This window comes from Pseudomonas sp. WS 5078 (assembly GCF_012985745.1).
Taxonomy (GTDB): Bacteria; Pseudomonadota; Gammaproteobacteria; order Pseudomonadales; family Pseudomonadaceae; genus Aquipseudomonas; species Aquipseudomonas lundensis_A.
The window spans coordinates 1-99,784 of sequence record NZ_JAAQWX010000017.1 but is presented as its reverse complement, the minus strand read 5'-3'; the positions used below and the strand labels follow the sequence as shown (position 1 = coordinate 99,784).

90 protein-coding genes, 2 tRNA genes and 2 pseudogenes are annotated in these 99,784 nt (G+C 58.5%); 45 read left to right on the top strand and 49 right to left on the bottom strand.

Going from position 1 to position 99,784, the window contains the following annotated elements; all coding sequences use genetic code 11:
• Positions 1-6: 6 nt before the first annotated feature.
• From HBN68_RS19720 to rfbB, 5 genes are all read right to left on the bottom strand, one after another.
• Positions 7-462 carry a thioesterase domain-containing protein gene (locus tag HBN68_RS19720; RefSeq protein ID WP_169964593.1) on the bottom strand — a complete coding sequence of 152 codons (456 nt, stop codon included), beginning with the start codon at positions 460-462 and terminating at the stop codon, positions 7-9.
• A gap of 19 nt (positions 463-481) precedes the next feature.
• Positions 482-1,876 carry a sigma-54 dependent transcriptional regulator gene (locus HBN68_RS19715; protein WP_169964591.1) on the bottom strand — a complete coding sequence of 465 codons (1,395 nt, stop codon included), beginning with the start codon at positions 1,874-1,876 and terminating at the stop codon, positions 482-484.
• Positions 1,873-3,687 (bottom strand): cache domain-containing protein, encoded by a 1,815-nt coding sequence (locus HBN68_RS19710; RefSeq protein ID WP_169964589.1) that lies wholly within the window; start codon positions 3,685-3,687, stop codon positions 1,873-1,875. Before HBN68_RS19710 ends, HBN68_RS19715 begins: the two co-directional genes overlap by 4 nt.
• Before the next feature lie 66 nt (positions 3,688-3,753).
• Positions 3,754-4,638, bottom strand: a complete 885-nt coding sequence (gene rfbD / locus HBN68_RS19705; RefSeq protein ID WP_169964684.1) for a dTDP-4-dehydrorhamnose reductase — start codon at positions 4,636-4,638, stop codon at positions 3,754-3,756.
• A gap of 2 nt (positions 4,639-4,640) precedes the next feature.
• Positions 4,641-5,723, bottom strand: a complete 1,083-nt coding sequence (rfbB, locus tag HBN68_RS19700; protein ID WP_094993229.1) for a dTDP-glucose 4,6-dehydratase — start codon at positions 5,721-5,723, stop codon at positions 4,641-4,643.
• Between the two features lie 325 nt (positions 5,724-6,048).
• Between rfbB and aguA the strand changes: the two genes are divergently transcribed.
• Positions 6,049-7,158 (top strand): agmatine deiminase, encoded by a 1,110-nt coding sequence (aguA, locus tag HBN68_RS19695; protein WP_169964587.1) that lies wholly within the window; start codon positions 6,049-6,051, stop codon positions 7,156-7,158.
• 232 nt (positions 7,159-7,390) lie between these two features.
• Complete coding sequence (locus tag HBN68_RS19690) at positions 7,391-7,591, top strand: hypothetical protein (protein ID WP_094993227.1); 201 nt, start codon at positions 7,391-7,393, stop codon at positions 7,589-7,591.
• Between the two features lie 92 nt (positions 7,592-7,683).
• Here the strand turns inward: HBN68_RS19690 and HBN68_RS19685 are convergent, their stop codons facing one another.
• Entirely contained in the window at positions 7,684-9,756 is a 2,073-nt protein-coding gene (locus HBN68_RS19685; protein ID WP_169964585.1) for a TonB-dependent siderophore receptor, read from the bottom strand.
• A gap of 260 nt (positions 9,757-10,016) precedes the next feature.
• Between HBN68_RS19685 and HBN68_RS19680 the strand changes: the two genes are divergently transcribed.
• A complete protein-coding gene (locus tag HBN68_RS19680) occupies positions 10,017-10,715 on the top strand; it encodes a DsbA family protein (RefSeq protein WP_094993225.1) in 699 nt (232 codons plus the stop codon).
• Positions 10,716-10,962: 247 nt separating this feature from the next.
• The gene (locus HBN68_RS19675; RefSeq protein WP_094993224.1) at positions 10,963-12,246 is read left to right on the top strand and encodes an OprD family porin; all 1,284 of its coding nucleotides are present in this window, start codon (positions 10,963-10,965) and stop codon (positions 12,244-12,246) included.
• Between the two features lie 80 nt (positions 12,247-12,326).
• Here HBN68_RS19675 and HBN68_RS19670 read toward each other — a convergent pair whose 3' ends face one another.
• The 7 genes from HBN68_RS19670 to HBN68_RS19640 all read right to left on the bottom strand — a co-directional run bounded on the left by HBN68_RS19670 (position 12,327) and on the right by HBN68_RS19640 (position 19,944).
• On the bottom strand, positions 12,327-13,178 hold the full coding sequence (locus tag HBN68_RS19670; protein ID WP_262373528.1) for an alpha/beta hydrolase: 852 nt from the start codon (positions 13,176-13,178) through the stop codon (positions 12,327-12,329).
• On the bottom strand, positions 13,178-15,778 hold the full coding sequence (locus tag HBN68_RS19665; protein WP_346010221.1) for an autotransporter domain-containing protein: 2,601 nt from the start codon (positions 15,776-15,778) through the stop codon (positions 13,178-13,180). The genes HBN68_RS19670 and HBN68_RS19665 overlap by 1 nt, the downstream gene beginning before the upstream one ends.
• Positions 15,779-15,989: 211 nt before the next feature.
• Positions 15,990-16,487, bottom strand: a complete 498-nt coding sequence (locus HBN68_RS19660) for a hypothetical protein (RefSeq protein ID WP_169964583.1) — start codon at positions 16,485-16,487, stop codon at positions 15,990-15,992.
• A 2-nt stretch (positions 16,488-16,489) separates the two neighbouring features.
• Positions 16,490-17,536 carry an AAA family ATPase gene (locus HBN68_RS19655; RefSeq protein ID WP_169964581.1) on the bottom strand — a complete coding sequence of 349 codons (1,047 nt, stop codon included), beginning with the start codon at positions 17,534-17,536 and terminating at the stop codon, positions 16,490-16,492.
• Positions 17,537-17,682: 146 nt separating this feature from the next.
• Positions 17,683-17,758 (bottom strand) — tRNA-Thr (locus HBN68_RS19650).
• 151 nt (positions 17,759-17,909) lie between these two features.
• Positions 17,910-19,277: a heavy metal sensor histidine kinase gene (locus tag HBN68_RS19645; protein WP_169964579.1), complete on the bottom strand. Its 1,368-nt coding sequence runs from the start codon at positions 19,275-19,277 to the stop codon at positions 17,910-17,912.
• Complete coding sequence (locus tag HBN68_RS19640) at positions 19,270-19,944, bottom strand: heavy metal response regulator transcription factor (RefSeq protein ID WP_094993222.1); 675 nt, start codon at positions 19,942-19,944, stop codon at positions 19,270-19,272. The genes HBN68_RS19645 and HBN68_RS19640 overlap by 8 nt, the downstream gene beginning before the upstream one ends.
• A 136-nt stretch (positions 19,945-20,080) precedes the next feature.
• Here HBN68_RS19640 and HBN68_RS19635 point away from each other — a divergent pair, with 136 nt between their 5' ends.
• Together HBN68_RS19635 and uraH are read left to right on the top strand one after the other, a co-directional pair.
• Positions 20,081-20,560, top strand: coding sequence for a heme-binding protein (locus HBN68_RS19635; RefSeq protein WP_094993221.1), 480 nt, complete (start codon positions 20,081-20,083; stop codon positions 20,558-20,560).
• Positions 20,561-20,584: 24 nt separating this feature from the next.
• Positions 20,585-20,995 carry a hydroxyisourate hydrolase gene (gene uraH, locus HBN68_RS19630; RefSeq protein ID WP_094993220.1) on the top strand — a complete coding sequence of 137 codons (411 nt, stop codon included), beginning with the start codon at positions 20,585-20,587 and terminating at the stop codon, positions 20,993-20,995.
• Positions 20,996-21,034: 39 nt separating this feature from the next.
• Here the strand turns inward: uraH and HBN68_RS19625 are convergent, their stop codons facing one another.
• From HBN68_RS19625 to HBN68_RS19605, 5 genes are read right to left on the bottom strand one after another with little or no spacing between them, the layout of a single operon-like run.
• Positions 21,035-22,267, bottom strand: coding sequence for a methyltransferase (locus HBN68_RS19625; protein ID WP_169964577.1), 1,233 nt, complete (start codon positions 22,265-22,267; stop codon positions 21,035-21,037).
• A complete protein-coding gene (locus HBN68_RS19620) occupies positions 22,248-22,937 on the bottom strand; it encodes an ABC transporter permease (RefSeq protein ID WP_094993218.1) in 690 nt (229 codons plus the stop codon). The genes HBN68_RS19625 and HBN68_RS19620 overlap by 20 nt, the downstream gene beginning before the upstream one ends.
• On the bottom strand, positions 22,937-23,629 hold the full coding sequence (locus HBN68_RS19615) for an ABC transporter permease (RefSeq protein WP_094993217.1): 693 nt from the start codon (positions 23,627-23,629) through the stop codon (positions 22,937-22,939). Before HBN68_RS19615 ends, HBN68_RS19620 begins: the two co-directional genes overlap by 1 nt.
• 57 nt (positions 23,630-23,686) lie before the next feature.
• On the bottom strand, positions 23,687-24,439 hold the full coding sequence (locus tag HBN68_RS19610) for a transporter substrate-binding domain-containing protein (protein WP_169964575.1): 753 nt from the start codon (positions 24,437-24,439) through the stop codon (positions 23,687-23,689).
• A gap of 13 nt (positions 24,440-24,452) precedes the next feature.
• On the bottom strand, positions 24,453-25,226 hold the full coding sequence (locus tag HBN68_RS19605) for an ABC transporter ATP-binding protein (RefSeq protein ID WP_169964573.1): 774 nt from the start codon (positions 25,224-25,226) through the stop codon (positions 24,453-24,455).
• A 545-nt stretch (positions 25,227-25,771) separates the two neighbouring features.
• Here HBN68_RS19605 and gabP point away from each other — a divergent pair.
• The 4 genes from gabP to gltS all read left to right on the top strand — a co-directional run bounded on the left by gabP (position 25,772) and on the right by gltS (position 30,307).
• Positions 25,772-27,163, top strand: a complete 1,392-nt coding sequence (gene gabP / locus HBN68_RS19600; protein ID WP_094993214.1) for a GABA permease — start codon at positions 25,772-25,774, stop codon at positions 27,161-27,163.
• Between the two features lie 194 nt (positions 27,164-27,357).
• Positions 27,358-28,083 (top strand): IclR family transcriptional regulator, encoded by a 726-nt coding sequence (locus HBN68_RS19595; RefSeq protein WP_094993213.1) that lies wholly within the window; start codon positions 27,358-27,360, stop codon positions 28,081-28,083.
• A gap of 19 nt (positions 28,084-28,102) precedes the next feature.
• On the top strand, positions 28,103-29,041 hold the full coding sequence (gene hutG / locus HBN68_RS19590) for a formimidoylglutamase (protein ID WP_094993212.1): 939 nt from the start codon (positions 28,103-28,105) through the stop codon (positions 29,039-29,041).
• Between the two features lie 57 nt (positions 29,042-29,098).
• A complete protein-coding gene (gltS, locus tag HBN68_RS19585; RefSeq protein ID WP_094993211.1) occupies positions 29,099-30,307 on the top strand; it encodes a sodium/glutamate symporter in 1,209 nt (402 codons plus the stop codon).
• Positions 30,308-30,419: 112 nt separating this feature from the next.
• Here the strand turns inward: gltS and HBN68_RS19580 are convergent, their stop codons facing one another.
• Together HBN68_RS19580 and HBN68_RS19575 are read right to left on the bottom strand one after the other, a co-directional pair.
• Positions 30,420-32,657: an ATP-binding protein gene (locus tag HBN68_RS19580; protein WP_169964570.1), complete on the bottom strand. Its 2,238-nt coding sequence runs from the start codon at positions 32,655-32,657 to the stop codon at positions 30,420-30,422.
• Complete coding sequence (locus HBN68_RS19575) at positions 32,654-33,259, bottom strand: biliverdin-producing heme oxygenase (protein WP_094993302.1); 606 nt, start codon at positions 33,257-33,259, stop codon at positions 32,654-32,656. The genes HBN68_RS19580 and HBN68_RS19575 overlap by 4 nt, the downstream gene beginning before the upstream one ends.
• Positions 33,260-33,470: 211 nt before the next feature.
• Here HBN68_RS19575 and HBN68_RS19570 point away from each other — a divergent pair, with 211 nt between their 5' ends.
• Together HBN68_RS19570 and HBN68_RS19565 are read left to right on the top strand one after the other, a co-directional pair.
• Complete coding sequence (locus HBN68_RS19570) at positions 33,471-33,707, top strand: DUF1272 domain-containing protein (RefSeq protein ID WP_094993209.1); 237 nt, start codon at positions 33,471-33,473, stop codon at positions 33,705-33,707.
• Between the two features lie 28 nt (positions 33,708-33,735).
• A complete protein-coding gene (locus HBN68_RS19565; RefSeq protein WP_169964568.1) occupies positions 33,736-35,019 on the top strand; it encodes an arsenic transporter in 1,284 nt (427 codons plus the stop codon).
• A gap of 6 nt (positions 35,020-35,025) precedes the next feature.
• On the opposite strand, the gene HBN68_RS19560 is transcribed toward HBN68_RS19565, so the two are convergent.
• Entirely contained in the window at positions 35,026-35,496 is a 471-nt protein-coding gene (locus tag HBN68_RS19560) for a hypothetical protein (protein ID WP_169964566.1), read from the bottom strand.
• A 282-nt stretch (positions 35,497-35,778) separates the two neighbouring features.
• Here HBN68_RS19560 and HBN68_RS19555 point away from each other — a divergent pair, with 282 nt between their 5' ends.
• The 3 genes and pseudogenes from HBN68_RS19555 to HBN68_RS19545 form a co-directional block, all read left to right on the top strand.
• Positions 35,779-37,137 (top strand): S-type pyocin domain-containing protein, encoded by a 1,359-nt coding sequence (locus tag HBN68_RS19555; RefSeq protein WP_169964564.1) that lies wholly within the window; start codon positions 35,779-35,781, stop codon positions 37,135-37,137.
• Complete coding sequence (locus HBN68_RS19550) at positions 37,134-37,385, top strand: bacteriocin immunity protein (RefSeq protein WP_169964561.1); 252 nt, start codon at positions 37,134-37,136, stop codon at positions 37,383-37,385. The genes HBN68_RS19555 and HBN68_RS19550 overlap by 4 nt, the downstream gene beginning before the upstream one ends.
• 234 nt (positions 37,386-37,619) lie before the next feature.
• Positions 37,620-37,868: pseudogene (locus tag HBN68_RS19545) on the top strand (S-type pyocin domain-containing protein); the annotation flags it as partial.
• A gap of 467 nt (positions 37,869-38,335) precedes the next feature.
• Here HBN68_RS19545 and HBN68_RS19540 read toward each other — a convergent pair.
• The 4 genes from HBN68_RS19540 to HBN68_RS19525 all read right to left on the bottom strand — a co-directional run bounded on the left by HBN68_RS19540 (position 38,336) and on the right by HBN68_RS19525 (position 42,068).
• Positions 38,336-38,411, bottom strand: a tRNA-Phe gene (locus HBN68_RS19540).
• A 104-nt stretch (positions 38,412-38,515) separates the two neighbouring features.
• Positions 38,516-38,788: an oxidative damage protection protein gene (locus tag HBN68_RS19535; protein WP_047272894.1), complete on the bottom strand. Its 273-nt coding sequence runs from the start codon at positions 38,786-38,788 to the stop codon at positions 38,516-38,518.
• On the bottom strand, positions 38,785-39,852 hold the full coding sequence (gene mutY, locus HBN68_RS19530) for an A/G-specific adenine glycosylase (protein ID WP_094994307.1): 1,068 nt from the start codon (positions 39,850-39,852) through the stop codon (positions 38,785-38,787). Before mutY ends, HBN68_RS19535 begins: the two co-directional genes overlap by 4 nt.
• Positions 39,849-42,068: an AsmA family protein gene (locus HBN68_RS19525; protein ID WP_169964559.1), complete on the bottom strand. Its 2,220-nt coding sequence runs from the start codon at positions 42,066-42,068 to the stop codon at positions 39,849-39,851. The genes mutY and HBN68_RS19525 overlap by 4 nt, the downstream gene beginning before the upstream one ends.
• A gap of 367 nt (positions 42,069-42,435) precedes the next feature.
• On the opposite strand from HBN68_RS19525, the gene HBN68_RS19520 reads away from it, so the two are divergent.
• From HBN68_RS19520 to HBN68_RS19490, 7 genes are all read left to right on the top strand, one after another.
• Positions 42,436-44,097, top strand: a complete 1,662-nt coding sequence (locus HBN68_RS19520; RefSeq protein WP_094994305.1) for an OFA family MFS transporter — start codon at positions 42,436-42,438, stop codon at positions 44,095-44,097.
• 169 nt (positions 44,098-44,266) lie between these two features.
• The gene (gene hisB / locus HBN68_RS19515) at positions 44,267-44,860 is read left to right on the top strand and encodes an imidazoleglycerol-phosphate dehydratase HisB (protein ID WP_047272898.1); all 594 of its coding nucleotides are present in this window, start codon (positions 44,267-44,269) and stop codon (positions 44,858-44,860) included.
• Positions 44,860-45,498: an imidazole glycerol phosphate synthase subunit HisH gene (gene hisH, locus HBN68_RS19510; RefSeq protein WP_094994304.1), complete on the top strand. Its 639-nt coding sequence runs from the start codon at positions 44,860-44,862 to the stop codon at positions 45,496-45,498. Before hisB ends, hisH begins: the two co-directional genes overlap by 1 nt.
• Complete coding sequence (locus tag HBN68_RS19505; RefSeq protein WP_047279761.1) at positions 45,498-45,755, top strand: DUF2164 domain-containing protein; 258 nt, start codon at positions 45,498-45,500, stop codon at positions 45,753-45,755. Before hisH ends, HBN68_RS19505 begins: the two co-directional genes overlap by 1 nt.
• Positions 45,756-45,794: 39 nt before the next feature.
• On the top strand, positions 45,795-46,532 hold the full coding sequence (gene hisA, locus HBN68_RS19500) for a 1-(5-phosphoribosyl)-5-[(5-phosphoribosylamino)methylideneamino]imidazole-4-carboxamide isomerase (RefSeq protein WP_094994303.1): 738 nt from the start codon (positions 45,795-45,797) through the stop codon (positions 46,530-46,532).
• A 10-nt stretch (positions 46,533-46,542) separates the two neighbouring features.
• Positions 46,543-47,313, top strand: a complete 771-nt coding sequence (gene hisF, locus HBN68_RS19495) for an imidazole glycerol phosphate synthase subunit HisF (RefSeq protein ID WP_003438568.1) — start codon at positions 46,543-46,545, stop codon at positions 47,311-47,313.
• A gap of 71 nt (positions 47,314-47,384) precedes the next feature.
• The gene (locus HBN68_RS19490) at positions 47,385-48,140 is read left to right on the top strand and encodes an ABC transporter substrate-binding protein (RefSeq protein ID WP_169964557.1); all 756 of its coding nucleotides are present in this window, start codon (positions 47,385-47,387) and stop codon (positions 48,138-48,140) included.
• 3 nt (positions 48,141-48,143) lie between these two features.
• On the opposite strand, the gene HBN68_RS19485 is transcribed toward HBN68_RS19490, so the two are convergent.
• From HBN68_RS19485 to gpmI, 4 genes are all read right to left on the bottom strand, one after another.
• Complete coding sequence (locus tag HBN68_RS19485; RefSeq protein WP_169964554.1) at positions 48,144-48,926, bottom strand: divergent polysaccharide deacetylase family protein; 783 nt, start codon at positions 48,924-48,926, stop codon at positions 48,144-48,146.
• A 1-nt stretch (position 48,927) separates the two neighbouring features.
• Positions 48,928-50,244 carry a S41 family peptidase gene (locus tag HBN68_RS19480; protein WP_094994300.1) on the bottom strand — a complete coding sequence of 439 codons (1,317 nt, stop codon included), beginning with the start codon at positions 50,242-50,244 and terminating at the stop codon, positions 48,928-48,930.
• Between the two features lie 35 nt (positions 50,245-50,279).
• On the bottom strand, positions 50,280-51,566 hold the full coding sequence (locus HBN68_RS19475) for a murein hydrolase activator EnvC (RefSeq protein WP_169964552.1): 1,287 nt from the start codon (positions 51,564-51,566) through the stop codon (positions 50,280-50,282).
• A 183-nt stretch (positions 51,567-51,749) separates the two neighbouring features.
• A complete protein-coding gene (gene gpmI / locus HBN68_RS19470; RefSeq protein ID WP_169964550.1) occupies positions 51,750-53,282 on the bottom strand; it encodes a 2,3-bisphosphoglycerate-independent phosphoglycerate mutase in 1,533 nt (510 codons plus the stop codon).
• 148 nt (positions 53,283-53,430) lie between these two features.
• Here gpmI and HBN68_RS19465 point away from each other — a divergent pair, with 148 nt between their 5' ends.
• Genes HBN68_RS19465 through secB form a run of 3 tightly spaced genes read left to right on the top strand, consistent with a single transcriptional unit; the run spans position 53,431 to position 54,625 of the window.
• Positions 53,431-53,844: a rhodanese-like domain-containing protein gene (locus tag HBN68_RS19465; protein ID WP_047272907.1), complete on the top strand. Its 414-nt coding sequence runs from the start codon at positions 53,431-53,433 to the stop codon at positions 53,842-53,844.
• Positions 53,845-53,846: 2 nt separating this feature from the next.
• Complete coding sequence (grxC, locus tag HBN68_RS19460; protein ID WP_094994297.1) at positions 53,847-54,101, top strand: glutaredoxin 3; 255 nt, start codon at positions 53,847-53,849, stop codon at positions 54,099-54,101.
• Between the two features lie 41 nt (positions 54,102-54,142).
• A complete protein-coding gene (secB, locus tag HBN68_RS19455; protein ID WP_047272909.1) occupies positions 54,143-54,625 on the top strand; it encodes a protein-export chaperone SecB in 483 nt (160 codons plus the stop codon).
• A gap of 59 nt (positions 54,626-54,684) precedes the next feature.
• Here the strand turns inward: secB and trmL are convergent, their stop codons facing one another.
• On the bottom strand, positions 54,685-55,140 hold the full coding sequence (trmL, locus tag HBN68_RS19450) for a tRNA (uridine(34)/cytosine(34)/5-carboxymethylaminomethyluridine(34)-2'-O)-methyltransferase TrmL (RefSeq protein ID WP_094994296.1): 456 nt from the start codon (positions 55,138-55,140) through the stop codon (positions 54,685-54,687).
• Here trmL and HBN68_RS19445 point away from each other — a divergent pair.
• Positions 55,139-55,579 (top strand): hypothetical protein, encoded by a 441-nt coding sequence (locus HBN68_RS19445; protein WP_094994295.1) that lies wholly within the window; start codon positions 55,139-55,141, stop codon positions 55,577-55,579. The genes trmL and HBN68_RS19445 overlap by 2 nt on opposite strands.
• 337 nt (positions 55,580-55,916) lie before the next feature.
• Here HBN68_RS19445 and ntrC read toward each other — a convergent pair whose 3' ends face one another.
• The 5 genes from ntrC to glnA form a co-directional block, all read right to left on the bottom strand.
• Positions 55,917-57,350, bottom strand: a complete 1,434-nt coding sequence (gene ntrC / locus HBN68_RS19440; protein WP_094994294.1) for a nitrogen regulation protein NR(I) — start codon at positions 57,348-57,350, stop codon at positions 55,917-55,919.
• Positions 57,347-58,432: a nitrogen regulation protein NR(II) gene (gene glnL / locus HBN68_RS19435; protein ID WP_094994293.1), complete on the bottom strand. Its 1,086-nt coding sequence runs from the start codon at positions 58,430-58,432 to the stop codon at positions 57,347-57,349. The genes ntrC and glnL overlap by 4 nt, the downstream gene beginning before the upstream one ends.
• A gap of 265 nt (positions 58,433-58,697) precedes the next feature.
• Positions 58,698-59,222 carry a DUF4124 domain-containing protein gene (locus HBN68_RS19430; RefSeq protein WP_169964548.1) on the bottom strand — a complete coding sequence of 175 codons (525 nt, stop codon included), beginning with the start codon at positions 59,220-59,222 and terminating at the stop codon, positions 58,698-58,700.
• A gap of 7 nt (positions 59,223-59,229) precedes the next feature.
• Complete coding sequence (locus HBN68_RS19425; protein ID WP_178088626.1) at positions 59,230-59,652, bottom strand: cupin domain-containing protein; 423 nt, start codon at positions 59,650-59,652, stop codon at positions 59,230-59,232.
• A 188-nt stretch (positions 59,653-59,840) separates the two neighbouring features.
• Positions 59,841-61,247, bottom strand: coding sequence for a glutamate--ammonia ligase (glnA, locus tag HBN68_RS19420; RefSeq protein WP_047272914.1), 1,407 nt, complete (start codon positions 61,245-61,247; stop codon positions 59,841-59,843).
• A 337-nt stretch (positions 61,248-61,584) separates the two neighbouring features.
• Between glnA and thiI the strand changes: the two genes are divergently transcribed.
• Both thiI and typA read left to right on the top strand, forming a co-directional pair.
• On the top strand, positions 61,585-63,039 hold the full coding sequence (gene thiI, locus HBN68_RS19415) for a tRNA uracil 4-sulfurtransferase ThiI (protein ID WP_094994290.1): 1,455 nt from the start codon (positions 61,585-61,587) through the stop codon (positions 63,037-63,039).
• Between the two features lie 139 nt (positions 63,040-63,178).
• Positions 63,179-64,999, top strand: coding sequence for a translational GTPase TypA (gene typA, locus HBN68_RS19410; protein ID WP_047272916.1), 1,821 nt, complete (start codon positions 63,179-63,181; stop codon positions 64,997-64,999).
• Positions 65,000-65,139: 140 nt separating this feature from the next.
• On the opposite strand, the gene HBN68_RS19405 is transcribed toward typA, so the two are convergent.
• Positions 65,140-65,577: a YkgJ family cysteine cluster protein gene (locus HBN68_RS19405; protein WP_047272954.1), complete on the bottom strand. Its 438-nt coding sequence runs from the start codon at positions 65,575-65,577 to the stop codon at positions 65,140-65,142.
• Positions 65,578-65,829: 252 nt separating this feature from the next.
• Between HBN68_RS19405 and HBN68_RS19400 the strand changes: the two genes are divergently transcribed.
• The 4 genes from HBN68_RS19400 (at position 65,830) to HBN68_RS19385 (ending at position 70,549) form a co-directional block, all read left to right on the top strand.
• Positions 65,830-68,277, top strand: a complete 2,448-nt coding sequence (locus HBN68_RS19400; protein ID WP_169964546.1) for a glycogen/starch/alpha-glucan phosphorylase — start codon at positions 65,830-65,832, stop codon at positions 68,275-68,277.
• Positions 68,278-68,479: 202 nt separating this feature from the next.
• Complete coding sequence (locus tag HBN68_RS19395) at positions 68,480-69,490, top strand: class 1 fructose-bisphosphatase (protein WP_094994288.1); 1,011 nt, start codon at positions 68,480-68,482, stop codon at positions 69,488-69,490.
• A 213-nt stretch (positions 69,491-69,703) separates the two neighbouring features.
• A complete protein-coding gene (locus tag HBN68_RS19390) occupies positions 69,704-69,958 on the top strand; it encodes a hypothetical protein (protein ID WP_094994287.1) in 255 nt (84 codons plus the stop codon).
• Between the two features lie 21 nt (positions 69,959-69,979).
• A complete protein-coding gene (locus tag HBN68_RS19385; protein WP_094994286.1) occupies positions 69,980-70,549 on the top strand; it encodes a lipocalin family protein in 570 nt (189 codons plus the stop codon).
• A gap of 46 nt (positions 70,550-70,595) precedes the next feature.
• Here the strand turns inward: HBN68_RS19385 and HBN68_RS19380 are convergent, their stop codons facing one another.
• Entirely contained in the window at positions 70,596-71,984 is a 1,389-nt protein-coding gene (locus HBN68_RS19380) for a CYTH domain-containing protein (RefSeq protein ID WP_169964544.1), read from the bottom strand.
• Between the two features lie 157 nt (positions 71,985-72,141).
• Here HBN68_RS19380 and argE point away from each other — a divergent pair, with 157 nt between their 5' ends.
• The gene (gene argE / locus HBN68_RS19375; RefSeq protein WP_169964542.1) at positions 72,142-73,293 is read left to right on the top strand and encodes an acetylornithine deacetylase; all 1,152 of its coding nucleotides are present in this window, start codon (positions 72,142-72,144) and stop codon (positions 73,291-73,293) included.
• Between the two features lie 135 nt (positions 73,294-73,428).
• On the top strand, positions 73,429-74,727 hold the full coding sequence (argA, locus tag HBN68_RS19370; protein ID WP_169964540.1) for an amino-acid N-acetyltransferase: 1,299 nt from the start codon (positions 73,429-73,431) through the stop codon (positions 74,725-74,727).
• Positions 74,728-74,795: 68 nt separating this feature from the next.
• Here argA and HBN68_RS19365 read toward each other — a convergent pair whose 3' ends face one another.
• The 4 genes from HBN68_RS19365 to HBN68_RS19350 form a co-directional block, all read right to left on the bottom strand.
• Positions 74,796-75,059, bottom strand: a complete 264-nt coding sequence (locus HBN68_RS19365; RefSeq protein WP_169964538.1) for a DUF3077 domain-containing protein — start codon at positions 75,057-75,059, stop codon at positions 74,796-74,798.
• Positions 75,060-75,445: 386 nt separating this feature from the next.
• Positions 75,446-77,029 carry a glutamate--cysteine ligase gene (gshA, locus tag HBN68_RS19360; RefSeq protein WP_169964536.1) on the bottom strand — a complete coding sequence of 528 codons (1,584 nt, stop codon included), beginning with the start codon at positions 77,027-77,029 and terminating at the stop codon, positions 75,446-75,448.
• Positions 77,030-77,227: 198 nt separating this feature from the next.
• A complete protein-coding gene (locus tag HBN68_RS19355; protein ID WP_094994280.1) occupies positions 77,228-77,611 on the bottom strand; it encodes a PaaI family thioesterase in 384 nt (127 codons plus the stop codon).
• Positions 77,611-79,932, bottom strand: a complete 2,322-nt coding sequence (locus tag HBN68_RS19350; protein ID WP_094994333.1) for a Tex family protein — start codon at positions 79,930-79,932, stop codon at positions 77,611-77,613. The genes HBN68_RS19355 and HBN68_RS19350 overlap by 1 nt, the downstream gene beginning before the upstream one ends.
• A 359-nt stretch (positions 79,933-80,291) precedes the next feature.
• Between HBN68_RS19350 and ompR the strand changes: the two genes are divergently transcribed.
• Entirely contained in the window at positions 80,292-81,032 is a 741-nt protein-coding gene (ompR, locus tag HBN68_RS19345) for a two-component system response regulator OmpR (RefSeq protein WP_047272927.1), read from the top strand.
• A gap of 111 nt (positions 81,033-81,143) precedes the next feature.
• Complete coding sequence (locus tag HBN68_RS19340; RefSeq protein ID WP_094994279.1) at positions 81,144-82,457, top strand: ATP-binding protein; 1,314 nt, start codon at positions 81,144-81,146, stop codon at positions 82,455-82,457.
• A 71-nt stretch (positions 82,458-82,528) separates the two neighbouring features.
• On the opposite strand, the gene rimK is transcribed toward HBN68_RS19340, so the two are convergent.
• The 3 genes from rimK to HBN68_RS19325 are packed head-to-tail and all read right to left on the bottom strand — an operon-like array spanning position 82,529 to position 84,708.
• Positions 82,529-83,434, bottom strand: a complete 906-nt coding sequence (rimK, locus tag HBN68_RS19335) for a 30S ribosomal protein S6--L-glutamate ligase (RefSeq protein ID WP_047272929.1) — start codon at positions 83,432-83,434, stop codon at positions 82,529-82,531.
• Positions 83,431-83,880, bottom strand: a complete 450-nt coding sequence (locus HBN68_RS19330) for an ATP-dependent zinc protease (protein WP_169964677.1) — start codon at positions 83,878-83,880, stop codon at positions 83,431-83,433. The genes rimK and HBN68_RS19330 overlap by 4 nt, the downstream gene beginning before the upstream one ends.
• 48 nt (positions 83,881-83,928) lie before the next feature.
• Positions 83,929-84,708: an EAL domain-containing protein gene (locus HBN68_RS19325; protein WP_094994277.1), complete on the bottom strand. Its 780-nt coding sequence runs from the start codon at positions 84,706-84,708 to the stop codon at positions 83,929-83,931.
• Positions 84,709-84,824: 116 nt separating this feature from the next.
• Here HBN68_RS19325 and HBN68_RS19320 point away from each other — a divergent pair, with 116 nt between their 5' ends.
• On the top strand, positions 84,825-85,232 hold the full coding sequence (locus tag HBN68_RS19320; protein ID WP_094994276.1) for an RNA-binding S4 domain-containing protein: 408 nt from the start codon (positions 84,825-84,827) through the stop codon (positions 85,230-85,232).
• A gap of 34 nt (positions 85,233-85,266) precedes the next feature.
• Here HBN68_RS19320 and HBN68_RS19315 read toward each other — a convergent pair whose 3' ends face one another.
• Positions 85,267-86,064: a phosphatase PAP2 family protein gene (locus HBN68_RS19315; RefSeq protein ID WP_094994275.1), complete on the bottom strand. Its 798-nt coding sequence runs from the start codon at positions 86,062-86,064 to the stop codon at positions 85,267-85,269.
• A gap of 101 nt (positions 86,065-86,165) precedes the next feature.
• Between HBN68_RS19315 and hslO the strand changes: the two genes are divergently transcribed.
• On the top strand, positions 86,166-87,068 hold the full coding sequence (gene hslO / locus HBN68_RS19310; RefSeq protein WP_169964534.1) for an Hsp33 family molecular chaperone HslO: 903 nt from the start codon (positions 86,166-86,168) through the stop codon (positions 87,066-87,068).
• 179 nt (positions 87,069-87,247) lie between these two features.
• On the top strand, positions 87,248-88,789 hold the full coding sequence (locus HBN68_RS19305) for a phosphoenolpyruvate carboxykinase (protein WP_094994272.1): 1,542 nt from the start codon (positions 87,248-87,250) through the stop codon (positions 88,787-88,789).
• A gap of 66 nt (positions 88,790-88,855) precedes the next feature.
• Here HBN68_RS19305 and HBN68_RS19300 read toward each other — a convergent pair whose 3' ends face one another.
• The gene (locus HBN68_RS19300; RefSeq protein ID WP_169964532.1) at positions 88,856-89,206 is read right to left on the bottom strand and encodes a DUF1493 family protein; all 351 of its coding nucleotides are present in this window, start codon (positions 89,204-89,206) and stop codon (positions 88,856-88,858) included.
• A gap of 342 nt (positions 89,207-89,548) precedes the next feature.
• On the opposite strand from HBN68_RS19300, the gene HBN68_RS19295 reads away from it, so the two are divergent.
• Positions 89,549-90,019 carry an Hcp family type VI secretion system effector gene (locus tag HBN68_RS19295; protein ID WP_346010220.1) on the top strand — a complete coding sequence of 157 codons (471 nt, stop codon included), beginning with the start codon at positions 89,549-89,551 and terminating at the stop codon, positions 90,017-90,019.
• Positions 90,016-90,711: a DUF4225 domain-containing protein gene (locus HBN68_RS19290; protein WP_169964530.1), complete on the top strand. Its 696-nt coding sequence runs from the start codon at positions 90,016-90,018 to the stop codon at positions 90,709-90,711. The genes HBN68_RS19295 and HBN68_RS19290 overlap by 4 nt, the downstream gene beginning before the upstream one ends.
• Before the next feature lie 204 nt (positions 90,712-90,915).
• Here the strand turns inward: HBN68_RS19290 and HBN68_RS19285 are convergent.
• Positions 90,916-92,007 (bottom strand): annotated as a pseudogene (locus tag HBN68_RS19285) (IS630 family transposase).
• 1,288 nt (positions 92,008-93,295) lie between these two features.
• Here HBN68_RS19285 and HBN68_RS19280 point away from each other — a divergent pair.
• Entirely contained in the window at positions 93,296-95,233 is a 1,938-nt protein-coding gene (locus tag HBN68_RS19280; RefSeq protein WP_169964527.1) for an ATP-dependent DNA helicase RecQ, read from the top strand.
• A gap of 64 nt (positions 95,234-95,297) precedes the next feature.
• On the opposite strand, the gene HBN68_RS19275 is transcribed toward HBN68_RS19280, so the two are convergent.
• Positions 95,298-96,428, bottom strand: a complete 1,131-nt coding sequence (locus HBN68_RS19275; protein WP_169964525.1) for a hypothetical protein — start codon at positions 96,426-96,428, stop codon at positions 95,298-95,300.
• Between the two features lie 121 nt (positions 96,429-96,549).
• Entirely contained in the window at positions 96,550-97,914 is a 1,365-nt protein-coding gene (locus tag HBN68_RS19270) for a formimidoylglutamate deiminase (protein WP_169964523.1), read from the bottom strand.
• 101 nt (positions 97,915-98,015) lie between these two features.
• On the opposite strand from HBN68_RS19270, the gene hutC reads away from it, so the two are divergent.
• From hutC to HBN68_RS19255, 3 genes are all read left to right on the top strand, one after another.
• Entirely contained in the window at positions 98,016-98,771 is a 756-nt protein-coding gene (hutC, locus tag HBN68_RS19265) for a histidine utilization repressor (RefSeq protein ID WP_169964521.1), read from the top strand.
• Positions 98,768-99,346 carry a HutD family protein gene (locus tag HBN68_RS19260; protein WP_169964519.1) on the top strand — a complete coding sequence of 193 codons (579 nt, stop codon included), beginning with the start codon at positions 98,768-98,770 and terminating at the stop codon, positions 99,344-99,346. Before hutC ends, HBN68_RS19260 begins: the two co-directional genes overlap by 4 nt.
• Before the next feature lie 273 nt (positions 99,347-99,619).
• The coding region (locus HBN68_RS19255) for a hypothetical protein (protein WP_169964518.1) at positions 99,620-99,784 on the top strand (165 nt) is incomplete at its 3' end.

Sequence of the window (99,784 nt, the reverse complement as noted above, 5' to 3'; positions counted from 1 at the left end):
CCAGGGTCAACGATGCAACACATACTGGCCGCTGAAGCGGACGGCGTCTTCTTCGCCGTCTGTATTGATGACCCGGGTTTGCAGTGTCAGGCGCGCGCGGCTATGGCGTGTGTACATGCTCAAAAACTTGTTCCATGCCGCCTCGTCCGGCGCATCGCACAGCACAATCGCGTCCTGCGTGACCGGCAGCGGGTAGCTGATATGGCCCTCCTGAATCACGATGTGCCCGTCTTCAATGCCTGCTTCACGTAGCCTCAAATGCAACCAGCCCCAGCCCGCCAATACCGCGCCGCAGTACAGGCTGCCGCCAAACATGGTGCTCTTGTGGTTGATGTTGGCACTCAGCGGCAACTGCAGGCGCAGCTGCCGGTCATGCCAGCCGAGGACTTTGAGGCCCATTTCGCGGGTCAGCGGGATGTCGTGGTGGAGGATGGATTCCAGGTAACGACTGTCGCGGTTCATGCAGGCCTCTTTGGTCAAATCACTCAAGTTCATCGGGGTTGGCGTGGCTGCCGCTTTCAAAGTGCAGGCCGTACTTGCGCAGCTTGTCGTGCAAGGTTTTGCGCGGCACGCCCAACGCTTCGGCCAGGCTGCGCATGGAGCTGTGGGAGCGTTCGAGTTCGGCCATGATCAGGCTTTTCTCGAAATGCTCGACCTGCTCGCTCAATTTGCCTGAACCTTCAAGGCTAGACGATGGCGGGGCATCGGCAGACTCATTGTCCAGCGCCAGCTCAAGCCCCAATGCAAAACGCTCGGCGACGTTTTGCAGTTCGCGTACGTTGCCCGGCCAGGCGTGTCGCAGCAGCAAGCTGCGTTGTGCAGGTTGCAACACGTTGTGGGTCAGGCCGTGGCGGGCACTGGCTTCGTCTGCAAAGTACTTGAAGAGCATCAGTACATCGTCGCCACGCTCGCGCAACGGGGCGATGCGCAATGGGGCAACGTTGAGCCGGTAATACAAGTCGGCGCGGAAGCGGCCCTGATCGGCGGCCTGACGCAGGTCTTCCTTGGTGGCAGCAATCACGCGGATGTCCAGCGGGATCAACTGGTTCCCCCCCAGGCGTTCGACGACGCGCTCTTGCAGCAGACGCAGTAACTTGACCTGCACGTCCAGGCTCATGCTTTCGATTTCGTCGAGGAACAGCGTGCCGCCATTGGCAAATTCGAACTTGCCGATCCGGCGCTTTTGCGCGCCCGTGAAGGCGCCCGGCTCGTGGCCGAACAACTCGCTTTCTACGACGGATTCGGCCAGCGCCCCAGCGTTGATTGCCACAAACGGGCCGTCGCGGCGGCTCGACAAGTCGTGCAACGCCCGGGCGACCACTTCTTTGCCGGAGCCGGTCTCACCCAGAATCAGCACGTCGGCCTTGGTGGCAGCCAGTGCGCCGATTTGCTCGCGCAGGCGCAACATCGGGGGCGAGAGGCCGACCAGTCGCGTACTCAGTTGCTGGCGGTCACTCAGGGCCATGCGCAGGCTGCGGTTGTCCAGCACCAGCGCGCGTAAGGCCAGGGCGCGGCGCACACCCTCCAGCAAAGCGTCGCTGGCAAAGGGTTTTTCCAGAAAGTCGTAGGCCCCGGAGCGCATGGCTTGTACCGCGAGGGGCACGTCGCCATGGCCGGTAATCAGCAACACCGGCAGTTCGGGGTCCTGGGCGTGAAGTTCGGCCAGCAGTTCAAGTCCGTCCATGCCGGGCATGCGGATGTCACTGACCACCACACCCGGCCAGTTGCGCTCGATGCGCCCGGCAAGGCCGGTGGCTTCGGCCAGCGGCAGGACGTTCAGGCCTGCGAGGTCGAGGGTTTGATACAGCGCTTGACGCAGGTGCGGGTCGTCATCGATCAGGATGACCTGGACCTTCTCGTCGATGGGTTGGCTCATGACCTGGAATCCTCTGAAGCTTGCAGGCTGACGCCCGGCGCGCCTGCGCGCAGTCGTAGGGTGATTAAGGCGCCGCCTTCCTTATGGTTGGCAAACAGCAATTCGCCGCCAAAGGCTCGAATCAGGGTGTCGCAAATGGCAAGGCCCAGGCCTAGCCCCTGGGTTCGGGTTTTGGTTGTGTAAAACGGCTCGCCAGCGCGGCCAAGCGCCTCCATGCAGAAACCCGGCCCGTTGTCGCGGATGCACACGGTGACGCCCTCCGGGGTGGATTCGGCACTCAACCACAACCGCCTCGGCGGACCTTTTTCGGTCAGCGCGTCGAGGGCATTGGCCAACAGGTTGCCCAGCACTTGGCGCAGGCGTGTTTCTCCGGCTTCAACCCAGAGCGTGGCGGCAGGCAAGTCGCGAATCAACTCGACTTCCATGCTGCGCCGACGTTTGGCCAGTAAGGCCAGCGCGTCATCCAGCGCAGGTTGCAAGGCGACGCTTTCCGGGGCATGGCGATCGCGCCGCGCAAAGGCCCGCAGGTGAGCAATGATCGACGCCATGCGCCCGGTCAGCTCGTTAATCAGCTTGAGATTGCCGCGTGCGTCGTCGATGCGTTGGTGGTCCAGCAAGACCTCGGCATTTTCGGCGTAGCTGCGGATGGCGGCCAGCGGCTGATTCAACTCGTGGCTGATGCTCGCTGACATGGTGCCTAGCGCAGACAGCTTGCCGGCCTGCACCAGATCGTCCTGCGCACGTACCAGTTCTTGTTGCGCATGTTCGCGCTCCAGCACTTCTTCGCGCAGGCGCCGGTTCAGCCCTTCAAGGTCGCTGGTGCGCTCTGCCACGCGCATTTCCAGTTCGCGGCGGGCCTTGGCTTCAAAGGCGATGCGCTCCATGTAGTGACGACGACGCTGCATCATCAAACCAATTAGCAACATCACCACCAGCAGCGTGGCGCCACCGATGGCCAGCACAGTGCGTACCGGGCGGTCGATCAAGGTGCGCGGGGCGAGGATGTTGACGCTCCAGCCGGTTTCGTCGATGCCCTGGGTTTGTACCAACCAATTGCTGAGGTTCAGGTTCAGCGGCTTCGGGTCGCGGGTCGGGTAGGGCAGGATGGCAAAGATCGACTGCTGCTCTTGCGGTGTCAGTTCGCGGGTGGCCCTGAAGCGCCACTCCGGGCGCGAGGTCAGAATGACCACGCCATTGGGGTCGGTGACCATCAGCTGTTCCGGCGTTTGCCCCCACAGGCGCTCGGTGTGGTCGAGGTCAACCTTGACCACCAGCACGCCGATTTTCTTGTCACCCTCGACGACGGGCGCGGCAAAGAAATAACCGCGTTTGCCGGAGGTGGTGCCCAGCCCGAAGAAGCGCCCCAGTTTGCCGTCCATCGCTTCACTGAAGTAAGGGCGAAAGGCGAAGTTGCGGCCGATAAAGCTGTCTTGCTTGTCCCAGTTAGAGGCGGCCAGTGTATCGCCGTGGGCATCCATCAGGTACATGACCTCGGCCCCTGTCTGGGTGCTGATTTCATTGAGTAACTGGTTGGCGTGGCTGAGAATTTGCGGGTTTTCCGGGTCTGCCAGCAGGGCGCGCAGGGTAGGCAGTTCACCAAGGATTTGCGGCAGCACTTCATAGCGATGCAGCGTGCCCAGCAGGTTGGCGACGTAGAGATCGAGGGTCTGGCGATTTTGCCCGGCCAGTTCACTGCGGTAATAACGCTCGGCCAGATGCTGCAACGGCCACAACAACGGCGCCAGACACAAGGCCAGTAATGCGAGGCTGCGCCAGCGAGGTCTGCGAGGCACGGGAGGGGTTTTGATCATGTTGAAACTACGCCGCAAGAGTACGGCGCAGTATACCTGCGGTTTTTAGCTATCCGCGTCCGATGTTTAGCCTTGCTCGGCCATGCACTCGCGCAGCGCCGTGTGCCAGTCGGGCTGCGTAACGCCCCAGTCAGCCGCCAGCCGACTGCAATCAAGTCGTGAATTAAGCGGACGTTTGGCAGGCGTTGGATAGGCGCTTGAAGGGATGGCTTCGAGCACGGCGCATGGCTTGTCCAGCGCCAGCAACTGTTCACCGATGGCCTGGGCAAAGCCGAACCATGAGGTTTGGCCATGGGCCGTGAGGTGGTAAACGCCCCAAGTGCCAGGGTTGCCTGCTTGCCAGCGCTCAATCAAGGCCCGCGTGCTGTTGGCAATGGTGCCCGCCCACGTAGGCGCGCCGATCTGGTCCGCTACGATGCGCAGTTCCGGTTTTTCTTGCAGCATGCGCTGCATGGTCAGCAGGAAGTTTTTACCGTGCGAGGAGTAGACCCAACTGGTGCGCAGTGTCAGGTGCTGACACCCTGTCGCGGCAATGGCTTTTTCACCCAGCAACTTGCTGTGGCCATAGACGCTCAACGGGTTGGTTGGGTCGTCTTCGGTATAGGGCGATTCTTTACTGCCATCAAACACGTAATCGGTGGAGTAATGAATCAGCGGGATGCCCAGTGCCTTGGCTTCCTCAGCGAAAATACCGGGCGCTGTGGCGTTGATCGCATTCGCGGCGTCGACGTCGCTTTCGGCCTGGTCCACGGCCGTGTAGGCGGCTGCGTTGATGATCAGATCAGGCGCATGTGCCCGCACCTGCGCACGGATTTGCTCAGGCTGACTCAGGTCCAGTTGATCGCGACCCAGCACGATCAACTCGCCCAAATCGGCCAGACGTTTTTGCAGCTCCATGGCCACTTGGCCGGTTTTACCGCTGATGAGAATTTTCAATTCAGGCGAGCCCATGGTCATGCAATCAGGTCTTTGGGTTCTGTAGAGCCTAGACGCTCGCCCTGATAGCTACCGTCCTGAACGCGTTGGCACCATTCAAGGTTGTCCAGGTACCACTGCACAGTTTTGCGCAAACCGGTTTCGAAGGTTTCTTCCGGCACCCAGCCTAGCTCGCGCTCGATTTTGCTGGCGTCAATGGCGTAGCGCTGGTCGTGGCCCGGACGGTCCTTGACGAAGGTGATGAGGTCTGCGAAGTGTGCCACCCCAGCCGGGTGCTGAGGTGCCAGCTCTTCAAGCAGGGTGCAGATGCCACGCACCACGTCGATGTTCTTCTGCTCGTTATGGCCGCCGATGTTGTAGGTCTCGCCCACCACGCCTTCGGTCACGACTTTCAACAGGGCGCGGGCATGGTCTTCCACATACAACCAGTCACGTACTTGCAGGCCATTGCCGTAGACCGGCAGCGGTTTGCCCGCCAGTGCATTGAGGATCACCAGCGGGATCAGTTTTTCCGGGAAATGGAATGGCCCGTAGTTGTTCGAGCAGTTGGTCAGCAACACCGGCAAGCCGTAGGTGCGGTTCCAGGCGCGGACCAAGTGGTCCGAAGCGGCCTTGCTGGCCGAGTACGGCGAGCTTGGCGCATACGGAGTGGTTTCAGTGAACAGGTCATCCACGCCATGCAGGTCGCCATACACTTCGTCAGTGGAAATGTGGTGGAAACGGAACGCACTTTTCGCCGGTTCTTCAAGCGTGAGCCAATAAGCGCGCGTGGCTTCCAGCAGGCTGTAGGTGCCAACGATGTTGGTCTGGATGAAGTCCGACGGGCCGTCGATGGAACGGTCAACGTGGGATTCGGCCGCCAGGTGCATGATCGCCTCCGGCTGGAAGCGCTCAATTACAGCGCTGACGGTGGCCTGGTCGACGATATCGGCCTGCACGAACTCGTAGCGGGTGTTGGTGGCAATGCTGTGCAGCGATTCGAGGTTGCCGGCGTAGGTCAGTTTGTCGAGGTTGAGGACCTCGTGCCCGGTGTTCTGGATCAGGTGACGGATCAGAGCTGAACCAATAAAACCGGCGCCGCCGGTAACTAAAATGCGCATGTGGATATCCCTTATTCCCTGACGGTGTACAAACAATTGGCGCATAGCTTGTGGGGATGCGCGGAGCGGTGCAAGTGCTACTGAGCAGGTGAGGGAATGAATGAGGCAAAGGGTTAAGGCATTTATCCTGAATTTATCGATATATATCGACCTAAAAACCAATTTAAACGTACCGATCCTCTGAAAACGTTTTAAAAGTAGATATTTGTCGGCTATAAGAGGGCTGCGTGTTGACGTCCGCCCCACCGGACGTCCACTGTTCTGTGATGGCGGGCCGTGCGCTGGCTCAACCCAACCTCGACGGATTTTTGGAGCCCTGATTTCAATGACCACTCTTTTGCACAGTTCGCCCCGCGCAGACGGTTTTTACATGCCGGCCGAATGGGCGCCGCACACCCAAACCTGGATGATCTGGCCCGAGCGCCCGGACAACTGGCGTTTGGGTGGCAAGCCCGCTCAGGCCGCGCACGCCGCTGTGGCCAAGGCCATTGCGCGCTTTGAGCCGGTGACGGTCTGTGTGTCGGCCGGTCAGTACGAAAATGCCCGTGCCCGCTTGGATGTGCCGAATATTCGTGTGGTCGAGATGTCCAGCGATGACGCCTGGGTGCGTGATAGCGGCCCGACCTTCGTCATTAACGACAGCGGCGAAGTGCGCGGCGTGAACTGGGATTTCAACGCATGGGGCGGTTTTGAAGGCGGTCTGTATGCGCCGTGGAACCGCGACCAGCAGGTGGGCAGCAAGGTGCTGGAAATCGAGCGGTGCCCGCGTTATTACACCGAGCGTTTCGTGCTCGAGGGCGGCTCGATTCATGTCGATGGCGAAGGCACGCTGATTACCACGGCCGAGTGCCTGCTCAATCGCAACCGCAACCCGCATTTGTCACGCGAAGAAATCGAAGACGTGCTGCGCGCCAATTTGGCAGTGAGCAAAATCATCTGGCTGCCGGACGGTCTGTTCAACGACGAAACCGACGGCCATGTGGATAACTTCTGCTGTTACGTGCGCCCCGGTGAAGTGTTGCTGGCCTGGACCGACGACGAGCGCGATCCGAACTATGTGCGCTGCCACGCGGCGATGAATGTGCTGTTGACCAGCACCGACGCTAAAGGCCGCCCATTCGTGGTGCATAAAATGCCGATTCCGGGGCCACTGTATGCCACCCAGGAAGAGTGCGATGGCGTCGACAAAGTGGTGGGCAGCCAGGACCGCCACCCGTCGCAGCGACTGGCCGGTTCTTATGTGAACTTTTTGATCGTCAACGGCGGCATCATTGCGCCAAGCTTCGATGACCCGATGGACGCCCAGGCCAAGGCCATCCTGCAAGACCTCTTCCCGCAACACGAAGTGGTGATGGTGCCGGGTCGCGAGTTGTTGTTGGGTGGCGGCAATATTCACTGCCTGACGCAACAACAGCCAGCGCCCCACAAGGCCTGACCCAGACGCCTTGTAGCTTTGTTGAATGAATAAAAAGCCCGCCGTTTGTAATAACGGCGGGTTTTTTGTTTCAGGTCAAAAAATGAGTCCGTAATTACGCGTATAAATTCTGTAAAAGAGTTTGTTAAAAATCTTGAAAGGGAGCCATGCCGGGCATGTCGCGCTACTCGCGGCGATGTTCTGTCACACACCTTGAGTACATTTGCCGCTCAAGTACCTGGAGAGCGCTGTCATGAACGTATTTTGCGAGCGAGGTTCGCGACCACAACCTGTGAGTCACGAGTCGCTTGTCGTTCTGGCCAATTGGTTTAAACGCAAAGGACCCTGCAACCAGCCAGGCCAGTCTACCTATCAACTTCTTCGCGAACGCTACCCGGCCGGGTTGTTCAGCGAGGCAGAACTGGAGGCCCTGTCGGGTGTGTTGATGAGTTGAAACGTTGACTGTCGCCGCTGGCGAGGCACGAGACCGCGAAGGCGGTGCCCCAGGCAACCCCGCGTTACTCGCCACGGTTACAGGTTCAACGTTTAGAAGCTGTATTTGCCAGTCACCACCAAGCTGCGGGGTTCGCCGGGCATGATTTGCGAACCGCTGGTGGCGGACGCGTAATAGTCGCGGTCAGTGAGGTTGGTCAACGCGCCGCTGACCTCCCACTCTTTTTCCCGATATCCCGCCAATGCATCCCAACGGCCATAACCCGGTAGCACTACAGTGTTCTGGTTATCGGCATAGCGCTGCCCCACCAGCGTCAGACCTGTTTCAGCGTACCAGCCCATTTCCGGTTTCCAGGTCAGGAACAGACTGCCGTTGCGCTTGGCCACACCATTGATGCGCTTGCCTTCAAAGCCGTTGTTGTCCTTGACCACGGTGGCGTCCTGCACGCCGACACCCCCGCGCATGTACCAGTTGCCGCCCAATTTGCCGCTGGCCGTCAGCTCGATGCCCCGCGAACGCTGCAAGCCTGACAGCAACGTGATTTCCGGGTTTTCCGGGTCTTTGGTGCGGCGGTTGTAAAGCGCCAGTTCGTAGACCGCCAGCGTGGTACTCAGCCGCTCGTTCAGCCAGTCACTTTTCACGCCGATTTCTTTTTGCTTGGTCAGCTCGGGGCTCAGGTCGTTGGTGTTGCCCGATGCTCCCGGCGTGATGCCGATCAAACCGCCGCCCACCGGGGAGAAGGTTTTAGTCCACGAGGCATAGAACGTGTGGTTTTCCAGCGGCGTCCAGACCACCCCAAGGCGCGGGCTGGTGCCGTGACTGTTACGGGTTTGCGAAATGCTTTTCAGGTTGCTGGTGGTGTCGACTTCAAACCGGTCATGGCGCAAACCGGCCAGTACCTGCCATTGGTCGTTGAGGCGGACCTGGTCCTGTACATACAGGCCCTGACTTTCGACTTCAGTGTGGTTGTCACTGGACAGCGCCATCGGGCCTGTCGGGCGAAGGCGGCGATCCGGGTTGTACAGGTCCACGCCGGGCACGCCCTTGGCACTGTAAAGCTTGGGGTCACGGCGCTGACTGCCCAGCTCCAGACCGGTCAGGAGGCGGTGTTCCAACCCGAACGTATCAAACACACCTTCCAATTCGAGGTTGTTGAAGACGTTGCGGGTGGTCATGTCTTGCTGCCAGCTCTGGCGGCTCACCTTGCGGGTCTTGGCGTCGTAGCCGGTCAGGTAGGTGTTCTCGAACTGGCTGTCGAGCGTGAAAATGCCCAGGGTGTGGCGCAGTTGCCAGTTCCCGTTCAATTCATAGGTGAGCCGTGAACGCAGGTTTTGGGTCTTGTCGTCGATGAAGTCGTTCTGCCCGCCATACGAAGTACCCCGGCTGACATCGGCAGGCCGTCCGTCAACACTCGGGATCCCGCGATCCGGGGTGCGGTTGTAGCGACTGTATTCGTACTGCACCAACCAATTGAGGTCCGGGGTGATTTGCCAGCTCATCGACGGCGCAAACAGTTGGCGGTTGCCGCTGACATGATCGCGGAAGCTGTTTTTGTCTTCGTTGCCCATGTTCAAGCGCAGGCTGAGGGTGTCGCTCGGGTCGGCGCTGAGGTCGGCGTACAGGCTGCGAAAATCGTCTGTGCCTCCTTGCGCCTGAATGCTGGACGGGCGCCCGTATTGAGGCATTTTGCTGATGCGGTTGACGATCCCGCCCTGACTGCCGCGGCCATACAGCACGGCGGCCGGACCTTTGAGCACTTCGATGCGTTCAATGTTGTGCAAGTCGCGCACGTACTGGCTGTCGTCGCGAATGCCATCGAGGTAAAAGTCGTTACTGGCGTCAAAGCCGCGAATGCGCAAGCTGTCGAAGCGGGTGTCCGCCGTGCTGCTGACGTTGGGAATGCCGCTCAAGGCCTGGCCCAGCGTGTTGATGCCGTAATCCATCAGGTTGCTGGTTTTGACCGAATCAATGGCTTGCGGCACATACCGCGGGGGTGTTGAGGTACGGGTCGCGGTCGTGACCTCTTTGACCCGCGGGTCATCGAGGTCGGTTTCGGTGGCATTGACCGAGGTTTCGGGAAGGGTGGTGGCAGCGCTACTGAATCCGACGTACAGGCATGCACACAGCCCCAATTTAAAGGGCGTAAAGCGGCAGAGGGAACGCATGGTTGAGAAACTTCCGTGAAGGTTAAAGCGAGTATTATTTTTTAGGTCGCGGATGATAATGGTTCTTGTTGGTATCTGTTTATCATTACCAGTTGCTTCAGCGGAAAGTTTGTGTCTGAATGTTGCTGTATCGATTAACCCGTAGTAAACACTGGATCTGAACGATTCACGAAATACACTAAGCACCCTTTCAGCGTTTTTTCAGGGCACGTCTCGGCGCTAGGCTTGCCACCTGATGTTTACCTCGCTTGAGACTGTTCATGACCGCTGCTACGACCTTGCACTACATCTACGACCCCCTGTGCGGATGGTGCTACGGCGCCAAGCCATTGATTGACGCTGCCCGTGCCATTTTGCCGGTGGTCGCCCACAGCGGCGGAATGATGATCGACAGTCATCGGCGTCCGGTGTCCGCGCAGTTGCGTGACTATGTAATGCCCCATGACAAACGCATTGCCGAACACACCGGGCAGGTGTTTGGCGACGCCTACTTCGATGGCTTGTTGCGCGACACCAGCGCGGTCTTCGATTCGGCGCCGCCCACCACGGCTGTCTTGGCCGCCGAGCAATTGGCCGGGCGCGGTCTTGACCTGCTGGGGCGTTTGCAGATTGCTCACTATGTCGAAGGGCGCCGGATTGCAGATGAAGACGTGCTGATGGCCGTGGCGGCGCAAATGGGCCTGGATGTGCATGCGTTTCTCGCGGCGTATGACGCGTGCAACGGCGAGGTCACGCGCGCGCACTTCAAGGCCAGTCGCAGGTTACTGGCCGATGTGGGCGGCCAAGGGTTTCCGACATTGGTGCTTGAGCGTGAGAGGCTGTATCAGGTTGTGGATATAAGCCCTTGGCTGGGCAACCCGCAGGCCTTCGCCCAATGGCTGCGACAACTGGCCGCTACTGGTGCCCATAAGCCTTCCAACTCGGCGCCAGCCTGCGGTCTGGATGGGTGTGCGGAGTAATACCGGGCGTGGTGGCAATGGATCGCCTGACATTCAAAGGCGATGGAAGTTTCATCAAATTGACACCCGGATGTAACGGCGGATAGGATTCCTGCCAACGCCTGTGGCTATAAGCCATACACCAACTCTTCGAAAGGCCAGCATTGTGTCTTTGTGCCGGCCTTTTTTGTTTATGTGAAGCAACCACCACTCAATGTTTCAGCTTGAAACCCACAGCGCGCCTTTATCCAGCAATAAGGAAAATAATATGTTGAACAAACGGATAGGTCTTCTCGCGTTGGGCGTACTCAGTGCTACCCAGGCCATGGCTAACGATCAAGCTGACGCAAAAGGTTTTGTAGAAGACAGCCATCTGAATGTGCTGGCGCGCAACGCCTACATTAGCCGCGACTACAAAAACGGCGTAGACCGCAAAGCCGAGTGGGGTCAAGGCTTCCTGGGCACCTTCACCTCCGGCTTCACCCAAGGCACCGTGGGTGTGGGTGTGGACGCTTTCGGCATTTACGCACTGCGTCTGGGCAGCGAGGGTAACCTCAGTGGCGCTGGCGGTATCGATTTCTTCAAGGTTGGCGATAGCGGCAAAGCGGCCAAAGACATTGCCAAGGCCGGCGCTGCGGTGAAGTTCCGCGTCTCCAACACCGTACTCAAGTACGGCGACCAGATGCCTGCCTTGCCGGTGCTGATGTACGACAACTCGCGTCTGATGCCAGAAAGCTTCACCGGTACGTTGTTGACCTCCAAAGAAATCGACGGCCTGGAACTCAACGTCGGTCGCTTCACCGCCGAGTCGCGTAAAAGCGCCGACGCCCGTGACAGCGGCGACCTGAAAAGCATCAACGTGTTCGGCGGTAGCTACAAGTTCACCGATAACTTCTCCGCCTCGTTGTACGCCTCCGACATGGAAGACGTGCTGCGCAAGCAATACCTGGGCATGACCTACGTGCTGCCGCTGCAAGACAAACAGTCGCTGACGTTTGACTTCAACGGCTACCGCACCCACGTCAACTCCGATTACGCGCGCGATGTGCTGGAAGTCGACGGTCAGGACAACAAAATCTGGAGCCTGGCGACCACCTACGCGTTCGGCGCTCACTCGTTGATCCTGGCGTACCAGCAAAGCACCGGCGAAATCGGCTACCCCTACGGCGGCTACCGCAACGCAGGCGGCGTGGGCGACGGCGGCAACACCATCTTGCTGGCCAACTCCTACTGGTCCGACTTCAACGCCAAAGACGAGCGTTCGTGGCAGTTGGGTTATGGCTTCGACTTCGGCGCTGTGGGCATTCCGGGTCTGACCTACAACATCGCTTACGTGCGCGGCAGCAACATCGACGACGGTTCCGACCGTGGCCGTGGCACCGAGCGCGAAATCTACAACCAGGCCAAGTACGTCGTGCAAAGCGGCCCGGTCAAAGACCTGAGCGTGCGTGTACGCGGCTCATGGTTGCGCGTGTCGAACAACGCCGACCAGTACAACAAAGAAGGTAACGAGCTGCGCATCTTCGTTGATTACCCGATCAACGTATTCTGATGCCGCCGGCCTGCGCTGCAGGCCGAACCGCTGAACGAAAAACGCCCCGAGCCGGATCACCGGTCGGGGCGTTTTGGTTTTCAGGGCTGACAGAGAATCGGTTGATCGCGCCACTGGCGCCAGGCCTGTTCCAGACCGCTGCCGTGGCTGGCACCGGGCACCACAACCGATTGCAGGCAGCGTGCAGCGCCCAGTGCGTGACGGTAGCGAACGAGTAGCCCGGGCGGCACGATTCGATCATCGCTGCCCACAAAATGCCGCTGGACGATCCGGGTCAAACGCTGGCGCCTGTCCAGTGGCTCAAGCGATCCGGTCAGCGGGCTGAGCTGTTGCAGCGCCACCCACTGACGCGGGCTGAGGTTCCCGGCCAGCGTCTGCACCTGCGCCACATCCTCGCGTTGGCTGGCCAGCAGCAACGCTAACGCAGCGCCGCCCGAATACCCCACCAACTCAAAGTCCTGATTGCCCAGCCGTGCCTTGATCTGATCCAGTGCCTGATCGAGGCTCGACAACACCTCAGGGCTGAAACGCCGATCCGTCCACATCAGCGGGGTGCATGCGCGGGCGCTGACAAACTGACACGGACGCGCCAGGTACACACTCGGCACGGGATCGCTGAATGCAAGGCGTGCCATCATCAAGTCGTGAGGGCTGGGGTCCAGGCTTGGCTGACGGGGCGTCGCCCACGCATGGCCGTCGCCTTCCAGGTACACGCGAATGCGCGACGAAACGGGCGCTGGCGAGGGCAGGGCCAGCATCAAGGGAAAATTCGGGGTGTGGATAACATCAAGCCGTTGCTGCTGGCGTGATGCCTGTTCCTGCAACGCCTGAAGTGGCGTCTGACAACCGCCGAGCAGGGCGCTAAACAACAACGCCATGCCCAACGGCCAGACACCCACCCGCGAGCGCGGGTTGGGGCCTGAAGGCTTCATCAGAAGTCGTAACGCACTTTGGCCGAGAAGGTATCGGCGTCGAAACCTGATTTGCCGACATAGTCGTAACTCAGGCCCAGCGTCACGGCACCCAGGCGGTAATCGGCGCCGACACCGGCTTCATAGCTGTTGCGCACGGCGTTGGCACCGCTGGTCACGAACGGCGTATTACCGAGGGTGAAGGTCGAGGTGCTGCTGGCTTCATCCGCGGCAAAATCGTGGAACGCCATCAACTTGGCTTGCGGCGTCAGTGTGCCCTGGCCCAGCGGGTAGCTGGCTGCTACGCGAAAGCCTGCGCCCAGCTCTGCCACTTCGTAGCGTTGATCCTTGACCTTCAATGCAGCCGACGAGCCTTTTTCGCGGTAGCCGTCGATATCTACCAGGCTGTAGCGCGCAGCGATGCGTGGCTCGATCAGCAGGTCGGGCGTGATGTGGTAGGTGTAACCGCCCACCAGGTTCACGCCGAACAGGTTGCTGTCGTAGTCGGCTTTGGCCTTGGTGTTACCGATGCTGCGCTGGCTGTCGTTGTCGTTCATGCCGTAGGTCAGCGCCGCGTCAACGAAGTAATTGCCTTGCTCAAAACCGCCGTACAGGGTGAATGCATGGCTGTCGACTTCGGTTTTGCTGCCCGCTTTGCCGTTCACATCGGTGTTCAAGTAGCTGTACGCCAGACCCAGCGTCAGCTGATCGTTGAGCTTGCCGTCTGCGCCGACCGCGATCCCGCGGCTGTACGCATTAAACCCGGCCACGCCATCGCGCATGTCCTGATTGGCATCGCTGTACAGGGTTTGCACCCATACGCCGGTCTCTTTGAGCGTGTCGCCAGACGACAGGCCGCGTCCGCCGCCGGTACGGTTGCCCGTCACGTTACTGATCAAGGTTTGGCTGGTGGTCGCCGCCTGGGTGGCGCCGCCGTTCACATCTGGCGCCAGTTGTTCTGCCAGTTTTTTCAGCGCTTCAGGGTTGTTGGAAGCGTTGACGTAGTGCTGAAACAGCGGGTCTTGCGGGCTGAGCTGTGCCAATTGGCGGGTGACTTCGGTGAACGCCGCGCCAGCCTGTTGTGCGTTATGCGAGCCGCCGATGTCAGCGATCACATTGCCGACTTCAGCCGCGCCTTTGGCAGTGACCTTGCTTACGATCTGATTGTTCTCAACCACGTAGCTGTCGACATTCAGCAGCGACGAGCTGCTGGTGACGCTCAGCCCGTTGTCTTGCAGCTCGTTGGCTTGCACCAATGTGTAAGTGGTGCCCTCTGTGCGGAAGTCGTTGCCTTTGGCGGCCAGCTGAATCTGCGAACCTTTGCCGAATTCGGCTGTGCCGCTGACGGCCAGCACAGGGCGGCGGGCATCGGTGGCAGCGCTCAGGTTCAGCCCCAGCGACGAATTACCGGCCACGTACAGGTTGCCATCCAGCGTGGTGTGGGGCAGGCCGAGGTCCAGGTGCGCGGGCGACGACGTGCTGCCGACATCCACCCAGCCATTATTTTTCATACGGATGTTGGCGCCGTCTGCCGTGGTGTCGGTGCCTGTGAACGCAGCGTTACCGGTCACTTCGATCATGCTCAGGTCGATCAGGTTACCGGTGGTCTTGCTGCCGTCGCCCAGTGTCAGGTAAACACGGCCGTCGCTTTCCGAGGCATCTACCGCTTCGTCTTGAGACAAGAGGGTGCCGTTGTTGACCACGTTCAGCGCGCCGCCCTGATTGACGCCATCGATATCAAAACCGCCGATTACAATGGCGGCATCTTGTGCCTGAATCACGCCGTTGTTGACGATGTGGGCTTGCTCGCTGGCGAAACTGACACCGTCGGCACGGATGCCTTCAGCATCTTCGCCGGTGGCGATGATAGTGCCGTTGTTCTCGATGCCGCGCACATCAGCGCGGTCATTGATGTTACTCACGCCGTTCCAGCGTTCGGAACTGGTCACATCGATGGCAGTGCTGCCTTCGCCGGTGACGTGAATCAGCCCGTTGTTGATAAGACGGCCATCCAGTTGCCCGCCTTCCATCTGAAAGGCTTTGGCGCCCGTGCCTTCGGCGATGATCTTGCCCGAGGCGGTGTTTTTGAAATCACCGTTGATATGCGTCGAGCCAGAAATATACGCAGCCCGTGAGACGTCACGGTCGTCCTCGCCCACATCCGGTTCGCCTTTAGCGCTCAACAACCCTTCGTTGATGACATCACCGCCCACCACGGCCGGATCAATCAACCACGCGGTTGCGCCATTGCCTTGGGAGCTGACACTGCCTTTATTGATCAGGTTGCCGCCGATCGTATTGTTGGCCCACATCACGTCACCGTTCGACGGGTTGGGGTTGTACCAACTGTCCATGTCGATGCCGCCACCCGAGCTATGGGTTGAGGTAATGGTGGCGTTGAAGACCAGGTCTTTGGCGAAGTCGGAACCCAGGATATGAAGCGCCTCGACGCCCTCTTGAGAGTGGTTCATCGACCCGGTGATTTCGACGTTTTCGCTGAACTGCTGGCGTTCAAGGGTCATGCCAGCATCGGTCAGTTGCAGCGTTTGCGCTTGAACAGGCACGGCACAGGCAGTGATGGCGAGGGCAAGCAGGCTTTTACGGAATAGAACAGAGGACACAAATTCTTCCTTAAACATCGGCTGATAATCCAGGCGCTTCCGTGCATGTGCTTTTTCAAAGCGAATGATGGCTAAGCGCCATGCACGCAAAAGCGCGGCGATATTAAAGGAGATGATGGCTAATTAACACTAGTGGATGATGTCGACCCTTCACTGCGTCACTGCAGGTGATGCAACCGATATCGTCATAGGAGGCCGGTGAATGGCACCTTCAAGTTACTTGCCAGGCCATACCAAGGGGTTTGGCCATGCTGACGATTTTTGGATGGGCATCAATGGCGCGTAGTCGGGTTTTAAGTTTTTGTTTCAGGTCGGCCAAGTCTACCCGTGGCTGGTGAGCAGTCGGTTGTTCAATGTGAACAATGACGTGAAGCCTCTGGCATTTCAGTACGGACATACTTAACTTTTGTTCTTCAACGGGTGTGTTGATATGCAGTCGGGCTGGCAGTAGCGCTGCCAACGTACATAAAACTTTGTTGACTATGGTTTCTGCCAACGCTGAAGGCTTGACTGCTTGAGGGTGGCGATAGTCTTTAACTTCCACCATAAAAGCGACTTGTTGGGGGGAAATCGCCAGAATATCGACGGCTTGCAGGTTATTGCGCAGTGTGAGGAAGTGGTGCCTGTAAAAGGACCACTCATCAAACTTGCTGGCTTGCCAGGTAGCAGGGAAGGTGAATATCAGTCCATCGACATCCAGTATCGGCATGTTCAATCCTCCAGAGCCAAGTAGCGATCGGACTGCTGAAGGCTCTCTTCTAGCGCGGTGATATCGCCAATGTCGTAAAGGCTAGCGCCTTGTTGTACGGAAATGCCATGTGCACCGGCATGCAGGCCAAAGAAGGACGTGTCGAGCTGTTTTTCAGCAAGCAGTATTTCTAGTTCCCGCAGCAGGAACAAACTGTGTGTGGCGATGAATACCTGAATACCGCTATTGCTGAGTTCGACAATCGTTCTGGCCACTTGCTTGATCAGGCTCGGGTTAAGGTTGGCTTCTGGTTCATCCCAAAACAAGTAACCCTGATCCAGTAGTGCACCTGTACTGATCAGGCGGGCTAACATTCCAAGTTTTCGCAAACCTTCAGCAACCAATGGCATTTCCATAAGACCGTTGGCGTTACGCAAGTAAAAACGTCCACTTTTATCCAGCTCAATACTTCCCTGCATGGCTGTTTCTAGCGGTGCAAGCAACTCGCGAATGCGCTTTTCCTTTGGTCCTTTACGCATGAGTCCGCCGAGCAAACGGCAGGTATCTCGCCACGTTTCCTCAAATTCAAGGTAGTGGTTTTCATACACTGCCAAGAAATTCGGGTAAATGGTGAGCAGTTCGCGAGTGGGTAGATAAGTCGGCGCTGTTTGCAGCCATTGGTCAGGGAGCAATTCTATGCCTACTTCAGTTTTACTATTGGTAGCAAAGCCGAACGCGAGGTCATGCTTGGAGTCAGTAAAGGAGAGTTTTACGTCGCAACGGCCGCGACCGGGTTTACGCCGAACAAGGCGCCCCAGCGTTTCAGGGCGAAACACGCCGATTAATTTGTCCGCGAGGCTTTTTTGCAAAATGGTCTTGGTTGGGGCTGAAGGTGCAAGGTGTGGCTTATTTCCTTCCTCCCAGCAGGTAGCGAGACCTGCGTAAGCCAGCTTCAACAGATGCGTTTTGCCTGCACCGTTTTCACCGATAATCACGTTGAGTTGTTTGCCGAAGCGTAAGTTCGCTTCTTCAAATACCGTGAACTCTTTGATGTCGAGCTGCTTAAGCATAATGTCCCCGAGATAGAAACTTGCGCTACATCACGTTGGAGCTCAGATATAAGCCGTGCTGACAAACATAGCCGTTGCCAATCAGGACTTAAACCCCAAAAACAAAAAAGGCCCACCTTGCGGTGAGCCTCTTTCGGTGTTTCGTATGGTGCCGGCACCAAGAGTCGAACTCGGGACCTACTGATTACAAGTCAGTTGCTCTACCAACTGAGCTATACCGGCGTTATGGGCGACGAGTATACCGGGATGTTTTGGCTTGTAAACCCCTGATATCAGACTATTTTCACGGTATCTGCTGCAACGCTGGCGCCATCGGGGTTGCGAGTGTTTTTAAAGCGCTCGCATGGCCCCAAAAGATCAGCAAATTTGGGCATTACGCGTTGGTAAATCCCAACTCAAATAACGTCCCGCTGTCGTCGCTGCTGACCCGGACTTCGCCGTCGTGCAAGCGCATGATCGAGCGCACGATCGCCAGCCCCAAACCACCCGAGTCCCCCGGTTCTGCTCGCGACGGGTCGATCCGGTAGAAACGGTCGAATAATTTGTTCAAGTGCTGCGGTTCGATGGTCGGCCCGGTGTTGTGTACGCCGATCCAGCAATAACCCGGTTCATCCCGTCGCAGCAAGCTGACGGTTGAACCCGGCTCGGCATGGCGCACGGCATTGGCCATCAGATTGCTCAAGGCCCGTTGTAGCAAGTGCAGATCCGCCGTCAGCATCCCGTGGAGCTGGTTGTCCAGGCGCAGTTGACGGTCCTCGGCCAGGGCATCGAAGTAATCGCACAGCTCTTCGCCCACGTCCCGCAGATTCAGCGGGTGAAGGTGCAACGGACGTTGCCCGTGTTCGGCGCGGGCGAGGAACATCAGGTTTTCGGCCATGCGGTTCAGGCGTTCGTACTCTTCGATGTTCGAGGCCAGCACTTCCTGATATTCCGCCGGGCTGCGCGACTGGTTCAGCGCCAGGCTGTTACTGCCCAGCAGGTTGTGCAGCGGGGTGCGGATCTCATGGGCCAGATCAGCCGAGAACTGGGACAGTCGCTCAAAGCTGTCTTCCAGTCGCGCCAGCATGGCATTGAGCGCCTGCACGGGTTCTTTGAGTTCGGTGGGTACGTTATCCACAGCCATGCGCTGGTCTAGGCTGCGCGGGTTGATGCCGCGCATGGCCTGCGCCAGTGTGTGCAACGGTTTCAGGCCTCGGCGCAACAGCATGCCGCCCAGAGCAAAGGCCAGCAACGTGCCCAGCCCGATGGCGACGTACAAGTTCAGGCGATAGCGGGCGAGGATGTGCTCGCGCTCTTCCAGGCGTTTACCCACCATCACGCTCAAGGTTTCGCCCGCAGGCCCTTGCGCCATGCCCGCCAACAGCACGGTGGCATCCAGGGTCTGGATGTCGGCCCGCTGTGGCGCACGGTCTTTGGCGATGGGCGGCAGCGTGGGCAGGGCTTGTTGATGCGGGTTGATGGCGATGACTTGCCCGCCATCCTGACGTTTTACCAGCAGCACGCTGTCCTGATTGCCCAGCATGTTCTGGTACAGGCGCGGGCGTGCTTGCAGGGCTTCGAGGCTGTCACTGTCGTGGAGCAAGGCGCGCATCTGCTCGAGTCGCCCGAGCAAGGCCTGATCGTCCCGTAGCGCCAGTTCCGACGCCAGCGAGCGATACAGAAACACCCCGATCACACTCAGCACCAGCGCACAGGTCAATGCAATCGCCAGCGCCAGTCGCCAGGCGATGGATTTACTCATCGGGCGCTTCCAGTTGATAACCGACGCCGCGCACGGTGTGGATAAGTTTTGGCATGTAGGGATCGTCGACCTTGGAGCGCAATCGGCGCACAGCGACTTCGACCATGTTGGTGTCGCTGTCGAAGTTGAGGTTCCAGACCTGCGAAGCGATCAGGGTCCGTGACAGCACTTCGCCCTGACGGCTGGCCAGTAAATGCAACAGCGCGAATTCTTTGTTGGTCAGGCTGATGCGCTGGCCGCCCCGGCTGACGCGACGGCGCAATACGTCGATTTCAAGGTCAGCGATGGTATAGGACTCGGCTTCACGCATCGGACCACGGCGCAACAGGGTGCGCACCCGTGCCAGCAGTTCAGCGAAGGCGAAGGGCTTGAGCAGATAGTCGTCGGCGCCCAGCTCAAGACCGCGCACGCGATCCTCGATGGCGTCTTTGGCCGTCAGGAACAACACCGGTGTGGCGCCACGCTGGCGGATCAATTGCAGCAACTGCCAGCCATTGAGCCCCGGCAACATCACATCAAGAATCACCAGGTCGTATTCCTGCTGCTCGATAAAGTAACGCCCGTCCAGCCCGTTCAACGCCACATCCACTGCAAAGCCAGATTCTTTCAGGCCCTTGGCCAGAAAATCCGCAGTCTTGGCTTCGTCTTCCACCACTAACAAACGCATCGCACACCTCGATCAATCGTCTGCACAGGCTAGGCGCCTTCGCGAGTGTTGCCTATTACAAACTTGTAATCCAACTGACGGGGTTCTGACGAACAGCGCCGGGTAAGGTGGTGTCATTCATTCAGGAGCAAGCCCAATGATGCTGAAAACCCTGCTGTCAGGCGCTGCCATGGTCGTCGCCCTCAACGCTCAGGCCGCCCCTGCATTGCCGCGGCATGCGGAGCTGGATCTGACCACGGCGCGGCAATTGGCCGATGCCACCCTCGCGCACTGCACCGGCGCTTTCAGCGTGCTGGACCGGGGTGGTAACGCACTGGTGACCATGCGACCTGAAAGTGTCGGGCCGCACAACTTATTGGCCAGCCAGCGCAAAGCCTACACCGCGCTGTCCACCAAAACCCCGACCCGGCTGTTTGCCGAGCGGGCACGCACCAACCCCGAAGCCTCTAACCTCAATTCCATCCCGGAGTTGCTGCTGTTGGGCGGCGGTGTCCCGCTGTTTGCCGGCAATGAACTGGTAGGAGCGTTGGGCGTGGCCGGTGCCGGTGGGGCCGAGCAGGACGAGGCATGTGCAATCAAAGCCGCTCACGCCGTTGGCCTGACGATTGAGCGTTAATTGTTATTAATTGGAGGATGACCGATGAAATCTTTACGTATGACGATGGCCGCTTTGAGCCTCAGCGCAGTGTCCAGCCTGGCACTGGCCGCAGGCAACCCTTTGAGCGTGCATGTGTTGAACCTCGAAAACGGCTTGCCGTCGCCGGGTGTCAACGTGACGCTGGAGCAGCACGTTGGTGAAAGCTGGAAGCCGCTGGCGCAAGGCGTGACCAACGAACAAGGGCGTATCAGCGAGCTGTTCCCGGCCAAAAAAGCCATGGAAACCGGCGAGTACCGCGTCGTGTTCAAGACCGGCGACTACTTCAAAAAAGCCGGACGTGACACCTTCTTCCCTGAGATTCCGGTGATTTTCGACGTGAAAAACGTCGATCAGCACTACCACATCCCGCTGCTGCTGAGCCCGTACGGCTTCTCGACTTACCGCGGCTCCTAGGCCTTGTAGCCCTAAAGGCAGGCCCCATGCTGGCGTCAGTTATCCACAGCGCTGCGCCAGCAGCATCAGGTTACGCGGGGTGAGGTGGCTGTCGCAGAATGCGCCCAGTTGCACGTCATAGCCGCGCTCACTCAAGAACAACGCCCGGTCCAGCACCAGCCACAACTCCAGCGGGCGCCTAAATAAGCCGCGCACCAATTCCAGGTTGCGTACCTGTGCCAGCCGCTGCCATCCCGCCTTTTCCAGTGCAGTCCAGTCTTCGACGCCGGTTGTGGATAAGTTTTTCAGCGCCGCCAACGCCTCGCAATACACAGAAAATGGCTTGCTCAGCCACGTGCTCGGCAATGACGGTGTGGATAAGTACTCGTCACATTGCCGCGCCTGACGCTGCCACAAATCAAACCCCAAACGCCGCGCCATCGACTCATCACGCTGGCGGCGTACGCGGCTGCCTGCGGTAACGGTCTCGCTCAGGGGCAGGCTCAAGTCTTCCCGGGACAGCAACAGGCTCGAAGCGCGGGCGGCTGTGGATAACGGTTGATAGCTGGGGGTGCTGATGCGGTTGTAACAGCAGGGTGAAAGCGCCAGTTGTCCACAGCCTGCGGCGCTCGCCAGTTGCAACAGTCGCACATGCAGGTCGCCACAGGCATGCAGCGCCACCGGGGTCATGTCGGCCGTCAACTGTGCGGCGGCCTCGGCCGTGAGCACGTCTTGTTGCACGTGGCGGGCATCGAGGTGGTGACGCTGGCTGAGCAAGTGCCCGGACTCAATCAGCGCCGGGTCGTATTCCAGGCACGTCAATTGCTGCCCTGAGCTGAGCAGACGGCGGCCCAAATGGCCTTTACCTGCGCACCAGTCCAGCCAATGAGTGGGGGCGTTTTGAAACGTCAGGCACTGGGCGAAGGCGTCGATTTGCTGCCATTTACGCCCTGGCACGTCGACCTGCAAACGCGGCAATGCTGGCCTGAACGCCTGCGTCGGCAAGGACGTGACGGCGCTCAAGGCGTGCGACATCGCAGCCAGCATCGGGAACGGCGCGGGGGCGGGCAACGCGTGAGGTTGGTTGTGGCTGTCTTCGGCGTCCTGTAACGAACGCTGGCGCAGCCACTGCGCCAGTTCGGGGTGTTGCGCTTCCCACGGCAGATTCAGTTGCGTGAATGGACGCGGGCGCCACAGGTGTTGATGTTGGCTGAGGAAGGTGTCCAGTGCGCGGAAGCGGGCGAGCAACGACTCACCCCGCAACACGTCCGGCTTAACGGCCCTGGCAGGCATCGACGCGCAACCAGCGCTCCAGCAGTTTGAAACCCTGAATCAGCACAAACGACATCACCAGATAGATCACACCGGCAATCAGGAACATGTCCACCGTCTGGTACGTGCGAGCAATGATGGTGCGGGTCATGCCGGTCAGTTCCAGCAGGGTCACGGTACTCGCCAGCGAACTGGCCTTGAGCATCAGGATCACTTCGTTGCTGTAGGCAGGCAGGCCGATGCGTGCGGCGCGGGGCAGGACAATGTGGATCAGGGTCTTGAAACGCGACATGCCCAACGCACGGGCAGCTTCGATTTCACCCGGCGGGATGGCCTGAATCGCGCCCCGCAGGATCTCGGCAATGTACGCCGCCGTGTGCAGGGTCATGGTGATGATCGCGCACCAGAACGGGCTGCGCAGGTATGGCCACAACACACTGTCGCGCACGGCTTCAAACTGCCCGAGGCCGTAATACACCAGAAACAGCTGGATCAGCAGCGGCGTGCCCCGGAAGAAAAAGATGTACGCGTAAGGCAGCGAGCGCACGTACCACAGCTTGGACGAACGGGCGATGCCCAGCGGGATGGCGACGATCAGCCCGGCGATGACCGACAGCGCGGTCAATTCGAGGGTCAGGGTCGCGCCCTGAATCAGCTTGGGCAGCCACTTGATGAAGAGTTCCCAGACCATTACGTTCTCCTCACAAAGCCGCGCGCTGCGCGTTTTTCAAGCACATGCATCGTACCCATGGCCAGAACCGTCAGGCCCAGGTACATCACGGCAGCCACCATGTAGAAGGTGAACGGGTGTTTGGCGAAGGTCACGGCGTTTTGGGCCTGACGCATGATTTCTTCCAGGCCAATCACCGACACCAGCGCAGTGTCTTTCATCAGGATCATGAACAGGTTGCCCAGTCCGGGCAGGGCGATACGCCACATTTGCGGCAAGACCAGCCGGGTGAAAATCCGTGGTTTGGTCAAACCCAGCGCCAGACCCGCCTCGCGGTGGCCTTTAGGGATGGCCAGAATGGCGCCGCGAAACACTTCAGTGGCATACGCGCCGAAGCACAGGCCCAACGCGATGACACCTGCCGCGAAGGCGCTGAGGGTCAGGTCGGGCATGCCGATGAACTCGCCCAGCGCGCGCACGGCATTCACGCTGCCGAAATAAATCAGCAGCACCCACAATAGTTCTGGCACGCCGCGTACCAGCGTCGAATATGTGCCGCCCAGCCAGCGAACAGGCTTGTATGGGGAGGTTTTGGCCAATGCGCCGAGCAAACCCAGCACCAGGCCCAGACACAGCGCCGTCAGTGCCAGTTTGACGGTCATCAGCGCGCCAGCGGCAAGCGCCGGGCCGAATCCGTATAAGTCGATAGTCATAAATAGGCAGGCTTTGCTAGGGACCGGCGCAGCCTTGCGGAGCGCCGGTCAGGCAGGTCATTCAATGCTGAATGGGAAATACTTGTCGTTGATCTTCTTGTAGGTGCCGTCTTCTTTGATTTCTTTGAGGGCAAGGTTCAACTTGGTGCGCAGGTCGGTTTCGCCTTTGCGCAGCGCAATGCCGACTTTGTCGTCTTCGTTGATCGGCTCGCCTTTGAACTCGTAGTCTTTGCCTGCCGGGTCATCTTTCAACCAGCCATAAATCGCGTACTTATCGGCCAGCAGCCCATCTACCCGGCCAGAGGACAGGTCGAGGTAAGCGTTTTCCTGTGTGTCATAGAGCGAGATGTCGCCGCCGATGTTGTCTTCCAGCCAGGTCGCGGCCTGGGTCGAACGCTGGGTACCGAGTTTTTTAGTTTTGAGCGAGTCGATGTCTGTTTTGAAGTCGACCCCTTTTTTGGCCACGAACTGCTGCTTGTTGGAGTAGTACGGGTCGGTGAAATCCACAGCGTTTTTGCGTTCGTCGGTGATCGACAGCGACGAAACGATGAAGTCGTACTTCTTGGCATTCAGGGAGGGGATGATGCCGTCCCAGTCCGAGGTCACCACCTCGCACTCGGCCTTCATTTTGGCGCACAGGGCCATGGCGATGTCGTAGTCGAAACCGACGACCTCGCCGCTGGCGTTCTTGTTATTGAACGGAGGGTAAGCCCCCTCAATGCCGACTTTGTACTTATCCACAGCCAAAGCGTTCGCACTGAACACCAGCGTGGCGGCAGCGGCCAGAAGAAACTTTTTATAGTTCTGCATGCGTGTTGCTCCGTTAGCGGTTGCTGGACATGAATTGTTTGCAGCGCGCTGAAACCGGGTTATCAAAAACCTGTTCAGGCGACCCTTGCTCTTCGATCAGACCCTGGTGCAAAAACACGACTTCGGTGGACACCTGACGGGCAAACCCCATCTCGTGGGTGACCAGCAGCATCGTGCGGCCTTCTTCAGCGAGTGCGCGGATCACACTTAGTACTTCCTGGACCATTTCCGGGTCAAGTGCCGATGTCGGTTCGTCGAACAGAATCACCTTGGGCTGCATGGCCAGCGTGCGCGCAATCGCGGCACGTTGTTGCTGGCCGCCGGACAGCTCGGAGGGGTAGGCGTGGCGTTTATCAGCGATGCCGACCTTGGCCAGCAACGCTTCTGCCACTTCAATGGCCTCGGCTTTGCTTTGCCCCAGTACCCGGCGTGGCGCCTCGATGATGTTGTCGAGGATGCTCATGTGCGGCCACAGGTTGAAGTTTTGAAACACAAAACCCAGTTCGCTGCGCATGCGGTTGATTTGCTTGCCATCGGCAGCAACCAGTTCGCCATTCTTGGCCTTTTTAAGCGTGAGCTCTTCACCGGCCACGATGATCTGGCCTTCGTGAGGGTTTTCCAACAGGTTGATACAGCGCAGCAGCGTGGACTTGCCGGAACCGGAAGAACCCAGGATCGAGATCACGTCGCCGTCGCGTGCGGTCAGCGAGATACCTTTGAGTACCTCAAGCTCGCCGTAGCGTTTGTGCAAATTGCGGATTTCAAGCGCGGGCGTGGCCAAAGCCATGTGCGGTCCTCATTGTGTTCGGGTGCGATCCTGCTGTTGGGCGGCCGTCCTGGCGATGGCCAAGCTAGCATAGGGCTATAAGCGCCACCAACTGCTACACGGGCACAAAAAAGCATACCGGTGGCCGTTGGTCGCATTGCGACAGCAGACTGTCGCGTTGACAACAACCGAGCCGGTGTTTTGCCCTTGAACCAGACAGGTATCGCGTAAAAAAGGTCGCGATGGTGCCAGTTTTGGCCACTCGTTGGAAGCACGAACCTACTAAAGGTCGAAGATGCGCACCGGATTTGGGCTCATGGGGCGCAAATGGGTAATGTTGGTGCGTTTGGGTGGGATGTAACTGAGTGTTACGGTAACAATGACATCCAAAGCCTTGCGCTAAAGCGACTGCGATTTTTTCGAAGTGCCTTTGCAGCCCGCAGAAAACGGCACTTTGTCACATTTTGGCTCACTTATTGCGTCAAGGATTCTAAACGCCTGTGTTTGTTACTTTTTACGAAAGTCAACGCAGGTGCTCGGAATGGCTTCAATCAAAGGTAGTCGCAATGAGCAATACGCAATCCTCTAACCATCTGGAACAAGGGCTCAAGCCACGGCATGTGACCATGCTGTCGATTGCCGGCGTCATCGGCGCCGGCCTGTTTGTGGGCTCCGGTCACGCCATTGCGCAGGCTGGCCCTGCCGTGCTGCTGGCCTACGCCGCCGCCGGTACGCTGGTTGTGCTGGTGATGCGCATGCTGGCCGAAATGGCTGTGGCCTCACCCGATACCGGCTCGTTCTCCACCTACGCCGACCGTGCCATTGGTCACTGGGCCGGTTTCACCATCGGTTGGTTGTACTGGTGGTTCTGGGTCTTGGTGATTCCGCTGGAGGCCAACGCGGCCGCCACCATTCTCCACGCGTGGTTCCCGGACACGGCGATCTGGGTGTTTACCCTGGTCATCACCTTATTGCTGACCGCCACCAACCTGTTCAGCGTGAAGAACTACGGCGAGTTCGAGTTCTGGTTCGCGCTGGTTAAAGTGCTGGCGATCATTGGCTTCATTATTTTGGGTGTATTGGCGATCTTTGGCCTTTTACCCAACAGCCAAGTCAGCGGCGTTTCCCATCTGGTCGACACCGTTGGCTTCATGCCCAACGGCATGGGCGCGGTACTGGCCGCCATGCTGACCACCATGTTCTCGTTCATGGGCACTGAAATCGTCACCATCGCTGCGGCGGAATCCAAAGACCCGAGCAAGCAAATCACCAAGGCCACCAACTCGGTGATCTGGCGCATTGGCCTGTTCTACCTCGTGTCGATCTTTCTGGTTGTAGCGCTGGTGCCGTGGAACGACCCGAGCCTGGCGCAGGTTGGTTCGTACCAGACCGTACTGGATCGCATGGGCATCCCGAACGCCAAGCTGATCGTCGATATCGTGGTGCTAATTGCCGTGACCAGTTGCCTGAACTCGGCGCTCTACACCTCGTCGCGCATGTTGTTCTCGCTGAGCAACCGCGGTGACGCCCCGGCTGTGGCCAAGCGTACCAATACCAGCGGTACGCCTTACTGGGCTGTGATGATGTCCACTGGTGCTGCGTTTCTGGCGGTGTTCGCCAACTATGTGGCGCCGTCGGCGGTGTTCGAATTCCTGCTCGCCAGCTCCGGCGCTATCGCCTTGTTGGTGTACTTGGTGATTGCTGTTTCGCAACTGCGCATGCGTCAGAAGCGCACCGCTCAGGGCGAAAAAATTGCGTTCAAGATGTGGCTGTTTCCGGGCCTGACGTGGGCGGTGATTGTGTTCATCGTGGCAATTTTGACCGTCATGCTGTTTCAAGAAGCGCATCAGGTCGAGATCATCGCCACCGGCTTGCTGAGCCTCTTTGTGGTCACGGCGGGCCTGCTGGTCGCCCGTCGTCGTCGAATTGAAAGAATGGGGGCACCGGTACTCAACTGACGCCAGGACGGCTCAAGCGGTTGAGTTCCACCCGGACCGCCATCGAAACGGATGGCGGTCTTTTTTTGCCTTCAATAACGCCCTCCGCCACGACCGTTGATCACTATCTGCGGGGTATTTCTCACTCTGTGGGAATGCTATTTCAGCTAATGGGAAACTCCGTGCACCATGCGATCAAGAGCATGGGGCCGACAATGAACAACAACACGCCAACAGATCGCTTGCTGCACATCCTCGTCACGCTGGGGCAATCCGGCGAGGCCATCTCTGCCCGCGAGCTGTCTGCGCAACTGGGTCAGCCACTGAGTAGCACCTACCGCCACCTCAAAACCTTGCTGCGTTGGGGGCTGGCCGAAGAAAACGGACAGGGCCGCTACCTGCCGGGCCCGGCCTGTTTGCAGTTGGCAAAAAAATTCGACCGCGAGGCGGTACTGGTCACGCTGGCCAAGCCCGAACTCAAACGGCTGGCCGACCTGAGCCAGGAAAGCGTGGCGCTGATGGTGCCCAGCAACGGTCAGGCGATCTGCATCGAATTGGTCGACAGCCCGCAACCTTTGCGCTGCTGCTACCAAAAAGGCCTCGCCCAGCCGCTGTTGGTGGGCGCTTCGGCACGTGTGCTGTTGGCACACATGGACCCGGCTCACAGCCTGGCCTTACTGCACGGCCAGGGCGTCGACGAGGCGGCGTGCGCAGATTACCGGCGCAGCTTTGAGCAGATCCGCGCTCAGGGTTACGCCGTGAGCCTCAGTGAAATCGACGACGGCATCTGGGGCGTCAGCGCCCCATTGATCGACAGCCGCGAGCGCCTGCAAGGCGCCATCAGCCTCATGGCCCCCGCCTTTCGTGCCCAGCAACGCAGTGAGCGCCTGATCCGTTGGACGCAGGACGTCGCGCTGCGCTTAAGCGCTCGCCTGGATTGAATGTAATGGGAGTTTTCGCATGACCGTTGTACCTGACATGTCCCTGTGGACAGGCCGTATTGACGCCGCCGAAGGGCAGGGCGCCCTGCGCTGGCATCAATGGATCAAGCCGCTGTTGCCGAATGTGCCTGCGGGCGCGGCGCTCATTGGTCTGGCCAGTGATGAGGGCGTCAAACGCAATCAAGGCCGCACAGGCGCGCGTCTGGGGCCACCGGCCTTGCGTTCGGCGCTGGCCAATCTGGCGTGGCACGGCAGCGCGCCGTTGTATGACGCCGGGGACGTAGCCTGTGTGGGCAGCGACCTCGAAGGCGCACAACACGCTTACGCGGCGCAGGTCAGTGAGCTGCTGGCCCAAGGGCATTTGCCACTGGGACTGGGGGGTGGGCATGAAATCGCCTTCGCCAGTTTCAGCGGGCTGGCCGATTACCTGCGCATGCAAACCCCCGCACCGCGCATTGGCATTCTCAATTTTGATGCGCACTTTGACTTGCGCCACGCCGAGCAAAGCAGCTCCGGCACACCCTTCCGGCAAATCGCCGAGTACTGCCAGCGCGCCAATATGCCGTTTGCGTATTGCTGCCTGGGCGTCAGCCAGTTGAACAACACCCAGGCCCTGTTCGAACAGGCCGAACGGCTGAACGTGCGTTACCGCCTCGACCGGCACATGAACAGTTGGGACATGCCCGCACTGGAAACCGCGCTGGATGACTTTCTGGAGGGTGTGGATCACCTCTACATGACGATTTGCCTGGACGTGTTGCCTGCCAGCCAGGCGCCGGGCGTGAGCGCCCCGTCGGCGCACGGCGTCGACCTGAACATCGTCGAGCACCTGGTGCGGCGCGCCAAGGCCAGCGGCAAAGTGCGCATGGCCGACATTGCTGAGCTCAACCCCGGCCTCGACATCGACCACCGAACCGCCCGCATCGGCGCGCGGCTGCTGGCCAGCCTGATTAATTAAGTTTTCCCCTCGTTCCTGAACCCGCTTGTTGAATCATAAAAAAAAGAGAAATTCGCCATGCTGACATTCCAACTGGATGCGCTGAGCACCCTCGCTCTCGCGTTGCTCCTGCTGGGCCTGGGTGCCCAACTGAAAAAACACAGTTACTGGCTGCGCCAACTCTGCGTCCCCGCGCCGGTGATCGGGGGCTTCGGCTTTGCCTTGCTGATTTGGCTGTTGCGCGATCGGCAACTGCTCGACCTGACCCTCGACACCAGCCTGCAAACCCCCTTGATGGTCGCGTTCTTTACCACCGTCGGGTTGGGCGGCAGCCTGGGCTTGTTACGCAAGGGCGGCAAGCTGCTGTTCATCTACCTCGGTGCGTGCTGGGGGTTGGCGCTGGTGCAAAACGTGGTCGGCGTGAGCGTGGCCAAGGCGCTGGGCATCGATCCGTTGCTGGGCATCATGGCGGGCGCGGTTTCGCTGGAAGGCGGGTTTGGCGCGGCAGCGGCCTTTGGCCCGATTGCCGAAAACCTGGGTGCCGTGGGGGCGACCACCGCAGCACTCGCGGCGGCTACCTTCGGCATGGTGGCGGGCGGCTTGCTCGGCAGCCCGTTGGCGCGCTGGTTGATCGAGCGCAACAAACTGAGTGTCAAAGCGGAAGACGCGGGCTCGCTTAAGGCGTTTGAAGGTGCGGTCCACACACCGCCTGCGGCGCTGGACGCAGCTACGCTACTGCGCCTGCTGACCTGCATCGTGGTGATCATGGTGGTGGGCTTCTGGCTGGGCGGTAGCTTGCAGCAACACTTGGGCATTGTGTTGCCGAGCTACGTGGGCGCCATGTTTGTCGCGATCGTGCTGCGCAACCTCAACGACCGTACCCAGGCGGTAGAACTGCCCGACCATGCGGTCAGCACCATCGGTGATGTCAGCCTGGGCATGTTCCTGACCATGGCCATGATGAGTCTCAAATTCTGGGAGCTGGAACAGCTCGGTATGCCGTTGCTGGTGATTCTGGTGGTGCAAGTGGTGATCATGTTGCTGCTGTGCATCTTTGTGCTGTTTCGCCTGTTTGGCGGCAACTACGACGCCGCTGTGTTGTGCGCAGGTTTCATGGGGCACGGGCTGGGTGCCACGCCCAATGCCGTGGCCAACATGGGCGCAATCTGCGATCACTACAAAGTGTTTTCGTACAAAGCGTTCATCATCGTGCCGTTGTGTGGCGCGGTCTTGATCGACATCGTGGCGATCCCGATGATCACCTGGTTCATCAACGCGTTTGCCTGAGCCGGTCAATAGGCTGGCGAGGTACGAGGCGGCCGATCGCGTCGCAATCGATCACAGCCCCGGACCCCGGCAGCGATTGCCGCAGTGATGCCAACCCGTAGCCGGGGCGTTGTCAGGCGAGTTTCGGCACGGTAAAGCGAAACTCGCTGCCTTCGCCCGGCTTGCTCTCGGCCAGCAACTGGCCGCCGTGGGCCTTGATGATGCCTTGGGAGATGTAGAGCCCCAACCCCGTGCCGGCGGCATTGCCCTCTTTGGCCGTCCAGTAGCGCTCGAAAATGTGCGGCAACTGCTCAGGTGCAATGCCTTTGCCGGAGTCGCGCACGCTGAACACGATTTCATCGCCATTGGACATGGCCGCTACGCCGATCTTGCCATCTGCCGGGGTGAACTTGATCGCATTGCCGATCAGGTTCGAGAGCACCTGGAACAGGCGTTCCGGGTCGGCGTGGATCTTCAGGTCGGGCTCAGCGTTGAAGGTCAGTTCTACCGACTTGTCCAGCGCCAAGGGTGCCAGCAACGAGAACGCTTCCTCAAAAATCTGGGTCACGTCCAGCGGCTGCGGGTTGATGGTGTAGCGCCCGGCTTCGATCTTGGAAGTGTCCAGCAAGTCTTCCAGTAACACGTTCATGCGGCTGCTGGCTTGTTGCATGGTGTCGATGGCCGAGGTGATGCGGCGTGAGGTGTGCGGGCCGTCGCTGCTGAAGGCTTTTTGCATCATGCCGCAGAGCATCGAGATGATGGTCATGGGGCTGCGCAAGTCGTGGGAGACCACCGCCACCAGTTCATCGCGGGCACGCACCGCCTGTTGTTCACGTAGTACTTGGCGGGCGAGATCGTTCTCCAGGGCCGAACGGCGCAGGTCGTTGGCCGCGAACAGGTCGCCGTGGCTCCATTTGCTGGAGATACCGTCCATCTCGACTTTCCACAGCTCGAATGAGGTGCGCGGGCTCAGGCGCAGGCCGGTGGCGCTGGCCTCAAGGTTGAGGGGTTTATTCGGGTCGCCGCTCCACGGGATGCTTTCCTTCACCTCTTTGCGAAACCACAGCACGGCATTGTCGACCGGCTTGGGCAGGGTCATGGCCAGCAGGCCGCTGGCGATGTCTTTGTAGTCCGCGGCGGGCGGGTAAAGCGTGGACAAGCTGTGGCTGGAGAGCACCGAATCGCCTGACGCCTTGAACCATTGGTACAGCGCACGGATTTCATCAGGTTGCGGGCACTCGCCGTAACGGTGCAGCACCTTGTCTTCCATAATCGCTACGCCGCTGGCGCCCGTGAGTGACATCAGCAATTGAGGGGTTGCGGCCAGGCCGTCAAAGACATTCTCCTGACTGTTGACCATGGCAGTGTTGAGCTGCACCAGCGCGTCCATTTTGGCTTCGCGCTGGCGGCTGATTTCCAGGGTTTGCAGCGCACTGATTTGCAGCGACAGCACTTGGCCGATGGTCTGGCAGGCCATGCGCAGTTCGTGGGGCACGTGCAGCGGCTGGCGATGGCCGCAACTGATCAGGCCCCACAACCGCTCGCCGTCCATCAGCGAGATGCTCATTGACGACAGCACGCCCATGTTTTTCATGTACTGGCAGTGAATAGGCGACACGCTGCGCAGCACGGCGCCGCTCAGGTCCAGCGCTTCGCCGGTGTCGGGGCGCAGGCGTGGCACCAGTTCGACCGGCTGGTAGTCGGCGTTCGGAATGATCCGCAGCCAATGCGTGCGATACAGCTCGCGGGCTTGCTCCGGGATATCGGAGGCCGGGAAGAACATGCCGTTAAACAGCTCCATCGACGCTGCTGACGCTTCTGCGATAACTTGGCCGTGGCCTTCCTCCTGAAAACGGTAGATCAGCACGCGGTCGTAGCCGGTGAGGGCCTGGATTTCCTGGACGCAAATTTCGTACAGAGCGGGCAAGGTTTTGGCCGCTTGCAAGCGTTGCAGCATGCGGCTCAGGTTGCGCACTTTGTCCATCGTGCTTTGGATCTGTACCGCGTCGGGCTTCAATTCCAGCTCAAGCACCAACACGCCGCCTTCGCGGTGCAACAGGCCTTCGTACTGAATGCCCTGCAGTTCCAGCTCCAGCGGCGGCACGTCCACTTGGGCGGCAAACACGGCCGCATTCTTGACGGCGCTAGCCGCTTCGGGGCCCGTCAGCATGGCCAGCGGCTCGCCCAGTAGCGCCTGAGCGCTCAGGCCAAACAAGCGCTGTACGTTGTCGCTGATTTGCTGGATGTGCAGGTCAGGCTCAGACAACGTCAGCAGCAAGCCGTGGGGCTGAATGGCGCCCGGGTAGCGGATAGGTTCATCGGCGCAATTGACCAGCAGGGCTTCAAACGCCTCAGTGTCGAGTGGATTCATAGCAAAACCTCCTGGCGTTCGAGCCACTGCTCGAAACAGCTAAACGTTGAACAGGCAGCCTGTGCGGCTTCGCTTCGCCCTGTGGCATCGAGCGGCACACTGCCCAAAAATTCCAGAAATGCTTTCCAGTGCTGGCCGGTGTCTTCGCCATACACAAACAGGAAAGCGCCGCCGGTATCGGCATCTAGGCCCAACTGCTCAGCCACCCTCTTACGCAGCACATTGCCACCCAGGGTGGCGCCTTCGAGCACATACAAAACGCCCAACGTGGCGGCTTCACTGCGCAAGTCAGGCAGGTGCGGGCAGCGGGGCAGGGCTTGGGTGTCAATGCCCAGTGCTGACAGGTCCTGCGCCAAGGCAGGGGTCTTGAGTCGCGCATGCAGGTCAAAGCCTGCCGGGATGAACGCACTGCGCATCAGCCGGTCTTCCAGCGCCTCATAAAACCCGAAATACGCACCCAGCAAGCGTGTGTAACGTTCGAGGTCGAGCGTGTCTGAAAAAAACGGTAAACGCTGCTCCAGCGCAACGTGCAGGGTGTGCGTACCGGCGCGCAGATCATTCAGGACGCTGGGCGCAGCAGGGGAAGGTTGGACTGGTGGCATGCCGTGTAACAGGGCTCTCTGCGTGCGCAATAAATAAACGTTCATGACTTTTTGAAGCCATGGCGTGAAAAAAGTGCAATTAATCTGTCAGGTCGTGAAGGAAAAGTCTGGCAGATTGATAGCACTTTGTGCGAGCCCAAGGGCTCAACACTGGATCGACGGTACGATCGAACACGTCAATTTATGGCCCCCGTGACTGCGAGGATTCACCATGCTCGAACTGCGCCCCAATTGTGAATGCTGTGATTGCGATTTGCCGCCGGATGCGTCACATGCACGTATCTGTTCATTCGAGTGCACCTTCTGCGCCGCGTGCTCAGAACAAAAACTGGGCGGGCTGTGCCCCAACTGCGGCGGCGAACTGCTGGCCCGTCCGCGTCGCCCGGCCAGTAAGCTCACCGATAACCCGGCCTCCACGGTGCGGGTGAACACGCCTGAAGGCTGTTAATTAAACGCTGTAGCGAGGAAAACGTTTGATGTGGGTAGCAAGTGCGATTTTCGTCTTCACGATTGTGTTGGTCATCTGGCAGCCCCGCGGTTTGGGTGTGGGCTGGAGCGCGTCGATGGGGGCGGTGTTGGCGCTGATCTTTGGCGTGGTGCACGTGAGCGACATCCCTTTGGTGTGGTCAATTATCTGGAACGCCACCGGCACGTTTGTGGCGCTGATTATTATCAGCCTGTTGCTGGATGAAGCGGGGTTCTTTGCCTGGGCGGCGTTGCATGTGGCGCGGTGGGGGCAGGGCAGTGGCAAACGGCTATTCGCCTTCATGGTATTGCTCGGCGCGCTGGTCTCGGCGCTGTTTGCCAATGATGGTGCGGCGCTGATCCTGACCCCGATTGTGGTTGCCATGCTGCTGGCGCTGCGCTTCTCGCCAGCGGCGACCCTGGCGTTTGTAATGGGCGCGGGGTTCATCGCAGACACCGCCAGTTTGCCCCTGGTGGTGTCGAACCTGGTGAACATCGTGTCGGCCGACTTCTTCAAAATCGGCTTCAACCAATACGCAGCGGTCATGGTGCCGGTCAACCTGGTGAGCGTGGCGGCGACGCTGGGCATGCTGCTGTGGTTCTTTCGCCGCGATATTCCGGCGCGCTATGACCCCGCCGAACTGGATTCCCCGGCCAGCGCTATTCACGACCGCGCCACGTTTATCGCCGGTTGGTGGGTGCTGGCTATTCTGCTGGCAGGGTGTTTTGCGCTGGAGCCGTTGGGCATCCCCATCAGTGCCATCTCGGCGTTATGCGCGGCGTTACTGCTGTTGATCGCGGCTCGCGGGCACAAGATTTCAACCCGCAAAGTGCTCAAGGAAGCACCTTGGCAGATTGTGATTTTTTCCCTGGGCATGTACCTGGTGGTTTATGGCTTGCGCAATGCCGGGCTGACCAACGTACTGGCCGGCTGGCTCGATGCATTCGCCGCGCATGGCGTGTGGGGCGCCACACTCGGCACGGGGCTGCTGACGGCGCTGCTGTCGTCGATCATGAACAACTTGCCGACCGTACTGATCGGCGCGCTGTCTATCGACGCCAGCAGCGCCACGGGCGTGATCAAGGAGGCCATGGTGTACGCCAACGTCATCGGCAGCGATTTGGGCCCCAAAATCACCCCGATTGGCAGCCTGGCCACGTTGTTGTGGTTGCACGTGCTGGCGCGCAAGGGGATCCGCATCACGTGGGGGTATTACTTCAGGGTCGGCATTGTGCTGACCGTGCCCGTGTTGCTGATTACCTTGGCAGCGCTTGCTGTTCGGTTGGGTGGCTGAGGGCGGTTAGTGCGCGTTACGGGCGCTATGTTCGGCCAGCAGGCGCGAGGCTTCAACGTAGGCGGTCTGGAAGGCCGGGGTTTCGACCCATGCAAAGGCGGCGTCTTCGTCGTCACCGTGCACGGTCATGCGGAAGGCAATCAACAGACCCATCAGAAAATCGGTGGCGTCTTCTTCCTCTTCCTCTGAAATCACCAGCTCCAGCACCGGGTATTGCAGGAACACGCTGCACATGGCTTGCAGCCCGCTGGTTTCGGCGGCTTTCATGGCCTGGAACAGGTCGTCGAAATCTGAAGGTTCGAAGCCGTTTTCCTTGATGTCCTGGAAGTCGAAGGTGCTGAGGTCGATCTTCACGTCATCGAACGGATGATCGATCTGGGCAGAAGCCGAAGCTTTCGCTGGCTTGCCCATACGATTCTGTTTGGCTTTGGACTTGGCCCGCTGCGCGTGCTTGTGCTGTTTCTTTGGCGTTGCCATGAACGTGTGTCCTGTGGAGGCTGAGGAGAGGATTGAACTCCATCTCTTCGCAATCGCCAAGCGAAGTGGCTGGTTATCCTTGTTCTATCTCCCCTTCACCCGTGTAAAGCGCGGTCAGAAACGGGCCAGATGCCCCAAAACCTTCCGACCAAATCGGTAGGCCTGATAGACGACTTTTTATAACTTTTGAGAGTTTTCCTACAGATAAGCCAAACATTGTGAAGTAGCGTCCTGTCGCACTTAGGCGGCGAACACGGACCGTCAATTTGCGCAGGGGATGTTATGGCGGTTAAGAATATCTTCCCGAATACCCTGGGATGTAATGGGATAGATGGCAACAGGCGACATGCCGAGGCGACAGAGGCCGCACAGGCAGCTTGGGACAGAACACTGGCGGCGAATGCACGGAACGAGCGGGCAGCTGACGCACGTAGGCGTTCGATCAAGACGCCGGATGAAGTGGCCTCACGCGGATGCGTCTTTGCCAAGAGTTGCACGCTGCCATACGGGACCATCAACTACATCAGTTCAGGCGGAGCCATCCCCACCGATCCGGTTAGCCAATATGGTGAGTTTGCCTTACTGGGCGGCCGTGAAACGGATGCACAAGGAAACATTCCTCTTAAGAAAATCAGCGGCTCCGTACCCTCGTCACTGGGAACACTTCTCTTAGGGGGCGTTGCTACTGGCACCGCAGGCGGTGTGTCTTGTGGTGGTTTGTGTACGGCTGGTGCTGTGGCGTCCGGGACCACCACGGGTGTTGCTGCTGGTACTTTGGCGGGCGTTGTTGCATTGCTGTGGCCATCCAGCTTGGGCGACAGCAGCCTATATACCGAAGAACAGCTCCAGACGCTTAAAGAGGGACGCACACGTATTCGCCTGCACGTTGAGCAGCAGGCCGATGGCACCTTGAAAGGTTACGGGTACAACACCCAGAAGCGCCGCGACTGGGAAATGATTCCCGTGGTGCAGTTCGTTGCCCAAGGCTCCCGGCAAGTGGCTGACTTGGGCGATGGCGTAACCCTGATATGGACACCCGCCGCTGACCCGTCCAACACCTTAGGTATTCCAGCGTTAGAAAGCGCTCCAAAGGCGCCACAGATTTGGATTTATCCGCCCACCGAACAGGCGGATAACATTATCGTCAGTCCGATTTACCCGGATGCTTACAACGATTTCATTCTGGTGTTCCCGGCTGATTCTGGTGTGCAGCCGTTGTACATCGTAGTGAGTGCTCGCCACTCAACAGGCGCTGTCACTGGCCAAGGACAAGACGTGTCCGGCATCTGGCTTGCTGGCGCTGGCGCAGGACTTGGCTCACCGATACCAACGAGAATTGCCGATCAGTTACGGGGACAGACATTTAAGCATTTTGATGATTTCAGGGCTGCACTCTGGACTGCCATAGGCAATGATCCCGAACTACTGAGTCAGTTCAACGCCACTAACCAAGGCTGGCTAGCGAAAGGCAATTCACCGTTTGCACCGAAAGCAGAACGCAACGGCGGGAACGGTCGTTACGAGATACACCACATCGAACACATTCAACATGGTGGCGCTATTTACGATATTGATAACCTCTGCGTAGCCACGCCAAAGCGTCACGTTGAAATTCATAAGGAAGACAGGCAGGCATCATGAAAAACACATTCAGCGAATACACAGAAAGCGAATTCGAAGCCCTGCTACAGCGCATCATTAACCACGATGGCACGGAGCTGGAAGTAGACAAGATGGTGTTTCTGTTCGAAGAAGTGAGCGAGCATCCTGCCGGGTCCGACCTGATTTTCTACCCAGAAGACGGCGCTGATGATTCGGCATCAGGCATCACTCAGGCGGTGAAAGAGTGGCGGGCGACTCAGGGCTTGCCGGGATTCAAGGACAATTGATTTCCCTTCGCCAGCCTCATTGTTGTGCATAGCTGTGATGCCCGGTGAGAGAGTGTGAACATCGCTTACCGTCAACGGTGAAATGACATTCAGACGTCCACTGAATACGCCGTTGCTGCTCGGGGAAGCGCGGGCGTTGAAGCTTGCGGATTAAGAATTCTCAAGGAATCCGGTTGAGGAGTCGTAACGGGTTTAGCAAGCCTTTTCCAAACCACTGGTGACGCTGCTCGTGTATTGGCGGGCGTGGTTGCATTGCTGTGGCCATCCAGCTTGGGCGACAGCCGCCTATATACAGAAGAACAGCTCTAGACGCTTAAAGAGAGACGTAAAAGTGTTCGCGTACACGTTGAGCAGCAGGCCGATGGCACCTTGAAGGGGTACGGTTACAACACCCAGAAGCGTCGCGACTGGGAAATGATTCCCGTGGTGCAGTTCGTTGCCCAAGGTTCCCGGCAAGTGGCTGACTTGGGTGATGGCGTAACCAAGCAAGCCGAAGCAGTCGAAAACGATGATCGTACTGACTTGCACTTGCTGCACTGCCAGAAGGTAAGCGAGCACCCGGCAGGGCCAGACTTGATCTGCTCCCCGGAGCTGGGGGCGGATAATGGCCCATGGTTTCGCATCTCGCGCACCACGTGACGTGTAATCGTGCGGACTGAAAGGCGATCGGGAGGGTTCAGAGGCCCTGTGGCGTGGCAAGGGGAGCGAACGGGCTGCGTTGGGGCGGACTGTATGGCCGACGCCTCAGCTTGTCTGAGGGAGGCGCTCAAGCTGAAAACTTAATTCAGATTAAAACTATTCAGTTCAGGGGCTGATACCGAAAGTCAGTTGGACGGCTTTCAATCCCACGCCTAAAGCGCCTTGGTCCAGAAATGGTCCAGCAACCATAAAATCGCAGGCAATAAAAAACCCCCAAGGACACATGGTTCCTTGGGGGTTTCTCGGTATTTTGGTGCCCAGAGACGGAATCGAACCGCCGACACGGGGATTTTCAATCCCCTGCTCTACCGACTGAGCTATCTGGGCAACGGGGCGCATTAGAAGCTTTTTTCGATAATCCGTCAAACACTTTTTTGAAAAATATTTAATTATTACCGTCGCTTACAGACCAAACCCTTTAAAACCGGGGTTTACTCGCTCGGCGGGACATAGCCTTCTGCTTTTGCGTATTCTTCGCCGCTGAAGAACTTGTCCATCTCGCCTTGCAGATATTTACGGTCTTCGGCGTTCATCATGTTCAAACGCTTTTCGTTGATCAGCAGGGTTTGGTGTTTTTGCCAGTCGGCCCAGGCCTTGGCCGAGACGTGGTCGAAAATGTCCTGACCCTTGGCGCCCGGAAAGGGGGCGCGTTCCAGCGCGGGCAATTCTTCTTTGTACTTGCGGCACATGATGGTGCGGGTCATGACGACTCTCCTGCGTTCAATAGGTCGGCTGCATGTTTGAGCAGTTTTTTGACCGGGGCCGCCAGGCCCAGGCGCGGCGGGGTGGCGAGGTTATACCAGAGCCAGTCAGCCTCGGCCACGTGATGGCCGGACTCCTTGACGTGGATCAGCCACGGCTCGATGGCCAGCTGGAAATGGCTGAACGTGTGCGTCAGGCCGGGCATGGGGTGTTGCGTGCCTACCTTGAGCGCGTGTTGCAGCGCCAGATGCTCGATGTCCTTGAGGTCGTCGAGTTCAGGCAGGCTCCACAAGCCGCCCCACAGTCCCGTTGAAGGACGACGATAGAGCAAAATTGCACCTTCGCCATTGGCCAGCATCGGCATCAATGTGCGTTTTTGCGGCAGCGCTTTGCGTGGCTTGGGGATCGGGTAGCGTGTCTCAAGGCCCAGCATGTGAGCTTCACAACTGGTTTCAAGCGGGCACAGCAGGCAGCTCGGCTTGCTGCGCGTGCAGAGCGTGGCGCCCATGTCCATCATCGCTTGGGTGTAGGCGTTGACGCGGTCGTGAGGGGTGAAGCGTTCGGCGGTGGCCCACAGCTGTTTGGCCACTTTGGGCTCGCCCGGATACCCTTCTTGTGCGGTGTAGCGGGCCAGCACGCGTTTGACGTTGCCGTCGAGGATCGGTGCGCGCAGGCCCATGCTGATACTGGCGATCGCCCCCGCAGTGGATAACCCGATGCCGGGCAGCTCCACCAGTTTCTCGACGTCCCGGGGGAACTCGCCGCCGTATTGTTCGACGACGATCTTTGCGGTCTTTTGCAGGTTGCGGGCGCGGGTGTAGTAGCCCAGCCCTGTCCACAGGTGCAGCACTTCATCTTCGGGAGCGGCGGCCAGCGCTTCGACCGTCGGCAATGACGCCATGAACCGGTCGAAGTAGTTCAGCACGGTGCTGACCTGGGTTTGCTGCAACATGATTTCCGAGACCCACACCCGGTAAGGGGTGATGCCCTGTTGCCAGGGCAGGTCATGGCGGCCGTGGCGGTCGAACCACTCGAGCACCACGGTTGCGAACTGCTCATCTCTCATCGCTTGAACAGCCCCTTGAGGGCTTCTTTGAGTTCCGGGCTGACTTTGTCGCCGAGTTTCTCTTCAAGCTTTTCGCTGATTTTATTGCCCGCCACTTTGGCTGCGACTTTACCCAAGCCTTCCTTGTCCAGGCGGCAGGCCTTGGCGCCTAGCTCCAGCGGGCCACGGCAGCGCAAAGGCAGCTCGACACCGACGAAGTTTTTACCGACCTGGCACGCCGGGTCAGGCATGGCGCCCTTGTCACCCTCAATGGTGATGCCGATGCGGTAATCCATGCCCAGTACGCGCAGGTCAATGTCGCCATCGCCTTTGACGCTCATGCCGGGGATACGCACGATCATGTCCGGGTTGCTGGCCACGCCGTTTCGGAACACCAGGCTGCCTTTGAGCTCCTTGAACGGCGTGTCTTTGCCGCGTGGCGCGCCGCTCAGGGTTTTGCGATTGAGGATGGCGATGCCCTGGCACAGTTGCTGCTCAAGGTTGGCGTTAAGCAGCACGCCATCGTTGAGCACGAAATTGGCGGTACCGTTGAGGCTTTCAATCAGTGCGTTCTGGCTGTTGCCGCTGCCAGTGACGTTGCTGTTGAGGGTTAACAGGCCGTTGATTGGCGGTTTTTGACCCTGGCTTTGCAGGATTTTTTCCACCGGCACGTTGTTGATTTGGGTTTGCAGGTTCACCAGCGGCAGCATCGGCCGCACATCAAGGCTGCCGTTGGCAGCAAAGTTGCCTTTGTACAGATCGCCACGCAGGGTTTCGAGGGTCAGCAGGCCGTCTTTACTGTTGGCTTTAAGGGCTGCGCGCTGGATCGGCAATTGACTCACAGTCAGTTGACCGAAGCTGATGTCGGCAGTCAGGTCCAGCACCTTGAGGCGAGTGATCGGGATCAGCTTGGCAGTGCTCCAGCCGCTTTTGGTCGGCGCGGCAGGCAATGGCGTGTCGCCCGAAGCGGCCAGTGCGCCAGCCTCGCTCGATTGCACTTCGGCCTGGCGTGCGGCTGTGGCGCTGGCGGCTTCTGCAGTTTTTGGCGACAGGTAGCGATCAGCGTCAAACGTGTCGCCTTTGAGCTGGATGCGCAGGGCCTGTTTGGCGAAGTCGTCGACGGCGATGCGACCGGTGAAGGTGCTGTCGTCGACTTTCAGGTTCAGCTCATCGAAGGTCACGCTGGTGGGCGTGCCGGACAGGCGGCTGACCATTTCGACTTTGCTCAGGCTGCCCGGCGCCATAGGCGGTAACGGGTGGCCGATGCTGTCGAGGAACTTGGCCAGGTCAAGTTGGGCAACCGACAGGCCGCCGCTGATCTGCGGGGTGGTGTCCAGGCTGTGGGCCTTGAGTTCACCCAGCGCACGCAGCTGGTTGGCGGAAATCTTCAAACTGCTCCATTCAGCGACGTTCGCAGCCAGATCGACCAATAATTGGCCTTGCGCGGCGTAAGTCACGGTTTTGCCTTGCAGTGGCTCGCCCGAGGCTTCGCCCGTGACTCTCATGTCTTCGAACTGGTAGCGCTTGAGGACGCGGTCAAAGCGCAGCTTGCCGTCGACCTCGGTCTTGACCCGCATAACGGGCTGGTTGGTGCCCAGAAACGCGGTCAATTTGACCGGGGTGCTGGTGGCTTCATGAATCGGGCCGGTGCTCAGCTGGATGCTTTCTGCGCTGAACTGCTTGCCGTTTTGCTCGTCGTTGTACTCAACCCGCGCGTTGTTCACGGTCAAGCTGTCGATGTCGAGCTTGATCGGCTGGCTGGCGGTGTCGGATTTGGCAGTCGGCGCGGGCTCTGCAGGCTGTGCCGGGGTTTGGGCGCTGGCGGTGGCCGGTGCGGGCTGGCCGATGTCTTGCCAGTTGCCGTGACCGGCTTTGTCGCGGGTCAGGCGCAGGTTCAGGCCTTCAACACGTACGTCGCTCATTTGCACTTCTTTGCGCAGCAGCGGCAGCACGCGAACGGACAGGCCAAGCATTTGCAGGTCAGCGAACGGTTTGTTCGGTGCGGCGAGGGTGGCCACGCTGGCGTCATGCAGTTCAAGGCCGAGCCAGGGGAAGAGGCTCCAGCCAATGTCGCCATTGAGAGTCAGCTCAATGTGGGCTTTGTCACGGGCTATCTGGCGGATCTCGTCTTTGTAGTCATTGGGATCAAACAAATGGCTCAAGGCAAAGCCAAGAGCCACGATGATCAGCAACAATCCGAGAAGCACCAGACCCAGGATTTTGCCGAACGCTTTCATGGGCAGGTCCTTGTAAGTCTGTGTGAAGGTCAGTTTTAAATTTAGCCGCAGAGTATAGCGCCACGCGTCGGCTGCCTGTGGCCAGATGCGACTTGTGTCGGATGCAGAGGCGGGAAACCGGTGAGGTACGGTTTAGACACCTGTTGAGTTTTGAATCGGAATAATAAGATCAGTTTTGGCGTAAAAGACCGCATCAGTTTGATCTTTCTCCTACGCCTCAATGGTAATCTCCGCCTGTTTTTCAGGCCTTCTGCGGCGCATTGTCGCGCCTCGAACTTACGCCAATAACAAGACTGTGCGCTCAAGGGCGCCAAAGTCAGGGCATGAGTGTGTCTGGGGAACCTTCTACTTCATGGGGGAAACATCAATGAGCACCAGCATTGCTGCGGGCAGCCTTGCCTCACAGCCGGCGTTCCTGTCCAAGGAACGCATCATCGCAAAACCCGGTTTCAATCGTTGGCTGGTTCCACCTGCCGCTCTGGCCATCCATTTGTGCATTGGCATGGCCTATGGCTTTTCGGTGTTCTGGCTGCCGCTGTCCAAGGCGCTGGGGGTTACGGCTCCCGTTGCCTGTGCACCGGACATGAGCTTTATCGCGCAGGTGTTTTCGTCGCAATGCGACTGGCCGATTTCGATGCTCGGCTGGATCTACACCTTGTTCTTTATCTTTCTGGGATGTTCGGCTGCCGTGTGGGGTGGCTGGCTTGAGCATGCCGGGCCGCGCAAGGCAGGCGTGGTCTCAGCACTGTGCTGGTGTGGCGGTTTGCTGATTTCGGCGCTGGGCATTTACACCCACCAGATCTGGCTGATGTGGCTGGGCTCCGGGGTGATTGGCGGTATCGGTCTCGGGCTGGGTTACATCTCGCCGGTATCGACCTTGATCAAGTGGTTCCCGGACAAGCGCGGCATGGCTACCGGCATGGCGATCATGGGCTTTGGCGGGGGTGCCATGGTAGGTGCGCCTCTGGCGGCTGCGTTGATGGGCCACTTTGCGACGCCGGACAGCGTGGGCGTGTGGCAGAGCTTCCTGGTGATGGCGGCGATTTACTTCGTGTTCATGATCGGCGGTGCGCTGGCTTATCGTGTACCGCCGACCGGCTGGAAACCTGAAGGCTGGACGCCACCGGCGAAAAAAGCCGCAAACGCAATGATCACCCAGCGTCATGTTCACGTCAGTGTGGCCTGGAAAACCCCGCAATTTGCGCTGGTGTGGCTGGTGCTGTGCCTCAACGTATCGGCCGGTATCGGCATTCTGGGCATGGCTTCGCCGTTGTTGCAGGAAGTGTTCGCCGGTAAGTTGCTCGGCAACGACCTGTCATTCAGCCAACTGGACACAGCACAACTGGCGCAGATCGCGGCAATTGCGGCGGGCTTCACGGGGTTGTTGAGCCTGTTCAATATTGGCGGACGCTTTTTCTGGGCATCGTTCTCCGATTACCTGGGGCGTAAAAACACCTATTTCGTGTTCTTCGCGCTGGGTTTTGCGCTGTACGCGCTGGTGCCCAACCTGGGGCATCTGGGTAATGTGTCGCTGTTCGTGGCAGCGTTTTGCATCATCTTGTCGATGTATGGCGGTGGTTTTGCCACGGTTCCGGCTTACTTGGCGGACCTGTTCGGAACGCAAATGGTGGGGGCGATCCACGGTCGTCTGCTGACAGCCTGGGCGGCGGCAGGCGTGCTGGGGCCGGTGTTGGTCAACTACCTGCGTGAATACCAGCTGAGCATCGGCGTCGAGCGTGCTGCGGCGTACGACATCACGCTGTACATTTTGGCGGGCTTACTGGTGCTGGGCTTCATCTGCAACTTGCTGGTGCGCCCGGTGGCCGACAAGTACTTCATGACCGATGCGCAGTTGGCGGCCGAGCAGGCGCTGGGCCATGACAAGGGCGCTGATGCCAACACATCGCTGGAGTGGAAAGCCGCGCCGGGCAGCCTGCCGTTGACCGTGGCAGCATGGCTGGCGGTGGGGATTCCGCTGTTGTGGGGCGTGTGGGTCACCGTGCAGAAAACGGCGGTGTTGTTCCAGTAACCGCAAGGGCGCCGCATTCAATGCGGCGCCTTCTCGCGGCCTTTGGCAGCGGCCACACCTGAGGTGCGAAACCGCGCTCTGTCAGTCTTATCCCCTTGCGTGTTTCTGTTTGCCGGACCCGTGCCTATAATGGCCACCTTTTTCGCCCAATGATTTTGCGGAGCTGGTGATGGCCGAACGTAAGGCGTCAGTCGAGCGCGATACTCTGGAAACCCAGATCAAAGCCTCGATCAACTTGGATGGTACCGGTAAGGCCCGATTCGATATCGGTGTTCCTTTTCTTGAGCACATGCTCGACCAGATCGCCCGACATGGGCTGATCGACCTGGACATCGAGTGCAAAGGCGACCTGCATATCGACGATCACCATACCGTCGAAGACGTCGGCATTACCCTCGGTAAAGCCTTCAGCCAGGCGGTTGGCGACAAAAAAGGCATGACCCGCTACGGCCACGCTTATGTCCCGCTGGATGAAGCGCTGTCGCGTGTGGTCATCGATTTTTCCGGCCGTCCGGGCCTGCAAATGCACATTCCTTATACCCGCGCCACCGTCGGCGGCTTTGACGTTGACCTGTTTCAGGAGTTCTTTCAGGGCTTCGTGAACCACGCCAACGTAACGCTGCACATCGATAACCTGCGTGGCACCAATACGCACCACCAGATCGAAACCGTGTTCAAGGCCTTCGGCCGCGCATTGCGCATGGCGATAACGCTCGATGAGCGCATGGCCGGGCAAATGCCTTCAACCAAGGGCGTGCTCTGATGCAGACAGTGGCGGTCATCGATTACGGCATGGGTAACCTGCACTCGGTCGCCAAAGCGCTGGAGCACGTCGGCGCCGGTCGCGTGCTGATTACCAGCGATGCGGATGTGATCCGTGAAGCCGACCGCGTGGTGTTTCCCGGTGTGGGCGCGATTCGCGACTGCATGGCGGAAATCCGTCGCCTGGGCTTCGATTCGCTGGTGCGCGAGGTCAGCCAGGACCGTCCGTTTCTCGGCATTTGTGTCGGCATGCAAGCCTTGCTCGACAGCAGTGAAGAGAACGGCGGGGTCGACTGCATTGGCCTGTTCCCCGGTCAGGTGAAGTTTTTCGGCAAAGACCTGCACGAAAACGGCGAGCACCTCAAAGTGCCGCACATGGGCTGGAACGAAGTGCAGCAGAAGGTCGATCACCCGTTGTGGCACGGCATCCCGGACCTGGCGCGTTTCTACTTTGTTCACAGCTACTACATCGCAGCGGGCAATCCCCGGCAGGTAGTGGGTGGCGGGCATTACGGCGTCGATTTTGCGGCCGCGCTGGCTGAAGGCTCGCGCTTCGCGGTGCAATTCCACCCCGAAAAGAGCCATACCCACGGCTTGCAGTTGCTGGAAAACTTCGTGGCCTGGGATGGCCGCTGGTAATGGCGCGTAAGCCAAAGCCACCGATTCTCACGCTCACCCCTGAGCAAGAGAACGAAGCCAACAGCAAGATCAAACGCTTTATGGAAGACCGTTTCGAACTGGACCTCGGTTCGTTCGAAGCGGCTGAAATCCTTGAGCTGTTCACCCGCGAAATCGCGCCGCATTACTACAATCGCGCGATTTTCGATGTGCAGGCGCACCTCAAAGAGAGGTTCGAGAGCATCGAAAGCGATCTGTGGGCACTCGAAAAGAACTGATTTCCGAGTCACTGACTCCCGAATTTAAAGGTTTGCCAGATGCTGATTATCCCCGCTATCGATCTTAAAGACGGTGCCTGTGTACGTCTGCGCCAGGGCCGCATGGAAGATTCCACGGTGTTCTCCGATGACCCGGTGAGCATGGCCGCCAAATGGGTAGACGGCGGATGCCGCCGCTTGCACCTGGTGGATTTGAACGGTGCTTTTGAAGGCCAGCCGGTCAATGGCGAAGTGGTCACGGCCATTGCCAAGCGTTACCCGCATTTGCCGATCCAGATCGGTGGCGGGATTCGCTCGCTGGAAACCATCGAACACTACGTCAAGGCGGGTGTGAGTTACGTGATTCTGGGCACCAAAGCGGTGAAAAACCCAGAGTTCGTGGCTCAAGCCTGCCGTGCATTCCCCGGCAAAATCATCGTGGGGATGGACGCTAAAGACGGCTTCGTGGCCACTGATGGCTGGGCAGAAGTCAGCACTGTAGAAGTGATCGATCTGGCCAAGCGGTTTGAAGCGGACGGCGTGTCGGCCATCGTTTATACCGACATCGCCAAAGACGGCATGATGCAGGGCTGCAACGTCAGCTACACCGCCAAATTGGCGGCCGCGACCAGCATCCCGGTAATCGCCTCGGGCGGCATCCACAACCTGGGCGATATCAAGGCCCTGATGGACGCCAAGGCGCCGGGCATCGTGGGTGCCATCACCGGCCGTGCGATTTACGAAGGCACTCTGGATGTGGCCGAGGCCCAAGCCTTCTGCGACAGCTACAAGGCCTGAGGAGAACGTCATGGCGCTAGCCAAACGCATCATCCCTTGTCTGGACGTGGATAACGGCCGGGTCGTCAAGGGCGTCAAGTTCGAGAACATCCGTGATGCGGGCGACCCGGTGGAAATCGCCCGTCGCTACGATGAGCAGGGTGCCGACGAAATTACCTTTCTCGACATCACGGCCAGCGTCGATGGCCGCGACACCACGCTGCACACCGTGGAGCGCATGGCCAGCCAGGTGTTCATCCCGCTGACCGTGGGTGGCGGCGTGCGCTGCATTCAGGACATCCGCAACTTGCTGAATGCGGGCGCGGACAAAGTCTCGATCAATACCGCCGCGGTGTTTAACCCTGAGTTTGTGGGCGAGGCAGCGCAGCATTTCGGTTCGCAGTGCATCGTGGTGGCAATTGACGCCAAGAAGGTTTCACTGCCGGGCGAAACCCCGCGCTGGGAAATCTTCACCCACGGCGGGCGCAAGCCAACCGGCCTCGATGCCGTTGAGTGGGCGATGAAGATGGAAGGGCTGGGCGCCGGTGAAATTCTGTTGACCAGCATGGATCAGGACGGCATGAAAAGCGGTTTTGATCTGGGCGTGACGCGCGCCATCAGCGATGCGTTGGGCATTCCGGTGATTGCGTCGGGCGGCGTCGGCAACCTGCAACATTTGGCCGATGGCATCCTTGAAGGCCACGCCAGTGCAGTGTTGGCGGCGAGTATTTTCCACTTTGGCGAATACACCGTACCCGAGGCCAAAGCCTACATGGCCGAGCGCGGGATCGTGGTGCGCTAACCCGAAAGGCTACTGGACAGCATGGCGAGCCCACGGCACTCTTGGGCACGCCATGGATTTAGGTCGCCAGTATGTTGAAACGAATATTGCCTGTTGTCGCCAGTGCCACGCTGTGGCTGGCCAGCACCGTTTTTGCTGCGGAGGTTTCGCGAACGCCGCTGGTGTTGCTGACTGAAAATTTCCCGCCCTACAACATGGCGAAAAACGGCAAAAACTTCGCGCAAGACCAGAACCTCGAAGGCATCGCCGTCGATGTGTTGCGTGCCACCTTCGCCCGGGCGGGCATCCCCTACAGCATGACCCTGCGTTTCCCCTGGGAGCGTATCTACAACCTTGCCCTTGAAAAACCCGGCTTTGGCGTCTTCGTCACCGCCCGCGTGCCTGAGCGCGAAGCCTTGTTCAAATGGGTCGGGCCTATCGGACCGGATGACTGGGTGTTACTAGCGCGTTGCGACAGCCCGATCAGCCTGACCTCGCTGGAACAGGCCAGCGCCTACCGGATTGGCGCCTACAAAGAAGATGTGATTGCGCTCGCCCTTCAGAAGCAAGGCTTGAAGCCCGTGATCGTGTTGCGCGATCAGGACAACGCGAGACGGCTGCAAGCCGGGAAGATCGACTTGTGGGCCACGGGTGATCCGGCTGGCCGTTTTCTGGCGCAACAAGCCGGTATTTCAGGGTTCAAAACGGTGTTGCGATTCCATCAGGCCGAGCTGTATCTGGCACTGAACAAAGAAGTGCCTGACGCTGTGGTGGCCAAATTGCAGAGCGCGCTGGATCAACTGCGGGCCGAAGGCGTGGTTGAGAAAATACGCGCGAAGTATTTGTAACCGTTAGCGGTAAACCCCGTCCTTGCCGTGCCCGGCCATCGCTTTGTTGCTGCGCACACCGATCATTTGCCGAATATCAATCCAGTCAATGCCCTGAGCCTTGAGCTTGGGTAACTCGCGCTCCAGTACCGCCAGCGTTTGCGGATACGGGTGGCCGATCATCACCGCCGAGCCTTGTTTGCGTGCCAGTTTGATAGCGGTTTCAAGCTGAGTGGTGATGGCTTGCTCGGTGCGCACGTCGTCCAGGAACACATCTCGCGACACGCTGGCCAGGCCGATTTTTTGTGCTTCGGCCGCCGCGACAGTCTGTGCGCTGGTGCGGCTGTCGACGAAAAATTTGTGCCGCCGCTGCAAGTCGCTCATCAACCAGGCCATGGCCTGCGGTTGGGAGGTCATGCGGCTGCCCATGTGATTGTTGATGCCGCTGGTGTACGGCACGGCCTTGAACGCAGCGTTCAGGCGCTTTTCCAGTTCATCGAGGGGCAAGTCGGGGTGCCATGCAAACGGGCCGGTGGCCGGGTCCATGGGCATGTGCAAGATGACGATCTTGCCCGCCTTGTAGGCTTCGCGGGCAAACTCGGCGGCGTGGGGTGTGTCGGGCATGACCGCCGTGGTGACCGGGCCGGGCAGGCCCAGCACGCGGCGGTCGCGTGGCAGGTTTTGCCCCAGGTCATCGATGATCAGGCTCAGGTAAGCCTTGTGCGGGGCGGCGGGATGGCTGGCCGGCGCCGCGTGGGCGGCACCGGTCAGGCAGCAGAGCAGACTGAGGACGAGCGAAAAACGCATCTCAATTGCCGCGCGTAATGCTCAGCCCTTTGAGCAGGCTTAGCGCCTGACTCAACTGGAAGTCATCATCTTGTGGCATCGGCTTGGCTTTCACGCCAGAACCTGTCGGCTTGTCGGCGCCGCCGTTGCCATTGCCAAGGTGACCTTGCAGGTCGGCTTCCTTGAAGTACTCGGTGTCTTGCTCGCGGGTGATTTTGGCGCGGTTGACTTCGATGTCCGGCACGATGCCCTGGGCCTGAATCGAGCGCCCGTTCGGGGTGAAATACAGCGCGGTGGTGATTTTCAGCGCACGGTCGTTGTTCAGTGGCAGCACGGTTTGCACCGAGCCTTTGCCGAAGCTGGTAGTGCCCATGACCACGCCGCGTTTTTGATCTTGCAGGGCACCCGCGACGATTTCCGAGGCCGAGGCGCTGCCGCCGTTGATCAGCACCACCAGCGGTACGTTTTCGCTGAGGTCTTTGCCAGTGGCCGAGAAACGCAGTTCGGAGTTGGCGATCCGCCCTTTGGTGTAAACGATCAGGCCCTTGGTGATGAAGTGATCCACCACTTCGACTGCCGATTGCAGGACGCCGCCGGGGTTGTTGCGCAGGTCGAGAATGATGCCCTTGAGCTTTTTATTACCATTGTCACGGCGCAACTTGGCGAGGGCTGCGGCGACTTCTTCGCCGGTCTTGACCTGGAACTGGGTGATGCGAATGTAGCCATAGCCATCTTCCAGCAATTGCGCCTTCACGCTTTTGACCTGAATGTTGGCGCGGGTCAGGGTCACGTCAAACGGCGTGCCGCCATCGCGTACGAGGGTCAGGGTGATTTTTTGCCCGACCTTGCCGCGCATCTTGTCCACAGCTTCGGTCATGGTCAGGCCGCGGGTCGGCTGGCCATTGATCTTGACGATAAAATCGCCTGCCTGAATCCCGGCCTTGCTGGCAGGGGTGTCGTCGATGGGCGAAACGATTTTGATATTGCCGTCTTCGGTGCCGACTTCGATCCCAAGCCCGCCGAATTCACCGCTGGTGCTTTCTTGCAGTTCGGCAAAATCCTCAGGCCCAAGGTACGCAGAGTGCGGATCAAGATTGCTGAGCATGCCTTTGATGGCGTTTTCAAGCAGGGTCTTGTCGTCCACAGGCTCAACGTACGCAGCTTTGATCCGGTCCATGACTTCGGCAAAGGTGCGCAGCTCATCCAGCGGCAGCGGGGCCTTGGCGCTGGCGGCAGTGGCGGCGGGCTGGGCAGTCTGCCCGGCCGCCAAGGCCAGAGGCGAAGCAATCACCAGGGCGATTGTCAGGGCCAGCGAGTTGAGGCGGGACAAGTGCGGCATGTTGAGCGAACTCCTACGTATTAAAGGTGATGGGCTCATCCTTGAGCGCGGCACCATTGTGCGGGGTCGCTGGGGCGGCCCTGCTGACGAATAGCAAAATACAGCGCCGGAGTGGCCTGGCCACCGCTGTTACCCACGGTGGAAATCACTTCCCCGGCTTTTACGATGTCTCCGGCAGACTTGAGCAGCGTCTGGTTGTGGCCATACAAGCTCAAGTAGCCATTACCGTGGTCCAGAATGACCAGTTGGCCCGCGCCGCGCAGCCAGTCGGCGAACACCACGCGTCCACCGTGCACGGCGTGCACCTGAGTGCCAGCGCCTGCGCTGATCATCACCCCGTCCCACTTGGTGCGGGCATCATCGCCACGGCTTTCACCGAAACGCGCTAGCAATCGACCATCAACGGGCCACGGAAGTTTGCCGCGTGCCTGAGAAAAAGGTCCGCCATACGAAACCCCGGCGCTGGAGACCAGTGCGCCGGGTGTAGGTTTGACCGGTTTACGCGGGGCGTCGGTCACAACCGATTCAGCCTCGCGCTGGCGTTTGCGTTCTGCTTCTTGCTGGGCCAGCAAGGCTTTCTGGCGGGCGGCTTCGGCTTCGCGTGCCTGACGCGCCAGGGTTTCCTCGATGGTCTTGAGGACTTTAGCCAGATCTGCCTGATCCTGCTCGCGGGCTTGCAACTTTTGGTCGCGGTCTTTGACATCTTTGTTGAGCTTGGCCAGCACTTGCTGGCGCTCGGCTTTGACGTTGTCGAGCTCGGCGCGCTGGCTGTCGAGTGCGCTTTTTTGCGTCAGCAGTTGCGCCTGTTGCAGGTTGATATCGGCTTCGACGTTGGCCAATTGGCGCAGGGTTTCATTGAACCCTTTCAGCTGTTCCAGGCGGGCCTGGCTCAGGTAATCGTAATAGGTGAGGGTGCGGGCAAATTTCTCGGGGTGTTGTTGGTTGAGCAGCATTTTCAGGTATTCCTGACGCCCGCCCTGGTAGGCAGCACGGGCCTGAATGGCGATCAGGCGTTGCTGTTCAACTTTTGCGCTGTTGAGTTTTTTTTTCTCACTATCAAGGCGCAGCAGCTCGCCTTCACTCTTTTTTAGTTCTTTTTGCAGTTCCTCCACCTGTTTTTCCAGCTTGCCGATGTCAGTCTCGGTGCTGCGCAGGTCTTTCTGCACGCCGGATTTTTCTTCCTGGAGTTTGCCGAGCAGTTTTTTCAGCTCGCCGATGTCCTGGCGGGTGGCTTCAAGCTGTTGTTGGGTTTGCGCACGCTCATCGGCAAAGGCCGGTTGCAGCATGCACGTGAGAGTCAGGGCTATAAGGGCGCGGAGCATGGGGCGGGCGACACCTGGGGAATGGGACGGCCTAGTATGCCCGCCCTCGTTAAGTATGAGAAATCCGTGAGATGAAATACCCGTAGTCGCTGCCGCAGGCTGCGCAGGGCGGTGCATACGCCGGTTTGCTTGAGCGTTGCACCGTCCTTTTAGGCAGCCTGTGCCAGCGGTCACAGGTTTACATTAGTCGACCAGGATCGATTTGCCGGTCATTTCTTCTGGCTGTGGCAGCCCCAGCAACTTGAGCATGGTCGGTGCCACATCGGCCAGCACGCCACCCTCACGTACTTTGAGATTGCGTTTGCCAACATAAATAAACGGTACCGGTTCGCAGGTGTGAGCCGTGTGCGCCTGACCGGTGCATTCGTCAGACATCTGCTCGACGTTGCCGTGGTCGGCCGTAATCAGAGCTTCGCCGCCGACTTTTTCCAGCGCTTCGACAATCCGGCCCACGCAGGCGTCCAGGCATTCCACTGCTTTGACCGCTGCATCGAACACGCCGCTGTGGCCCACCATGTCGCCGTTGGCGTAGTTGACCACGATCACGTCGTAACGCTGGTGCTCAATGGCATCGACGATCTTGTCAGTGACTTCGGGCGCGCTCATTTCTGGCTGCAAGTCGTAGGTCGCGACTTTCGGCGATGGTACGAGGATGCGTTCTTCGCCCGGGAAAGGCTCTTCGCGGCCGCCGGAGAAGAAAAAGGTCACGTGGGCGTATTTTTCGGTCTCGGCAATGCGCAGCTGAGTTTTACCGTTTTTCGCCAGGTAATCGCCCAGTACGTTTTCCAGGCTGCCCGGCGCAAAGGCGCTCGGTGCCGCAATGCTGGCCGCGTATTGGGTCAGCATCACAAAGCTGGCCAGTTTTGGCTGACGGGCACGTGCGAATGCTTTGAAATCGTCTTCGACGAATACGCGGCTCAGCTCGCGGGCGCGGTCGGCGCGGAAGTTCATGAAGACCACGGCATCGCCGTCTTCCACTTTGACCGGCTCGCCGATGGTCGTGGCTTTGACGAATTCGTCGCTTTCGTTTCGGTCGTACGCTGCTTGCAGGCCTGCTTGGGCGGTGGGGGCGTTGAACTCGCCTTTGCCGTCAACAATCAGGTTGTACGCTTGCTCGACGCGGTCCCAGCGGTTATCGCGGTCCATGGCGAAGTAGCGGCCGATCAGGCTGGCAATACGGCCTTTGCCGAGGGCTTTGAATGCTTCGTCCAGTAATTCAATCGAAGACGCCGCGCTTTTTGGCGGGGTGTCACGCCCATCCAGGAACGCGTGCAGGTAGATCTTTTCGGCGCCGCGTTTGAAAGCCAGTTCTGCCATGGCCACCAGGTGATCTTGATGGCTATGTACGCCGCCGTCGGACAGCAGGCCCATGATGTGCACGGCCTTGCCGTTGGCAACAGCCTTGTCGACCGCCGCGCAGAGGGTCGGGTTCTCGAAGAACTCGCCGTCGCGGATCGACTTGGTGATACGGGTGAAGTCTTGATACACCACGCGGCCAGCGCCCAGGTTCATGTGGCCAACCTCGGAGTTGCCCATTTGCCCGTCCGGCAGGCCGACATCCATGCCTGAACCTGAGATCAGGCCGTTTGGCATGCTTGCGCAGAGATGATCGAGCACCGGTTTCTTGGCCGAATAAACGGCGTTGTGTTCGTGGCTTTCACTGTGACCGAAGCCATCCAGGATGATCAGGACCAAAGGTTTAGGCGTGGTAGTCATAGATCCCACTCGTGGCTGGTTTAGAAGAAGGGTTGCAGAGGACGGGCAGTTTAAAGCGAAGTTCATGTGGCGTCACCGCCGGGCGGGGTTTGGCCGACCAAGGCGGCTGTGTATACTGGCCCACATTTTACGACCCTGGAACCTTCTGATGGTTGATCACCTGATTGCATTTGCCACTTCCCACTACCTGTTGGTGGGCGCGTTTGTCATCCTGCTGGCGTTGTTGATTGCCCACGAAATGAGCCGTGGCGGACGTAGCATCAGCACCGGCGAACTGACCGGCCTGGTCAATCGCGACGAAGGTGTGGTGATTGATATTCGCCCGGCCAAGGACTTCGCCGCCGGCCACATCGTGGGTGCGCTGAACATTCCGCAAGACAAACTGATGGCGCGCATTGCCGAGCTGGACAAGCACAAGGGCAAAACCCTGATTCTGGTTGACGCTCAAGGTCAGCACTCCGGTTCCCACGCTCGCGAACTGCTGAAAGCCGGTTACAACGCCGCCAAATTGTCCGGTGGCATTGCCAGCTGGCGTGCCGATAACCTGCCTGTGGTGAAGTAAGCATGTCCAAGGTCATCGTTTATTCCAGCGACTATTGCCCTTATTGCATGCGGGCCAAAGGCCTGCTTGAAAAGAAAGGCGTCGCCTTTGAAGAAATCAAGGTCGATGGCAAGCCACAAGTGCGCGCCGACATGGCTCAGAAAGCAGGCCGGACCTCGGTGCCGCAAATCTGGATCAACGGCAAACACGTGGGCGGCTGCGATGACCTGTTCGCGCTTGAGCGCGCCGGTAAACTGGACGCGCTGCTGAACGTCTGACTCTCATTCTCTATAAGCCCCAAGATCAACAAGGATCTGTGATGACTGACCAACAGAACACCGCTGCGACTGAAGACGATACTTCCCCACAATTCTCGTTGCAGCGCATCTACGTGCGTGACCTGTCGTTTGAAGCGCCGAAAAGCCCGGCGATCTTCCGTCAGCAGTGGGAACCGACAGTTGCGCTGGATCTGAACACCCGTCAGAAGCCGCTGGAAGGTGATTTCTACGAAGTCGTACTGACCCTGTCGGTCACGGTCAAAAACGCTGAAGAAGTGGCGTTCATTGCTGAAGTGCAACAGGCTGGCATCTTCCTGATCAAAAACCTTGATGCAGGCTCGATGAACCACACCCTGGGCGCGTTCTGCCCGAACATCCTGTTCCCTTACGCCCGTGAAACCCTGGACAGCCTGGTGACCCGTGGTTCGTTCCCGGCCCTGATGCTGTCTCCGGTGAACTTCGATGCCCTGTACGCGCAAGAGCTGCAGCGCATGCAGGAAGAAGGCACACCGACTGTTCAGTAAGCAGCCGATGTGACAAAAAAGCGCCGTAAAGGCGCTTTTTTTATGGGGCCATGGCCGGGTTACTTGAAACCCTGCTGGCGCCAGGCTTCATACACCGCGACGGCTACGGTGTTGGACAGGTTCAGGCTGCGGCAGCCTTCGCGCATCGGCAGGCGCAAGCGGTGCTCGCCGTCCAGCGCGTCCAGCACTTCAGGCGGTAGGCCACGGCTTTCAGGCCCGAAGATAAAGGCATCGCCCTCGGCAAACTGCACGTCATGAAACGGCTTTGAGCCTTTGGTGGTGAAGGCAAACAGGCGCGGGTGCCCCAGACTTTCAAGGCAACTGGCCAGATCGGCATGACGCTTGAGCGGCGCATACTCGTGGTAATCGAGCCCGGCGCGGCGCAAGCGCTTGTCATCGAGTTCAAAGCCGATGGGCTCAATCAAATGCAGGTGGCAGCCGCTGTTGGCGCACAGCCTGATAATGTTGCCGGTATTCGGCGGAATTTCTGGTTGAAAAAGGATGACGTGAAACATGCACGGCTCCGAATTAAAAGATGGGCAGGATTCTACTCTCGAAGAGGACCCGCGACCTAAACTCTGGCCGCGTGTTTTAGGTTCTTTGGCGATTGTAGGTTTTATGGTGGGGATGATGATCGGCCGTTTAACCACGCCCGAGCCCGTTCAATTGCAACAGGTCGAGGTGTTACCGGGCGCCTTGGTGGTGTGGTTCAGCGATGAACCCAAGCTGCATGGTGAAATGATCGATGGCACGGTTGGTCTGTTGTTCGATGCCCAAGGCAAGGCGCAGAACGGTCAGTTCAAGCTCAACGATAAAGAAGCGAACTGGCGGGTGCGACGCACCGACTCAGGCTTGTTGCTAACCGTGGTGGCGGCCCGCGCCCTGCTGGGCGAATGGGCCGGCGCGCCGCAGGACGGGCGCTGGCGTTTGCAGGTCAACGTGCGTGAGCAATAAAAGAGGGAAGTCCGGCCTGCCTGTACCGGGTTCCCCAAACCGGGGTGCGCCTTGATGCCAAGAGCATCCAGGTCGCGGGTGTAAAAGTGGGGAGTCCTGGCCTGCCTGTACCAGGGTCCCCTAAAGCGTTATCCGGGTTATTGCAGGGCGCGTGCCAGTTTTCGCGGATTGGCTCATAAAAAATGAACAAAAACGCAAAAGCCCCGGAATCCGGGGCTTTTTTGTCAGGTGACGGTTTTTGACAAGAAGCTCGTCTCAAACCATTGTGCTAGAGCGGTGCACGCTAATGGTGCGTGCTGCCAGCCAAGGGTGCGAAGCCTCCCTTTTCAGCGGTGAATCAGGTGTCGTCGCCGTCGTCCTCGTCGCCATCAATCTTCATCCCCAACTCTTTGATTTTCCGGGTCAGGGTGTTGCGACCCCAGCCCAGCAGTACAGCGGCGTCGCGGCGGCGCCCGGCTGTGTGCTTGAGCGCGGTTTCGATCATGATGCGTTCAAAGGTCGGCACGGCGCTGTCCAGCAAGTTGGACTGGCCACGGGCCAACGCCTGATCGGCCCACTGGCGCAGGGCTTGCTCCCAGTTGGTGACAGGCGATGCATCGTTTTGAAGGTTCAGCAGCTCGGGTGGCAAGTCGCTGATATGTACCTCGCGGCCAGACGCCATCACGGTGATCCAGCGGCAGGTGTTCTCCAGTTGGCGCACGTTGCCGGGCCACGGCAGGTTTTTCAGGTATTGCTCGGTCTCGGCTTTGAGCAGCTTGGGCTCGACCGACAGTTCTTGAGCCGCGCTACTGAGGAAGTGGCGGGCCAGGGTCGGGATGTCTTCGCGGCGGTCCGACAGGCGCGGGATGTGGATACGGATAACGTTCAGGCGGTGGAACAAGTCTTCGCGGAACTTGCCGGCCTGCACCAGGGTTTCCAGGTTCTGGTGGGTGGCGGCGATGATGCGCACGTCGACCTTGACCGGCGTGTGCCCACCGACACGGTAGAACTCGCCATCGGCCAGTACCCGCAACAGGCGGGTTTGGGTGTCGGCAGGCATGTCACCGATTTCATCCAGAAACAGGGTACCGCCGTCCGCTTGCTCAAAGCGCCCGCGACGCAAGTTGGCAGCGCCGGTAAACGCGCCTTTCTCGTGGCCGAACAGCTCGGACTCCATCAAGTCTTTGGGGATGGCGGCCATGTTCAGCGCAATAAATGGCGAAGCAGCACGCGGGCTGTGTCGATGCAGCGCGTGGGCCACCAGCTCTTTGCCGGTGCCCGACTCGCCATTGATCAGCACCGTGATGTTGGAGTGGCTCAAGCGCCCGATGGCGCGAAACACTTCTTGCATCGCCGGGGCCTCACCGATGATCTCCGGGGTGCGGGCCAGCGCGGGCGCCACGGACAGACCTTGCTGCTCTTGGGCGTGCTGATTGGCACGCTTGACCAGCGACACGGCTTCATCCACGTCAAACGGCTTGGGCAGGTATTCAAAGGCCCCGCCCTGATAGGACGCGACTGCGCTGTCCAGATCCGAGTGGGCGGTCATGATAATCACGGGCAGGCGAGGGTGGTGTTCGCGAATCCTGGCCAGCAGATCAAGCCCGCTGGCGCCCGGCATACGGATGTCGGAAATGATGACGTCCGGTTGCTGGCGAGCCAGACGACTCATGACACCATCGGCGCTGTCGAAGCTTTGTGTGGTCATGCCTTCTTGTTGCAACGCTTTTTCCAGGACCCAGCGGATTGAACGGTCGTCGTCGACGATCCACACGGTTTCACTTCGGCTCATGTCGATGCGGCTCCTTGTTCCAGTGGCAGAAAGATCGAGAAGAGCGTGTGGCCGGGGTGGCTTTCACACTCGATCAACCCTTGATGCTGACTGATGATGTTCTGGGTGATGGCCAGCCCGAGTCCGGTACCGTCCGGGCGCCCGCTGACCATCGGGAAGAAGAGGGTGTCCTGCAACTCGCCCGGGATGCCCGGGCCGTTGTCGATGATTTCGATTTTGGTGACCAGCCGATGGCGAATGTGGCCAATGGTGAACTGGCGCATGGCGCGGGTGCGCAGGGTGATACGCCCCAGCCGCAGTTCGTTTTGGCCGCCGATGGCCTGCATCGCATTGCGCACGATATTGAGCACAGCCTGAATCATTTGTTCACGGTCGATCAGCAGGTCGGGCAGGCTGGGGTCGTAATCGCGCACCAGGGTGATGCTGCCCTGGGTCTCGGCTTCGACCAGGTTGCAGACCCGTTCAAGGACTTCATGCACATTGGTCATGGCCAGCAGCGGCAGTTTGTTGGAGCCCAGCATGCGGTCCACCAGGTTACGCAGACGGTCGGCTTCTTCAATGATGACGTTGGTGTAGTCGCGCAAGCCTTCGTCCGGCAACTGGCGGGCCAACAACTGGGCGGCCCCGCGGATACCGCCCAGAGGGTTCTTGATCTCATGGGCCAGCCCGCGCACCAGCATTTTGCTGGTCTCTTGCTTGGACAGCTGGGCCTCTTCTTTGGTGATGCGCAGCAAGCGGTCGCGTGGATGCACTTCGAGCAGCAGTAACGTGGTGCCCGCGCTCAGAATCGGCGTAACGGCGTAGTCCACGGTGAGGGTTTGACCGGTGAGCGAGGTCACCATGGCCTCACGCTTGGTAAAAGGGTGGGCCTGTTCAACAGCTTGACGCAGTGAATGCAGGGCTTCCGTGGATTCGGTAAACAGTTCGCTGATGAATTGCCCATGGCTGCGTTGACCGCTGATGGCCAACAGCATCTCGGCGGCGGGGTTCATGTACTCAAGGCGCAAATCGGCATTGAGCAGCAAGGTCGCTGTGGTCAGGTTGTCGAGTAGCAGTCGGTGCAAGGCATCACTGATGGTCATGGGCCGATCCCGGATTACGTGCGCGGGTTACACGCTGAGACTAAGAAAATGCAAAAACCAAACCAAGGCTCCGAAAAGAAGCGTGAATAGTCCGAAATAAGGGGTTACAGGTCTTTTAGAGGATGCCGGGGGAGGCTCGACGCAGCGCTTCGAACCAAATTGGGTTGCGTAGTCTGAGAATTCGCCATTCATGCACCAATATAGTGCAAATTGTGAGGCTGCTTTCAATATGGCTGCAAGGTGCTGTGCAGAGAGGGGCGTGGCCCTAGCGCACACGCACGCGTTGCAGATCAAACATCACGCCCGTGCTGCGTTGCACCACCGTGTTGCGTCCCAGGACATTCACGGCGAGGCGATGCTCTCCCCGGTCAATATTGACCAGTTCGAACTCGCCCGAGCGGCTGGGTATACCGTAGGGCTTACCATCGAGTACCAGTTGAATACGGTGCTCTTCACGAAGGGCTGGCTCGATATGTACCTGAACGCTGAATGTCCCGTTGTTGGCCCTCAGCGCTTGACCTTCTGGTAAGCCGCGGACCTCCAACGCGCTGTACTTGAAAACCACCGGGTGGCTTTCACGCTCGGGTAACACAGCCAGCGGATCGGCCTCTGGGTTTATCGCCCGTGCGGGGAGTCGATTAAGGGGGGGGAGCACCACCGGCTCGCTAAGCACATTGCGCCCAGGCATGTCGGTGTAGTGGATTGTGCCGGCTTCATCGGTGTAGGTGTAAGGCTGCGCAGCGCCGGGCACAGCGATCAGCGCAAGGGGCAGTAGCACAAGGCTTCGCATGGAGGGCTCAGTCGGGTTTGGACAGCGGCAGGTCTGTGGTGCCCGCATAAAAGACGATCAGCTCAACGGGAGTGTTTGCGCTGGTACCGCGATGAGCCACGTTCACCACTTCGGGCAGCACCTGACCGGGCGTCAGCCGGGTTTGTTTGCCCTCGCGGGTTTCTACGAGCAGTTCGCCGGAAACCACATAGGCCACATTGGGCATCGGGTGGGTGTGCCAGTTGAGGGTGGTTTTGGCGGAGATGGTAATTTTCAAAACACTTAATTCAGGCCGTCCCTGAGGGTACGCGTCGTAGCGTGTACCTTCCCAGGCGTGCGTGGTCTTGAGGAGCTGTTGAGTCTGCACGCCGGTTGAGGTCTGTGCACAACCCGCGAAGCTCAGGCAGGCAGTAATGAGCAGAAATGAGGGGATAAGGCGTGAGAGCACCATTGGCGAGTCCTGGCGTGGTTTGAAGGCAGTGGTTGAGTGGACTCAAGCTACGCAGGACGGCGAAGAGTGGCTGTCGGTCAGGGTTGATGTACCGTGCAAGCCAAGGCTGGAATAGGTGTAAGACCGAGCAAAAAAAACCTCCCGAAGGAGGTTTTTTTATTCACGCGGCCAGCGCCGGTGTCACGGGATTAGCAGCTGTAGTACAGCTCGTATTCCAGTGGGTGTACGAAGGTACGTACTTTGATTTCTTCTTCGCTTTTCAGGGCGATGTAAGCGTCGATGAAGTCGTCGCTGAACACGCCGCCTTTGGTCAGGAACGCACGGCCCTTGTCCAGCTCTTCCAGGGCTTCTTTCAGGCTGCCACACACCTGCGGGATTTCTTTCGCCTCTTCAGGCGGCAGGTCGTACAGGTTTTTGTCGGCGGCGTCGCCTGGGTGGATCTTGTTCTGGATGCCGTCCAGACCCGCCATCATCAGGGCTGCGAAGCACAGGTACGGGTTGGCTGCCGGGTCCGGGAAACGTGCTTCGATACGGCGAGCCTTAGGGCTGGACACGTAAGGGATACGGATCGAGGCAGAACGGTTGCGTGCCGAGTAGGCCAGCATGACCGGCGCTTCGAAACCTGGCACCAGACGCTTGTAGGAGTTGGTCGACGGGTTGGTGAAGCCGTTCAGGGCCTTACCGTGCTTGATGATGCCGCCGATGAAGTACAGGGCAGTGTCGGACAGACCGGCATAGCCTTCGCCCGCGAAGGTGTTTTTACCTTCTTTGGAGATGGACATGTGCACGTGCATGCCTGAACCGTTGTCGCCGTACAGAGGCTTTGGCATGAAGGTCGCGGTACGGCCGTAGGCGTCTGCCACGTTGTGTACGCAGTACTTCAGGGTCTGAACTTCGTCAGCCTTTTTCACCAGGGTGTTGAACTGCACGCCAATTTCGTTCTGGCCAGCAGTTGCCACTTCGTGGTGATGAACTTCGATAACCAGGCCCATTTCTTCCATGGCGTTGCACATGGAGGTACGGATTTCGTGGTCGTGGTCGAACGGTGGCACCGGGAAGTAGCCGCCCTTGATGCCTGGACGGTGACCACGGTTGCCGCCTTCAACGTCCTGGTCGGACATCCACGAACCTTGTTCGGAGTAGATCTTGAACATGGAACCGGAGATGTCGGACTTGAATTTCACTTCGTCGAAGATGAAGAACTCAGGCTCCGGGCCAACGAATACGGTGTCGCCGATACCGGTGGACTTCAGGTACTCCTCGGCACGGTTAGCGATGGCACGCGGGTCGCGGTCATAGCCTTGCATGGTCGAAGGCTCGATGATGTCGCACACCAGGATCAGCGTAGGCTGCTCGGTGAACGGGTCCAGGACCGCTGTGCTGTCGTCTGGCAGCAGGATCATGTCGGAGGCTTCGATGCCTTTCCAGCCAGCGATGGAGGAGCCGTCGAACATCTTGCCGTCGGTGAAGAAGTTTTCATCGAGCGCATCACGGGCCGGCATGGTCACGTGGTGCTGAGTACCTTTGGTGTCCGTGAAGCGCAGATCAATCCACTTGACGTCATGATCTTTGATGAGTTGAACCGACTTCGACATATGTCCTCCGGGGTGGCTTCGGGCGGGTTAAGTAGTGGTGCGCCCTTAGTAATGTGCTTGATGCCGGCGCGAATACTCTGCCAAGGCAACCTGCCTCACAAGGGAGCAAATTGCATGCCAGTGCCCTGACTTGGGTGTAATGCGCCAAACTCAGGCAGGTAAGCGGTGCAGCCTACCGATTCATGCCTTTAATCGCACTCAAATGAAGCGAAAACTTGCCTTTTTGCTCTATTTTGGTGCGGCCAAAACCGTTTGTACGATAACTGGTTAAACCTTGAGCAATTTCCGCTATAATCCGCGCCCCCCTTTTTTGGCAGGCTGCTCGCGCGCTGTTTTCATGAAACTAATCGTTAAAGTCTTCCCCGAGATCACTATCAAGAGCCGCCCGGTTCGGATGCGTTTCGTCCGTCAATTGGCCAAAAACATCCGTACCGTGCTCCGCGATCTGGACCCGGCTGTGGTAGTGAGTGGTGTGTGGGACAACATCGAGCTGCAAACGCGTGTGAGCGACCCCAAAGCCCTGAAAGAGATGACCGAACGCCTGAGCTGCATGCCGGGCATCGCGCATTTTCTGCAGGTCGATGAGTACCCGTTGGGTGACTTCGACGACATCGTCGAGAAGTGCAAACTGCACTTCGGCGATTCGCTGGCGGGCAAGATCTTTTCGGTGCGTTGCAAGCGCGCGGGCAAGCACCCGTTTTCCTCGATGGATGTCGAGAAATATGTGGGCAGCAAGCTGCGTCGCGAGTGCGGAGCGGCCGGAATCTCGCTGAAAAACCCGGAAATCGAAGTCCGGATCGAAATTCGCGACCAACGGTTGTTTGTGATTCACAGCCAGCACGACAGCATTGGCGGTTACCCGCTGGGCGCGCTGGAGCAGACGCTGGTGCTGATGTCCGGCGGGTTCGACTCTACGGTCGCGGCCTACCAGATCATGCGCCGCGGCCTGATGAGCCACTTTTGCTTCTTCAACCTCGGCGGCCGGGCCCATGAACTGGGCGTAATGGAAGTCGCGCACTATATATGGAAGAAGTACGGCAGCTCGCAGCGCGTGCTGTTTGTCAGCGTGCCGTTCGAAGAAGTGCTGGGCGAAATTCTCGGCAAAGTCGATAACAGTCATATGGGCGTCATTTTGAAGCGTATGATGTTGCGCGCTGCGTCCCGTATTGCGGACCGGCTCGATATCGACGCACTGGTGACGGGCGAAGCGATTTCACAGGTGTCCAGCCAGACGCTGCCCAACCTGTCCGTGATCGATTGCGTGACCGACAAACTGGTCTTGCGCCCGCTGATCGCCAGCCACAAGCAGGACATCATCGATTTGGCGAACGAGATCGGCACCGCCGACTTCGCCAAACACATGCCTGAATATTGCGGGGTGATTTCGGTCAACCCCAAGACCCACGCCAAGCGTCCACGCGTGGAGTATGAAGAACAACAGTTTGATATGGCCGTGCTTGAGCGTGCGCTCGAGCGGGCCAAACTGGTGCCGATTGATCGTGTGATCGATGAGTTGGGCCAGGACTTGCAAGTCGAAGAGGTCAGCGAAGTGCTGGCGGGCCAGATCGTTCTCGACATCCGTCACCCGGATGCTCAGGAAGATCAGCCGCTGGAACTGGCTGGCATCGAAGTACAAGCGTTGCCGTTCTATGCTCTGAACAGCCGCTTCAAGGAACTGGATGACACCCGTCAGTACCTGTTGTATTGCGACAAAGGCGTGATGAGTCGCCTGCATGCTCACCATTTGCTCAGTGAGGGACATGCCAATGTGCGCGTTTATCGACCGAGCTAAGAGCCCGGGGCTGTATGCCTGTGGCCTGCGTCACCGGCCCCCCGACGCCGCCGTCAAGTTGTAACGGCAAGGCCTGACTCTATTGTTAATCGCTGCCACGACCTGTCAGCACACCGAATCCTCTGATCGAGATACACAAGTGATCGAAAATCTACGCAACATCGCCATCATTGCTCACGTTGACCACGGTAAAACCACCCTGGTAGACAAACTCTTGCGTCAATCCGGCACTCTGGAGCGCGGCGAGCTCAACGACGAGCGCGTGATGGACTCCAACGACCAGGAGAAAGAGCGCGGTATTACCATTCTGGCGAAAAACACCGCCATCAACTGGAACGGCTACCACATCAACATCGTGGACACCCCGGGCCACGCCGACTTCGGCGGTGAAGTAGAACGCGTGATGTCGATGGTTGACTCCGTTCTGCTGCTGGTTGACGCTCAAGACGGCCCTATGCCGCAAACCCGTTTCGTGACCAAGAAGGCGTTCGAAGCCGGCCTGCGTCCAATCGTGGTAATCAACAAGGTTGACCGTCCGGGCGCGCGTCCTGATTGGGTTCTGGACCAGATCTTCGACCTGTTCGACAACCTGGGCGCTACTGAAGAACAGCTGGACTTCAAAGTGGTTTACGCCTCTGCCCTGAACGGTATTGCTGGTCTTGACCACACCGACATGGCTGAAGACATGACCCCGCTGTACCAGTCGATTGTCGACAACGTACCGGCACCAGCCGTAGACCGTGACGGTCCGTTCCAGATGCAAATCTCGGCACTGGACTACAACAGCTTCCTGGGCATTATCGGTGTTGGCCGTATCGCCCGTGGTCGCGTCAAGCCGAACACCCCGGTTGTTGCTATCGACGCTGACGGCAAGCGCCGCAACGGTCGTATCCTGAAGCTGATGGGTCACCACGGTCTGCACCGTGTAGACGTTGAAGAAGCTGCAGCAGGCGACATCGTTTGCATCAGCGGTATGGACTCGCTGTTCATCTCCGACACCCTGTGCGACCCGATGAACGTTGAAGCGATGAAGCCGTTGACCGTTGACGAGCCAACCGTTTCCATGACCTTCCAGGTAAACGACTCGCCATTCTGCGGTAAAGAAGGCAAGTTCGTGACATCCCGTAACATCAAGGAACGTCTGGACAAAGAGCTGCTGTACAACGTTGCTCTGCGCGTTGAAGAAGGCGACTCGGCTGACAAGTTCAAAGTATCGGGCCGTGGTGAATTGCACCTGTCGGTTCTGATCGAAACCATGCGTCGCGAAGGCTTCGAAATGGGCGTTGGCCGTCCAGAAGTAATCATCCGCATGGTTGACGGCGTTAAGCACGAACCGTTCGAAAACGTCACCATCGACTTGCCTGAAGAATCTCAGGGCAAGGTGATGGAAGAGATGGGCCTGCGTAAGGGCGACCTGACCAACATGGTGCCGGATGGCAAGGGCCGTGTACGTCTGGAATACAACATCCCTGCTCGCGGTCTGATCGGTTTCCGTAACCAGTTCCTGACCCTGACCAACGGTGCTGGCATCCTGACCTCGATCTTCGATCGCTACGACGTGATGAAGTCCGGCCACATGTCCGGCCGTCAGAACGGCGTTCTGGTATCGGTTGAAACGGGCAAGGCGCTGACCTACTCCCTGGAAACCCTGCAGGCGCGTGGCAAGCTGTTCGTTGAACACGGTCAAGAGATCTACAACGGTCAGATCGTTGGTCTGAACAGCCGTGACACCGACATGGGCGTTAACCCTACCAAGGGCAAGAAGCTCGACAACATGCGTGCTTCGGGTAAAGACGAAACCATCGCTCTGGTTCCACCTGTTCGCTTCACCCTGGAACAGGCTCTGGAATTCATCCAGGACGACGAGCTGTGTGAAGTGACGCCTAAGTCCATCCGTCTTCGTAAGAAGATCCTGGACGAAGGCGAGCGTACCCGCGCTGCCAAAAAGGCCAAAAACTAAGTTAATTAGTTAGCGGTTACAAAAACGCCCCCGGCCTTGCGGTCGGGGGCGTTTTTTTATGTGCGGGATTTGTGTGCGCTGTTGCCCGTCACTCCAACTCCCTGCCTTGAGAGGGGCCTGGATTGAGGGTAATTCGAGCCTTAAAAATCCATCAATTTAACGCTGCTGTTCTTACGCTCGACCGCTTTGGGAATATACGCGCAGTACCCTGGTCGCGGCCCGATACGCGGGTGGTTGCGGCAGGTATCAGGGCGTTTTTCGTAGATGGTACACATGCGCGATTTGCGGTCCAGGTACAGGCAGTCATTGTTGCTCATGCGCTGCAGCGTGAAGATGCCCGACTTCTGGTTGAAACGTTCCACAATCCCTTCTTTTTGCAAACGCTTGGCGATGTTCTTCGGCGGGTCGCCCAGTTCGAATTCATCCACCAGCCCGATGCGGATCAAGTCTTTGACCTTGACCTCGACCGGTAGGGTGCAGCAGCTGGAAATGCAGGAGCCGCACATGGGCGCGGTGTATTTGGCCCAGGTATCGAGACGGTCGATTTCCGCGGCGGCGATCAGGTTGGACTTCATCAGGCTTATATTCCAGCGTGTAACAGGGCGCGCGATCATACCGGGGTTGAGCAAGAATTGAACAACCATTTGCCGGTTTTTTGCTCACTATCGAGCGCCGCCGTTTTGTGCCGCCATCCGGTGCATTGTTTGCTTGGCCGATTTATCCGCAGGATCGCGCAAAAATCTCGAACACAAGCCGCTTCCTTCTGTCAGAGCGTCTAGGCTGACACCATTCGTTCTTCAAATCGCTCCATCTCGCTTGAGGTTGTATCGATGTCCCAGGAACCGCTTGTTTGTGATGCACAAGTGGCGGCCTTCCGCGCCGCCGTACTGGCCAAACTGACCTACGCGGTGGGCAAGGACCCGGAACACGCGTTCGATCATGACTGGTTCGAAGCCATTGCGCTGGCCGCCCGAGACCATATGGTCGAGCACTGGATGGACAACACACGGCAGATTTACCGCAAAGGCCAGAAGCGGGTGTATTACCTGTCGCTGGAGTTTCTGATCGGCCGTTTGCTGTACGACAGCCTCAGCAACCTCGGTTTGCTCGACATTGCGCGTGAAGCGCTGACCGAGCTGGGGGTGGATCTGGAGCAAATCCGTTTGCTTGAACCCGATGCCGCGCTGGGCAATGGGGGGCTTGGCCGTCTGGCGGCGTGTTTCATGGAGAGCATGGCCACCCTTGGCGTCGCGGCCCACGGCTACGGCATTCGCTATGAACACGGGTTGTTTCGCCAAAGCATCGTGGACGGTTGGCAACAGGAGCAGACCGAAAACTGGCTGGACTTCGGCAACCCGTGGGAGTTTGAGCGGCCAGAGGTGGTGTACCTCATCGGCTTCGGCGGAGCGGTCGAAACCCTCATCGATGAACAGGGTCACCCGCGGCAGGTCTGGTGGCCGGGCGAAACCGTGCGTGCGATTGCCTACGACACCCCGGTCGTGGGCTGGCGCGGTGCCAGCGTCAACACGTTGCGCTTATGGCGGGCCAGGGCGGTGCACGAGATGCACCTCGAACGCTTTAATGCCGGTGACCACTTGGGCGCGGTCGCAGAGGTGGTGCGCGCTGAGAGCATTTCGCGGGTGCTGTACCCGGCGGACAGCAACGAAGCCGGGCAGGAGCTGCGGCTGCGTCAGGAATATTTCTTCGTGGCAGCATCGTTGAAGGACTTGATCCGGCGCCATCTGGATCAGGGCTTCGCATTGCTCGATCTTGGCGACCACGTGGCCATCCAGCTCAATGACACCCATCCGTCCATTGCCGTCGCAGAGTTGATGCGCCTGTTGGTCGATGAACACGGCGTGGAGTGGGGTGCCGCCTGGAAGGTCACGGTCGAAACCCTGGCCTACACCAATCACACCTTGCTCCCCGAGGCGCTTGAAACCTGGCCAGTGGGGCTCATGGAGCGTTTGCTGCCCCGGCATATGCAGATCATTTACCTGATTAACGGGCTGCACATTGATTCGCTGCGCGAACAGGGCGTGCATGACTTTGACGTGCTGCGCGCCGTGTCGTTGATCGAGGAAGACAACGGCCGCCGTGTGCGCATGGGCAATCTGGCGTTTTTGGGGTGTCACAGCGTCAATGGCGTGTCAGGGCTGCACACGCAATTGATGCGCAGCACCGTGTTCTCGCACATGCACAAGCTGTACCCGGACCGCATCAACAACAAAACCAACGGCGTGACCTTTCGGCGCTGGCTTTACCAGTCCAACCCGCCGCTGACGGCACTGTTGGTGGATGCGCTAGGCCCGCAATTTCAGGACGATCCCGAGCACAACCTGATCCAGCTGGAACCGTTTGCCGGGCGTGCAGACTTTCGCAAGCGATTCGCTGAACAGCGGCTGCAAAACAAATGCACCTTGGCGGCCTTGATTTATGAGCGCCTCGGCATTGTGGTCAACCCCGAAGCCATGTTCGATGTGCAGGTCAAACGTATCCACGAGTACAAGCGCCAGTTGCTGAACCTGCTGCACACCGTGGCGCTGTATCAGGCAATCCGTGCCGAGCCGGGTAACCGCTGGGTGCCGCGTGTGAAAATCTTTGCCGGCAAAGCGGCGGCCAGTTATCAACAGGCCAAACTCATCATCAAACTGACCAATGACATCGCGCGCACCATCAACCACGACCCGACTGTGCGTGGTTTGCTCAAAGTGGTGTTCCTGCCCAACTACAACGTCAGCCTGGCGGAGAACATCATCCCGGCGGCCGATTTGTCCGAGCAAATTTCCACCGCCGGTTATGAAGCGTCGGGCACCAGCAACATGAAGTTCGGCCTCAACGGGGCGTTGACCATTGGCACGCTGGACGGCGCCAACGTCGAAATGTGCGAGCGTGTCGGCTCAGAAAACATGTTTATCTTCGGCCTCACCGCGCAACAGGTCGAAGCCCGCAAGCTCAGTGGCGAGTTCAATGCCGGGCCGGAAATCGCCGCGTCTCATCGGCTCAATGATGTGTTGCAGGCGATTCGCGGCGGGGTGTTCTCTCACGATGACCCGGCGCGCTATACGGGGCTGATCGACTCGCTGATTGATTACGACCGCTTCCTGGTGTGCGCTGACTTTGACGCTTATTGGGATGCGCAAATGCGTGTTGAAGCGCTGTGGCACGACAACGATGCGTGGTGGCGCACGTCGGTACTCAATACTGCGCGCATGGGCTGGTTCTCTTCCGACCGCACCATTCGTGAGTATGCGACCGAGATCTGGAAGGCGCTCTAACGGTCTTGCTGGCGCTACTGAACCACCGCGAGGCTGCGACCGGACGCAGCCTCGTCACAGGGCGGCAGTTACGGGTTTTGGCTGTTTTTTGCCCGCAACTGAACCCGCTCGGCCGGATCTGAGTCTGATTAGAAGATTTGCACGGCAACACGCGTTAAACTGCGCGGGTTTTTTGCCCCCTCCCCCTAGTTCGGAGCCTTACATGTCCCGCGTTACCCTGAGTCGCTATTTGATCGAGCAGACCCGCAGCAACAACACGCCTGCTGATTTGCGTTTCCTCATCGAAGTGGTGGCGCGTGCTTGCAAAGAGATCAGCCACGCCGTGTCCAAAGGCGCCCTGGGTGGTGTTCTGGGCAGCATGGGCACCGAAAACGTGCAAGGCGAAGTCCAGAAGAAGCTTGACGTGATTTCCAACGAAATCCTGCTCGAAGCCAACGAATGGGGCGGTCACCTGGCCGGTATGGCATCCGAAGAAATGGACAACGCCTACCAGATCCCGGGCAGATACCCGAAAGGCGCCTACCTGTTGGTATTCGACCCGCTGGACGGCTCGTCCAACATCGACATCAACGCGCCCGTCGGTACGATTTTCTCCGTGCTGCGTTGCCCTGAAGGCCACTTGGCCGAGAACGGCGACCTGGGCGAAAAAGCATTCCTGCAACCGGGCTCCACCCAAGTGGCGGCCGGTTATGCGATCTACGGCCCGCAAACCATGCTGGTGCTGACCCTGGGTGATGGCGTTAAAGGGTTCACCCTGGACCGCGAAATGGGCAGCTTCGTGCTCACCCACGAAGACATCAGCATTCCTGAATCCACGCAGGAATTCGCCATCAACATGTCTAACCAGCGCCACTGGGAAGCCCCGGTACAGCGCTACGTTGACGAATTGCTGGCCGGTGAAGAAGGTCCGCTGAAGAAGAACTACAACATGCGTTGGGTTGCCGCGATGGTGGCAGACGTCCACCGCATCCTGACCCGTGGTGGCGTGTTCATGTACCCGCGTGACAGCCGTGAGCCTTCCAAGCCAGGCAAGCTGCGTTTGATGTACGAAGCCAACCCGATGTCGTTCCTTGTGGAGCAGGCAGGCGGCGCGTCCACTGACGGCCACCAGCGCATCCTCGACATCCAGCCTGAAGGCCTGCACCAGCGTGTTGCGGTATTCCTGGGCTCCAAAGAAGAAGTGGCGCGCATTACGGCTTACCACAAAGCCTAAGCGCGCAGTCGCTGCCGCAGGCTGCGAAGGGGGGCAAGCCCCCCCGATCTGTGCACCGTCTCGCCATTACCCGGCAGCCTCGACAGCGCGTTGCCTGAGCTCTACCTGCCCGCCTGCAACAAAACCCCGGCCTGTCGGGAACCACCCCGCGCTTTTCTCTTCTAAGCTCTCACCGAGGCAGCGATGCCGACTTTCCCATTCAGGAGCTTTTCCATGAAGTTGCGTTCTTTGGCGTTGTTGTCGTTCTGTGTGTTATTGGCGGCCTGCAGCAAGGTCAATCAAGAGAACTACTCAAAACTGTCGGCCGGTATGCCCAAGGCCGAGGTGGAGAAGCTGTTGGGCAACCCGACGGATTGCTCGGGCGCACTCGGTATGTCGAGCTGCACCTGGGGCGATAAAAACAGCTTTATCAGCGTGCAATATGCAGGTGACAAAGTGCTGATGTTCTCGGGTCAGGGCTTGAAATAAGACTGAACAGGAGCGTTACCCATGAAGCGACTTTTAGCGTGTCTGGGCACTGCGTTGGTGTTGGCCGGGTGCTCCAGCTCCGGCAGCGATGCACTGGCCCCCAAAACCGTCGATAACGTCGACCTCAAGCGCTATCAAGGCACTTGGTATGAGCAGGCGCGGTTGCCGATGTTCTTCCAGCGCAATTGCGCACAGTCCCAAGCGCAATACACCCTCAAGCCCGATGGCAATGTGGCGGTGCTCAACCGCTGCCTGACCGAAGACGGCAAGTGGCAGGAGGCCAAAGGCACAGCGACGCCTCAAGTGCCGGGCAAGACCGACAAATTGTGGGTTGAGTTTGATAACTGGGTCTCGACGCTGTTGCCGGGTGTGACTAAAGGCGATTACTGGGTGCTGTATCTGGGGGACAACTACAGCACTGCGCTGGTCGGTAACCCGGACCGTCGCTACCTGTGGTTGCTGTCGCGCAAACCGACCATTGATCAGCAAACCCGTGACGAGTTACTCAGCAAGGCTCAACAGCAAGGCTACGACACCACACGCCTGATCTGGCGCACGCCCGACGCGGACATGCCCAAGACTGCGCAATAAGTGGGAGAGGGCCCTCAGCGAGCGCTGAGGGCCCTTTGCATGATGCTTACGCGCGCAGCAAGGTCTTCCAGGCGCGGTTCTGGTAAACCGCGATCGCTTGATGCTTGCGGGCATCGAGCAACGCATCATTGTGTTCAACATCGTCTGTGAGTGGCTGATTGGCCAGCTCTTGCAGCTTGTTCATCTCGCCAAACAAACGGTCCACTTCCGCAATCTCCAGCACGCCACGGGCCAAACGCAGCCACGCTTGAATGCGCTCGATGCGCGGCAACTGCTCTGCCAAATCTTCTGGTTGCTGCTGGTAACGGTTCAGACGCAACGCGATAGCTTCATCCGACAGCAAACGTGGCAGCCAACTGCTCAGCTGTGCAGCGCCCTGACGATTGCCACGGGTCGTGCCACGATCCACGGTCCAGCTGCGCTCCATCAACCAGCGCGACGTGTTCAGGGAGAATTGGCCCCAGCGCGGGTCTTCGAGTTCTTCGAGGAACTGCTCGGGCGCGGCTTTGCGCACGTCTTCGTCGTCCTGACCGATCTGCACCAGCGGGCGCCAGTCTTCCAGCAGTGCGTCCAGCGAGGCGCGCAAGGTGCTGGTGGATTGGCGTGGCGCGGCCTGACCGAGGCTGCTGACCAGCGCGCGCAGGTCAATCAATTGCTGCACCCAGTCTTGCAACAGACGCCAGTGGCCATTGAAGCGGTATTGCTCGGCCAAACGCTGGCTGCTGGCCAGCAAATGCCACGCCAGCGCGGCAAACGCGTCATCCAGCGGGGTTTCAGGCGTCAGCTCAGGGGCTGGCAGGCTCACCGAGTAGCTGTTGGCGTCGAACAGGCGATAACCGCGCTCTGCCTTGCTGATGTCACACGGCATCAACGCCAGTTTTTCAGCCAGCTCGGCAGCCAGTTCCAGCAAGGCAGCCGGTTCGCCTTCGCGCAGTTCGAGTTCCAGCTCGCAGATTTCTTCTTTCTGCTTGCCTGCAATCACGTGGCCCACGTCCAGTGCGGCTTCGATCACCACTTTGGCTTTGCCGCGACCCCACGAGATTTCAGCGCGCTCGCGCACGAAATCAGTGGTGAAAATCGGCTTGAGGGTTTTTTTGTCCAGCTCGGCCAGCGCTTCGGGCCAGCATTCGCCGTCGAGTTTTTTGACGTCGAGCTTGGCTTTAGGCAAATGCCAGTCGTATTCATTGCGCACCGACAGACCGGCAACGCTCTCGCCACGGGTCTTGAGGGTCTGGATCACGTCTTCGCCATCACGGCGCAAGCGCAGGGCAACCTTGGCCTTGGCCAGGTCGCGCTCCGGGGTATCGAAATATTGGTTGAGCAACTCACGGCTTTCCCAGCCACTTTTGTTGCGCTTTTTCAGCAAAGGGTGCTCGCGCAAGGCGGCGAGGGTTTCGCGGCTGACGCGGAGTTTGATTTCGGTTTCTTTCTGCATGGCCGGAAAATCCAGGAACGGTGCGCAGCCGGGGAAAGGTGTGGCTGCCAAGGCCGTGCAGTGTACAGGACTCGCCGCCCCGGCGCCCCGCATGGGTTTATTCTGCTGCTCAGATGGCCCTATGATGGGCCTCGCCCCGCCAACAGGAAGTCAGCGCATGCCTTTACCCTCCCTCAAAGAGCAATTCGCTGCCTTGATCAGCGCGCCGTCCGTCAGTTGCACCCAGGCGCACCTGGATCAAACCAACCGCCCGGTCATTGATCTACTGGCCCTGTGGCTGGGAGACCTTGGGTTCGCCATCGACATCCAGCAGGTCAGCCCCGGTAAATTCAACCTACTCGCCAGTTATGGCAGCGGCCCCGGCGGGCTGGTGCTGGCAGGCCACAGCGACACGGTGCCGTACGATGAAGCCTTGTGGCAGACCGATCCGCTCAAGCTGACAGAAGTGGATAACCGCTGGGTCGGACTGGGCAGCTGTGACATGAAGGGTTTTTTCGCGCTGATCATCGAAGCCGTCCGGCCGCTGCTCGATCAACCGTTCAAGCAACCTTTGCTGATTCTGGCCACGTGCGACGAAGAAACCTCCATGGCCGGCGCCCGGGCACTGGCCGAAGCGGGTCGCCCGCTGGGCCGTGTGGCTGTGATTGGCGAGCCGACCGGGCTCAAACCGATCCGCATGCATAAAGGCGTGATGATGGAGCGCATCGAGATTCTGGGGCGCAGCGGCCATTCCTCTGACCCAAGCCTGGGCCATAGCGCGCTGGATGCCATGCACGACGCCATCAGTGAACTCAAGGCCCTGCGCCAGCAATGGCTGCACGAATACCGCAACCCGCAATTCAGCGTGCCGCAGCCGACCCTCAACTTTGGCTGCATCCACGGCGGCGACAACCCGAATCGCATCTGCGGCCAGTGCTCGCTGGAATTTGACCTGCGGCCTTTGCCGGGGATGGACCCGACGGCGCTGCGGGCTATCATCCGCAGCAAGCTCCAGCCACTGGCTGAACGCCATCAGGTAAAGATTGATTTCGCCCCGCTCGCGGCAGGCGTAGCGCCCTTTGAGCAGGCGGCCGACAGCGAACTGGTGCGTGTGGCTGAACGTCTGACCGGGCATCGTGCCGAAGCAGTAGCGTTTGGCACCGAAGCGCCTTATCTTCAGCGCCTTGGCTGCGAAACCATTGTCCTCGGCCCCGGCGACATCAGCTGCGCACATCAGCCGGGCGAACACCTCGACATGTCACGTTTGCAGCCGACGGTGCGTCTACTCAGTCAATTGATCGAACACTATTGCCTGACCCCGGCGCTGTAAATCGCCGCAGGTCCAACCCGTACACACAAGGAGAGCACGCGTGTCGCCAAGTCAGTTTCGACGATAACCCCCGCCCGTTGTGCGTTTGCTGTTTGTGCCCTTTTTAGGCGACTCACTTTTTTACAGGCTCCGGTTATGCCCGATTACGTTAACTGGCTACGTCACGCGTCCCCTTACATCAATGCCCACCGCGATTGCACCTTCGTCGTCATGCTTCCCGGCGACGGCGTGGCGCACCCCAATTTCGGCAACATCGTTCACGACTTGGTGCTGCTGCACAGTTTGGGCGTTCGGCTGGTGCTGGTGCATGGCTCGCGCCCGCAAATCGAAAGCCGCCTGCAAGCCCGCGGGCTGACGCCGCATTACCACGAAGGCATGCGCATCACCGACGCTCCGACGCTGGAATGTGTGATCGACGCCGTGGGCCAGCTGCGCATTGCGATTGAAGCGCGGCTGTCGATGGACATGGCGTCCTCACCGATGCAGGGTTCGCGCTTGCGCGTGGCGAGCGGCAATCTGGTGACGGCGCGTCCGATTGGCGTGCTCGATGGCGTGGACTACCACCACACCGGCGAAGTGCGGCGGGTGGACCGCAAGGGCATCAACCGCCTGCTCGACGAACGCTCAATTGTGCTGCTGTCGCCGCTGGGGTATTCGCCGACGGGCGAAATCTTCAACCTCGCCTGCGAAGACGTTGCGACCCGTGCTGCCATTGACCTTGGGGCCGACAAATTGCTGTTGTTTGGCGCCGAACCGGGCTTGCTCGATGAAGACGGGCGTCTGGTGCGCGAGCTGCGGCCGCAACAAGTGCCCGCCCACATGAAGCGTCTGGGCAGCGATTATCAGGCTGAACTGCTGGAAGCGGCCGCCGAGGCCTGCCGTGGCGGCGTGGCCCGCAGCCATATCGTCAGCTACGCCGAAGACGGCGCACTGCTGACCGAGCTGTTCACCCGCAACGGCGGCGGCACACTGGTGGCGCAGGAGCAGTTCGAAAAAATTCGCGAAGCCGCAATTGAAGACGTCGGTGGTTTGCTGGACCTCATCAGCCCGCTGGAAGAGCAGGGCATTCTGGTGCGTCGCTCACGCGAAGTGCTGGAGCGCGAGATCGAGCAATTCAGCGTGGTCGAGCGTGAAGGCATGATCATCGCCTGCGCGGCGTTGTACCCGATTGCCGATTCTGAGGCGGGCGAACTGGCCTGTCTGGCCGTGAACCCGGAATACCGCCACGGCCGTCGCGGCGATGAACTGCTCGAACGCATTGAAAACCGTGCGCGAGCGCTGGGCCTCAAAACCCTGTTCGTCCTGACCACCCGCACAGCCCACTGGTTCCGCGAGCGCGGCTTCGAGCCCAGCAGTGTGGAACGTCTGCCGGTAGCCCGCGCCTCGTTGTACAACTTTCAGCGCAATTCGAAAATCTTCGAAAAAGCCCTGTAACGCCTGCACGGCCGACTGAAGCCGCCGTTCAACGCACACCTGCGTCGAGCGGCGGCTTCGGTGCGTCGTTAAAACGCCTGCAAACACACATCATCAATAACGGCCTTGCCCATGTCGCACAAGTAGTGCGACGCCCAGGCATGGCGTTCCCCGTCTTTCTCCAGGGCGGCATCGAGGGCCAGGGTTTTGGCGCAAAACAACAACGCCGAGACGTGCTCCAGCGCCTGACGCAAAGGTATACCGGGGTTAACGCAAAACAGAGGTTGGTCATTTTCGCCGCACGGGCCGAAGGTTACGACGCCGAGGGTGTTGATCGGGGAAGGGGTAGTCATTGAGTGTGCTCCTAATATGTTTAAGAGCTGTCAGGTTCGTGTCCAGGCGAAGGTGACAGCTGTACGCAGGCTGGAAACCGGGACAATTAGGCAAACCCGGCAGGTCCGAAGACCTCCCGCGCACAGCCGTCATAAGATGAAGACTGACGCACAAAAAACGCCAACTCCCCGAAGGGTACATGGCGCTAAGGCGCGTAATTGTTACTCGGGTTTCCAGGCCCGGCCACTGTTTATTTCAGCGGCGGTGTACGGTACGCCTGCACTCAACGCCCCGAAGCCATCCGTTGCCGCAGTTCGTGTAGGAGGCGGCACCTTTGCGTGCGCGCCTCTGACACGGCGAAACCTGAACGTCTTCGGGGTTTGGCTGACGGGCTGCCTGCCATCCCTCAGTTACTGATCGCCAAAATACTCGCCTGATACGACGCCACAAACAGGTCGAAATCACCCTGTTCGGTTTTTTCAATGTCCATTTGGTCGTTAATCGATTTGCGGGCTTTTTCTTCAAAAGCGTCCTGGTCTTCAGGGCTGAGTGCCTGGCTGCGGAAGTAGTCAGCGTGGGCAATGCTTTGGCGCATGGAGAACTGAGCGAAGCTTTCTTTGTGTTCGGCCATGCTGGCCAGCACTTTGGCCGACGGGGTCCGTGACACGTCCTTGATTTTCGCCAGTTGCTCATCCAGTGCCTTGCTGTGCGCATCGTCACCCTTGCTTTGATCCAGCAACGCGGCCAGTGGTGCGATTTGTTCCAGCAGTTCGGCTGCCCATTCCTTCATGTCCACCGGTTGACCGTCACGCTGCAATTGCAGGCCCGGGCGGCGACCTTCTTTGACGACGCTGAGGAAGTTGGAGGTGCAACTGCCGCACTCCGCGCTGTCGAACTGCGGACTTTCTTGCAGGGCGCAGTACAGCAGGAAGGCATCCAGGAAGCGGGCTTCGGGCAGGTCAATGCCCACGGGCAGGAACGGGTTGATGTCCAGCAAACGCACTTCAACGTACTGCACGCCACGGGACATGAGCGCTTGAATCGGACGCTCGCCGCTGTAGGTCACACGCTTGGGGCGGATGTTGGAGTAGTACTCGTTTTCGATTTGCAGGATGTTGGTGTTCAGTTGCACCCACTCGCCGTCCTGGTGCGTGCCGATTTCGACATACGGCGCGTAGGGCGTTGCCACGGCTTTACGCAGGCTGTCGGTGTAACTGTTGAGGTCGTTGTAGCACGGTGTCAGGCCCGCCTGAGCGTTGCTCTGATAACCGAGGTCGCTCATGCGCAGGCTGGTGGCGTACGGCAGGTAGAGCGTGTCGGGGTCCAGTTGTTCGAGTTGGTGAGCCCGGCCGCGCAAAAAGCCTGCGTCCAGCGCAGGCGAGGCGCCAAACAGGTACATCAGCAGCCAGCTGTAACGGCGGAAGTTACGGATCAGCGCGATGTAGGCGCTCGACTGGTAATCGCGGTCTGTGCCCACAAAGCCGTCTGCCGCTTTCAGCACAGGCCAAAGGGCTTCAGGCAACGAGAAGTTGTAGTGAATGCCGGCAATGCACTGCATGGTTTTTCCGTAACGCAGGGCCAGGCCTTTGCGATACACGTACTTGAGCTGTCCGATGTTGGACGTGCCGTAGTAGGCAATCGGAATATCCGCTTCGGCCGGCAACGGGCACGGCATTGAAGGGCTCCACAGGTACTCGTTGTTGAGTTTGCTGTAGGCAAAACGGTGGATCTTGTCGAGGCTGGCCAGCGTCTCAGCCGGGTCGGCCAGGGCCGGGGTGATGAACTCCAGCAGCGACTCGGAATAGTCGGTGGTGATTTGATCGTTGGTCAGGGCCGACCCCAGTTCTTCGGGGTGCGGCGTCTGGGCCAGGCGGGCATCGCCGGTGACGCGCAAGCATTCGCGCTCGATCCCGTGCAGACACTGCTCCAGCAGAGTGAGGTTAGCGCGCTCGCTGAGCAGAGCCAGGCGGCGGTTGAGAAGTTGGCTCAAGTTGGATTCCTTCACGCGTCAGTCGCCCCAATATGGGGGTGGTCAGGACGGTCTACAAGGGTGAAGTTGAAGCCGGCGTGGTCGCCTGACTTTTAAAAGAAGTGCTCAGCCCCGTCCCTGTGTCGGTCCCAGGCGCTCCAGGCGCATTTCGGCACCGCGTATGCAGTGCCGAAATTAACCTAAATCGACGGGTGACCGCTACAGGACAGCGAACGTGCCTTGCGCTTTTGCGACCCGCTTTTCGCCCTGCCAGACGTCAGCTTCAACGACCAGCGTGCGGCGACCGGGGTGGATGACCTTGGCGATACACAGCACTTCGCCTTCGGACACCGCCCGGATGTAGTTGATCTTGCATTCCAGGGTGGCGCTTTGCTGATCGAAGCCATGGGTACTGGAACAGGCCAGCCCCATGCTGATGTCGACCAGGCTGAACAGCACCCCGCCATGCAGTTTGCCGCCCCGGTTGCGCAGGTGCGGCTCAAGGCTCAGGGCGACGTGGGCCGCGCCTTCATCAAGTTGCACCACGCGACAGCCGATCAGTTCACTGAACGCGCTTTGGGTCAGCCCGGCCGGGATGTCCATCAGCGTTTTTTCAGTTGCTTGGCATTGGCGAACAGCGATGCCATGGCGTTGTTGGCAGGGGCCGCGGCCACGGTTTCCTTGCGCGGTGCGGTATTTTGCTGGCGCCCCGAAGCGCCCGGACGTGCGCCGCGCGCCCCGTCAATTTTCTCGCCGGGGGTGTCGCTCATGCGCATCGACAGGCCCACCCGCTTACGGGGGATGTCGACTTCCATCACCTTGACCTTGACCACGTCACCGGCTTTGACTGCTTCACGCGGGTCTTTGATGAATTTCTCGGACAGCGCCGAAATATGCACCAGACCGTCCTGATGCACACCGATATCGACGAACGCACCGAAGTTGGTCACGTTGGTGACGACACCTTCCAGAATCATCCCCAGTTGCAAGTCTTTGAGGTCTTCGACGCCTTCCTGGAACTCGGCGGTCTTGAACTCGGGACGCGGATCCCGGCCCGGCTTTTCCAGCTCTTGCAGAATGTCGGTGACCGTCGGCAAACCGAAGGTTTCATCGGTGAATTTCTTCGGATCGAGACGCTTGAGAAAGCTCGCATCACCAATCAGTGAACGAATGTCGCGTTCGGTGTCGGACGCAATGCGCTTGACCAGCGGGTAGGCTTCGGGGTGAACCGCCGAGCCGTCCAACGGGTTGTCGCCGTTCATGACGCGTAAGAAACCGGCGGCTTGTTCAAAGGTTTTTTCACCCAGACGGCTGACTTTTTTCAGCGCCGCGCGGGTTTTGAAGGCACCGTTTTCATCGCGATGGTTCACGATATTTTGCGCCAGCGTGGCGTTGAGGCCGGAGATCCGGGCCAGCAGCGCCACCGAGGCGGTGTTTACGTCCACCCCCACGGCGTTTACGCAGTCTTCCACAACGGCGTCCAGACCCCGCGCCAGCTTGAGCTGCGACACGTCGTGCTGGTATTGGCCGACCCCAATGGATTTGGGGTCGATTTTGACCAGCTCGGCCAGCGGATCTTGCAGGCGGCGCGCAATCGAAACAGCGCCACGGATCGACACGTCCAGGTCCGGGAATTCTTTGGCTGCCAACTCCGATGCCGAGTACACCGAGGCCCCGGCTTCAGACACCATGACTTTGGTGACTTTCAGTGCAGGGTATTTTTTGATCAGGTCGATGATCAGCTTGTCGCTCTCGCGGCTCGCGGTGCCGTTGCCGATGGCGATCAGTTCGACCGCGTGTTTGGCACACAGGGCAGCCAGGATCGAGATGGTTTGATCCCACTTGTTGTGCGGCACGTGCGGGTACACGGTGGCGTGTTCCAGCAGTTTGCCGGTGGCATCGACCACGGCAATTTTGCAGCCGGTGCGCAGGCCCGGGTCCAGGCCAAGGGTAGCGCGCGGGCCAGCAGGCGCGGCCAGCAGCAAGTCGTGCAGGTTGTGCGCAAACACGTTGATGGCTTCGGTTTCTGCGGCGTCGCGCAGTTCACCCAGCAGATCGGTTTCAAGGTGTGTATAGAGCTTGACCTTCCACGTCCAGCGCACCACTTCGCCCAGCCATTTGTCAGCCGGACGGTTCTGGTTTTGCAGGCCGAAACGTTCGGCAATCATCATCTCGCCGGGGTGCATCGTGCCGGGCAATTCTTCGCCCACTTTGAGCGACGCGCTGAGGATGCCTTCATTGCGCCCGCGGAAAATGGCCAGCGCCCGGTGCGACGGCATGCTTTTGAGTGGCTCGTCGTGCTCGAAGTAATCGCGGAACTTGGCGCCTTCCTCTTCTTTGCCTGCGATGACGCGGGCGCTGAGGGTGGCTTCCTGCTTGAGAAAACTGCGCAGTTTGTCCAACAGGGTGGCGTCTTCGGCGAAACGCTCCATCAGGATGTATTTGGCGCCGTCGAGGGCGGCTTTGACGTCGGCCACGCCTTTTTCGGCGTCGACAAAACGGGCGGCTTCTGTTTCGGGGTTCAGGTTCGGATCATTGAACAGGCCGTCAGCCAGTTCACCGAGGCCGGCTTCGAGGGCGATCTGGCCTTTGGTGCGGCGCTTTTGCTTGTAGGGGAGGTACAAGTCTTCAAGGCGGGTTTTGGTATCGGCGAGTTTGATATCGCGCGCCAGTTCTGGCGTCAACTTGCCTTGTTCTTCGATGCTGGCGAGGATGCTGATGCGCCGTTCGTCGAGTTCTCGCAGGTAGCGCAGGCGTTCTTCCAGATGACGAAGTTGGGTGTCATCCAGGCTGCCGGTCACTTCCTTACGGTAACGGGAGATGAAGGGTACGGTGGAGCCTTCATCCAGAAGTGCGACGGCCGCTTCGACCTGCTGCGGGCGCACGCCAAGTTCTTCGGCGATGCGGCTGTTGATGCTGTCCATAAAACCACCTGACAAATTGTGATGCAGGCTCGCAGGCCCGGGCTTGAAGGCTTGCGAGGCTGGTTGAGCGGCTTTAAAAAGCGCCGCTACCTGGGCCAAAAGGGCAGCCTGTTGACCCGTGAAGTCTGCACATTGCGGCACGCACTGAAAAAAATAATTGCGCCGCAGCGGTTGAAAATTCGAGGTTGCCTGACACAAAAGGCGGCGCATTATAACCAGCGTTCCCGTATTCAGGGCACTGCGTGCAGCGTGCGCCTTGATCTGTGTACTGGCTGTGAAGGAAAAATCTGCTAACAATGCACACGATGCGTATAACAGCAGCTACGCCATAATGCGCGCCGAGATCATAGGAGCATCTAATGAGCAGCACTGCACACACTGCTGAAGGCGAAAAAATTCTTATCGTGGACGACGACCCGGGCCTGAGCAGCCTGCTGGAACGTTTTTTCACCAGCAAAGGCTATCGTGCCCGCGCGGTACCAAACGTCGAGCAAATGGACCGTTTGTTGGCCCGCGAGGTGTTTAACCTTGTTGTATTGGACCTGATGCTTCCAGGCGAAGACGGTCTGTCCGCCTGCCGCCGTTTGCGCGCTGCGAACAATCGCGTGCCAATCATCATGCTCACGGCCAAGGGCGATGAACTTAGCCGTATCAAGGGCCTTGAACTGGGGGCCGACGATTATCTGGCCAAGCCATTCAACCCCGATGAACTGATGGCACGGGTCAAAGCGGTGTTGCGTCGCCAGTCCGCGCCCGTGCCGGGCGCGCCGGGCAGCGAAGACGAAAGCGTCACGTTCGGTGATTACGAGTTGTCACTGGCGACCCGCGAACTGAAACGCGGTGATGAAGTTCACATGCTGACCACCGGTGAATTTGCGGTGCTTAAAGCGCTGGTCATGCATGCTCGCGAGCCGTTGACGCGCGACAAGCTGATGAATCTGGCGCGTGGCCGTGAATGGGATGCGTTGGAGCGTTCAATCGATGTTCAGATTTCCCGTCTGCGTCGCATGATTGAGCCGGATCCTTCCAAGCCGCGTTATATCCAGACAGTCTGGGGCGTGGGCTATGTGTTTGTACCCGACGGCAACGCCACCAAGTGATGGATCATTTGTAGGAGCGGGTCACACAGGTTGTTCACTACCTGAGTGGCCCGCAATTCCATTTCTGCGAATATCCCTGCGCGCTCCTGCAAACTGCAAAAGCATCAATCTATGAAAACCCCTCTCTGGTTTCCCCAAAGTTTCTTCTCGCGCACCCTCTGGCTGGTACTGATCGTCGTTCTATTCTCCAAGGCACTGACATTGGTGTACTTGTTGATGAATGAAGATGTCCTGGTTGATCGTCAGTACAGCCACGGCGTTGCCCTCACGCTACGTGCCTATTGGGCGGCCGACGAAGAAAATCGCGAAAAAATTGCCGATGCTGCCGGGTTGATCCGAGTGGTGGGTGGCGGTGTGCCCGAGGGGGAGCAGCATTGGCCGTACAGCGGCGCTTACCAACGTCAGATGCAAGCCGAACTCGGGGCTGATACCGAGGTTCGTTTACGTGTGCATTCCCCGCCCGCCTTATGGGTTCGAGCGCCGAGCCTGGGGGATGGCTGGCTGAAAGTGCCGCTCTACCCGCACCCGCTGCGCGGGCAAAAGATATGGAGCGTGTTGGGCTGGTTTTTGGCCATTGGCTTGCTCTCCACTGCGTCGGCGTGGATTTTCGTCAGCCAGCTTAATCAACCGCTCAAGCGCTTGGTGTATGCCGCGCGTCAACTGGGTCAGGGACGTAGCGTGCGGTTGCCGATCAGTGACACGCCGAGTGAGATGACGGAGGTTTACAGTGCTTTCAACCAGATGGCCGAAGACGTGGAGCAGGCGGGTCGCGAGCGAGAGTTGATGCTGGCAGGTGTTTCCCATGATTTGCGTACACCGTTGACGCGTTTGCGGTTGTCGCTGGAATTGATGGGCAACCACAACGACCTGACGGATGACATGGTGCGCGATATCGAAGACATGGACGCGATCCTTGATCAGTTCCTGGCTTTTATTCGCGATGGCCGTGACGAACTGGTCGAAGAGGTGGACTTGTGCGAGCTGGTGCGTGAGGTCGTGGCACCTTACAACCAGAACGAAGAACGGGTTCGTTTGCGTCTGCAACCGATTCAGCCGTTCCCGCTGCGCCGGGTATCGATGAAGCGCCTGCTCAATAACTTGATCGGCAACGCATTGCATCATGCGGGTGAAGATGTGGAAGTGGCTGCCTATGTGTCGGGCGATGTGAGTGCGCCGTATGTGGTGCTCAGCGTGATGGACCGCGGCGCAGGCATCGACCCTTGCGAACTGGAAGACATCTTCAACCCGTTCATTCGTGGCGATCGGGCACGCGGCGGGAAGGGGACCGGACTCGGGTTGGCCATCGTCAAGCGCATCGCCTCAATGCATGGCGGCAATGTCGAGTTACGCAACCGTTCAGGGGGTGGGCTTGAAGCACGCGTCAGATTGCCGTTGGGGCTGATGCTGCCCCGAGGCGCGGTGTAAATACGCGACGAAGGACGCGCGAGGCTGTCGGTGGACGCAGCCTCGCGTTGTTTCTTGAAAGGCTACGGGCGTCAGCCTTTGCCTTTGGTTCTTGTCAGGTTCGGCCCGCTGTTTTTCTCCAGATGTTCAATGATGATCCCTGCCACGTTTTTGCCCGTGGTGGTTTCGATGCCTTCCAGACCCGGTGAGGAGTTGACCTCCAGCACCAACGGGCCGTGATTGGAGCGCAGGATGTCCACGCCCGCCACGCTCAACCCCATCACCTTGGCAGCCCGAATGGCGGTCATGCGTTCTTCCGGGGTAATCTTGATCAGGCTGGCGCTGCCGCCACGGTGCAGGTTGGAGCGGAACTCACCCGGCTTGGCCTGGCGTTTCATCGCCGCAATCACCTTGTCACCCACCACGAAGCAGCGAATATCGGCGCCACCAGCTTCCTTGATGTATTCCTGCACCATGATGTTTTGTTTGAGGCCCATGAAGGCTTCGATCACGGATTCTGCCGCCGTAGCGGTTTCGCACAGGACAACGCCGATGCCTTGTGTGCCTTCTAGTACCTTGATCACCAAGGGGGCGCCATTGACCATTTCGATCAGGTCGGGGATGTCATCCGGTGAGTGCGCAAAACCCGTCACCGGCAACCCCAGCCCACGCCGCGACAGCAATTGCAGGGAGCGCAGTTTGTCCCGCGAGCGGGCGATGGCCACCGATTCGTTCAGCGGGAAAACCCCCATCATTTCGAACTGACGCAACACCGCGCAGCCGTAAAACGTGACCGAGGCACCAATGCGCGGAATCACGGCATCGAAGCCTTCCAGCGGCTTGCCCCGGTAGTGGATCTGCGGCTTGTGGCTGGCGATGTTCATATAGGCACGCAGGGTATCGATCACCACCATTTCGTGGCCTCGTTCTGTCCCGGCTTCAACCAGGCGACGAGTGGAATACAGACGCGGGTTACGCGACAGCACAGCGATCTTCATGCAGCACCTGTGGCAGAAAGGGTAGTGACCGGAAAAACCGGTTTGTCTTGAACGTATTTGAGGCCCGGATTAACGACCAATTGGCCATCGATCAGGGCTTTCGAGCCGAGCAGCAAACGGTAACGCATGGACTTGCGGCAAGCGAGGGTGAACTCCACCGGCCAGACCCGATCACCCAGCGCGAGGCTGGTGCGGATCACATAGCGCACTTGCGTATGCCCGTTCGAGCTTTTAATGGTTTTTATCGCCACCAACGGGGCTTCGCAACGGCGGTGACGCAGTTGCACCAGCGTGCCCAAATGCGCGTTGAAACGCACCCACTCGACACCGTCGCGCACAAAAGGCTCGATTTCAGTGGCGTGCAGGCTGGAAGTACTGGCACCGGTGTCGATTTTGGCGCGCAAGCCTGCGACTCCCAAATCGGGAAGCGCCACCCACTCGCGCAGACCGACAACGGTCAGATGATCAAATGTCTTCAATATGAGTAACCGCGATTAACGTATCCAGGCCGCAGGACGAACCTCGGCCAACGCTTGGAATGCAGGTCGGGCGAACCAGTAACCCTGCATCAAAAATATTCCACAATCGGCCAGGAAATCCCTCTCGCCAGCGCTTTCGATGCCTTCGGCTATGACTGTAACGTTCAATTCAGAACACATCATGACAACGCCGCGCACAATGGCCTGACGCGCACGGTCCTGATCGACATCGCGGATGAGTGCCATGTCGAGCTTGATCAGGTCAGGTTGAAAATCCGCCAATAAATTGAGCCCCGAATAGCCGGCTCCGAAGTCGTCGATCGCTGTCTTGAAACCGAATTCGCGGTATTCACGCAGAATATGGGTCAAATGGCGATAGTTATCTATGTGTTCGCTTTCCAGCGTTTCGAAAATCAGCTTGTCGAGCGGGAAATCATGGGCTTTGGCGGCCTCCAGGGTACTGCGAATGCACAGTTCTGGCCGATAGACCGCGTTGGGCATGAAATTGATTGATAGATGTTGCTGCATGCCCAGCGTGGCCGCACCCTTGATCGCGCGGGTGCGACACGCCTGGTCGAAGCGGTAACGATTGGTGTCATTAACTTGCTGCAATACCTCGAACGCGCCTTCACCGGACGGGCCTCGGACCAGTGCCTCGTGAGCAAACACCGATTGATCGCGCAGGTCCACGATCGGTTGGTAGGCAAACTGAAAATCGAACCCCAGCGGCGTGGCTTGCCGGCAAGCGTCGCAGCGGCTTTTGGCGCCCGTCAGGGAATCGGGGAAAAACGTCATGGGACATAACCTCGCCAAAGGCGCTGAGAGGAGCGGCATTCTAGCCGGGTGCCAGATTCATCTATTCGTTAGAAACGGTAGTACAGTTCTGACCCTGCCAAAGAAGAGGAATTCCAATGGCTCAGAAGCAAGAAGAAGACGATAAGGTCCGTTTGGACAAATGGTTGTGGGCGGCGCGTTTTTTCAAAACCCGGGCACTGGCCAAGGCGGCCATTGAAAGTGGCAAAGTCCATTGTCGAGGTGAGCGCTGCAAACCCAGTAAAGAACCGCGGGTAGGCGATGAGCTGCAGATTCGTGTGGGCCTGGAAGAGCGAACGGTAGAAGTCAAAGCGCTCTCAGTCGTGCGTGGTGGCGCACCGCAAGCGCAATTGTTGTACGCCGAAACAGCGCAAAGCATCGCTAAACGCGAGCACGCTGCCGCGATGCGTAAATCCGGTGCAATGGGGATCACTACGGAAGGTAAACCGACTAAAAAACAACGGCGCCAACTGCATCAGTTTCATGATGCCAGCGGCGCCGAGTAGAGCGGCGTTTGAACCGCATGCCAACGCGGGTTGCTTAACCGCGCACGATGCTCATGCGAGACACCAGTGGCAGACGCTGCAACAGCGAAAAGATCGGCGCTGTCACGCGCAGCAGAAGATCCGACGCCCGGGCCGCGAACGGGGTGTAATAGCCCCAGCCCAACGCCAGCAAGGCCAGAAGCAAGCCGCCGATGTAGTCGTCCTGGCCCCAGTGGGCGCCGGCCACGAGCCGCGGCATCATGAACAGCAGCGTCAGGCCCCAAATCACGACTTTCTGGCCAGCGTTGCGGCTGAACACGCTCATGAACAGGCCCCAAATCAACAGCACAGAGGCGTGATCGCCCGGAAAACTCTGGCTGGAGCGGTCTTTGAGCTCCCAGGTTTTTTCCAGGCCGGGGAAGTAATCGCTCAGGTGAATGGCGTCTTCAAACACCATCGACGGGCTGTTGTGCTGCCAACCCATCGCGGCGGTGAGTTTGGAAAACAGCGCGCGGATCACCACCAGCAGCAACAGGATCGCCAGAAAACCAAACAGCGCGCGACGCACCTGAGTGGCTTCAAACACCCAATTACCTTTGATCAGCAAAGCCAGCATGATCACGCCGACAACCACATCGAAAGGGCGAAGACTTGCAACTGCCCACATGTGGAGCCATATAGGGTTATCAGCCAATGGACGATTGAGCAGATGGAACAACCAGTCGTCGAAAGTCAGGCAGAGAATTTGGCCGAATGGCCATAACCAGAAACACAAAAGCCCCAGAGCGAGTAAATTACACCCCGCTAGGGCTCCGAGGTTCCACCTTGTTTGGAACAGAGTGGGATTGTTCATGACATGCCCCCTTGGCTGGGTCTTTGCACCCGATAGGTGCTAAAAACGCGCCTTTATAAAGACTCGAACACATTTTGTCACCAATTTAGAACCCTATTCCTATGTCAGATTTACGCAAAACCGACTTCACGCAACGTTTCATTTTTGACAACAGCGACACCCGCGGCGAGCTGGTTTCGCTGGATCACAGCTACGCTGAGGTCTTGGCCAAGCACGCCTACCCTGAGCCGGTTCAACAACTGCTGGGCGAGCTGATGGCTGCTGCGGCGTTGCTGGTCAGCACCTTGAAGTTCGACGGTTTGCTGAGCCTGCAAGCCCGTTCCGAAGGCGCCGTTCCGTTGCTGATGATTGAAATCACCAGCCACCATGAAATTCGCGGGCTGGCCCGATTTGACGCGGACCAGATCAAACCGGACGCGACCCTCAGCGACCTGATGCCCAACGGGGTTCTGGCCCTGACCATCGACCCGACCATCGGCAAGCGCTATCAGGGCATCGTGGACCTGGACGGCGATGATCTGTCGGCCTGTTTCACCAATTACTTCGTGATGTCGCACCAGGTGCCTACCCGTTTCTGGCTCGCGGCTGATGGAAAGCGCGCGCGTGGCATGCTCTTGCAGCAACTGCCTGCCGAAGTCATCAAAGACGAAGACGAACGTGCGGAGTGCTGGAACCGCCTGAATGCGCTGGGCGATACCCTGAAGGTTGAAGAGCTGTTGGGGCTGGATAACCAAACCATCCTGGTGCGTTTGTTCCACGAAGAAGAAGTACGCGTTTTTGTCGATGAATGCATCGAGTTCAAATGCAGTTGCTCGCGCGAGCGGTCTGGCAATGCATTGTCCAGCCTGGGTCATGACGATGCGCTTGCGCTCGTCAAAGAACATGGCGGTCATATTGAAATCGATTGCCAATTCTGTAACGAGCGCTACCTGTTCGATGCAGCAGACGTCGATCAATTGTTCGCGGGCGCCGGTGTAGAGACGCCTTCAGGCACTCACCACTAAAACGTTTCAGCGCAGGTAAAACCCCTGTCAAAGCCCGGTATAACGCGGTTCTGACAGGTGGGGCCTACTATTTTTGGGCGTTTCTGGCATAATCCGGCCCACTTTTTTCGCGGTAGTAGTGCAAAATTTTCTACTACAAAACGTTTGGCGCAATCGGCCAATGGCCGACGGGGAACCTCATGACGCAAGCTAATAACGCCGTGTACACCGATCTGAGCATCGACGATCTGGTCAAAGAAGCCCTGAGCCGTGGTGAAGGTGAGCTTGCCGACAATGGCGCACTGGTTGTTAAAACGGGCCACCGTACCGGCCGTTCGCCAGCTGACCGCTTCATCGTTGAAGAGCCTACCACCCAGGACGCCATTGCCTGGGGCCCGATCAACCGCAAGTTCCCGGCTGACAAGTTCGACGCACTGTGGGACCGCGTTGCGGCCTACCTCGGTGAGCGCGAGCGTTTCGTTTCCCACGTTCATGTAGGTTCTGACCCGGCGCACTACCTGCCCGTGAAAATGACCACCGAAACCGCTTGGCACAACCTGTTTGGTCGTTGCCTGTTCATCAACCCGGAACAATACAACCCGGCTGGCAAAGATGAGTGGCAAGTGATCAACGCACCGAACTTCGTGTGCGAGCCTGAGCGTGATGGCACCCACTCTGACGGTTGCGTGATCATCAACTTCGCGGCCAAAAAAGTATTGATCGCTGGCATGCGTTACGCCGGCGAAATGAAAAAAGCCCTGTTCTCGGTTCAGAACTTCCTGCTGCCAGCCGTTGACGTCCTGCCGATGCACTGCGCGGCCAACATGGGCGAAGACGGCGACGTGACCCTGTTCTTCGGTCTGTCCGGCACCGGTAAAACCACCTTGTCGGCTGATGAAAGCCGTTACCTGATCGGTGACGACGAACACGGTTGGGGTGTGGGCGTGGTGTTCAACATCGAAGGCGGTTGCTATGCCAAGTGCATCGACCTGTCCGAGAAAAACGAGCCGGTCATCTGGAAAGCGATCCAGCACGGCGCCGTTCTGGAAAACGTCGTACTCGACGCCAACAAAAAGCCTGACTATGCGGATGACAGCCTGACGCAGAATAGCCGCGCCGCTTACCCGCGTGAACTGATTGAAAAGCGCGCCCCGCTGAACCTGGGTGGCGAACCTAACGCCGTGATCTTCCTGACGTGTGACCTGACTGGCGTACTGCCGCCAGTGTCGATCCTCAGCGAAGAACAAGCGGCTTACCACTTCCTGTCTGGCTACACCGCACTGGTAGGCTCGACTGAAATGGGTTCGGGCAGCGGCATCAAGTCGACGTTCTCGACGTGCTTCGGCGCGCCATTCTTCCCGCGTCCTGCCGGTGAATACGCTGAGCTGCTGATCAAACGTATCCGCGGTTTCGGCTCCAAGGTTTACCTGGTCAACACCGGCTGGACCGGCGGTGGCTACGGCGTAGGCAAGCGTTTCAACATCCCGACCACCCGTGCCGTGATCGCTGCGATCCAGAGCGGCGCGCTGATCGGTGCTGAAACCGAGCACCTGGACATCATCAACCTGGACGTGCCAAAAGCCGTACCGGGCGTCGACACTGTACTGCTCAACCCGCGCAACACGTGGGCTGACAAAGCCGCGTACGACGAAGCCGCCAAAGCATTGGCTGGTCTGTTCACCGAAAACTTCAAGAAGTTCGACGTGAGCGATGCAATCAAGGCTGCCGGTCCGAAGGCGTAAACCTTCGTACCGAATGCTGATTGACCAAAAAGCCGCCTGAGAAGGCGGCTTTTTTGTACCTGTTAATCAGGCTTCAAGGCTGTCGGTGTCCCAGTGCTGCGCCACAATTGCCGCGTACAGCATGCCAATCGTCAAGGGCACTTTGCTTTCGCGGCCCTTGGCACTGCGCTTGAGATGCGGGTCATGCCCCGCAGGCTGAAAGTAGCGATAGGCGTCGTAATCCTCCAGCGTCAGCCCGAAGCGCTCTTCCAGCGCCTCCATCAACTGTTGGGCATCCCGGCCATTGCAGCCCAGGTCAAGGTTGATCGACGTCTTCAGGCTGACGGTTTTGTGCTCTGGCAGACCGATTTCTTCATGCAGCAATTGCATCAGCTCACGCAAGGCGGGCGTGTCGGGGAGGTCGGTGGCGAGTTTCATGTGGTGTGTCCGTAAACCCAAGGTTGATGAAGTACAACGCCGTTACCCAGTTGTACCGGCTTGCAATCGAAAATGGCCGTGCTCGTCATAAGCGCAGTGTTCGGCTCACCGTCATTGCGGGCGAGCTTACCTTCAGCCTCGTCGGCCTGCATTCGGTTTGCGCGTGCTTACATTGGCTGCCGTTTAACCGCTCAAGCTTCAGAGCGGAATGCAAACCTCGGTTTTGTGTCTTTGGTTGAACTTAAGGATTATTCCTACAACTGATTGCTACTTCCTGCCATACAGTGATTAGCCAACTCGGGGGGGGGGTAAAAATGGCTCATCATGGTTACATGTCAATCATTGGAAAAAAAACAAGGGCTCATCTCTTCCGGCTGCTCCAGCCAAGATTCAATCGGTAATAAATGCCAAGTGGGTCACTTTGATGAAATCATGGTGTTAGCGTATTCCCACGACATGGTGGCAGGTAGTGATGGGAGCGTCACTGGCGGACGCGGGCAACACAAGCCAGTTGTCATCACCAAGAACATCGACAAATCTTCGCCATTGATTGCCGGGGCATTGCATGATGGGGAAGAAATCGAATGCTCCATTGATTTTTACCGTACGTCTTCGATAGGTAGTCAGGAAAAGTACTTTACGGTTCGTTTGGCCGGCGCTCGGATTGCCTATATGAACGCACACGTCCCTCATAGCATCAATATGGCAGACGGTCAGCCACAAGAAATTATTGCTATCCGTTATCGCGATACTACGTGGACACACGTACTAGCGGGTACCAGTTCATACAGTACCTGGGAAGTCCAACTATGAGCGACCAACACTATGACATTCATGATGTGACTAAATCGGCAACAGATCTGATGTCTTTCGGCTGTACTTCAAGCGGTACGTATCTGCCTGACAGTGTCTTGCAAATCAAATTCAGCGCAGTGATTGCCCATTATGTGAATGCTGTTATCCGGGACGTAAGTGAGGGCGTTATCAGTGCTTGGGAAGGTGTTCAAGAGTTGAGGGATGAGTACGACCAGCTGGCCGAAAAAGTGATGTTCTACGCTAAAAACGGCATCGGCATTGCGGGAGGTCTTGTGCAAATAAAAACAGGGGCTGAGATAACAATCGCGAGTAGAGGTCTGGGGGCTCCTTATGGTGTATATATGATGGGGCACGGCTACAACAACATACATGAAGGGGTTTTGAATATATATAACGGTAATAATGATACTGTGGGTCCTGTGAGACAGCTTTACAGAGATAAATTTCAGGGGGATTACAGTGGTGATATGGCCTATTATTCTGTCGACTTGATCGTGTCAGGTATTGGGCTTGGTAGGCAGGTTCGCAAAGACGGTGCGTTTAAGCTGTTTCGTACTATCGCGGACGATTATGAACGAGCATACAAACAAACAGGGAAGCTATCCCTGGCGCTAGAAGCCCTTGTCGATAGCATCACAATACAGTCTCTTTACACTGCCATGAAACCAGATGACGCTGCTGAAAAATAAGGTGGTAGTGTCAGTGTAAGAGTGTTTATAGCCATCCCCCGAAAGCTCAGGGTTACATAACTCATGCCAATAACGTCAATGGCTGCATGAATACAATAAAAAGTTAAATCAATCCAGCGTCTTTAAAGTGGGCGATCTGTTTATTGGTCAAGTGATTAATGAGGAGCAACTTTTTGATCCGCCCATCACTGGTGCCCTGAGCGGTTAATCCATTAATTTATTTTTTATCACGCTCAGCTTCGCTTTATATACCGAGCTAATGATGGCCTCAGCCGTTTTATTCCACTTGAACGGCTTGGCTGAATGCTCATTATGAGCCTCGATAAATTGACGGATAGCCACCTTTAGGTCGGCGACGCTGGTGAAGGCACCCCGGTAGAGCGCTCGTCTTTCCAGTTGTGCAAACCAGCCTTCCACGGCGTTCAGCCAAGACGCGCTGGTTGGTGTGAAGTGCAATTTGAAACGCGGATGCTTTTCCAGCCACTGCTTGATTACAGCCGTTTTGTGGGTCGAACTGTTATCTAGAATCCCATGCAGATCCAGTCCGGCTGGCGTGCTGCGTTCAATCTGTTGCAGGAAAGCCAGAAACTCTTTGGCTCGATGGCGCTGGGTAATCCGTCCGGTTACTTGGCCGGTCATGATGTCGAAAGCCGCGTACAGACTCGCCGTACCATGGCGCTTGTAATCATGCGTCCGGCGTTCAACTTGACCTGGGCGTAGCGGGAGCATCGGTTGGGTGCGATCCAACGCCTGGATCTGGGTTTTTCGTCAACCGACAACACCAGGGCATTATCCGGTGGGTTCAGATAGAGCCCGACCACGTCGACTACCTTGTCGGCGAAATGAGGATCGTTGCTGATTTTGAAGGTCTTAAGACGATGGGGTTTGAGGTCGGAAGCGGCCCAGACCTGCCGAACCTGCCACGTGGTAACCCGCGCATACTTGGCCATCAAACGGACGCTCCAGTGAGTGGCCTCCTGGGGTACACGCCGGGTAGTCAGTGTCAGGATTTCATTGATTTTATCGGGCCCAAGTTTGAGTGGCTGGCCGCTGCGCGGCATATCGCTCAACCCTTCGATTCCCGCCTCCAGATAACGTTTTCGCCACTTGAATACCGTCGGCGGCGTAACCTGCAACTGCTCGCTGACGGCCTTGGGCGTCAATCCGTCAGCCAGTAGAAGCAGGATACGCGCTCGCTGGGCGAGGCTCTGTTCCAGCGTACTCATACGCAACCAACCTTGCAGGGCGATGAGATCAGAAGGCATTAAAGCGAAGGGGGGAAGTCGGTCGGGCCATGCGCATAACCAATCCATGACATTGGACGCACAGTATATCGTTACCATTAGATAGATAAATTAACCGCTCAGGCCACTAGGCGCGTTTCGGTCACGTAGTAACGTAGACCTTTCATATGAGTGATCACTTTTTGGTATGTTTACGAGCGTTTGGGAGTTTTCTTGTATTTTTTATCATGCATGCCCTTCAGTTTGAGGTGGCGACGAGGGTATTAGTCTCTATATCACACCTCTAAATCTAGGTATGGCATAGCGTAGCCCTACTATGCTGATAGCGGTATAAATAACAATGGCTGTTTCCCAATAAATGTTCTGATGGAGGGTGGTGAATTGTTCGATCACCCAAATAATGATCATGGTATTGAATACGCCGGAAGATAAAACCATCAGTATGACAATTGTGTAATAGCGTAAGTTTTCCCATTTCATACCGCCTGTTCCTCCCGTTAAATTCGATTACTTGCAAGTTTTTCGGATTTAGGCGCTGGCCGATAGGCCTGCACCGCCTCTCGCGGGCTTAAAGTCCGTCAGCTCACTCCTCCGCCTTCAGAGCCTCGACAGTTGCGAATGATGTCAAGCTGCCGCAGTGCGTCGCTTTGATCGTCTCAAGGTTGGTAGGGGTCGCACTGACAGCAGGCCTTTTTTATTGCTGTTGCGGGCGACGCGGGTTAACCAGATGCAGATAGCGTTGGAGCGTGTGAATGCCCTCGGCGCCAGTATGAAGGTCGCCTCTTCCCAGATGTGTTCGTCGAGACGGGCTTGGGCAACGGCATCGGCAGACTTTAATTTTCGTTCTGACGCTGAACTAGATTGTAGACCAAGGAGGTTAATCAATACCCCGGCGTATTTGCCCGCCGCGTCCATCAAGCAGAGAGTTCTTGGGTGGCAGACGGGAGTGCATCCAGTAAAAATGTCTACTTTTCAACATCCAACGACCCTGGATGTTCGTAGCAATAGCAGGAGTAAAACCGCCAGGTTGGATATGCACCCGTCTCGGCTACTCGCTGAAAGATCGTGGCTCGCGGCATTAATGACTCTATGGTGACCGGGCTTAAGCGCTTGAGGGGGCTGGTCGAGGCAAGAAGTTGCGATCGCTGTGCAGCGCTCAACCCATCAGCACAGCAGGGCAGGGGGTATCCCTGGCTGAAGGTCTGCCTTCGTAGATCAACACCGAACAGTTGAACTCGACCCTGTATCATTCCCTTTCAATTTCCCCTGACCTTTTCTCGATCCGTTGCGCAGCGGGCGTTAGCCTGGCGGGCTTTGCAACGGTCAATGGAGTGACAGTGATGCACAACACCCTGGAACAGGTTTTCGGTTATCCACAATTTCGTCCCGGCCAGGAGGCGGCCATCCGTGCGGTGTTGGCGGGGCGCTCAGCGGCTGCGATTTTCCCCACGGGCTCCGGGAAGTCGCTGTGCTACCAGCTGCCTGCTCTACTGTTGCCGCATCTGACGTTGGTGGTCTCGCCACTGCTGGCGCTGATGCAGGATCAACTGGCATTTCTCCAGCGCCACGGCATCCCGGCGGCCAGTATTGACTCGGCACAAGGTCGCGATGAAGCCAGTTCGGTGATGGCGCGGGCCAAGTCGGGGGAGTTGAAAATTTTGATGATTTCGGTTGAGCGTTTGAAAAACGAGCGCTTCCGAAATTTTCTGCAGCAGGTTCCGATTTCTTTGCTGGTGGTGGACGAGGCGCACTGTATTTCGGAATGGGGCCATAACTTCCGACCCGACTATTTGAAGCTTCCGGACTATCAGCGCCAGTTCAATATCCCACAAGTGTTGTTGCTTACGGCCACCGCCACGCCTGCGGTCATTGTGGACATGCAAACCAAGTTCGCGATTGCTGAAGCCGATGTCGTCACCACCGGTTTTTACCGCGCTAACCTCAATCTGTGGGTCGAACCTGTCACCGGTGCTGCCAAGCGCCAGCGGTTGGTGCAGTGGATGGGAGAGCGTCAGGGCCAACCGAGTATTGTCTACGTCACCTTGCAGAAGACGGCCGAGCACATCGCTCAGCACCTGAATCAGCACGGCGTCAGCGCCAGTGCCTATCACGCCGGTTTGCCCCACGATCAGCGCGAAAGTATTCAGCGTCAGTTCATGGGCGGGCAGTTGAACTGCATCGTTGCCACCATCGCCTTTGGCATGGGCATCGACAAAAGTGACATCCGCAATGTGGTGCATTTTGACCTGCCCAAGTCGATCGAAAATTACAGCCAGGAAATCGGGCGGGCAGGGCGCGATGGCCAAGCGTCGGATTGCTTGGTGCTGGCCAACCGGGACAGCCTCAATGTGCTGGAGAACTTCGTCTATGGCGACACCCCCGAGCTGCAAGGCATTCGCACGGTACTGGAAGACGTGCGTGCGGCAATCGCGGAGGGTCAGTGGGAATTTATGCTCCTGCCCTTGTCCGATCAGAGCAATATCCGTCAGTTGCCCCTGAAAACCCTGTTGGTGCAACTGGAACTGCGTGGCCTGATTGCACCGCGCTATGCCTACTTCGCGGAGTACCGTTTCAAGTGCCTGATCGAGCCCGAGGCCTTGTTGGCCCAGTTTGAAGGCGAACGCCGGGATTTTGTGTCGGGCATCATTCAGACCTCCAGCCGCGCCCGAACCTGGTGGACGGTAAATTTCGATGCGCTGTATGAACAGCATCAGGCTGAGCGCAATCGCGTGGTCAAGGCGCTGGACTATTTTCAGGAGAAAGGCTGGATTGAGCTCGAAAGTAAGCAGATGACCGACGTTTACAGCGTGCTGGTGAACGAGGTGGACGTGGATGCGCTGAGCCTGGAGCTGCATCGCTACTTTACGGCCCATGAACGTGCAGAAATCGCGCGCATTCACGCCATGTTGGCGCTGTTTGCCAGCGACACGTGCTTGAGCTATCGCTTGGCGCAGTATTTTGGCGACGACAATGCACCGCAACGTTGCGGGCATTGTTCGGTTTGTGCCGGGCAGGTGGCGCAATTGCCTGAGCCGCCACCGCTTGCGCCGCTTGTGGATAAAAACGTTGAAGGCTTATGCGGCCCGTTTATCCACAGGCATCAGGAATACACGGGCTGTTATCCCCCGGCAGAACGGCTGACCCGCTTCTTGTGCGGTATCAGCGTGCCCATGTTTACCAAGATGAAAGCCCGTGCCATTCCGGGGTTTGCCGCCCTTGAGCTGTATCCCTACGCTGAAGTTCGCGATTGGGCCGCGCGGTATGTGCAAGGGGCTTGACCCGAACCTCAGGCACACGAACGTGCCAACCCCCATCCCTGAGGGTTGGTTTCAACGCGTTACATCAAAGGATGTCTTTGTAGGTGTTGGGGCTGTACGCAAGGCTCTGCGACAAACCGGCCACTGGCTGGTAAGGCGCACCTTTAATGGCGCTGAAGGCGATGCCTTTGCTGCCCAGTGATGCGTAACGTTCGTTTTTCTCCGACTCCGTGATTTTGGTGTAGGAATACTTATGCATCGCGGCGTATTTCGCATCGTCACTGACGATGGCTTTGTGCTGGGCTTCCAGATCCGCAGCAGACAGGTTCAAGCGCTTATCCAGCGCCACGCCCCAGCGGGTCAGGCAGGTTTCTGCGAAATGACGCACCACCATCCCTGGCGCGACCAGCACCTTGGCGCCTTTGTCACCATCAGGCGCAGCGTTGCCCACCAGCGTGGCATGGCGCCCGGCCATTGGGTAAATGTGGACGCGCGTATTGGATGCCGTTTCCGGGACCACGCAAGAAAACCCTTTGGAGCGTTCGTCACGGGCGAAAAAGCCCACGTACTCCTGAACGTTTTTACCCAGCTCAACCCGCGAATTCTGGAAGTTAAGCGGGCCCGGCACCGGGTCCACGGCGAAAATGTTGACCGCAATGTTTTTCAGCTCACTGTCGTTGAGCATGGCGTTAGCCAACATGTGGCAACTGACGGCGCCGCGACTCCAGCCCACCAGATTGACCTTGGTCGGAATCACGCCGTCCTTGCGGAAGGTTTTGATCAGCTGCTCTTGCAATTGTTGCTGGGTCACGCTGCGGTTGCCGTAATCGTATTTGCGCCACATCCATGAACCGGTAACGGTCACGTCTTCGATCGGGATGCCGGCCGCTTTGAGACGGTTATATTCCGCTTCGGTGAGCTTCTCGCGTTGCCATTCGCACTTGCCTTTGAGAATGCTCAGCGCGTGCTTCACGTTCTCTTCCCAGCCGTTGCCGAACAGGCTGCCGGTCATGCCGTATTCCTTGTTCTGCACGAACATCTCATCGGCTTGCAAGTTGCCGCTGCCGGGGCCATCGACGACGATCCACTCAGCAAATTCTCGACCTGTGCTGTGGGACGCCAGCGTCGAAATCAGCTCGCCATTCCAATAGTTCTCGTGGGTCGCGTCGAACTTGGTGGAGCCGGTGCCGCAGAAATAAACAGTTACTGTAGTCACGATAAATCCTTGCGTTCATTGGAGAGAACGCAAGGTAACGATCGGAAAGCTCCTGCATCAGAAGGAGATTTGGCCGCTATGGGAATACTTTCCTTAGCTGTTTGCAGTCACTGTTGCTGGCTTACCCCAATAGCGCTTTGAGCACGCGGGTAAAGTCTTGGCTGCTTTCGATTTCATCAGCATGGTGACCCTCACGCACTACCCACTTGCCATTGACCAGCACATCACGCACCTGACGATCACCGCCTGCAAACAGCCAGCGGTTGAGGATGGCATCTTCGTGTGCCGTGGCCAGATACGGGTCGTTGCCGTCCAGCACAAGCCAATCGGCGCGTTGGCCTACCGCCAGCCCGGCAACCGGTTGCCCCATGGCTTGCGCGCCTCCAGCCAGCGCCGCGTCAAACAGCGTACGCCCCACCATGGGCTGACCGGCGCGATGCAACCGGTTACGGCGCTGGTCGCGCAAGCGCTGGCCGTACTCCAGCCAGCGAAGTTCTTCCACCACGCTCAAGGAGACGTGGCTGTCGGAACCAATCCCCAGGCGGCCGCCCTGTGCCAGATAGTTCACTGCCGGGAAAATACCGTCGCCCAGATTGGCTTCGGTGGTCAGGCACAACCCGGCAACGGCCTGGCTACGCGCCATGCGCGTCACTTCGTCAGCGTTGGCGTGGGTGGCATGCACCAGGCACCAGCGTGCATCGACCTCAACGTTGTCATACAACCACTCGATCGGACGTTTGCCGCTCCAGCTCAGGCAGTCATCCACTTCCTTCTGCTGTTCCGCGATGTGTATGTGTACCGGGCACGTGCTATTGCTGGCGCTCATGACCTCATGGATTTGCTCCGGGGTCACAGCGCGCAACGAGTGAAAACACACGCCCAGGGCTTGAGCCGGTTGCCCGGCCAGCAACGGCGCTAACTGTTGCTGCAATTTCAGGTAATGCTCTGTGCTGTTGATGAAACGCCGCTGGCCGTCATTTGGCGCTTGGCCCCCAAATCCGGCGTGTGTGTAAAGTACCGGTAGCAGCGTCAGACCTATGCCCGTATAGCGTGCGGCCTCACTGATTCTTAACGCCAGCTCGGCCGGATTCGTGTAGGGCTTACCTGATAGGTCGTGGTGAACGTAGTGAAATTCAGCCACCGAGGTATAACCGGCCTTTAGCATCTCGATGTACAACTGGCGGGCGATGATGCCCAACTGTTCCGGGCTGATTTCGCCGACAAGGCGATACATCAAGTCGCGCCATGTCCAAAAACTGTCATTGGGGTTGCCAGCCACTTCCGCCAAACCGGCCATGGCACGCTGGAACGCATGGGAATGCAGGTTGGGCATGCCTGGCAACAATGGGCCATTCAAGCGTTCGGCTCCTTGCGCGTGGGCATCGGGCTGGATTGTCGCGAGCCGGCCATCTTCACCGATCTCTATTCGGACATTGGTCGCCCAGCCTGTGGATAACAGCGCACGTTCGGCAAAGTAGACGGACATCGGTTTCGCACCCTATTGTTTGTTATTTGTATATACATATACAGACGTTTGCCTGCTCGGTAAACTCCGGCAAGCTACGCATCTTTACTCATCAACAAGGAATGCCCGTGCCGACTCCGCCTGCCGTGAACCCGCTGGCTGCCCAAATGGGCGATAGTCCGGCGCCCCTGTACGCCCGCGTTAAACAGATGATCACTCAACAAATCAAGAGTGGTAACTGGCCGCCGCATTACCGTGTGCCTTCGGAAAGCGAGCTGGTCAGCCAATTGGGCTTCAGCCGTATGACCATTAACCGCGCTTTGCGTGAAATGACAGCTGACGGCTTGCTGGTCCGCATGCAAGGGGTCGGCACATTTGTGGCCGAGCCCAAAACCCAGTCTGCACTGTTTGAAGTTAACAACATCGCTGACGAGATTGCCGCCCGTGGCCATGAGCACAGCTGCAAGGTCATCAGCCTGGGCGAAGAAGCTGCCGGCTCCGAACGTGCGGCGGTGCTGGACATGCGCGAAGGGCAAAAGGTTTTTCATTCGTTGATCGTGCATTACGAGAATGGAATTCCTGTGCAAATTGAGGACCGTTTCGTAAATGCGCTGGTAGCACCGGATTACCTCAAGCAGGACTTCACCCTGCAAACGCCTTACGCCTATCTGTCTCAAGTCGCACCGTTGACGGAGGGTGAACACGTGGTCGAAGCAATTCTGGCTGACCCGAAAGAGTGCAAGCTGCTGCAAATTGAACCCGGCGAGCCCTGCCTGCTGGTTCGTCGTCGGACCTGGTCGGGACGCCAGCCCGTGACGGCGGCCCGGCTGATTCATCCCGGCTCCCGCCATCGCCTTGAAGGACGTTTCAGTAAATGAATGCATTGAGCGTTTTACGCGCCGCTGATTACCCGCGCATGCCGTGGAAAAACGGCGGTGGCAGCACCGAAGAAATCACCCGCGATGCAGGTGAGGGGCTTGAAGGTTTTGGCTGGCGCCTGTCGATTGCTGACATTGGCGAGTCGGGCGGTTTTTCGCAGTTCGAGGGCTATCAGCGCATCATCAGCGTGCTACAAGGCGCGGGCATGAATCTGCAAGTGGACGGCGCGCGCACGCGTGCCTTGTTACCGTTCGATGCGTTTGCCTTCAGCGGCGAAAGCGCAGTGAGCTGCACCCTGATAGATGGGCCGATCCGCGATTTCAACCTGATTTACGCCCCGGATCGCTTCCGCGCCCGCCTGCAATGGCTGGCGGCTACAACGCCGCAACGCTTTTTCACCTCGGCCCACACCGTGCTGGTATTCAGTGCCAGCGAGCAGGTCCAGGTCGGTGTCGGTAACACCCATCATGAACACCTTGGCCGTTACGATTGCCTGCAATTGAGCAATGCAGATCGGTTGCTGGAAATCACCGTCACAGGGCGCTGCTGTGTGATTGAGTTAAGTGCCGCCTGATGCATATCGCATAGCAGCGGTCTGCCGCTGCTGTGCGCTCACCTTGGGGCCCGTTTGTTACCGAATGCCTCAGAACAGCGCAAAAATTTCCTCTCGTAACATCTCTCTGCCTTCTCTCTTTCCTTCCAGAAAATCCCTCACGGTGCTCCGGACCACTATTTTCGGGGTTCTCGTCATTTTCATGGGAAGAATTCCCAAATTGGCCGCTTACTTGCATATGCTTGTATGTACAAGTACATAAGTGTGCGTCTGCCCATTGCTGAGGAGTTACCCGTGACTTCAACAACCCCTAAATCGCCAGCCGAGTCCACCCGTCACCGCGAAGGTGAAATCCGCGCCGCCCGTGGCACCCGTCTTACGGCCAAAAGCTGGATGACCGAAGCCCCGTTGCGGATGTTGATGAACAACCTTGACCCGCAAGTGGCCGAGAACCCGACC

Coding starts and splice junctions, on each gene's coding strand:
- HBN68_RS19720 (WP_169964593.1), bottom strand. CDS start 462: ATGAACCGCGACAGTCGTTACCTGGAATCCATCCTCCACCACGACATC.
- HBN68_RS19715 (WP_169964591.1), bottom strand. CDS start 1,876: ATGAGCCAACCCATCGACGAGAAGGTCCAGGTCATCCTGATCGATGAC.
- HBN68_RS19710 (WP_169964589.1), bottom strand. CDS start 3,687: ATGATCAAAACCCCTCCCGTGCCTCGCAGACCTCGCTGGCGCAGCCTC.
- rfbD (WP_169964684.1), bottom strand. CDS start 4,638: ATGGGCTCGCCTGAATTGAAAATTCTCATCAGCGGTAAAACCGGCCAA.
- rfbB (WP_094993229.1), bottom strand. CDS start 5,723: ATGCGCATTTTAGTTACCGGCGGCGCCGGTTTTATTGGTTCAGCTCTG.
- aguA (WP_169964587.1), top strand. CDS start 6,049: ATGACCACTCTTTTGCACAGTTCGCCCCGCGCAGACGGTTTTTACATG.
- HBN68_RS19690 (WP_094993227.1), top strand. CDS start 7,391: ATGAACGTATTTTGCGAGCGAGGTTCGCGACCACAACCTGTGAGTCAC.
- HBN68_RS19685 (WP_169964585.1), bottom strand. CDS start 9,756: ATGCGTTCCCTCTGCCGCTTTACGCCCTTTAAATTGGGGCTGTGTGCA.
- HBN68_RS19680 (WP_094993225.1), top strand. CDS start 10,017: ATGACCGCTGCTACGACCTTGCACTACATCTACGACCCCCTGTGCGGA.
- HBN68_RS19675 (WP_094993224.1), top strand. CDS start 10,963: ATGTTGAACAAACGGATAGGTCTTCTCGCGTTGGGCGTACTCAGTGCT.
- HBN68_RS19670 (WP_262373528.1), bottom strand. CDS start 13,178: ATGAAGCCTTCAGGCCCCAACCCGCGCTCGCGGGTGGGTGTCTGGCCG.
- HBN68_RS19660 (WP_169964583.1), bottom strand. CDS start 16,487: ATGCCGATACTGGATGTCGATGGACTGATATTCACCTTCCCTGCTACC.
- HBN68_RS19655 (WP_169964581.1), bottom strand. CDS start 17,536: ATGCTTAAGCAGCTCGACATCAAAGAGTTCACGGTATTTGAAGAAGCG.
- HBN68_RS19645 (WP_169964579.1), bottom strand. CDS start 19,277: ATGAGTAAATCCATCGCCTGGCGACTGGCGCTGGCGATTGCATTGACC.
- HBN68_RS19640 (WP_094993222.1), bottom strand. CDS start 19,944: ATGCGTTTGTTAGTGGTGGAAGACGAAGCCAAGACTGCGGATTTTCTG.
- HBN68_RS19635 (WP_094993221.1), top strand. CDS start 20,081: ATGATGCTGAAAACCCTGCTGTCAGGCGCTGCCATGGTCGTCGCCCTC.
- uraH (WP_094993220.1), top strand. CDS start 20,585: ATGAAATCTTTACGTATGACGATGGCCGCTTTGAGCCTCAGCGCAGTG.
- HBN68_RS19625 (WP_169964577.1), bottom strand. CDS start 22,267: ATGCCTGCCAGGGCCGTTAAGCCGGACGTGTTGCGGGGTGAGTCGTTG.
- HBN68_RS19620 (WP_094993218.1), bottom strand. CDS start 22,937: ATGGTCTGGGAACTCTTCATCAAGTGGCTGCCCAAGCTGATTCAGGGC.
- HBN68_RS19615 (WP_094993217.1), bottom strand. CDS start 23,629: ATGACTATCGACTTATACGGATTCGGCCCGGCGCTTGCCGCTGGCGCG.
- HBN68_RS19610 (WP_169964575.1), bottom strand. CDS start 24,439: ATGCAGAACTATAAAAAGTTTCTTCTGGCCGCTGCCGCCACGCTGGTG.
- HBN68_RS19605 (WP_169964573.1), bottom strand. CDS start 25,226: ATGGCTTTGGCCACGCCCGCGCTTGAAATCCGCAATTTGCACAAACGC.
- gabP (WP_094993214.1), top strand. CDS start 25,772: ATGAGCAATACGCAATCCTCTAACCATCTGGAACAAGGGCTCAAGCCA.
- HBN68_RS19595 (WP_094993213.1), top strand. CDS start 27,358: ATGAACAACAACACGCCAACAGATCGCTTGCTGCACATCCTCGTCACG.
- hutG (WP_094993212.1), top strand. CDS start 28,103: ATGACCGTTGTACCTGACATGTCCCTGTGGACAGGCCGTATTGACGCC.
- gltS (WP_094993211.1), top strand. CDS start 29,099: ATGCTGACATTCCAACTGGATGCGCTGAGCACCCTCGCTCTCGCGTTG.
- HBN68_RS19580 (WP_169964570.1), bottom strand. CDS start 32,657: ATGAATCCACTCGACACTGAGGCGTTTGAAGCCCTGCTGGTCAATTGC.
- HBN68_RS19575 (WP_094993302.1), bottom strand. CDS start 33,259: ATGCCACCAGTCCAACCTTCCCCTGCTGCGCCCAGCGTCCTGAATGAT.
- HBN68_RS19570 (WP_094993209.1), top strand. CDS start 33,471: ATGCTCGAACTGCGCCCCAATTGTGAATGCTGTGATTGCGATTTGCCG.
- HBN68_RS19565 (WP_169964568.1), top strand. CDS start 33,736: ATGTGGGTAGCAAGTGCGATTTTCGTCTTCACGATTGTGTTGGTCATC.
- HBN68_RS19560 (WP_169964566.1), bottom strand. CDS start 35,496: ATGGCAACGCCAAAGAAACAGCACAAGCACGCGCAGCGGGCCAAGTCC.
- HBN68_RS19555 (WP_169964564.1), top strand. CDS start 35,779: ATGGCGGTTAAGAATATCTTCCCGAATACCCTGGGATGTAATGGGATA.
- HBN68_RS19550 (WP_169964561.1), top strand. CDS start 37,134: ATGAAAAACACATTCAGCGAATACACAGAAAGCGAATTCGAAGCCCTG.
- HBN68_RS19535 (WP_047272894.1), bottom strand. CDS start 38,788: ATGACCCGCACCATCATGTGCCGCAAGTACAAAGAAGAATTGCCCGCG.
- mutY (WP_094994307.1), bottom strand. CDS start 39,852: ATGAGAGATGAGCAGTTCGCAACCGTGGTGCTCGAGTGGTTCGACCGC.
- HBN68_RS19525 (WP_169964559.1), bottom strand. CDS start 42,068: ATGAAAGCGTTCGGCAAAATCCTGGGTCTGGTGCTTCTCGGATTGTTG.
- HBN68_RS19520 (WP_094994305.1), top strand. CDS start 42,436: ATGAGCACCAGCATTGCTGCGGGCAGCCTTGCCTCACAGCCGGCGTTC.
- hisB (WP_047272898.1), top strand. CDS start 44,267: ATGGCCGAACGTAAGGCGTCAGTCGAGCGCGATACTCTGGAAACCCAG.
- hisH (WP_094994304.1), top strand. CDS start 44,860: ATGCAGACAGTGGCGGTCATCGATTACGGCATGGGTAACCTGCACTCG.
- HBN68_RS19505 (WP_047279761.1), top strand. CDS start 45,498: ATGGCGCGTAAGCCAAAGCCACCGATTCTCACGCTCACCCCTGAGCAA.
- hisA (WP_094994303.1), top strand. CDS start 45,795: ATGCTGATTATCCCCGCTATCGATCTTAAAGACGGTGCCTGTGTACGT.
- hisF (WP_003438568.1), top strand. CDS start 46,543: ATGGCGCTAGCCAAACGCATCATCCCTTGTCTGGACGTGGATAACGGC.
- HBN68_RS19490 (WP_169964557.1), top strand. CDS start 47,385: ATGTTGAAACGAATATTGCCTGTTGTCGCCAGTGCCACGCTGTGGCTG.
- HBN68_RS19485 (WP_169964554.1), bottom strand. CDS start 48,926: ATGCGTTTTTCGCTCGTCCTCAGTCTGCTCTGCTGCCTGACCGGTGCC.
- HBN68_RS19480 (WP_094994300.1), bottom strand. CDS start 50,244: ATGCCGCACTTGTCCCGCCTCAACTCGCTGGCCCTGACAATCGCCCTG.
- HBN68_RS19475 (WP_169964552.1), bottom strand. CDS start 51,566: ATGCTCCGCGCCCTTATAGCCCTGACTCTCACGTGCATGCTGCAACCG.
- gpmI (WP_169964550.1), bottom strand. CDS start 53,282: ATGACTACCACGCCTAAACCTTTGGTCCTGATCATCCTGGATGGCTTC.
- HBN68_RS19465 (WP_047272907.1), top strand. CDS start 53,431: ATGGTTGATCACCTGATTGCATTTGCCACTTCCCACTACCTGTTGGTG.
- grxC (WP_094994297.1), top strand. CDS start 53,847: ATGTCCAAGGTCATCGTTTATTCCAGCGACTATTGCCCTTATTGCATG.
- secB (WP_047272909.1), top strand. CDS start 54,143: ATGACTGACCAACAGAACACCGCTGCGACTGAAGACGATACTTCCCCA.
- HBN68_RS19445 (WP_094994295.1), top strand. CDS start 55,139: ATGCACGGCTCCGAATTAAAAGATGGGCAGGATTCTACTCTCGAAGAG.
- trmL (WP_094994296.1), bottom strand. CDS start 55,140: ATGTTTCACGTCATCCTTTTTCAACCAGAAATTCCGCCGAATACCGGC.
- ntrC (WP_094994294.1), bottom strand. CDS start 57,350: ATGAGCCGAAGTGAAACCGTGTGGATCGTCGACGACGACCGTTCAATC.
- glnL (WP_094994293.1), bottom strand. CDS start 58,432: ATGACCATCAGTGATGCCTTGCACCGACTGCTACTCGACAACCTGACC.
- HBN68_RS19430 (WP_169964548.1), bottom strand. CDS start 59,222: ATGCGAAGCCTTGTGCTACTGCCCCTTGCGCTGATCGCTGTGCCCGGC.
- HBN68_RS19425 (WP_178088626.1), bottom strand. CDS start 59,652: ATGGTGCTCTCACGCCTTATCCCCTCATTTCTGCTCATTACTGCCTGC.
- glnA (WP_047272914.1), bottom strand. CDS start 61,247: ATGTCGAAGTCGGTTCAACTCATCAAAGATCATGACGTCAAGTGGATT.
- thiI (WP_094994290.1), top strand. CDS start 61,585: ATGAAACTAATCGTTAAAGTCTTCCCCGAGATCACTATCAAGAGCCGC.
- HBN68_RS19400 (WP_169964546.1), top strand. CDS start 65,830: ATGTCCCAGGAACCGCTTGTTTGTGATGCACAAGTGGCGGCCTTCCGC.
- HBN68_RS19395 (WP_094994288.1), top strand. CDS start 68,480: ATGTCCCGCGTTACCCTGAGTCGCTATTTGATCGAGCAGACCCGCAGC.
- HBN68_RS19390 (WP_094994287.1), top strand. CDS start 69,704: ATGAAGTTGCGTTCTTTGGCGTTGTTGTCGTTCTGTGTGTTATTGGCG.
- HBN68_RS19385 (WP_094994286.1), top strand. CDS start 69,980: ATGAAGCGACTTTTAGCGTGTCTGGGCACTGCGTTGGTGTTGGCCGGG.
- HBN68_RS19380 (WP_169964544.1), bottom strand. CDS start 71,984: ATGCAGAAAGAAACCGAAATCAAACTCCGCGTCAGCCGCGAAACCCTC.
- argE (WP_169964542.1), top strand. CDS start 72,142: ATGCCTTTACCCTCCCTCAAAGAGCAATTCGCTGCCTTGATCAGCGCG.
- argA (WP_169964540.1), top strand. CDS start 73,429: ATGCCCGATTACGTTAACTGGCTACGTCACGCGTCCCCTTACATCAAT.
- HBN68_RS19365 (WP_169964538.1), bottom strand. CDS start 75,059: ATGACTACCCCTTCCCCGATCAACACCCTCGGCGTCGTAACCTTCGGC.
- HBN68_RS19355 (WP_094994280.1), bottom strand. CDS start 77,611: ATGGACATCCCGGCCGGGCTGACCCAAAGCGCGTTCAGTGAACTGATC.
- HBN68_RS19350 (WP_094994333.1), bottom strand. CDS start 79,932: ATGGACAGCATCAACAGCCGCATCGCCGAAGAACTTGGCGTGCGCCCG.
- ompR (WP_047272927.1), top strand. CDS start 80,292: ATGAGCAGCACTGCACACACTGCTGAAGGCGAAAAAATTCTTATCGTG.
- HBN68_RS19340 (WP_094994279.1), top strand. CDS start 81,144: ATGAAAACCCCTCTCTGGTTTCCCCAAAGTTTCTTCTCGCGCACCCTC.
- rimK (WP_047272929.1), bottom strand. CDS start 83,434: ATGAAGATCGCTGTGCTGTCGCGTAACCCGCGTCTGTATTCCACTCGT.
- HBN68_RS19325 (WP_094994277.1), bottom strand. CDS start 84,708: ATGACGTTTTTCCCCGATTCCCTGACGGGCGCCAAAAGCCGCTGCGAC.
- HBN68_RS19320 (WP_094994276.1), top strand. CDS start 84,825: ATGGCTCAGAAGCAAGAAGAAGACGATAAGGTCCGTTTGGACAAATGG.
- HBN68_RS19315 (WP_094994275.1), bottom strand. CDS start 86,064: ATGAACAATCCCACTCTGTTCCAAACAAGGTGGAACCTCGGAGCCCTA.
- hslO (WP_169964534.1), top strand. CDS start 86,166: ATGTCAGATTTACGCAAAACCGACTTCACGCAACGTTTCATTTTTGAC.
- HBN68_RS19305 (WP_094994272.1), top strand. CDS start 87,248: ATGACGCAAGCTAATAACGCCGTGTACACCGATCTGAGCATCGACGAT.
- HBN68_RS19300 (WP_169964532.1), bottom strand. CDS start 89,206: ATGAAACTCGCCACCGACCTCCCCGACACGCCCGCCTTGCGTGAGCTG.
- HBN68_RS19290 (WP_169964530.1), top strand. CDS start 90,016: ATGAGCGACCAACACTATGACATTCATGATGTGACTAAATCGGCAACA.
- HBN68_RS19280 (WP_169964527.1), top strand. CDS start 93,296: ATGCACAACACCCTGGAACAGGTTTTCGGTTATCCACAATTTCGTCCC.
- HBN68_RS19270 (WP_169964523.1), bottom strand. CDS start 97,914: ATGTCCGTCTACTTTGCCGAACGTGCGCTGTTATCCACAGGCTGGGCG.
- hutC (WP_169964521.1), top strand. CDS start 98,016: ATGCCCGTGCCGACTCCGCCTGCCGTGAACCCGCTGGCTGCCCAAATG.
- HBN68_RS19260 (WP_169964519.1), top strand. CDS start 98,768: ATGAATGCATTGAGCGTTTTACGCGCCGCTGATTACCCGCGCATGCCG.